This is a genomic window from Streptomyces sp. NPDC021622 (assembly GCF_040640795.1).
In the GTDB taxonomy this organism is placed as follows: Bacteria; Actinomycetota; Actinomycetes; order Streptomycetales; family Streptomycetaceae; genus Streptomyces.
In genome coordinates this window covers 1-114751 of the sequence record NZ_JBFACK010000008.1, presented here as the reverse complement: position 1 = coordinate 114751, position 114751 = coordinate 1, and the positions used below count along the sequence as shown (strand labels likewise).

The window sequence follows — 114751 nt, the reverse complement described above, 5'->3', positions numbered from 1 at the left end:
GAGTTCGGCGACGGTGTCGCCGAGAGCGAGCAGAGCACGGCGACAACGCTCGACCTGCTCGCCCGTGCGGGCGCCGTGTCCACCGCAACCAAGGTTCGTTGGCTACACCCCGATTGGGACGACACCGCCATAAAAGTCGAGGTTGCCGCGATCCTTCGGGAGACCGGAGCAGCCGCGCCCGACCCCGTCGGTACGTTTCCGCTTGCTAGTTAGCTCGATACGCAACCCCTTTCCCTTGCGTACGGCGATCACCGGGATATCCGAGGATCTGTGGGCTGATTTGACGAACCCGCCCCCTAGCACCCGTCTCATGTGCTGTGCTTAATGTCAGATTGACTGCTTGAGACGTGCTAACCGGTTCGGTACGCCAGCAGGCCCACCGCGGCGAGGTGCAAAATGGGCGCTTCACTCTCTGGAATTCTGGGACCCGTCATCGGCGGAATACTGGTGGCAATAACAACGTACTGGACCACAAGGCAGAGGGCGCGGGCAGAGGTTCGTAAGCTCGATGCCGAAACAGATAGGACGCGGGCCGAAACTTCACGCATCTTATCGGAATTCACGCCAGCCAGAAACGAATCCCTGTCACGAGGGACTGCCCCCAAGGGCTGGAGCGTGTCAGGGACAGCCCCAGAAGGATACGAATTCGGCATCGATCTAGAGACATTCGAGAGCGGCTATTCAAGCAGCTTCATTCAGGCTCAGAGAATCCCTCTTGGATTCGCAACCCTTATGCAGATGTTTCGAGCAGACGCCTATCATGGATCCCGCGTAAGATTCTCGGCAGCGCTTAAAGCGGAGGCCGTCACCGGCTGGGCTGGACTTTGGATGCGGGTTGATGGTGACACTCGCGAAACCCTCGCCTTTGACAACATGGAAGATCCGGATCGAAGGATTAAAGGAACAATCGGCTGGAGATGGTACAGCATCGTCCTAGACATTCCCCCGCAAGGCGTCAATATCGCTTTTGGGATTATCCTGGACGGGCCTGGCCGACTATGGATCGACAAAACCAGGTTTGATGTGGTCAGCGAGGAAGTGCCCGTAACCGACCAGGCTTATCCTCTACATCCTGCGAATCTCGACTTTTCTGACGGGTTCGAGTAGATAACAAAATGCATAGGATCAGCCATTTCCCAACGGCAAACAGAGGCAAGATGACGCCACAGTCGTGAGGGGGTCTCCGTGGCAATACACCCTGGCATGGCCGAGCCCCTCGCCGAGCGCACTCGCGACCTCTACGCCGCCGCCGAGGAGCGCCTACTCGGCCTCATCGCAAGGAAGTTGGCCGAGGGTCTCGACGCCCCAGGGTGGGCCGAGCGCAAGCTCGCCGCCGTTCAGTCGTTGCGCCGCGCCTCACAGAGCGTGGTCGACGAGTTGGGCAAGGCCGTGACCCTCGACGTGTTCGACGCGGTCGCCGAGGCGTACAACGTCGGGCACCGCGCCGCGGTCGCCGAGATCGGCGCCCTGTCCGACGAGGCGCGCGCCCTGGTCGACGACGTCACGCCGAACGCACAGGCTGTGGACAGGCTCGCTCAGGAAGCGGTCGACGTGGTCACCTCGACGCACCGCTCGATTCTGCGGGCGGTCGTCGACACCTTCCGGGCGATCGTCGCCGAGGTCACCGCAACGCCCCTGCTCGGCACCGGCAGCCGCCGCCAGGCCACCCAGGACGCCATGCGCCGGTTTGCCGACGAGGGCATACGCGCGTTCACCGACCGCGCCGGCCGACGTTGGCAGCTCACCTCTTACGCCGAGATGGCCGTGCGCACGAGCGTGGGGCGTGCGGTGACCGAGGCGCACATGCGGACCCTGTCCGACGCCGGTATCGATCTGGTGATCGTGTCCGACGCGCCGCGCGAGTGCCCGCTCTGCCGTCCGTGGGAGGGTCGCGTACTGGCTATCGACGGCCCGAGCGGCGAGCGCACGGTCGAGGTCGAGCACGCCGTCGAGGACGGCCGCATGGTCCCCGTGCGTGTGGCCGGGACGCTCGACGAGGCTCGCCTCGCGGGATTTCAGCACCCCAACTGCCGTCACTCCGTGAGCGCCTATACGCCAGGGCTCACCCGCATTGAGGCCGCCGAGAGCGACTCCGCCGGGTACGAGGCCGGACAACGGCAGCGCACCATCGAGCGCCGTATCCGGCAGTACAAGCGGCGCGAGGCCGCCGCCGTCACCCCCGAGGCCAAGCGCGCCGCACGCCTCAAGGTCAGGCAGTGGCAAGGCGCCATGCGCGACCACCTCGCAGCCCACCCCGATCTACGCCGGCTCAGGCACCGCGAGCAGGAAGGGGCGGGAAACCTGCCCGCCTCGCCGCGCCCGCCCGCGCCCGATCAGGTCGAGCGCGCCCGCGTATGGTCCGGCGACGAGCGCACCGTGCGCGAGATGAGCGACGACCAGCTCGCCGCCGCTCTCCGTACGCCGCTCGACGACCGCGCCCGGCGCCGGATCGAGGCCGAGGCCGACCGCCGCGACCTCGCCGCCCTGCTCGACCGCGCCGCACCCCGCGGGCGCCTGGTCGAGGATCTGCTCGGCCTGTCCGACGACGACCTCGCCCGCCTGTTCGCCCGCGTCGACGACGCCGACCAGGTGCGCGTCATGGCCGAGACCGACCGCCGCGACCGCGCCGGGCAACGCCCGGACGTGCGCCCCGACTTGGTGGGCCTGTCCGATGCCCAGCTCGCCGCCCGCTACCGCGACGCCGGTAGCGGACCCGAGGCCGCCGCCATCGCCGCGGAGGCCGCCCGCCGTGACCTGCTCGGCAGGCTGTACCCCGGTGGCAACCTGCTCGCCGATCTGACGGGGGTGGGCGACGACGACCTCGCATGGGCGATGCAGTACGCCGACACCGCCGAACTCTTGCGGATCGCAGCCGAGATGGACCGCCGCGACGCCGTCGAGCTGCCCCCGCCCGCCAGCACCGGCGACGCCGCCGACGACCTGCTCGCCGACCGCGACGCCCTCGCCGAGGCCATGGGCGACCATGTGCCCGGACCGGCCGCATGGGGCGCCCTCGCCGCCGACCAGGCCCTCGACGACCACCTCGACGACGACGCGTTCTGGGCCGACCTACGCGACGCCGCCGCCGCACAGCACCGCGGCGACGACGAGGACCAGGACGAGCGGCATCTCATCACCCGCCGCGAGGCCCGAGCCCTGTACGACGAGTACGTGTATCGGCAGTACCTACAGGCCGAAACGGACTGCCGCGGCTACCTGCTCAGCAAGAAGGCCCAGGCCGCCGGGCACGCCCCGGTATCCCTGTTCAGCGGGCCCGCACGCATCGCGCACGCGCGAGCGTCCGACGAGCTAAAAGAGTGGTGGGCCGAACACGGCCGATTGACTCAGGCAGAGTTCGTCGAGCAGGTGACCGGCAAGCCGCAGCGATGGGCCGACGGCGCCCGCCACAACGAGTCGGACCACCAGAACAAGAGGTGACCATGGGCACGCGCGAGGACATCGTGAAGGCAGTCACGGCAGGCCGCGAGGCAGGCCAGCGCGGCGACGAGCCGACCACGTGCCCATACCCGAGCACGTCGACGCTGCGGACCGCGTGGATACGCGGATACGCCGAGCAGCGCCCCGCCCCCCGACCGGTCACCGACGACGGCGACCAGGACCTCGACGACTAACCGAACACCGCAGTACCGCCCCGAAGGGGGCCCGCCAGGCGCGGGCCCCCTTTTCGTTTGCCCGCATCCGGCCGAGCGCCAGGCGCGCACGGACCCGGACACCGTCCCAGGAGAACCCGTGTCGACTCCCGACCCGACCAACGCGCCCGCCCCGAATCCGGCCCCGACCGGCGACCCGCAGACCCCGGCCGCGCCGAGCACCAGCTCGACGCCGCAGACCCCGCAGACCCCGCAGCAGGGGGAGCCGCAGGACGTCGCGTCGCTCCCCGACTGGGCCCAGAAGCTCATCAAGGACACGCGCGCCGAAGCCGCCGACTACCGCACCCGTGCCCAGCAGGCCGCCCCGCAGGCGCCGACTCCGCAGACCCCGGCCGCGCCGCCCGTCGAGCCCGCCGAGGGCGATGTGACCCGGTTGCCGAAGTGGGCACAGCAGGCACTCGCCGACAGCACAACCGCCGCCCGGCAGGCAGCCGTGCAGGCCGCCGTAGTGCAGGCCGCGCCGACCGTCGGCGCCGACGTCGCCCGCCTGCTCGACTCCGCGTCGTTCACGGCCGCGGTGGCGCAGATCGATCCGACCGACACGGCCGCCGTGGCGGAAGCGATCAAGAACGCCGTTACGGCTCAGCCGTGGCTCGCCGCGGTCCCGCAGACGCCCGCCAAGTCGGGCGCCGACTTCAGCGACCCCGGCCCGGGGGCCGTCACCGAGGCCCAGTTCGCCGCCATGTCCTACGCCGAGCGCGCCGACCTGTTCCAGTCCGACCCCGAGACATACCGGCGCCTCGCCAACCACTGACCCTCCGGCCGCCCGCCGGGCCCTCTAACGCCCGGCCACCGCGCCGGAAAAGGAGCACCCACCCATGGCTAAGACCACGTCCGCACAGATGATCGTCCCCGAGGTGTGGGGCGATATGGCACAGGCCGAGTTCCTCGGCAAGGTCCGCGTAGCCGGATCGGCCGCCGTCGTCGAGGACAACACCCTTGAGGGTGCGCCCGGCCAGGAGATCGAGTTCCCCAAGTGGGGCAGTCTCGGCGAGCTGGACGAGCTGACCGAGGCAACGCCGATGACGCCGGTGGCCATGTCGACCAGCTTCGCCAAGGCCGTGATCAAGGAGGCCGGTAAGGCCGTCGAGATCACCGACAAGGCCAAGCTGGTCAGCCTCGGCGACCCCGAGGCCGAGGCCCGCCGCCAGTTCGGCGTTCTGGCCGCGCGCAAGGTCGACGCCGACCTGATCACCCAGGCGCAGGCCGACGAGACCACGCTCGGCGGGGGCAACCCGCTGAAGTTCACCACCGGCGCCGGGAAGACCAAGTTCACGTGGCTGGACGCCATGGTTCCCGGCATCGCGCAGTTCGGCGACGAGTGGGAGCCGGACGACTTCGCGGGCCTGTTCCTGAACAGCGCGCAGTACGCCGATGCGCTCGCCGACCCGCAGTTCGTCGACGCGTCCAAGCTCGGCAACGGCCCCTCGGCCGCCGTCGCGGGCAGCATCGGCCGTATCGGCGGTGTGCCCGTGTTCCTGACGAACCGCGTCGCCGCACGGACGTTCCTGCTCATGAAGCGGGGCTCTCTCGGCCTGCTCTACAAGCGGCGCCCGCTGGTCGAGGACGACCGCGACATCCTCGCCCGCTCGACCGTCGTCACCACGACCCTGCACTACGCCGTCAAGCGCCTGAGCGACCGCGGCGTGTGCGTCGGCACCCTCGCCACCACCTGACCGAGAAGAAACGGTTCCCCATGATGCTGCGCCGCTACCACCCCACCCCGCCGGACGACGAGCCGGACGACGCCGAGAACGCCCCGCAGGCAGACAAGCCCGCGGGGCGTTCTGCTGCCCGCGCCAAGGCCAAGAAGGAGTAGCCCGTGCCCCGTGTCTACGCCACCCCCGAGCAGCTCACGGCGTGGACCGGGAAACCGACCCCGTCCGATGCCGAGCGGCTGCTCGCCCGCGCGTCCGAGGACATCGACGACGCGCTCGTGCGGGCGGTCTACCTCACGGACGACGCGGGCATGCCCACCGATCCCGCCGTTGCCCTCACGCTTCGGGACGCCGTCTGTGCTCAGGTCGAGTACCAGCTCGCCACGGGCGACGACGGCACCGGCGCGGCCGGCCGTTGGGACTCCGTGAGCATCGGGCCCGTGTCCCTGTCCGGCCGCAAGGACGGCCCGGCCGCGCCCGGCGAGGTCGACCTCGCCCCGCGCGCGCACCGCGCGCTCACGCGGGCGGGCCTGCTCCCGGGGCTGATCTGGTGACCCGCGTCCCCGGATGGTTGCTGCGCCACGAGGTGGCCGTCGAGCCCTACCTCGGTACCTCGGCATACGGGCCCCGCTACGGGCCCGCGGCCACCGCGCCTGCCCTGGTCTCCGAGACGGTCAAGCGCGTGCGCGACCGCACCGGCGCCGAGACCGTATCGACTGCGCAGATCATCGCCGCCCCCGATCTCACCTGCCCGACCGGCTCACGGATCACGCTGCCCGACGGCCGCAAGACGACCGCGCTCACCGTCGCCCACCACACCGCGCCCGGCCTCCCGGTGCCCGCCAGTACGGAGGTGATGTGCGAATGACGCAGCGCACCCGGCTCCGCTGGAACGGCGATGCTGCCCTCGCCGCGACCCGCCAGGGAGCGGCCCGCGGTCTGCGGCTCGGCGCCGAGCACGTCCTCGAAGTCTCGCGGCGCCGCGTGCCGATCGAAGAGGCCACCCTCGAACGCTCCGGAGTCGCCACCGTCGACGAGAGCGCGCTCACCGCCGCCGTGTCCTACGACACCCCGTACGCGGTCCGTCAGCACGAGGAGATGACTTACCGGCACGACGCGGGGCGCACCGCGAAGTACCTCGAACTCCCCCTCGCCGAGGAGGCCGACGCCGTCGCCGAGATCATCGCCGCCCAGGTGCGGAGGTCCCTGCGGTGACGTTTCTCCCCGACGTCGTCGACGGCCTGGCCCGCCTGCTCGACGCGCGCCGCGTCGGCACGTACCGGCCCGACGGCATCTATGCCGAGGGCGAGACCGCCATCACCGACACCGTGATGCCCGACGGACCCGACCGCGCGATCGTGCTCACCGCGTACCCGGTCACCGAGTCGGCCGCGCTCACCGACACCGTGCTCGCCGTGCAGGTCCGCACCCGCGCCGGGCCCGACCCGCGCGAAGTGGGCGCCCTGGACGACGACGTGTTCGCCGTCCTGCACGCCTCTGGGCGGCACACCTTCGGCGCCGCCCGCATCACGCTCATCTACCGCTTCTCATCCGGCTCACTCGGCGCCGACGCCAACGGCCGTCAGGAGCGCACCAGCAACTACCGGCTGCGCGCGAACCGCCCGCACCCCGGCCTCGAATAGGAGGACCCGCCCTTGAGTACGCCCACGCCCCCGGCCGAGACCGAGACCGCGCTCGCCCGCCGGTACCGCCTCGAACTCAACACCGGCACCGACGCCACCCCCGTATGGTCCCTGGTCCCGGGAGTCCAGGAGTTCGCCCCCAAGGTCGAACCGACCCAGCAGAAGTCGACGACATACGACGACGAGGGGTGGGCGGACAGCACGGTGACCGAACTCGCCTGGTCGATCGAGGCCAAGCTCGCCCACCGCTGCCACCCCACCACCGGCGTCTTCAACGCCGCACAGGAGAAGTTGCGTTTGGCCTCCGAGACGTTCGGCGTCGCCTCGCGCGTGCACGTGCGCTACTACGACCGCGAGGGCCGCGACGAGGCGTACGAGGGCCGCGCCCTGGTCACCTGGGAGCCGGACGGCGGCGCCGCCGACGACCTCGACACGGTCAAGGTCACGCTGACCGGCAAGGGCCCCCGCAAGAAGATCACCAACCCGGCTGCGCCCGCGGGCGGCGGCACGCTCACCCTCGCCGCCGCAAGCACCACGAAGGAGGCCGCGTAGTGGCATTCGAGCCCATCGACGAGCTGCTCGACGAAACGCTCGTCCTCCCGGTCAAGGGCCGCCACTACACCATTACGGCGCCCTCCGCCGAAACCGGTCTGGCCGTGCAAGCCCTCGTGCAGAGCGCCGCGGTCGCCGCGAACGGCGGCGAGGTGGACACCGACGCCCTCGGCGATGCGGCCGAGCGCGACCTCTACCGCGACCTGCTCGGCGACGCCTACGACCAGATGCTCGCCGACGGCGTGAGCTGGCCGGCACTCAAGCACTGCGCGCGCGTCGCGATCGTGTGGGTGGTGCAGGACAAGGCCACCGCGGAACGCGTGTGGGCCTCGGGCGGCGACCCTTCTCGCCTGGCCCCGAACCGGCAGCAGCGCCGATCGGGCGGGGCGAGTACGACGAAGAATCAGGGCTCTGGGAGTGGTACGAGTTCCCGCCCGGCACCGGCCCGCGCACGGCGCAAGCGTCGCTGACCTGGCCCCAACTCCTCGACCAGTGGCCGCTGATCGAGGCGGACCTACACGAGATCTACGGCGTCGACGTCGGCGACAGGCGCCTCATGCGCGCCCGCTCCTGGCGGTGGCTGCGCGTGCGGATCTTCGGCCTTCTCTCGGCCGAGTCCCGGCTCTCTCGCCACTTTGCACCACCTGAACAACCCCCGCGGTAGTCCGCTGCTGTAGCGGCCCGCGCCCACCACCTAGCACGACAGGAGGTGGGCGCGCGTGGCGCTGACTGTCGGCGAACTCACCGGCTATATCGACCTCGACGACTCCGGGGCACAGCGCGGTCTGAACGCCACGCGCGCCGGACTCGACGACCTCGCCCGCGGCACGGACGGCCGTCTGCGCGACCTGCGCGGGCGGTTCGTCGCAGAGTCCGCGGCCATGGGCGGCGCGCTCGGCGACGGCGTGCGCTCGGGCGCGGTTCGCGCGGCCAAGGGCCTTGCCCTGGTCGGCGGCGCCGTCCCGCTCGTGGCCGCCGGTACTGCCGCGCTCGGCGGCCTGGCCGCGGGCGCCCTCGCCGCGGGCCTGGCCGTCAAAGCCTTCTCGGCCGCGGTCGGCCCGCAGATGGAGGCCGTACAGGAGGTCGCCACCCTCGCCGCCGAGGCAGAGAAGGCCGCCGCCGAAGGCGCCGCGGACGCAGCCGAAAAGCAACAGGCATACACCGAAGCTCTCGCCCAACTCCCGCCCGCGACAAGGGATGCTGCCACCGCGTTCATCGGCCTGAAAAGCGACTACAAGGCGTGGTCCGACAGCCTGTCCACCACCACCATGCCGGTGGTCACCAAGGGCATCACCGTCCTGCGCGACCTGCTGCCCAGCCTGACCCCTTTCGTCAAGGCCGCCGCGGGCGCCTTCTCCGGGTTCTTTGATGACGTCTCCGCGGGCGTCAAGTCCGCGGAGTTCAAGGAGTGGGTAAGCGAGACAGCCGCGGTCGCAGGGCCCGCCCTGCGCGACATCTTGATCGTGATCAAGAACTTTGCGGTCGGATTCGCGGGCATGCTGCAAGCCTTCCTGCCCGCCTCCGCCGGGGTGACCGGCGGCCTGGTCTCCATGTCTGCCGCGTTCGCCGACTGGGGAACCTCCCTCGACAACTCCGCAGGCTTTGCGGCATTCCTCGACCTGGCCGAGCAGGGCGGCACGACCCTGGCCAGTCTGGGCGGCGCGGCCATCGAGCTTCTCGTCGCCCTCTCGCCACTGCTCGGCGTCACGGTTCAACTCGCCCTGTATCTGGCGCAGATGATCAGCGCCGTGCCGACCCCGGTACTGACCGCGCTCGCCGTGGTCATCGGTTCCGTGACCGTAGCCACGAAGGCTTGGGCCCTGGCGCAAACGGTCGTGGCCGCCCGTAACGCCATCTGGACCAGCAGCCAATGGGCGCTGAACGCGTCGATGTTCGCCTCGCCCGTGTTCTGGATCATCGCGGCGATTGTGGCGCTGGTCGCCATCGTCGTGTTGATCGCGACAAAGACGACGTGGTTTCAGACCGCGTGGTCGGCCGCCTGGGGCTTCATCAAGTCGACCACCGACACGGCCGTATCCGGCATCGGAACGGCGCTGAACTGGTTCGCCTCACTGCCCGGCAAGCTCGGCGGCTGGTTCGGCAGCGCAAAGGATGCCGCCGTTGGCAAGATCATCGAACTGACGTCGTGGCTTTCCGGGTTGCCCGGCCGTACCGCGTCCGCCCTGGCCGGCCTGCCGGGCAGTCTGCGCGCCTCCGCATCCCGCGGCTTTCAGGCGTTCCGCACGGCTGCCGGACAGAAGGCATCGGACTTCATCGCGTGGGTCCGTGGCATGCCCCGCCGCATCGCGAGCGGCATCGGCTCGCTCGGCTCGCTGCTCACCGGCAAGGGCCGCGACGTCGTGCGCGGCCTGTGGAACGGCATCAAGGGCATGGGCGGCTGGATCAAAGACAAGTTGATCAGCTGGGCCAAGGCCATGATTCCGGGGCCGATCGCTGACGCGCTCGGCATCAACTCGCCTTCCCGCGTCATGGCGCAGGAAATCGGTCAGTGGATTCCCGCCGGTGTCGTCGACGGCATCGAGGCGGGACAGGGCGCGGTCGATCGCAGCATGCGCAACCTCGTGTCCACGCCCACCCCCGGACAGGCCACGGCCGCCGCCTGGTCCGCCCACTCCGCAGCGCCCGCAGGCGGAGCAGACGGCGGGCGCATCGTCCTGGACATCACGGGCGCCGACGGCGAGTTCAAGCGGCTCATCCGCCGCATGGTCCGCGTCGACGGCCGCGGCAGCGTACAGACCGCGTTCGGCACCTGAGCAGCAAAGGAGGTGCCGACGTGGCGTTCCCCGATGATCCGCTCGGCGTGCGCGTCGAGCTGCAACTGGGCGGCGTATGGCTGGACATCACCGCTGACGTCTACACCGAGAACCCCATCACGATCACCCGCGGGCGTCCTGACGAGGGCGCCCGCACCGACGCGGCTACCTGCTCGTTCGTCCTGGACAACACCAGTGGCCGCTACAGCCCGCGCAACCCGCGCTCCGACCTGTTCGGACGTCTGGGCCGCAACACCCCCGTCCGTATCTCCGTCGCCCCGCTGGGCCCCGCCGGGCCGCGCCTGGTCCGCTTCCTGGGCGAAGTGCCCGGCTGGCCGGTGAAGTGGGGCACCCCGTACGACGTGCGCGTGTCCGTGACAGCCGCGGGCATCCTGCGCCGACTCGGGCAGGGCGCGGCGCCGCTGCAATCCGCGATGCGCCGCGAGTTCTCCAACCCCGCCCGCACGTCCATCGTGGCGTACTGGCCGCTCGAAGACGGCTCCGGGGCAACCGAGTTCGCCTCGGCGATGCCCGGCGCCGCACCCATGCGCATCACCATGACCGGCATCAAACCGGCCGCGTACACCGGTCATGAGGCATCCGACGCGCTGCCCACCCTGGGCGAGGGCGCCCTCACCGGCACCGTGCCCGTCTACGCCACGACCGGGGAAAGCGCCTTGCGGTTCTTCGTGGCGTTCCCGGACACCGCGCCCGAAGCCGAGACTGTGCTGTGCAGCTTCGCGACCACCGGGATCATCTCGCGGTGGACCATCACGCTGCGGCCCGACGGGCGGCTGAGCATGTACGGCCGCAACGCCCTGGGCGTGCTTTTTGTCGACCTGACGGCGGGCGGGAACTCCCTGCTCGGCAAGAAGGTCAACATCGGCCTTGACCTCATACAGACCGGCCCGCTGACCGACTGGCGCCTCTACTACGTCGACATCGACGCCTACACCTACGAAGACGGCGGGCCCGTCCCGGAGTGGAGCGGCAACACCGTCCCCAACGCCGTCGGCCGAATCACCCACATCGGCGTGGGCGGCGGCAAGGCAGGCGAGATCGCCCTCGGGCACGTCGTCCTCGCCAACACCGCCGCCGCCTACAGCGGCACCGGCCCCGCGATGATCGGGTGGGCAGGCGAGACCATCGCCAACCGGCTCCGCCGCCTCGCCGCCGAGGAAGAGATCCCGTTCACGTACACGGGCCGCCCCAACACGGCCGGTACCCGGCTCGGCACGCAGTCCGTCGCCGCCCTGCTCGACCTGTTCCAGGATGCCGCGGACGCCGACGGCGGCATGCTCCACGAGCAGCGCGACGCCCTCTCTCTCGCCTACCGCACCCGCGCCACCCTCTACACTCAGGCGCCCGCGCTCACCCTCGACTACGCCGCCCGCGAGGTCATCGCCCCGCTCGAACCCGTCGACGACGACCAGGCCGTACGCAACGACGTCACGGTGCAGCGGGCGGGCGGATCCTCCGCGCGGGCCGTGTGCGAGTCGGGCCCGCTGTCGGTCCTGCCCCCGCCGGACGGCATCGGCCGCTACACCGACAGCCGCACCCTCAACCTGTTCTCCGACGACCAGTGTTCGCCCTACGCCTGGTGGGGGCTGCACCGCGGCACGTGGGATGAGGCGCGCTACCCGTCCGTGTCCGTGGCCTTGCATGAGGCGCCGCACCTGGCCGAGGCCGTCGCCGCGGTCGACGTCGGCGACCGCGCCGCCGTCCTCAACCCGCCGCCCTGGCTCCCCCCGGGCACGGTCGAGCTGCTCGTCGAGGGCTACACCGAGACCCTCGGCGTGCGGACATGGGAGGTCACGTTCACGTGCTCGCCCGGCGGGCCGTGGCTGGTCGCCACCCTCGACGACGTCGAGTACGCAACCGTCGGCACGGACGGCACCACCCTGGCCGCCGCCGTCGACAAGGACGCGGCGACCGTCGAGGTACAGGTCACCGCGGGCCCCGCCTGGCCGGTGGCCGCGCTGCCGCTGAACCCCAACCCCGACATGGCCGAGGGCCTGGTCGGGTGGACGCCCTACGGCGGCACCCTCGCGCGCATCCCTACCCCCGGCCGCGGGGCGGGCATGGGCGCCTGGTCCGTCCAGTTCATCCCGGACGGCATCGAGGAGTACCCCAACATCGGCAGCGACCTCCTGCCTGTGGTGGCAGGGAGCCGCTACACGGTCGCCGGATGGATGCGTTGCGCCGTCGCACGCACGGTCGACCTCGACATCAACTGGTTCGACTCGGCCGGCGAGTACCTCGACACCGCGGCGAGCAGCAGCACCCTGACCGCGGGGCAATGGGTCTGGTTCGAGGAAGCGTTCGCCGCGCCCCTCGGCGCCGCCTTCGCCAGCATCGCCGCAACCGTCCCCGACACCCCGGCCCCGGCCGACGTCCTGACCGCGACCCGCCTCACGCTGCGGCCCACCCTCGACGGCGAGACGCCGGGCGTGTTCCCCATCGCCGTGCAGATCGGCGGCGAACACCTCGACGTGCACGGCATCGCGCCGTCCGCGACCGCCGGACTCCAGACGTTCACCGTCACCCGCGGCACAAGCGGCCTCGCCCTGCCCCACGCCGCGGGTACGGCTGTGCAGCTCGCCCGCCCCGCCCTTGTCGCCCTCTAAGGAGGTCTCCCCTGTCCACGCCCGTTGCTCAGTGGCTCCCCGGCATGCAGATGACCGCGGGGCGTCTTCAGTACATGCTGGAACGGCTCTCCGAGTCGCTGACCGTCACCGCGTACGGAACCGTCGGCACCGGGACCGTCGACGATGCCCCGGCGATCCAGGCCGCGCTGAACGCGGCCAAGCTGCGCGGGGGTTGGGTCATCGTCCCGCCCGGTACCTACCTGCTCGCCACGCTCCCGCTCCGCATCTACCGCAACACCCGCCTGACCCTGCTCCCCGGAGCGCGCTTCGTGCGCGGCGCCGCCGAGACCATGCTCATCAACGGCGACGCCACACAGAACCTGGGCGGCTACACCGGCCACGGCAACATCACGATCGAGGGCGGCGTCTGGGACTGTCAGGGCACCGCACCGGGCCTGACGGCCTCGGCCATGTGCATCAGCATCGGGCACGCCCGCGACATCACCATTCGGGACGTCGAGATACGCGACGTGTCCGGCTACCACGCCATCGAGCTGAACAGCACGAAGCGGGGGACCATCGAGAACTGCCGCTTCCTGGGCTACTACGACCCCGGCGCCCGCGACTTCTCCGAGGCCGTGCAGCTCGACTTGGCCAAGTCATCGGGGGTGTTCGGCGGCTTCGGTCCCTACGATCACACGCCGTGCGAGGACATCCTCATATCCGGCTGCTACTTCGGAGCATCCGGCACGAGCCTGACGACGGCGTGGCCGCGCGGTATCGGCTCGCATTCCGCGACGATCACTAAGTACCACCGCCGAGTTCGGGTCTCCGACTGCACCTTTGAAGGTGTCACTCAGTACGCCATCAGTGCCTACAACTGGGAAGACACCACGGTGACCGGCTGCACCTTCGCGAGCTGCGGTTCGGGAGTGCGCTTCCGCGCTGTGATCCTCACCGACGCCGAGGACACCAAGCGGCCGGACGGCACGCAGACCGGCGCCTCGCAGGCCATGCGCAACCTGACCGTGACCGGCTGCACGTTCCGCGGCGGGGGCGGCTACGACGAGCCGATCGTCGCGCTCGGCGAGATATCCGGGCAGATCCTCAACCTGACCATCGGCGACAACGCCATCGATGGCAGCACCGCCGGACAGAACGGCATCCGCCTTCAGCAGGTGCAGCGGTTCGCCATCTCCGGGAACGCCATCTCCAGCGTGGACGGCACCGCCGTGTCGATGGAGAACGCCGACAACGGCGCGGTGACCGGCAACCAGGTCTACACCCCCGGCGCGCACGGCCTCACCGCCGTCACCTGCACGCACATGTCGATGACCGGCAATCAGGTCCTGTATCCGGGCGGGAACGGCGTCCTGGTCCAGGACGGCAACAACATCCACATCCGCGACAGCTACATCAAGAGTCCCGGACGCTCGGCGAACAACACCTACTACGGCATCCGCCTGAGTAGTACCGCTTCGTCCATCTCTCTGTCCGGGAACAAGGTCCGTCCCAACGGCAGCGGCAACGAGGCGATCAACGGTTTCTCCGCGACGAACACGTGCAGCCTCATTGCCCGCTACGGCAACGACTGGCGCGGTACGGAGTTCACCGGCGGCGCCCTTGACGACAAGTCGCCGGCCCCGCAGACCCTCGCGACCGACCTCGCCTGACCCGCTCCCCACCTCGTATGCCCCGCGCTCTGCGCTGGGGCATTTCTTCATGTCTGGAGTCTTCCCCTTGGCACGCATGCCCGGCGCCCTGTGGCGCCCGATCCCGGTCAACTTCACCAATGACGGACAGGACCAGGTCCGCGGCGTCGTCGTGCACATCATGGCCGGAACCCTGCCCGGCACGGATTCTTGGTTCCGCAACCTCGACGCCCGCGCGTCGAGCCACTTCGGCACCGGCAAGGGCGGACAGCTCTATCAGTGGGTCGACACCAGCGACCGTGCGTGGGCGCAGGCCGCGGGCAACCCGTCGTGGCTGTCCGTCGAGAACGAAGGGCGGGGCGGCGACACCCTCACCGACGACCAGCTCGACCGCAACTCCCAGGTTCTCGCGTGGGCCCACAAGACCTACGGCGTGCCCCTCAGGGTCGCCACCTCGACCAGCGACCGCGGCCTCGCCTATCACGGCCTCGGCGGGAGCGCGTGGGGCGGACACACGTCCTGCCCCGGCTCCCGGATCGTCGCCCAGTTGCCCGAGATCGTCCGCCGGGCAAAGACGCTCGCAGGCGACGGCGGCACCACGCCGGACCAGCCCAAGCCGTACACCCCGCCGCCCTTCCCCAAGGGCCTTGCCCCGGGCCGTAAGAGCCCGTCCGCCAAGCCGCTGCAGCGCGCACTCAAGGCCACCGGATACCTCGCCAAGAGCGTGCCCGAAGCCGACGCGTACGGCCCGCAGACCCAAGCCGCCGTGGCCCGCTTCCACAACGCCCACCCCGCCTACCGCGCCGAGGGCAAGTCCCACGATCCGGCCATCGGCCCGCGCGGCTGGGCCGCCCTGCACCGCCTCGCCTACGCCAAGTAGGCCCCGCCGCCCGGCGCCGAGAAAAACCTCGAGTTTTCTCGTCATCTCGACGCGAATGCCTGAGCAACACCCCCGCCCGCCCCGCCTACCGCGCCGCGGGGCGGGGCGGGCCCACCCATCCGAGAGGAACACCCCCCATGACCTCCGAGAACAAGCGCAGCATCCGCACTGTCCTGCAAGGCATCGTGGCGTTCGCCGTCGCGCTCCCTGGCATCGTCACCGCATCCGGCGTGCCCGACTCCCTGCCGTGGGTGGCCGGCGGGCTCGCCGTCGCGGGCGGCCTCGCCCGCGTGATGGCGCTCCCGAGCGTCGAGGCCATCCTCGACCGGTTCGGCCTCGGCCTGATCGACGACGCCAAGGAGCCCACCGCGCCGTGACGACCCCGCCCTCACCGTCCGATCCGGCTGCGGTCGCCCTCGAACTCGAACGCATCCGGCGGACGATCGAGGTCGGGTTCACCCGCACCGACGGCGCCCTCGCCCTGCTCGTGCAACGGCACGACCAGACCGACGAAGCGCTCAAGGAACACACGCGCCGAATCGACGACCACGACACCCGCCTCGACACCCTCGAACGGGGCGAGACCGAACGCCAAAAGCGCGACACAACCCGCCTCGACGCCCTCGAACGGGCCCGGTGGCCGCTCCCATCCGTGGCCGCCCTCGTCGCCCTCACCGGCCTCACTCTGTCTCTGTGGCAGCTCGCCGCCCGATAGAAGCACCACGCCCCCCGCACGGCCCGAGGCCGTGCGGGGGGCGTTCTGTCGTTGCACGAGCAGGGGAGAGGACCCCCGGAACCGCTTCCGCCGGGGGCCCTCCCTGGGGGTCACCGCGTCGGTGGACCTATGCGGCCACGGACGCGGGAGCCGTTCCCCCTCCGCCGCCGCCCGCCCCCGCGTGGGAGACGTCGGCTTCTCGGCGGACGCGGTGGCGTGTGGGCCAGTCGATGCGCCGAGCGTGGCGTCGGTGGCCTTCCCGGCCCGTGGAGCTGTGAGGGCTCTGGATCTGCACGCGCACAGGTTCGCGGTAGCAGTAGCAGGTGTAGGTGTGGCCGTCTCGGTCGAGCGGCGGAGGCGTCAACGCACGGTGAGGGCTCGGCATCGACCAGTAGATCGCCAGAAGCGCCAAGAGCCCGAGGGCGACAGACAGAGCGACGGTTCCCCACATGACCGGTTCGAGGTTCATTCGTTGGTCTCTGTGTTGGACAGCGGGACCACCGTCAGGCCGACGTGGTTGGCGAGTTGGTAGGTGAGGCAGCGCGCCAGGTCCGGAGGCAGCTCGACGAGGAGCGTCATGTCGAAGTGGAGCCACAGTTCATCCGGAGCGTCACCGCGCCGGTTCCCGGTCACGTGGACCATGCTTGGCGTGATCACAAGGCCCCCTTTCCGCCCTGAACGAGGCGGAACCAGACGGCCTTGGACGTCGGGACTTGACCGCCGAAGTGCGTGATTCCCCAGGCGTCGGCGCACTGCTCCACGACAAAGAGGCCGAGGCCGCCCTCGCCGTCTGCCACCTCTGCCACCTCTGGCGGCATCGGGCGGTAGCGCGGCTTGTCGTCGAACACGTAGACCCAGGTTTGGCGTTCGTCGACCGTCACCTCGACGTGCACGACGCGCGTCGCAGTGTGGCGATAGACGTTGGTGACGACTTCGCTCGTCAAGAGCCGCGCCGTCTGCGCGAGCGTCTCGTGCCCCGTCGTGCAGAACAGGGCGACGACCAGATTCCGGAGCACGACGGCGGCCGTTGGCTCATTCGCCGCGGTCAAACGGTAGGTCGTAGAGGACTTTGGTTCGTGCGGTGCAGGAGGTGCGGGCGGTGCTAACGCTGTAGGCATTTCGTCGTCTCCCAACGCGGTTGTAGCGCGCGCTGCCCGCCACCGTGGCTTGGGCCGCCTTCCGAGATCACGCGACAGCTCAGGGCGTGCGCGAGCGGCTGCACTGCGGGATTACCGGCGTGCGGCGCGATGCTGCGGAAGACGGTAGCGGGTTCGTCTCACTAGTGGTACCCATTCGGCTCAACCGTTGAACAAGGTGGATACCTGCTTGGTGACGGGCCACACTGAGTGCCAACAGGAGGGGTGCCGATGCCGCCGAGGAAGGCCCCAACCGCGCGGCAGCGTCGGTTGGGCACTGAACTGAAGAAGATCCGCGAGCACGCTGGACTTTCACTCGCAGACGCCGCAGCACTGCTCAGCACCGACCGGACCACCATCAGCAACACCGAGAGCGGGCGTTTCGGTGTGAGCGGCGAGCGCGTGCGGACATGGACAGGGCACTACGACTGCCCCGACGTCGAGTACGTCGAGGCGCTCGCCGCCATAGCGGAGGAGCGAGGCAAAGGGTGGTGGGAGGACTACCGCGGCGAGTTGTCCGCCGGCGCCCTCGACCTCGCCGAACTTGAGCACCACGCCGTAGCGCTGCGCGCGGTTCAGATGATGCACATGCCTGGCCTGCTTCAGACCGAGGAGTACGCGCGGGCCGTATTCGCTGAAGCCGTGCCGCCGTTGAGCCCGGCAGACCACCGCCGCCGACTCTCGCACCGCCTGAAACGGCGCGATGTCCTCGACCGCGAGTCACCGCCAACGTGCACGTTCTTGATCCACGAGGCCGCACTCCGAATGAAGTTCGGCGGCCCCGAGATCACGCGTAGTCAACTCGACTACCTGCTGAAGGAGTCCGAGCGTGACAACGTGATCGTTCGGGTAGTCCCCTTCGCCGTCGGCGGTTTCCCGAACGCGGGAAGTTCGACACTCTATGTGTACGGGTCAGTGGCGCAACTCGACACCGTACAGACCGACACTCCGACCGGCCCTGCGTTCCTCGACGCCGAGACGCGTCTCGCCAACTACCGGGCCGTACTGGATCGGACCCAAGAGAAGTCGCTAGACCCCGCGAGGTCGCGCGACTTCATCCGCGAAATCGCACAACAAGTATGAAGGCGTGGGAATAGTGGCAAATCAGTGGCTCAAGTCCTCGTTCTCGACAGACTCTGAGGGCAACTGCATCGAGCTAAAGCGGGTCGGCGACTCGGTACACCTGCGAGAGAGCGACGCCCCCGACACGATCGTCGAGACCACCCCCGAGAAGCTGCTCGCGTTCCTCAAGGGTGCCAAGGCTGGCGAGTTCGATCACCTGATCTAAACCACCGAGACGTTAGACGCACGGCCCCTCATCCTGGCGGATGGGGGGCCTTTGGCGTTCCGTATCAATCAACGGCATATGCCGTCTCACTCGTTAGACGTCAAACTGTTGATACGGATCTGTAGCTACCGCTACTTTCAAATGGCGCCGCCGTAGCTGGCCATGCATGGGCCGACCGCGGGCTACGGCGGCAACTCTCCCCAGCTTTGCGCCAGTTGAGGAGAGGGCCCAGGGTTGCCCCCTGCCTGTGATTCCACGTCGGCAGGGAGGGGGCAATCACGATGCTGCGTCGTCCATGCGCTGGCTGCGCTGCGTCGCGGCAAGCGAGAGGACTCATGCATGAACGCCGTCGACACCATCCGCTCAATCGAGCTGGAGATCACCGGCACTTGCGATCTCCAATGCACGCACTGCTGCACCATGTCCGGCCCCAAGGTGAGTTCCGGCCTCATGACCCGCGACAACTGGGACCAGGTCATCACCGACATCGCCGCCCCCCTCGGCATCCCCGCCGTGCAGATGATCGGCGGCGAGCCCACCCTCTCCCCCCACCTGCCCCACTACATCGAACTCGCCACGCAACTCGGTCTGGCCGTCGAGGTCTACAGCAACCTCACCCACATCCGACCCGCCCTCTGGCGTGCGCTCGACCGCCCCGGCGTCACCCTGGCCACCTCCTACTACTCCGACCAGGCCGAGCAGCACGAGCGGATCACCCAGGGCAAGGGCAGTCACACCCGCACCCGCGCGAACATCCTCGAAGTCCTCGACCGCGGCATCCCCTTGCGCGTCGGAATCGTCGAGGTCAACCCCGGACAGCGCGTCGCGGAAGCCGAGGCCGAGCTACGCGCCCTCGGCGTGAAACGCGTCAACGTCGACCGCGCCCGGAAGGTGGGCCGCGCCGCCACGGGCACCATCCCCACCGTGGATGAGCTGTGCGGCCACTGCTTCCGCCACCGCGTATCCATCGACCCCGACGGCAACGTGTCCGGGTGCATCCTGTCCCGCTTCCTAGAAGCCGGGAACGTCCGCGAACGGCCCCTGCCCGAGATCCTGCACGACGCCCTATGGTCGGAAATCACAGCCACCATCCCCACGCCCCGGAGCGCATGCCCTCCCGACGACTCCGGCGACTGCGACCCCGCGAACACCGACGCCTGCCTCCCCGACTACCCCGACGACGTCACCCCCGCCGTCCCCCTCTCCCTGGAGGCCACCGCGTGAACTGGCGACCACACGCGCAAGCCCTCGCCGAGAGCGTCACCCACCGCTCATCCCGATGGCGCGACCCCGTGGCCGGCACTCCACGCCACCTGTTCGTGCCCCGCTGGTGGGAGCGCGCTGACGCCCGGTGGGCTCTGCAAGCCCCGCACGATGAAGGCCAGTGGTACGCCGCCACCTACCGCGACGCATCCCTCGTCACCCGCGTCGGCCCGCACCACGCCGACCGAGCCAAGGCCGACGACCACCCCACCGGCCGCCCCACATCCTCCGCCACTCTGCCGAGCCTCGTCGTCAGCATGCTGCGGCACGCCTACCTCGAAGACGGCGACCAACTGCTCTACGTCGGCACCGGCACCGGATACGGCACGGCCCTCGCCGCTCGCCGCCTGCACTCCGAGAAGGTGACGAGCGTGGACGTCGACCCCTATCTCGTCGAGACAGCACGGGAACGGCTCGACACCATCGCCCTCGGCCCTCGCGTCGAGACCGCGGACGCCACCGGCCCACTTCCCGTCGCCGCCGAGAGCACCGACAGCCTCGTGTCCATGGTCTCCGTCCGTACCATCCCGACGAGTTGGCTCACCGCGCTCCGCCTCGGCGGCCGACTCGTCACCACCATTGCGGGCACCTCACTCCTCGTCACCGCGGAGAAGGACAACGACGGCGGAGCCACCGGGCACGTGCAGTGGGACCGCGCCGGATTCATGCCCGTGCGCCACGGCGACGACTACCCGCCTAGCCTCGCCCCTCTGCTCGCCGCCGCCCGGCACCAGGACGGCGAAGAGGTCACCACAGGCCCCTACCCCGTCGTGCAGGTCGAGGAAGCATGGGACCTCGATTCCATGCTCAGCCTCACGGCCCCCGGCATCGTGCACGAGTACCGGGAACACAAGGGGCAACGCACCGCGATCATGGCCCACGCCGACGGCTCGTGGGCCCGCGCCACCGCCGAGGGCACCGGTCCGCCCACCGTTCACCAGGGCGGCCCACAGCGCCTGTGGAGCATCCTCGACGGCATCCGTCAGGACTGGCTTGCCACCGGGGAACTCCCCGTACGCGGAGCCCGTGTCTTCATCAGTCCGGAGGGACGCACCATCCTCGCCCGCGGGAAGTGGCACACGCAGCTCTGACCGCCGCAGCCACGATGCCCCCGGCCTCGGAAGAGACTGGGGGCATCGCGGCGTGTAGAACATCACGCCAGGCAGGTTGGCCCGAACGAACAGTGCAGCTCAGGGGCGAGTGTTTTACACACACTGTCACTGGTCACTGTGAGCATCCGGGAACGATACCGGCACACTTAATAAGGAAGCGCACCCCACTCGCATAGAAGTACGATACCCCGCATGACTATCCACCCGCCTCAGCAGTCGGCCGCGGTCGAGCTCCGCCCCACCCCCTTCGACCACCCCGACGCGATCAAGCTGAACGACCGTGTCCAGCTCGAATACGCCGAGCGGTACGGCGACGAGGGCGATGTCACCCCGCTCGACCCGGCGATGTTCCGCCCGCCGGGCGGCCTCTACCTCGTCGCGTACGACACGAACGGCACCGCCCTGGCCACCGGCGGCTGGCGCGCCCACGAGACGAACGACGAGGGGTACGCGGACGGCGACGCCGAGATCAAGCGGATGTACGTCACCCCGGAGGCCCGCGGCCTCGGCCTCGCCCGCCGCATCCTGGCGGCCCTCGAGGACGACGCGCGTGCGGCGGGCCGCACCCGCATGGTCCTGGAGACCGGCACGAAGCAGCCGGAGGCGATATCCCTCTACACCTCGACCGGCTACACCCCGGCGCCCACCAAGTTCGGCCACTACCGCTTCGAGAACCTGAGCCGCTGCTACGTGAAGGCGCTGTAGTCCTTCAAGACGCTGCGGCCCTCCCCGGCGCCGCAGCGCCTCGGCACACGCAAAGATCCCGTCCGGTTCGATGAACCGGACGGGATCTCATGTGCAGTGGACCTGTGGGGATTTGAACCCCAGACCCCCTCGATGCGAACGAGGTGCGCTACCAGACTGCGCCACAGGCCCTTGCAACGAGTGAAACTCTAGCATCCCGATCCGGGTGCTCGGAAATCCGTTCCTGGCTGGTCAGGCATCACTCGTTGGCGGCACACGGCCGCTCGCCCTCCTCGTACTGATCGAAGAGCGGCGTGCGCCCGCGCTCGCGGGCCCTGCGGGCGGACGCGGCCCGCCGTGCGTCGCTGCGGCCACCGCCACCGTCCGCCCCATCGGCGCCGCCCGCCGCATCCGCGTACGCCTCGTCGGCACCCTCACGCCGGGCCTCCTCGGCGGCACCGGCCCCCGCCGGCTCCATCGCGCTCGACCGCGCCGAGCTCCATGCGTCGGGGGCGCCCAGGTCGACATCGCCGGTGGCGCGCGGGGCGACGGGCGCGGTCACGTACGTCGGCAGCGGCACCGGCACCGGGTCCCAGCTGTCGCCGTGCCCGGGGCGGCGCTGCCGCTCGCGCTGCTGGTCGACCCACTCGGCGTGGTCGGTCTGCTCGACCAGGGCGCGGCGGTCGGCGGCGAGCGCGGAAAGACCGGTCTCCGTGTCGGGAGCTGGTCCTTCCTCCGTCGCGTCGACCACAGCGTCCGTGCCGGAAGGACGCCTGCGCGGCTGGCGTTCACGCAGCCGCTGCGCCGCGACCTCGGCCCGGCGCCGGTCCATGGTGTAGGTGAAGCGGCGCCGCTCCTGGCCGCGCAGGTACACGATGTACGCGCTCAGGAGCGCGGCCGGGACGGCGGGCGCCCACAGGAACGCGAGCCCGCCGACCGCCGCGACGATCGCACCGAGCGTGAAGGCGACGAACAGCATCACCGTCGTGCGCCGACGGCGCGCGAGCACCTTCATGCGCCGAGCGCGCGCGGCGGCTTCCGCCGACGCGGCCCGCCGGGCGGGCGACTGTGACTGCGACTGCACGGGGGACGGAGCCGGATCCGAGGGCTGTTGTGCAGGAGGCTGCTGCGCCGGGGGCTTCGCCTGGGGGTGCCGTGTGGCGGAGTCCGGAGGCGCGACAAAGGCCCGGACGTCCACCGATCCGGTGGCGTCGTCCGGGTCGCGCGACTCCTCCTCCTCAGGCGAGCGCGCTTGCAGGTCCTTGGCGTATCGGCGCTCCATCCCCGCCCGTCCGGACAGAAGCCGGATGGCGGTGCTGAAGCGTTCCGTCGGACGGGCTTCATTGAGCTCGTCCTGCCTACGGAGCCACATCGGCACCAAGTAGGCGGCCCAGGCCCCGACGATGACTGCGTAGATGAGGCCGCTGCTGCTCACGCCTCACACGGTAGAGGGGTTTGCGTGAGGCCATCTGCCAATTGGGCCGGTGTGTCGCACGATCTGGCTGATATCTCGAACTTTTTTTGTGACTGATGCGATCAACAGGCCACCGAGACCGTGAAATTAATGCCTCAGAGGGACCAAGTCGGGTCCCAGACGGTCGATCACCGACCAATTTCAAACACGTATTCTATTTACGCGGTGTTCCGAGGTCGTGCCTGGTGCCAGCGCCGGAGCAACCCTTCCGGTACCTCTTCAGCGGTGAGTGCGAAGACAAGATGGTCACGCCAGGCACCGTCGATGTGGAGAAAACGTGGACGGAGCCCCTCCTCGCGGAATCCGAGTTTCTCCACGACCCGGCGACTTGGCCCGTTCTCGGGGCGAATACAGACCTCGATACGGTGCAGCCCGACCGACCGGAAGCAATGGTCCACCGCGAGCGCGACGGCGGTGGGCATCACACCGCGGCCCGCCACCGACTGGTCGACCCAGTAGCCCACATGTCCCGAGCACATCGACCCCCAGGTGATCCCGGCGACCGTCAGCTGCCCGACGAGCCGCCCCTGGTACTCGATCACGAAGGGCAGCATGCGCCCCGCGGCGGCCTCCGCGCGCAGATGGCGGACCATCTGACGGTACGTCGGGCGGTGCACGACCGGGCCGCTCGCCGTGGGCGGCGGGATGGTGGCCTCCCAGGGGCGCAGCCAGTCCCGGTTGCGCCGGTTGACCTCACGCCAGGCCCGCTGGTCGCGCATCTTTATGGGGCGGAGGGCGACATCGCCGTCCGTGAGCTCGACGGGCCAGGAGGGGCTGTTCAGCTGGCACCCCCGGAGGGTCTTGGATGGTCGCCACCCCGGAGCTGCTCGACGGCGTGCGCAAGGAGGGGCTCCAGGACGGCGAGGCCGTCGCGTACGCCGCCGGTGGAGCCCGGCAGGTTCACGATGAGCGTCCGGCCCGCGACTCCGGCGAGGCCCCGGGAGAGCACGGCCGTGGGGACCTTGTCCCTGCCGTACGCGCGGATCGCCTCGGGGATGCCGGGCACCTCGTAGTCGATGACGCGGCGGGTGGCCTCGGGGGTGCGGTCGGTGGGCGAGACGCCGGTGCCGCCGGTGGTGAGGATCACATCGAACCCGGCGTCCGCTCCGGCGCGCAGGGCCTGCTCGACAGGGTCGCCGTCCGGCACGACCTGGGGGCCCTCGACCGCGAAGCCGAGCGCCGTCAGGCCCTCGGCGATGAGGGGCCCGCCGCGGTCGGCGTAGACGCCGGCGGCGGCGCGGTTGGACGCCGTGACGACGAGGGCGCGGTAGGCCTTCATGCCCCGGCTCCTTCGCGGCTCCAGTCCCCGGACTTGCCGCCGGTCTTCTGCTCCACGCGTACGTCCGTGATGACCGCGCCCTTGTCGACGGCCTTGACCATGTCGATCACCGTGAGGGCCGCGACGGACACCGCGGTGAGGGCCTCCATCTCGACGCCCGTGCGGTCCGTCGTCTTCACCGTGGCGGCGATCTCGACCGCGTCGTCTGCCACGGAGAGGTCGAGTTTCACTCCGGAGACGGCGAGCGGATGACAGAGCGGGATCAGGTCCGGGGTGCGCTTGGCGCCCATGATGCCCGCGATCCGCGCGGTGGCCAGGGCGTCGCCCTTGGGGACACCCTCTCCGCGCAGCAGCTCGATCACGCGGGGGGAGACGAGGACGCGGCCGGTGGCACGGGCGGTGCGCGCGGTCACGTCCTTCTCGGATACGTCGACCATGCGGGCGGCGCCGGCTTCGTCGATGTGCGTCAGTCGCTGCGTACTCATGTGCTGTGGCGCTCCCGGTCCTGGCTTCTCCCGCGGTGCGGCGCGGGGGCCTGTGTGCGCGACACCGTACCGCGCGGACCGCCTTCTCAGCCGAGCAGGACCACCTCGACGTCGGCACCCGGCTCCACCGAAGTGGTCTTCTCCGGGACGACGATCAGCGCGTCCGCGTGGGCGAGGGCCGCCACGAGATGGGAGCCTGCGCCGCCCACGGGCCGCACGGTGCCCGACTCCGCGTCGTGCCGCCCGCGCAGGAATTGCCGCTTCCCCGCGGGCGAGGTCAGCGCCTTGTCTGCGGTGAGCTCGGCGCGCGTGGTGGGCCGGTGGACGTCCGGGAGGCCCATCAGGGTGCGCACGGCGGGGCGTACGAAGATCTCGAAGGAGACGTACGACGACACCGGGTTGCCCGGCAGCGCCAGCAGCGGGGTGTGGTCGGGGCCGATGGAGCCGAAGCCCTGCGGCTTGCCGGGCTGCATGGCGAGCTTGCGGAACTCGATGCCGCTGCCCGCCTCGTCCTCGTCGCCGATCGAGGAGAGGGCCTCCTTCACGACGTCGTACGCGCCGACGCTGACGCCGCCCGTGGTGACGATGAGGTCGGCGCGGATCAGCTGGTCCTCGATGGTGGAGCGCAGCGTCTCGGCGTCGTCGGCGACCGCTCCCACGCGGTAGGCGATCGCTCCGGCGTCCCGCGCGGCCGCGGTGAGGGCGAAGCTGTTGGAGTCGTAGATCTGGCCCTTGCCCAACTCCTCGCCGGGCTGGACCAGTTCGCTGCCGGTGGACATGACGACCACGCGGGGGCGCGGGCGCACCGTGACCGTGCCGCGGCCGATCGCGGCGAGCAGGGCGATCTGCGGGGCGCCGAGGACCGTGCCCGCGCTCAGGGCGCGGTCTCCGGCCTGGACGTCGCTGCCCCGCGCGCGGACGTGCGCGCGTGCCTCGGCGGGGCGGTGCACGCGGACCTCTCCGGAGGCGCCGTCCGGGGCGGCGCTGTGGGCGCGCATCCCGGAGACGGGGCCTTCGCCGAGGCCTCCGTCGGTCCACTCCACGGGGACGACGGCCTCGGCGCCGGGCGGCAGCGGGGCGCCGGTCATGATGCGGGCGGCCTGTCCGGCGCCGACGGTGGGCTGCTCGCCCTGGCCCGCGGCCACGTCGCCGATGACCGTGAGGACGGCGGGGAACTCCTCGCTCGCGCCCGCGATGTCGGCGACCCGGACCGCGTACCCGTCCATGGAGCTGTTGTCGAAGGGCGGCAGCGAGACGGGCACCGTGACGTCCTCGACGAGGACGCAGCCCTGGGCGTCGAGGAGTTGGAGCTCGATGGGCTCCAGGGGGCGGACGGATCCGAGGATGTCGTCCAGGTGCTCGCTCACCGACCAGAGATGGTCCTGGCCGGTGACTTCGGTCGTCGCGCTGCTGCTCAAAGTGCTACATCTCCTCGGACACGTAACTGCGAAGCCAGGCCTGGAAGTCCGGGCCCAGGTCTTCACGTTCGCACGCGAGTCTGACAATGGCACGCAGATAGTCGCCGCGGTCGCCGGTGTCATAGCGGCGGCCCTTGAAGACCACGCCGTGCACGGGGCCGCCGACCTTCTCGTCCTCCGCGAGCTGCTGGAGCGCGTCGGTGAGCTGGATCTCACCGCCGCGGCCCGGCTCGGTCTTGCGCAGTATGTCGAAGATGTGGGGGTCGAGGACGTACCGCCCGATGATGGCGTAGTTGCTGGGGGCGTCCGCCGCTTCGGGCTTCTCGACGAGGCCGGTGACCTTCACGACGTCGCTCTCGTCGGTGATGTCGACGGCCGCGCAGCCGTAGAGGTGGATCTGCTCCGGGGCCACCTCCATGAGGGCGATGACGCTGCCGCCGTGCCGCTCCTGGACCTCGACCATGCGGGCGAGCAGGGGGTCGCGCGGGTCGATCAGGTCGTCGCCGAGGAGTACGGCGAACGGCTCGTGGCCGACGTGGGGAGCGGCGCACAGGACGGCGTGACCGAGCCCCTTGGGGTCGCCCTGGCGTACGTAGTGCATCGTCGCGAGGTCGCTGGACTCCTGGACCTTCGCCAGTCTCGCCTCGTCGCCCTTCTTCAGAAGGGCCGACTCCAGTTCGTAGTTGCGGTCGAAGTGGTCCTCGAGGGGCCGCTTGTTGCGGCCCGTGATCATGAGGACGTCATCGAGGCCCGCCGATGCGGCCTCCTCGACCACGTACTGGATCGCCGGCTTGTCGACGACCGGCAGCATCTCCTTCGGAGTGGCCTTGGTCGCCGGCAGGAACCGGGTGCCCAGACCTGCTGCCGGAATGACAGCCTTGCTGATCCTGGGGGGTTGAGACTCAGTCATGTCCGTAACCATAACCGGTGCGTATGTGCGGAATCTGTGGCTCCGGACAATTGGTTCTCATATGAGCGCAAATGGAAGGGTTTGTGGCTACGCCATGGCAGAGACCGGCTCGGACAAGGCAACCAAGCGCACGTTGCGAGGAGAGTTCCTCGCGGTTAGAAGCCGGTTGACTAGGGATGACGCGCAGGAGGCCGCCGCGGTTCTCGCCGAGCGCGCATTGGAGTTGCCGGAGCTCGCCGGGGCCCGCACGGTCGCGGCGTACGTCTCCGTGGGGAGCGAACCGGGCACGCGCGCGCTCCTCGACGCCCTGCACGCGCGCGGGACGCGGGTCCTGCTGCCGGTGCTCCTCGCGGACAACGACCTGGACTGGGGGGCGTACGACGGCGAGGGCTCACTTGAGCGCGTACAACACACGGGAAAGATCGAGCTGTTGGAGCCCTCGGGGCCGCGCCTGGGCCCCGACGCCGTCACCGAGGCGGACGCCGTGCTGCTGCCCGGCCTAGCCGTCGACGAGCGCGGGATGCGTCTGGGGCGCGGCGGAGGGTCGTACGACAGGGTGCTTGCCCGGCTGGAGCGGGCGGGCGCCGATCCGGCCCTGGTGGTGCTTCTGTACGACGCGGAGGTCGTCGCCCGTGTCCCGGCCGAGGGCCATGACAAGCCGGTGCACGCCGTGGTCACGCCGTCGGGAGTCCACCGCTTCCACTGAAGGCACGCCATCACGTGAAGGGCCCTCCACGCGTGCGTGGAGGGCCCTTTCAGTGTGCGCGGAGTGCCGTACGGCTCAGGGCCGCAGCACCAGGGTGTCGCTCGTGCTGTTCTTGACGGCCTTCTCCGAGAAGGACCACGGCAGCAGTTCGCCCTTGACCCACTTGGTGGTCTGGTCGGTGTAGTGCGCGTTGTAGGCGTGGCCCGAAGCGCCGGTGAGGTTGATCCACTTGGACTTGTCGAGGTCCTTCAGGTTCACCACCATCCGCATCGACGGCACCCACTGCACGCCGTAGCCGCCCGCCGCGTTCCAGCCGGTGGCGTTGACCGCCGCCTCGCCGCCGCCCAGCTTGAACGGGCCGCGGTTGAGCATGAACTGGAGCCAGCCGGGCCCGTCGACGCCCAGGGTCTGGTTCTTCAGGGTCAGCCGGTGCAGGCGGCCCCAGCTCCAGGTGTCTATGTCCTTGCCCAGCTTGGCCGTCAGGTCCCAGCGTGCGTCTTCCATGGCCCGCGAGAACAGCTGGTCGCGGGTCTTGGTCTCGGCGTCGGTACGCGTCCCGGGCGACTTCCACCAGTCGTTGTCCTCGTCGTCGAGGATCGACCGGATCACTTCGTAGTAGCGGTCGCCGCCGTCGGGCTGTGCCGACTCGGAGTCGCGCTGGCCGCACTCGCGCACCGGCTCGGCCTCGTCGGCGGGGCCCGTGTTCCCGGCCGGCTCGACGTTCAGGCACTGGCCCTTGACCCGCAGCTCCTTGGGGAGCTTGTTGCCGATGGACAGCTTGAGGATGTTGCGCCAGACCGAGTTGAAGTACGCCGCGGCCGCCGAGTCGGCGTCCTGGGTGTAGTCCCAGCCCTCAAGGAGCTTCTGCGCCTCACGGACGTACGGGTCCTTGATGTCGATCTTGAGCAGCTTGGGCACCAGCAGCTTGGCGATCTCGCTGCTGTTGTCCATCTGCATCGTGCGCATGTCCTCGGTGGAGATCTTTCCACCGTTCTTGATCTTCGACTGGATGAGGTCGGTGATGCGCTGGCTGCGCGCCCCGTAGCCCCAGTCCGACGTGAGCTTGTACGGGTACTTGTCCTCGTCGATGACGGCCTGGTTGGCGGTCACGATGTAGCCGCGCTTCGGGTCGTACTCGTAGGGCAGCGCGGACTGCGGGATGTAGCCGGTCCAGCGGTAGTCGGAGTCCCAGCCAGGAGCCGGGAGCGCGCCGTCGCCCTTGCCGCGGACCGGGATCTTGCCCGGGGCCTGGTAGCCGATGTGGCCCTTGGTGTCCGCGTAGATCAGGTTCTGGGAGGGCACTTCAAAAGAAGCGGCCGCCTTGCGGAAGTCCGAGAAGTCCTTGGCCTTGTTGAGCCCGAAGACGGCGTCCATCGACTTGCCCGGCTGGAGCGCCGTCCAGCGCAGCGAGACGCCGTAGCCGTCGCCCCGGTCGGGGGCCGCGCTGTCGACGGTGGCCTTCTTGCCGACCTTCACGAGCTCGTCGTCGCGGTCGGACAGGAGCGGGCCGTTGTCGGTCTCGCGGACGGTGATCTTCTTGGACTTGCCGCCCGCGACCTTGATGGTCTCCACGCGGCTCTTGAAGGGCACGACCTTGCCGTCGTACTCGTAGCCGTCGCCCGCGAACTTCTCCAGGTAGAGGTCCGTCACGTCGGCGCCCAGGTTCGTCATGCCCCAGGCGATGTCCTGGTTGTGGCCGATGACCACGCCGGGCATCCCGGAGAACGTGTAGCCGGAGACGTCGTACTGGCAGTCCTTGGAGACCGTCCGGCAGTGCAGGCCCATCTGGTACCAGACGGACGGCAGCTGCGGCGACAGGTGCGGGTCGTTGGCGAGCAGCGGCTTCCCGGTGATGGTGTGGTCTCCGGAGACCACCCAGGAGTTGGAGCCGATGCCGTTGCCGTTCGGGCCGAGGCCCGCGTCCGGGATGTCGTCCAGGACGTCGGAGAGGCCGGAGAGCTGGGACTGCAGGCCGTCGGGGGCCTCCGTGTTGCCCGCGAGGCCCGTGCCCGCGGCGCCGCCGGTGCCCGACTGGCTGCCCGTGGCGCCCTTGCCCTCGTACTTCTTGGTGACGCTGTTGAGGGCGCCCTCCTGGACGATCGGCTTGTTCCGGTCGTACGGGTACTCCGGGTACAGGCTCTTGATCTGCGACGGGCCGAGGCGGCTGGTCATCAGGGAGCGGTCGATCTCGTCCTGCATGTTGCCGCGCAGGTCCCAGGCCATGGCCTTGAGCCAGGCCACGGAGTCGACGGGCGTCCACTCCTGGGGCTTGTAGTCGTTGGTGAAGCCAAGGGCGGCGTACTCCAGGGAGATGTCCTTGCCGTCCTTGCCCTTCAGGTAGGCGTTGACTCCCTTGGCGTACGCCTGGAGGTACTTCTTCGTCTCCGGCGAGAGCTTGGAGTCGTACTCCTTCTGCGCCACCCGGTGCCAGCCGAGCGTCCGCAGGAACTCATCGGTCTTGACCTGGCCCTTTCCGAACATCTCGGAGAGCCGACCGGAGGTCATATGGCGGCGGACGTCCATCTCCCAGAAGCGGTCCTGCGCCTGGACGAAACCCTGGGCCATGAACAGGTCGGCGTCGGACTCGGCGTAGATCTGCGGGATTCCGTTGCCGTCCCGCTTCACGTCGACGGGACCGGAGAGGCCGTCGAGCTCGATCGTTCCCTTGGTCTGCGGGAAGGAGGCTCGCACGGTACTGATGCTCCAGTACGCGCCGTAACCGATGCCCCCCACGATGGCCAGGACCAGGACGATCACGATGAGTCGGGCTCGGCGCCCCTTCTTCTTGCCGGACTTATGACCGGAAGAGGCGGTGGTATTCGAGGGCATCGCTGTCCTTGCTGTCCTTACGCGAGCGGCAGTGCCGGCTGGGCGGTGATGGGAGCGCTGGAGCAACCATAGGCGCAGGGCACTACGGCCTCGGACGCGGAGTCAGGAACCTACATCGCGACGCATCGGATAGGTGTTCGAGGGCATCAAGGAAGCGTTAACAATTAGGTAAGGTAACGAAGTACTTGGCCCAGGTGACGAAGTACTTGGCTAGCACGGAGGAAGGAACGGCCCCTGACTGTCCACGATCTCAACCAGCTTCTGCTCATCTGCTCGCTCGTCCTGCTCGTCGCGGTCGCGGCGGTCCGGATCTCGTCGCGCAGTGGGCTCCCCAGCCTGCTCCTCTACCTCGGCATCGGCGTTGCGATCGGCCAGGACGGCATCGGCAACGTCACCTTCAACAATGCCGAGTTGACGCAGGTCATCGGCTATGCGGCGCTGGTCGTGATCCTCGCCGAGGGCGGTCTGGGAACGAAGTGGAAAGAGATCAAGCCGGCCCTTCCCGCGGCCGCCGCGCTGTCCCTGGCGGGCGTCGCGGTGAGCGTCGGCGTGACGGCCGCGGCCGCTCACTATCTGGTCGGCCTCGACTGGCGGCAGGCGCTCATCATCGGCGCGGTGGTCTCCTCGACGGACGCGGCGGCGGTCTTCTCCGTGCTGCGGAAGGTGCCGCTGCCCTCACGCGTGACGGGCATCCTGGAAGCCGAGTCGGGGTTCAACGACGCCCCCGTGGTGATCCTGGTCGTGGCCTTCTCCACAGCGGGCCCCGTGGAGCACTGGTACGTCCTCATCGGCGAGATCGCCCTGGAGCTTGCGATCGGTGCGGCGATCGGCATCGCGGTGGGCTGGCTCGGCGCGTACGGCCTGCGGCACGTGGCGCTGCCCGCCTCCGGCCTCTACCCCATCGCCGTCCTCGCCATCGCGGTCACGGCGTACGCGGCCGGCGCCATGGCGCACGGCAGTGGATTCCTCGCCGTCTACCTCGCCTCGATGGTCCTCGGCAACGCCAAGCTGCCGCACTGGCCGGCCACCCGCGGCTTCGCCGAAGGGCTCGGCTGGATCGCCCAGATCGGCATGTTCGTCCTGCTCGGACTGCTGGTCACCCCGCACGATCTGCTCGACGACACCTGGCCCGCGATCGTCATCGGCCTGGTCCTGACCGTGGTGGCCAGACCGCTGGAAGTCGTGATCGCCCTGCTGCCGTTCCGCCTGCCCTGGCAGGAGAAGGCCCTGATGTCCTGGGCGGGCCTTCGCGGCGCCGTGCCCATCATCCTCGCCACCATCCCCATGGTGAACGGCGTCGACGACAGTCAGCGGATCTTCAACATCGTCTTCATCCTGGTCGTCGTCTACACCCTCATCCAGGGCCCTACGCTGCCGTGGCTGGCCAGGAAACTGCACCTCGGCGACTCCACGGGCGCCGCCGACCTGGGCATCGAATCGGCGCCCCTGGAGCGCCTGCGCGGACATCTGCTCTCGGTGGCGATTCCCAAGGGCTCGCGGATGCACGGCGTCGAGGTGGCCGAGCTCCGGCTGCCCGCCGGGGCCGCGGTCACGCTGGTCGTACGGGACGGCGAATCCTTTGTGCCGCTGCCCACGACCGTGCTGCGCCGCCGGGACGAGCTCCTGGTGGTGGCCACCGACCCGGTGCGCGATGCCGCGGAGCAGCGGCTGCGCGCGGTCGGACAGGGCGGAAAGCTGGCCGGCTGGCTGGGAACGAGCGACCAGGAACCGGACGGGCGGGGCAATCGCAGGTGACGGGCGCCTCATTCTCCGTATTCGCAGGCTTGATGCACCTACTCCCTGTACGATGAAGGCGCACATGATCTGAAGCGATCGATCATGTCTGAACCAACTGATCGAACCAACTCTGTCTGACGCAGAGCTGGCGCCGACCGTATGGCGGCCGCGTGTCCTCGCAGTGGGCAACCGGTATCTACCGCAGTCCCGCGCAAGAGGACAGCTCTCGGCGCCGTCGCCCTGAAAAGGGGGCCGCGCTACCAGGCGGCAGAAAGGCACGGGCCGTGGCATCCACGGTCACCTCCCGCCCCGGATACGGACAGCTGCTGCGCACCCGCGGCGCCTGGACGTTTCTCCTGCCCGGCTTCGCGGCACGCCAGCCCTTCGCGATGCTGACCATCTCCATCGTCCTGCTGGTGCAGCACACCACCGGCTCCTACGGCGCCGCAGGTGCCGTCTCGGCCGTCACCGGCGTCTCCATGGCGGTGTTCGCCCCCTTCAGCGGCAAGCTCGCCGACCGGTTCGGCCAGCGCGCCGTACTGGTGCCCGGCGTGCTCATCCACACCGTGTCGGTGCTCTCCCTGACGCTGCTCGCGCTGTCGGACGCCCCCTTGTGGGCCCTGTTCGTCGCGGCGGTGCCCACCGGCGCCTCCACGCCGCAGATCGGCCCCATGGTGCGGGCCCGCTGGGGCGTCAAGCTGCAGGACTCCCCGCTCGCCAGTACGGCGGCCGCCTTCGAGTCCGTCACGGACGAGCTGACGTTCGTCCTCGGCCCGCTCTTCGCCACCGCGCTGTGCACCGCCATCGACCCGTCGGCGGGACTCTTCGCGGAGGCCGGCCTCACCCTGGTCGGCGGCCTGCTGTTCGCGGCACAGAAGAGCACCCAGCCCAAGCCCGTCCCGCGTGACGTCCACGCGCGCGTGGAGCACGTCTCCGCGCTGCGGGTCCCCGGAGTGCGGGTCCTGATCGTCACCTTCCTGGGCATCGGCGCCGTCTTTGGCGGCATGCAGGTCGCCCTCGCCGCCTTCACCGAGTCGATCGGCGAGCCCGGCCTGAACGGTGTCCTGTACGGCACCTTCGCGGCGGGCAACATGCTCTCCGGCCTGGCCTGCGGTGCCATCGCCTGGAAGATCGCTCCGCAGCGGCGCCTCGTCGTCGCGTACGCGGCGCTGACGCTGATGGCCTCCGGGCTCTGGGCCATGCACTCCGTGGTGCTGCTCGCCGGGCTCGGCCTCCTGGTGGGTGTCTGCATCGCTCCGGCGCTGATCACCGGCTACACGCTGGTGGACAAGCTGGTGGCGCCGACCGGCCGCACCGAGGCCTTCACCTGGCTGACGGGCGCCGTCGCGCTCGGCCAGGCGGCCGCCGTCACGGTGGCCGGACAGCTGGAGGACCGCCTGTGGGACGGCGCCGGATTCCTGGTGCCGCTGGGCGGTACGGCACTGGCCCTGGTGGTGCTGCTCGCCCTGCGTTCGCGGCTCACGCCCCGGTCCGCCGGACGGACGGTGGCGCGTGGCGTCGGTCACCGCGAGCCGGTCACGGTGGACTGATCTCGCGGAATACGTCACTATGGACCGTCGTTAGCACTCATCGAGTGAGAGTGCCAGGAGGAAGCAAGTGCCGACGTACCAGTACCAGTGCACCGAGTGCGGCGAGGGCCTCGAGGCGGTGCAGAAGTTCACCGATGACGCCCTGACCGTGTGCCCCAGCTGCGACGGACGCCTCAAGAAGGTGTTCTCGGCCGTCGGCATCGTCTTCAAGGGCTCCGGCTTCTACCGCAACGACAGCCGTGGCTCCTCGTCGAGCAGCACGCCGTCGTCGACGTCGGCGTCGAAGTCGTCGGACTCCAAGTCCGCGTCGACCGCTTCGTCGTCTTCTTCGTCCTCCTCGTCGGACTCCAAGTCGTCCGGCTCCGCGTCGACCTCGTCCTCGGGGTCGTCCGCCGGCTCGTCGGCCGCCTAGGCCCACCACGCCTTTCTGCCAGGTCCCCGCCGTCTTCCGACGGCGGGGACCTCGGCGTACCACCGCCCGGCTACTGTGCTGGACATGGCGAACACGGCGAACGCGACGCGGGCCGACATCGGTGTCATCGGCGGCTCGGGCTTCTACTCCTTCCTCGACAACGTGACCGAACTCCAGGTCGACACCCCCTACGGGGCGCCGAGCGACTCCCTCTTCCTCGGTGAGATCGCCGGGCGACGGGTCGCCTTCCTGCCCCGGCACGGCCGCGGGCACCATCTGCCGCCGCACCGCATCAACTACCGCGCCAATCTCTGGGCGTTGCGCTCCGTGGGCGTACGACAGGTCCTCGGGCCGTGTGCGGTGGGCGGGCTCCGTCCCGAGTTCGGGCCCGGGACGCTGCTGGTGCCCGACCAGCTCGTGGACCGCACGAAGGCCCGTACGCAGACGTTCTTCGACGGGGTCCCGCTCGCGGACGGCAGCATTCCGAACGTCGTGCACGTATCGCTTGCCGACCCGTACTGCCCGGCCGGGCGCAGCGCCGCGCTGAAGGCGGCGCGCGGCCGTGACTGGGAGCCGGTGGACGGCGGGACGCTGGTGGTGATCGAGGGGCCGCGGTTCTCGACCCGTGCGGAGTCGCGCTGGCACGCGGCGCAGGGCTGGTCCGTGGTGGGCATGACCGGGCATCCCGAGGCCGTGCTCGCCCGTGAACTGGAGCTCTGCTACACGTCGTTGACGCTGGTCACGGATCTCGACGCGGGGGCGGAGAGCGGCGAGGGCGTCTCGCACGACGAGGTCCTGCAGGTGTTCGCGGCGAACGTGGACCGGCTGCGCTCGGTGCTTTTCGACGCGGTGGCGGGGCTGCCGGCGGAGGGCGAGCGGGACTGCTTGTGTGCGGGGGCGCTGGGTGGGATGGACCCAGGGATCCGGCTGCCTTGAGGGGGCTCGGGGGCGGACTGCTCGGGGGCGGACTGGTGGACGGCCTCGTGGGCCGGAACTTCCCCTTCGGGTGAGGGAGTTGTCCACAACCGGCGAGTAGTACACGGGGCTCAGCGGGATTCGGCGCGGGCCTGCATCGTGAGAGCGGAAGCCAAGCTCATCTCTCGTCGCAGGCGGTGCTCGTCGTGATCCCAGTCCGTTCGCAGTCCCGGTCTCAGTCGCAGTCCCATTCCTTCTCGCAGCCCCATTCCCCGTCGCAGCCCGAGCTCCAGGTCCACCGGCCGGCCGACGGCTGCCAGGTGCCGCACTTCGCTCCCGTTCGGGTACGCGGCGGGCGGCACCGGCTGCGACGGCTGCTGCGGCACAGACGGCGGGCCATGGCCGCGGGGCTCGCGATGACCGCCGCCGCGCTCGTAGCCGCCGGGCCTCGGGACGCCGAACGGGTGCGGCCGCAGGGTCAGCCGTCCGCCGCTGCCGCGCCCTCGCGCGAACGGGCCGCCGCTCTGGTGACGGCTCCCGTGCGGATCGCGGACGCGGCGACGGTGCGGCTGCTGCACCGCGGGGACCGCGTCGACGTCGTCGCCGCCGACGGCTCGACGGCGGGCGGCGGCGCACCGCGAGTGGTGGCGGCCGGCGCCAGGGTGGCCGAGGTGCCCGAGCCGGACGACGGGGCCGAAAGCGCCGCCGAGGGCGGGGCGTTGGTGGTGCTCTCCGTACCGCGGGCGACGGCTGCGCGGCTGGCCGGCGCGGGTGCGAGTGCGCGCCTGGCGGTGACGTTGTGCTGATTCATGGCGTGTGCAACTGCACTGGCTTGCGGTCACGTCGCTCATTCGAGGCGCGTGATTGGACAGGCCCGCCAGGACCTGCCGTAGGTTGCGAAGCTGTCTGTTTTACAACCTGCATGTGCAACGAAAGGCCTCGTGGTGAGCGAGAAGAAGGAACCGGGTCTCTGGGAGGGCTTCAAGGCCTTCCTGATGCGCGGCAACGTCGTCGACCTGGCGGTCGCGGTGGTCATCGGCGCCGCGTTCACGAACATCGTGAACGCGGTGGTGAAGGGCGTCATCAACCCGCTGGTCGGTGCCTTCGGGACGAAGGATCTCGACCACTACAGCTCGTGCCTCAAGGCCCCGTGCGTCATGAAGGCCGACGGGACGGTCGAGAGCGGCATCCCGATCATGTGGGGCTCGGTTCTCAGCGCGACCCTCAGCTTCGTGATCACCGCGGCCGTCGTCTACTTCCTGATGGTCCTGCCGATGGCCAAGTACCTGGCCAAGCAGGCGGCGCGGAAGGCAGCCAAGGAAGGCACGCAGGAGGTTGTCGAACTGTCCGAGCTGGAGGTTCTGAAGGAGATCCGCGACGCCCTGGTGGCGCAGCGCGGCTCTGGCCACAGCGAGCCCTAGCGAGGGCTCAGAGGTGGTGGGGCGGCTTCTCGTCCAGGAAGCGCGCCAGGTCGGCGGCGCTGTCGCCGCCGACCGGAGGCCGCTCTCCCCACCCGCGGTCCGTGTCGTCCGAAGACTGCTGCGACAGGGGGTCGTCGAAGACCAGGGCGCTCTTCGGCTTCTTCGGCGCCGTGGAACCCTCCGGGGTCTCCGATTCCTTCGGATCGCGCGGTTCGGGGGCGGGGGCGGTGCTCATGTATCCAGGGTACGTCCGTGGGGCGCGGGTGGACCCGGCCATCGCGTTCCGGCCACCGTCAGACGGCCTTGAGGCCCGTGTGCGCCGCGCCTGTGGGTGCCGCGCCCGGGCGGGTGTCCATCGGGTGGGAAGGGGTGCCGCAGCCGCATTCGGCCCAGAGCTTCTGCTGTGCTTTGGGCATGGCATCCACACCGGCCTCCGCGCCGACCCCAGACCCAGGTTCCGGCTCCGGGCACCCCGGCCGCCCGGTCCCCGCATCGGCCACCCTGCGCCCCCTGGTCGCGCGCGGGCGGGACGAGGAGCACCGGGCGGCGACCCCGCTGGAACTCTTCTTCGACCTCTGTTTCGTCGTGGCGGTCGCCCAGGCCGGTGCCGAGCTGGTGCATGCGATCGCCGAGGGCCACGCGGGCGAGGGGATCCTCAACTACGCGATGGTGTTCTTCGCGCTGTTCTGGGCGTGGGTCAACTTCTCGTGGTTCGCGTCGGCGTACGACAACGACGACGTGCTCTTCCGGGTCGTCACGCTCGTCCAGATCGCCGGTGTGCTCGTCTTCGCCGCGGGGGTCTCCAAGGGGTTCCAGGACCACGACTTCCTGCTCATCTGGCTCGGCTACCTGATCATGCGGGTCGCGCTCACCACCCAGTGGCTGCGCGTCGCGTCCTCCGCGGGCGGGGAGGAACGCCGCACCGCGCTGCGGTACGCCGCGGGTGTGCTGCTCTGTCAGATCGGCTGGTCCGGACTGCTCTTCCTGCCGGAGGGCGCCCGTGGGTGGCTGTTCCTGGGGATGGCGATCGCCGAGATGTGCGTACCCGTCATCGCCGAGCGGGCCTACACCACGCCCTGGCATCCACATCACATCGCGGAGCGGTACGGCCTGTTCACCATCATCGTGCTCGGCGAGACGATCGCGGCGGCGACCGTCGCCGTGAAGTCCGGCATCGACGAGAACGACGAGCTGGGCGAGCTCCTGCCCATCGCCGCGGGTGGCCTTCTGATCGTCTTCGCAGCCTGGTGGATCTACTTCGTCGTGCCGATCCACGGCCGCCTGAGCACCAACCGGCAGGCGTTCCTGTGGGGTTACGGGCACTACTTCATCCTCGGCGCGGCCGCGGCGATCGGCGCCGGCATCGAGGTCGCGGTCGAGCAGGCAGTCGGCAAGGCACACATCTCGACGCTGGCCGCGTCAGCCTCGGTGACCGTACCGATGGCGCTGTACCTCCTGACGGTATGGCTGCTGCACTCCCGCTACTACAAGGTGGGCATCGCACAGCAACTGGTCCTCCCGAGTGGCGCATTGGCGACCCTGGCAAGCACGTTCGCGGGAAGCTGGGCGGTCCCGGTGGCAGGCCTCGTCGCGACGGCGACGGTCGCGACCGGGGTGACGCTGACGCGACGAATGGTGGCAGCCACAAGCGACTGACTCGCCCCGGCCCGGCGGGGGCTGCGGGCAGGACGCTCGTCCCCGCCCGCGGATGGCTCATACGTGGCTGCCCGCCCCGCCCGGCGCGTCTCGCGTGATACGTAGGTCGGCATGACTTCCGACGTCCCGAACCACCCCACCACCAACCCCGCCGCCCACCCCACCACCCACTCCCCGACCGACAGCCCGAGCCGTCCCGCCCCCGGCTCCCTGACCGACGTTCGGGGCCTGCGGGTCGGGCACGCGACCCTCTACGGGGGCGGTCACCCGGGTCACCTCACCGGGGCCACCGTCGTGCTCGCGCCCGAGGGTGGTGCCGTTGCCGCCGTGGATGTGCGGGGTGGTGGGCCCGGTACGCGGGAGACGGATGCGCTCGACCCGCGGAATCTGGTGCAGCGTGTCGAGGCGGTCGTTCTGACGGGCGGCAGCGCGTACGGGCTCGACTCCGCTTCCGGGGTGGTGGCGTGGCTGGAGGAGCAGGGGCGGGGTGTGCGGGTGGGTCCTGATCCCTCTCATGTCGTTCCCGTGGTGCCTGCGGCCTGTGTCTTCGATCTCGGCAGGGGCGGCGACTTCAAGGCTCGCCCCGATGCGTCGACCGGTCGCGCCGCCGTGGAGGCCGCCGCGCGCACCGAGCTCTTCGCCCCGGTCCAGGAGGGCAACGTCGGCGCGGGCACCGGCGCGGTGGTCGGCAAGGTCAAGGGCGGCATCGGCAGCGCCAGCGTCCGGCTCGACTCGGGCATCACGGTGGCCGCCCTGGTCGTGGCGAACGCCGCGGGTTCGGGGTTCGACCCGGAGACCGGCGCGCTGTACGGGCGGTTCTTCCAGCACTTCCAGCACCTCCAGCACGTCGAGGGGCGGCAAAACGCCTACCCCTCGCCCGAGGTCCACGAAGAGGCGCAGCGACGTCTCGCCGAGGCCGCCGCCGAGAACGGGCCGCCGCCGCTGAACACCACCCTCGCCGTGGTCGCCACGGACGCCGAACTCACCAAGGCCCAGGCGCAGAAGCTGGCCGGCACGTCGCACGACGGCATGGCCCGCGCCGTGCGCCCCGTCCATCTCCTCAACGACGGGGACACCGTCTTCACCCTGGCCACCGGCGAGCACGCACTGGCCGCCGACAACCCCCTCGCCCTCAACGAGATCCTCGCGGCGGGCGCCGAGCTGGTGACCGCCGCGATCGTCCGGGCGATGCTGGCCGCGGAGTCCGTGCGCACCCCCGGCGGCACGTTCCCCTCGTATCTCGACCTCTACGGCAAGTAGGCCCACCCCAGACACAGCCCCAAAGCCGCATCAACCAGGGCAGGTTGGTGCGGCTTCGCTGTGCCTGCGCTCACACCATCCGGACGGAACCTTTCCGCCCGCACGTCGCTCTTTACCCGTACTGGACCAGAACGCGCACTTGGCACATAGATGGAGCAGCCCGTGACAACGTCGTACACAGCCAGGCCTCGGCGACGCACCCTGCTGGCAGCCGCCGCACTCGCCGCCGCGGGTGCGCTGACCCTCACGGCCTGCGGCGGCGACGCGGACGCGAAGGGCGACGGCAAGAACGGCGAGGGCAAGGAAGCCGGCGGCCTCGCCGTCACCATCTCCGCCAAGGACGGCTCGACCGGCGCCTCCATCAACGCCACGGGCGTCAAGGTCGAGGGCGGCAAGCTGACCGACGTGAAGATGACGCTGGTCTCCACCGGCGCCGCCGTCGACGGCACGCTCTCCTCCGACGGCACGAGCTGGAAGCCCAAGGCCCAGCTGGAGCGCGGCATGAAGTACCGCATCACGGCCGACGCCAAGGACGCCAAGGGCAAGGAAGCGACCGAGAACTCGATCTTCACGACCGTCTCGAAGGCCAACAGCTTCATCGGCAGCTACACCCCGGACGGTGGCACCAAGGTCGGCGTCGGCATGCCCGTCTCCTTCACCTTCGACAAGGCGATCACGGAGAAGCAGGACGTCCAGTCGCACATCAAGGTCACATCCGACAGCGGCCAGAAGGTCGTCGGCCACTGGTTCGGCGACCAGCGCCTGGACTTCAGGCCCGAGGAGTACTGGAAGGCCGGCTCCAAGGTCACGATGAAGATCGACCTGGAGGGCGTGAAGGGCGCGGAAGGCGCCACCGGCGTACAGAACAAGACGGTCAGCTTCACCATCGGCCGCGCGCAGGTCTCCACGGTCGACGTGCAGGCCAAGAAGATGACGGTCGAGCGGGACGGAAAGGTCGTCAAGACCATCCCGATCTCCGCGGGCAGCCCGTCGAACCCCACGTACAACGGCCAGATGGTGATCTCCGAGAAGTTCACGCAGACCCGCATGAACGGCGACACGGTCGGCTTCGGCGGTGAGTACGACATCAAGGACGTCCCGCACGCCATGCGCCTGTCCTCGTCCGGCACCTTCATCCACGGCAACTACTGGGGCTCGCCCTCGATCTTCGGCAGCGCCAACACCAGCCACGGCTGCGTCGGCCTGCAGGACGCGCAGGGCGCGGGCGACTCCAGCACGCCGGGCGCGTGGTTCTACGACAACTCCCTGATCGGGGACGTCGTGACGGTCAAGGGCTCCTCGGACAAGACCGTCTCGCCGGACAACGGCCTCAACGGCTGGAACATGTCCTGGAGCGAGTGGACCGCGGGCAGCGCCGGCTAGCCTTAAGCCATCCAGAAACCGCTTCAACACCACGAGCCGCACGGGAACTTGCCGTGCGGCTCGTACGTTTTCCCGTTCCCGGACATGATGTCCGACCCAGGGGCTACGGTATGCACTCACAAGGTGACATGCAGCAACGCCGGGAGAAACCTTGAGCGTTCCGTACGAGTACGAGACAGCGTACGAGCCACCCCAGTCGCCCGAGCAGAAGCCTCCGCACTCTCCGCAGGAGCACCTCGAGCGGCTCCTCGGTCGCGCCCTGAACTCTTTCGACCTGCCGGACGAGACGATACGGCGCCTGGACTCGGCGATCGCGTACGACAGTTCGCTGCACTCCGCGCACCACAGCGCGGGCCTGCGCAGAGAGACGTACCGGCACACGTGGCTGCTCGCCGACGCCAGCGCGCTCACCCTCTGGGAGCTGGTGCACAACACGGGCCCCGGCAGCCACCCCCAGCACGAGCTGTACGCGGACGAGGAGGAGGCCGGCGTCGCCACCTCGCGCCTTCCGCTCCCGCCGGACACCGCACCGGTCGCCTGCGAGCAGCCCGTCGTGCTCCAGCTCCCGGCCCCGGACGAGCCCCGGCACACGTACGTCCCCGACGACTCGGCGGACCACGGGCGCCGGCTGCTGCGCCGCGCGGAGAACCCGGTCGGCTCGGGGCGGCCGGGCGAAGAGATCGCGCGGCAGTTGCGCTCGGCGTTCGCGCACCAGATCACGCAGGCCTTCGGGCGCCCCTGCCTGGCCGGCGAGGCCCGCTTCTGCTTCTCGCTCTACGAGCACGCGTTCCTGCTCTTCGACGGCAGCGAGCTCAGCCTCTGGGAGGTCGAGCACACGGTCACGCCGGACAAGCGGCACATGTGCGAGGTGTACGTCACCGAGAGCGCGGCCCGCGAGGCGATGGAGCTGCGGGCCAGGAGCATTCCGCAGCAGCGCTCCTGACCAGGGACTTGGTCAGGACCGACCCTCGCCGAACTGCCGTACAAGACCCGCGAAGGCGGCCCGCTCGTCCGGCGTCAGCTCGACCGTCTCCGTGTGCGGCGGGCCCGTCTGCGCGGGCAGGGCGCGCAGTGACTGAGCCTGGTGCCAGACGTCCACGTCGGACCGGTCGCGCCGCAGTACCCGCACCAGGCCCACGGCCCAGACGACGGTCGCGGCGGCGAGCACGGCCACGCCTGTCTGCTGGAGGATCGAGACATTCTGGAGCATGCCGCACAGTAGACAACACGATCCGGGACTTCCGACAGGGGGGCCGTGGGACTTACGTCCTGAAGTGACGCATGTCGCACAACCCCCCTCATAGAGACCTCATAGGGACCTAATAAGGGCCTCATCGGTGCCTCATCGGGACCTCATGGGGCTCAAGCAGCCGCCGTGACCTGCTCCTTCGGCGCGGCTTCCGCAGCGGCCGCCGCGCTCTCGCCGCTCTCCCCGCTCTCCGAAGGAACCGGCTTCCGGGCCCCCTTGAGCAGGACGACCGTCACGGTCGAGACGCCGACACCGGCGGCGACGGCCACCAGGTAGAGCAGTGGCTGGCCGATCAGCGGCACCACGAAGATGCCTCCGTGCGGGGCCCGCAGCGTGCAGCCGAAGGCCATCGACAGGGCGCCGGTGACCGCGCCGCCCGCCATCGAGGCGGGGATCACCCGCAGCGGGTCGGCCGCGGCGAACGGGATCGCGCCCTCCGTGATGAAGGATGCGCCGAGGAACCAGGCCGCCTTGCCGTTCTCGCGCTCCGTCTTGGTGAAGAGACGGCCGCGGACGGTGGTGGCGAGGGCCATGGCGAGCGGCGGGACCATGCCGGCCGCCATCACCGCGGCCATCACCTTGAGGCTGCCCTCGGTCGGGTGGGTGAGGCCGCCGATGGCGAAGGCGTAGGCGACCTTGTTCAGCGGGCCGCCGAGGTCGAAGCACATCATCAGGCCGAGGATGACGCCGAGGATGATCGCGTTGGCGCCGGAGAGGCCTTCGAGCCAGTCGGTGAGCGCGCTCTGCAGCGAGGCGATCGGCTCTCCGATCACCAGGAACATCAGGAAGCCGACGACCGCCGAAGAGATCAGCGGGATCACCACGACCGGCATGATGCCGCGAAGCACCGCCGGGATCCGGACTTTCTGGATGCCCATGACGACGGCGCCCGCGATCAGACCCGCCGCGAGGCCGCCGAGGAAGCCCGCGTTGATCGTGACGGCGACCGAGCCGCCGACGAAGCCGGGGACCAGACCGGGCCGGTCGGCCATTCCGTACGCGATGTAACCGGCGAGGACCGGCACCAGGAAGGCGAAGGCGAGCCCGCCGATCTGGAAGAGCAGCGCGGCCCAGCTGGTGGTATCCGTCCACACGAAGTGCTCGGCGACGGACGGTGCCTTGTCGATCCGCCAGCCGCCGATGGCGAAGCCCAGGGCGATGAGGAGGCCGCCCGCGGCGACGAACGGGACCATGTAACTGACGCCGGACATCAGCCACTTGCGCAGCTTGGTGCCGTAGCCGTCGCCGCTGTCGCCCGCGTTGTCCACCGGGCTCGGGGCGCTGGGGGTGGTGATCTCGCCGCGGGCCGCCTTCTCGCGGGCTTCCGCGATGAGTTCCGCCGGGCGGCTGATGCCGGCCTTCACGCCCACGTCGACCGTGGGCTTCCCGGCGAAGCGGGCCTTGTCCCGTACGGGGACGTCGTGGGCGAGGATGACCGCGTCCGCGGTGGCTAGGACCGCCGGGTCGAGGCGGGTGAATCCTGCTGACCCCTGGGTCTCGACCGTGAGTTCTACCTCCGCCTCGCGGGCTGCTTTCTCCAGGGACTCCGCTGCCATGTAGGTGTGGGCTATGCCCGTTGGGCAGGACGTGACGGCGACTATGCGGAACGGCTCCGCCGGGGGCGGGTTGTTTTCCGGCTGCTGGTCGGTGGGGGCTTGTGTGTTTTCCCCAGCCACCCGCCCATTGCTGCCAGCTGGTTCCGTACCCGGCTCGGCATCGCCCCTGATCAGTGCCGCTGCCGTCTCCGCATCCCCCGCACCCCGCAGCGCGCTCGTGAACTCCTCGTCCATCAGCTGCCTTGCCAGCGACGAAAGGATCGTCAGGTGGGCGTCGTCCGCGCCCGCCGGGGCGGCGATGAGGAAGATCAGGTCCGCGGGGCCGTCCGGCGCCCCGAAGTCGATGCCGTCCGCCGAGCGGCCGAAGGCCAGGGTCGGCTCGGTGACATGGGCGCTGCGGCAGTGCGGGATGCCGATGCCGCCGTCGAGGCCGGTCGGCATCTGCGCCTCACGGGCCGCCACGTCGGCGAGGAACCCCTCCAGGTCGGTCACCCGGCCCAGGGTCACCATGCGCTCGGCGAGGGCACGGGCCGCCGCTTCCTTGGTTCCGGCGGACCGGTCGAGTTCGAGGTCGACCAGTTCCGCGGTGATCATCTCGCTCATCGCGGGCTCCTTCGCAGGGGACTTGGCTTGTGGGGGCGGGGAGTCATGACGCCGGCTCCGTCAGTGCGCGGTCCAGGGGGACCTCCGTCGTCACCGTGACCGCGTCCGGCGCGAGATCCGCCGGCGTCGGCATCGCGCTGCCCGGCAGTTGGACCGCAGCCGCGCCGTGCGCCACGGCCGACGCGAGGGCGCCCGCGCCGGTGCCGCCCGCGATGAGGAAACCGGCCAGGGAGGAGTCACCGGCGCCGACATTGCTGCGTACGGCGTCGACTCGGGCACTGCCGAAGTACGTGCCCGAGTCGTCGAGAAGGAGCTGGCCGTCCGCCCCGAGGCTGGCGAGCACGGCACGCGCGCCGAGCTCCCGCAGCTCATCGGCGGCCTTCACCGCGTCGCCGACCGTGGCCAGCGGACGGCCCACCGCCTCGGCGAGCTCCTCGGCGTTCGGCTTGACCACGTCGGGGCGCTCGGCGAGGGCGGCGAGCAGCGCAGGGCCCGAGGTGTCCAGGGCGATACGGGCGCCCGCCGCGTGCGCGCGGGCCACCAACTCGGCGTACCAGGAAGGCGCGAGGCCACGCGGGAGGCTGCCGCAGCAGGCGATCCAGTCGGCCCCGGCGGAGCGTTCACGGACGGCGGAGAGCAGCGACTCCGCCTCGACCGGGGTCAGTTCGGGGCCCGGGGCGTTGATCTTGGTGAGGGTGCCGTCCGGTTCGGCGACCGCGATGTTGGATCGGGTGTGGCCCGCGACCGGGACCGGGGCGACGCTGATCCCCTGCTCGTCGAGGAGCTGTGCGACCAGCGCGCCGGGCGCCCCGCCGAGCGGCAGCACGGCGACGGTGTCCGCGCCCGCCGCCGCGACCGCCCGCGACACGTTGACGCCCTTGCCGCCCGGATCCATCCGCTCCCCGGTGGCCCGCACGACCTCACCGCGGTCCAGGGCGGGGACCTCGTAGGTGCGGTCGAGGGAGGGGTTGGGCGTGACGGTGAGGATCATGCGTGTACGTACCGTTTCGTTGCTGTCGTGCGTGGGGTCCGGCCGCCGACCGCTCGCCGCGCCCACGGGACTCGACGGTCCGCGGTCTGCGGAGGGTTCGGCGGAGGCGGGGGCCGTTCGCGGAGACTCGGCGCGTGCGCGAGTCGGCGGTGCGCTCCGCGCGAGGCCGGGGTTCGACCCCCTGCCCGCCCCGCGCGCGGCGCTCGCCGCATGGCTGCCGCTCATGCGCGGACGACCTCCGTGCCGCCGCCCTCGATCGCCGCCGCGTCCTCGGGGCTGAGGCCGCTGTCGGTGATCAGGAGGTCGACGTCGTCCAGGTCGCCGAAGCGCGCGAAGTGTTCCTGGCCGTGCTTGGTGGAGTCCGCGAGCAGGACCACCCGGCGGGCCGCGCCGATCGCGGCGCGCTTGACGGCCGCCTCGGCGAGGTCGGGGGTGGTCAGTCCTGCCTCCGCGGAGAAGCCGTTGGTGGCGAGGAAGAGGATGTCGGCGCGGATCTCGCCGTACGCCCGCAGCGCCCACGCGTCGACCGCCGCGCGCGTACGGCTGCGTACGCGGCCGCCGATGAGGTGCAGCTGGATGCCGGGGTGGTCGGCGAGGCGGGCCGCGGTGGGCAGGCCGTGCGTGACGACCGTGAACGTCGATTCGAGGGGGAGCGAGGCCGCGAGCCGCGCGACCGTCGAGCCCGCGTCGAGGATGACGCTGCCCTCGGCCGGCAGCTCGGCGAGCGCGGCCTTGGCGATGCGGTCCTTCTCGTCGGCCGATGTGCCCTCGCGCTCGGCGAGGTCCGGCTCGAAGTCGAGGCGCCCGGCCGGTATGGCACCGCCATGGACACGGCGTACGAGACCGGCGCGGTCGAGGGCCTTCAGGTCGCGCCGGATGGTCTCCGCGGTGACCTGGAACTCCTCGGCGAGCGACAGCACGTCGACCCGGCCGCCGTCACGCGCGAGCCGCAGGATCTCCTGCTGCCGCTCCGGTGCGTACATGTCCGTTCGCCTCCGTGTTGATGCCCGAGCTTGTGGATTCCCTGGGAGACTACGACTGGATTTCCGGAAAGTAAACAGGTTCGGGCACCAGGCAGACACAAACGGACTCCTGGGCCTGCGGGAGGGCCACGCCTTGGGCGCCCCCCCATCCCCACCACAGGCCGACTTCACCTGGTTCGGCCGAGCCGGGAAATGCGAACGCCTGTCCGGTAGGTCGCTGGTCGGGGTGGCCGGATGGGGAGTGGAGTCTGTGTGTGCGGGGTTCGCACTACGGTCTGGTTTCGTGAAGTTGGTGGTGCAGGTCAAGCTGCTGCCGACGCCTGGACAGGCGTCGGCACTGGAGGCGACCCTGCGGGCCTGCAACCGGGCTGCCGACTACGCCTCCACGATCGCCTTCGAGCAGAGCCTGACTTCCCGTAACGATCTACAGAGGGCCGTCTATACGGATGTGAAGGCGACGTTCGGGCTCTCCGCGCAGCCTGCGGTGCGGGCTGTGAAGAAGGTCGTCGACGCCTACGCCACCCTCAAGGCCCAGCTGAAGACCGGGCGCCTGGGCCCGGCCCACTCGAAGCGGTATCGCAAGGCCACCACCTCCCCGATCGCGTTCCGCACCGATGCGGCCCAGCCCTTCGACGACCGCTGCCTGTCCTGGCAGCTGGACGCTCGCACCGTGTCGATCTGGACGGTGGAGGGGCGGCTGAAGAGTCTGCGCTTTGCCTGCTCCGCCGACCAGTTGAAGCTGCTCCAAGGGCACCGCAAAGGCGAGAGCGATCTGATCTGCCGGGGCGGGAAGTGGTTCCTGATCGCCACGTGTGACCTGCCGAACCCGGAGGTGGCGGAGCCGGTGGACTGGATCGGCGTGGACCGTGGGATCACCAACCTGGCCACCACCAGCGACGGCACCAACTACCAGGGCCGTGGCCTGACCCGGTACCGCCGCCATCAGGCGTGCAAGCGGGCCGAGTTGCAGGCCAAACGGACCCGCTCGGCCACCCGCCGCCTCTCCGGCCGCACCAAGAGGGAGCAGCGTCATGCCACGCACGTGAACCATCGGATCAGCAAGGAGATCGTTGCCGTCGCGCAACGCACCGGACGCGGGATCGCCGTCGAGGCTCTCGACGGGATCCGCGACCGGGTACGGCTACGCCGCGACCAGCGGGCAACGCTCTCCTCCTGGCCCTTCCACCAGCTCGGACAGCACCTCGCCTACAAGGCGAAACGAGCCGGGGTGGCGTTCCTCGAAGTGGACGCGGCCTACACCTCGCAGCAGTGTCCGCGCTGCAAGCACACCGAGCGGGCCAACCGGCCCACCCGGGATCACTTCTGTTGTCGTCGGTGCGGGCTCGCTGGCCCCGCCGACGTCGTCGCCGGGGTCAACGTGCGCGATCGCGCACGCTCGGCGTGGGTGTTCGTCACCGCACCCGCACCCAGCCCCTGACTCCGTTCAGCAGGTTGAGTGGATGCGACCCGTGACCGTCCCGTCGTAGGGGGCAGTCGGGAGCGCGACAAGGTGTGAACGACCGGGTACACAAAACTCGGCCGCTCACGGCCAAGAAGGTGACCCGCTCGTACGCCGAGGGAGCTACTGACCGTGGCCCGGACGCTGAAGACGCTCGGCGTGAAGACGCCGTACGGCCTGCAACTGGGACCCGAGGCCGCCGAGGACGAGGTGCTGTCCTGGCTGCTCGCGGACGACGGCGGCTACGCGGGCCTGACGAGCTACGACTTCAACACCGCGGGCAATGTCCGCACGCTGACCTGGCTGCGGGACGAGCTGGTCGGCAAGGGGCTCGCGGGCGCGAACCCGGCGGGGCTCAACAGGACGGACGCGTACGCCCAGTTCATGAAGGGCCGGATCGGGATGCTGGTCGCCCATCCGGTGCTCATGGGCGCCGCCGACAAGTACAAGTTCCCTTACGCGCACACCGCGTTCCCCAGGCGGCGGGGCGGGGCCGCGGCGCCCATCGGCCTGAGCGACTGGCTGATGGCCTTCCGGCAGAACGGCAACGGCGAGGCGTCCGGCCGGTTCCTCAGCCACCTCTACGGCCGCAAGTCGGCCAAGGCGTACGGCGGCGGCCAGGCCGCGCTCCCGGTGACCAGCTCGGCGTCGGCCGCGCTGCGGGCGGACCCGGCGCAGCGCCCGCTGTGGAAGTTCATCGACCAGATGCCGCAGGCGCAGTTCCAGCCGGGCAATCTGCGGTCGTGGCCGACGGTCCGGGCGGCCATCCGCAAGGAGATCGGCGCCGCCGTCATGAAGGGCGGCAGCCCCGAGGGCGTACTCGAGTCCCTGGACACGACGGCGACCCAGGCGGAGCTCTAGACTCCGCCCGGGCCGCGCCCCGCCGGGGTGGATCAGGACGTCAACGCGGGCTCCCGCTCCGGGAGTTCACCCAGGCCATCGGTGTCATCAGTGTCATCGGCCGTGGTGTCCGCGCCCTCGACATGCTGCCGGGGCTTGACCGGCAGGGCGAACATCAGCAGGAAGATGACGCCGAGCACGCCGACCACCCACCACAGCGAGTTCTGGAACGCGTCGATGAACTCGGCGGGCACCTGGCTCCGTTCGACCTTCTCGTCGATCACACCGAAGAACACCACGGATACGAGGCCGAGCCCGAGCGCGTTGCCCATCTGCTGGACGGTGTTGATGAGCCCGGACGCCGAACCCGAGTGCTCCTGCGGCACGTCGGAGAGCACCGCGTCGGTCAGCGGGGCGACGATCAGACCCATGCCGGCGCCCATCACGGTCAGCGGCAGCGCCATCTGCCACGGCGCGAGGTCCACGCCGTACCGGTTCGCCTCCCAGATGTAGAGCAGCACCCCGGTGGCCATGACGAGCGCGCCGCCCTGCAGCACCTTGCGCCCGAACCGCGGCACGAGCTTCTGCACGGACATGCCGGCCGCCACCGAGACGGCGATCGAGAACGGAACGCCGGTGACGCCCGCCTTCAGCGGAGTCCAGTCGAGCCCGAACTGCATATAGAGCGTCCAGACCAGGAAGAAGATGCCGAGCGAGATCCCGAACACCGTCTGTACGGCGATGCCCGCAGCGAAGCTCTTCACCTTGAACAGCGAGAGCTCCACCAGCGGCGAACCGTCCTTCGCCGTCTTCCGCTTCTCGTACGCGACGAGGGCGCCGAAGACCACGGCCGAGCCCGCCATCATCACGTACCCCCACAGCGGCCAGTCCAGCTCGCGGCCGCGGATGAGCGGGTAGAGCGCCATCAACAGGCCGAGCGTCACCAGAACGACACCGACGAGGTCGAGCTTGAGCGCCTTCGGCGCCTTGGACTCGCTGATGAACTTCAGACCGAGAACGAGCCCCGCTATGCCGACCGGCAGGTTGATGAGGAAGATCGGGCGCCATTCGAGGCCGAAGAGGTTCCACTCGGTGAGCAGCGCGCCGAGCAGCGGTCCGGAGACCGCGCCGAGCCCCACGACCATCCCGAAGAGCCCGAAGACCTTGCCCCGCTCGTGCGCGGGGAAGGTGGCGTGCACGATCGACAGGACCTGCGGCACCATCATCGCGGCCATGCCGCCCTGCAGGATCCGCGATGCGACGAGCATCTCCGGGTTGGCGGCGAACCCGCAGAGCGCGGAGGCGAGCGTGAAGCCGCCGATGCCGATGAGGAACATCCGCTTGCGCCCGTGGATGTCGCCGAGCCGCCCACCGGTGATCAGACCGGCCGCGAAGGCGAGCGCGTAGCCCGCGGTGATCCACTGGATCTGGCCGAACGTGGCGCCGGTGTCCCGCTGCATGGAGGGGATCGCGATGTTGACGATGGTGACGTCGACGAGGTCCATGAAGGCCGCGGTCATCACGATGGCGAGGGCGAACCAGCGCCGGCGGTCGCCGGCGGATGTGGGTGCCACGGGGGCGGGGTCGCTGAAAGTCATGAGAGGAATCTAAAAGCCATATAGGCCGGATGATGTCCTAGATGACGGCCACCATGAAGAACATGACGAAGAACACGACATCGCGTCCGACCGGTGGCGGTTCCAACACGGACACCCCGGCGAGGCTGCTGCAGCTCCTCTCCCTGCTCCAGACCCCGCGGGAGTGGCCGGGCGGGGAGCTGTCCGAGCGGCTCGGCGTCAGCCGCCGCACGGTGCGGCGCGACATCGACCGGCTGCGGGACCTCGGCTATCCGGTCCAGGCGAGCCAGGGCGCGACCGGCGGATACCGCCTGGTCGCGGGCAAGGCGATGCCGCCGCTGGTCCTCGACGACGAGGAGGCGGTGGCGATCGCGGTGGGCCTGCGGGCGGGGGCGGGCCACGCGGTGGAGGGAGTGGAGGAGGCCTCCGTGCGGGCCCTGGCCAAACTGGAGCAGGTCCTCCCCAGCCGGCTGCGCCACCGGGTCTCCAACCTCCAGATCGCGACAACGCCCCTGACCAGCGGGGACGGGGCGAGCATCGCGCCCGAAACGCTGACGGTGATGGCGTCGACGGCGGCCGGCCAGGAACGTCTGCGCTTCGCGTACCGCGCGGGCGACGGCACGGAGTCGCGCCGCCTGACCGAGCCCTACCGTCTGGTGTCGACGGGGCGCCGCTGGTACCTGGTCGCGTACGACATCGACCGCGAGGACTGGCGTACGTTCCGCGTCGACCGGGTGTCGTCGCCGTTCGCGACGGGGGCGCGGTTCGCCCCGCGGGAGCTGCCGGCGGGGGACGCCGCGGAGTACATCCGGCAGTCCATGTGGCGCGGTCAGCAGTCGTACGCCATCGACGTGACGTTCGCGGCCCCCGCGGAGTACATCGCGGCACGGCTCCCCGCGGCCCTCGGCACACCGGAACGGATCTCCGACACGTCCTGCCGCCTGCGGTCGACGGTGCCTGACTCCATCGAATGGCTGGCGGTCCGCCTGGCGTTGGCCGACTGCGACTTCAGGGCACACGAGCCGCCGGAACTGGTGCAGTACCTACGCGACTTGGGCGCACGCCTGACTCGGGCCTCCGGCACGTGACCCCGCCCCGGGCGCTGTCATCCCTCGGAGTTGCCGTGCGGGAGGTCGAGGATGATGTCGGCGGCGCGGGCGATGACCTGGGTGCGGGTGCCTGCCGGGTGGTCGGCGGCGAGGAAGTGACTGCCGATGGCGGTGCAGAAGGCGAGCAGGGCGCGGGCCTCGACCTCTTCGGGGTCGGCGCAGAAGGTGCTGATCGCGTCGCGCGCCAGCTGGATGCGTTCGTTGTCCACGCGGCGCAGGCGGGCGGCGACGGCGGGGTCGCGACGGGCCCATTCGCGGATGGCCAGGTCGATACGGAGCAGCCGGCCGCCGGAGAAGGTGAGCTGTCCGGCCAGGCGGACCTTGTCGCGTGCGTCGCCGCCCTCCCGCTCGACCCGGTCGATGACGTCGTCGACGCTCTCGCGCTCCCAGGTGTCGAGCATCTCGGTCAGCAGTGCGTCGCGGTCGGCGAAGTAGCCGTAGAAGCCGCCCTTGGTCACCCCGAGCGCCTTGGCGAGCGCCTCGATCCGCACCGCGTCCACACCGCCCGCGGCCAGCGCCCGCAGCCCCTCCTCGATCCACTGCTCCCGCGGCGTGCGCAACGCGCCCATCTGTGGCCCACCTCACCGTCGAAGACCTGTTGTACGAAGCCGTACAACGGGCCTAGCCTCACCTTGTACGGAATCGTATAACTCCGTCGAGAGGGGCACGTCATGTCATTCGGCTTCGTCGCCTTCCACTACCCGGCTCCCGAACACGTCGACGCGTTCGTCGCCGAGTGCCACCAGGTCGCCGACGCGATGCGGAACCAGCCGGGCTTCGAGTCGGTCGGGGTCTGGGTCACCCCGGACGGCGAGGCGGTCGTCACCACCGGCGCGTTCGAGTCCGAGGAGGCCTTCCGGGCCACGGCCGACCTCGCCCGCGAGATGGACGCGACGCCTGACGGCCAGAGCAACCTGGAGATCAGGCCCCGAGAGGTCCACTTCCTGATGTCGCGCTAGCGGTCTTGGTGAGGCGGGACCGGTGGGACCACCGGGCAATCGGGCGGGTGGGCGGGAAAAGAAGTGAGCCCCGATGCCGGGGGATGGCACCGGGGCTCAGCTATAGGGGACGGCTAAAGGCGGGCCGCCTAGGCCGCCGCGTCGAAGCCCGTGTCCCGCGCCAGCTTCTTCAGCTCCAGCAGCGCATGCTTCTCGATCTGCCGGATCCGCTCACGCGTCAGACCATGCTGCTTGCCGACCTCCGTCAGCGTCCGCTCGCGGCCGTCCTCGATGCCGTACCGCATCTTGATGATGGAGGCCGTGCGCTGGTCGAGGCGGCCGATCAGGTCGTCCAGCTCCTCACTGCGCAGCAGCGTCAGGACGGACTGCTCGGGCGAGACCGCGGAGGTGTCCTCGAGGAGGTCGCCGAACTGGGTGTCGCCGTCGTCGTCCACGCCCATGTTCAGCGAGACCGGGTCGCGGGCCCAGTCCAGGACGTCGATGACCCGCGCCGGGGTGGAGTCGAGCTCGGCTGCGACCTCCTCGGGCTCCGGGTCACGGCCGTTCTTACGGTTGAACTCGCGCTGGACGCGACGGATCCGCCCCAGCTCCTCCACCAGGTGGACGGGGAGCCGGATGGTGCGCGACTGGTCGGCTATGGAGCGGGTGATGGCCTGGCGGATCCACCACGTGGCGTACGTGGAGAACTTGAAGCCCTTGGCGTAGTCGAACTTCTCGACCGCGCGCACCAGGCCCGCGTTCCCCTCCTGGATCAGGTCGAGCAGAGGGAGGCCGCTGCGCGGGTAGCGCCGCGCCACGGCGACGACGAGCCGCAGGTTCGACCGGATGAAGACGTCCTTCGCGCGCTCGCCGTCGGCGACCAGCGCCTCCAGCTCGTCGCGGGACGCGGCCGCGCCCGCGACGGAGTCCTCGACGTCCCCGTCGAGTATCTTTCGCGCGTAGACACCCGCCTCGATGATCTGGGACAGCTCGACTTCCTTGGCGGCGTCGAGCAGCGGCGTACGCGCGATCTCGTCGAGGTACATGCCGACCAGGTCGCGGTCGGCGATCTCCCCGCCTACGGCGCGAACACTGCGTGCCGCGTCGGTCTCGCCGGTGGAGGCGGACTTACGACGGGCGACGGCACGGGTTGCCATGCGTGCTCCCTTGCGTGTGGAGGTCCTGGTCGGCCCTTTCACGGGCCTCTGTGGTGGAAACCACACCCTTCCGGGTGCCCTGCTTCCGATGGAAACAACGACTGGAATCCGGACAGAATTCCCAAGCCGCACATCTATTTTCGCGACGTTGCAGTACCCTGTGCCGCCACAAAGGGAGGCCGGATGCCGTCGGAACGTACAGAGGTGCAGGTCAGGCCGGGCACGGAGGCCGACCTCGCGGCCCTGACCGACATCTACAACCACTACGTACGTGAGACGGCGATCACATTTGACACGGCCGTCTTCCTGCCAGAAGAGCGCCGCCCTTGGCTGCTCTCCCACCCTGAAGACGGCCCCCACCGCCTGATGGTTGCCCAGGAGCGGGGTTCGGGCCGTGTGCTCGGATACGCGACCAGCAGTCCCTTCCGGCCGAAGGCCGCGTACGCCACTTCTGTAGAAGTCAGCGTCTACTGCGCTCCGGACACCGGCGGCCGCGGCATCGGCACACTGCTGTACAAGGCGCTCTTCGAGGCCTTGGAGAGCGAGGCCGCGACTCATGACAACCTGCACCGCGCGTACGCCGGGATCGCGCAGCCCAACGACGCCTCGCACCGCCTCCACGAACGCTTCGGCTTCCGGCACGTCGGCACGTACCGGGAGGTGGGCCGGAAGTTCGGCCGCTACTGGGACGTCGCCTGGTACGAGCGCCCCCTCGGCCCGCAGTCCTAGCGGGGACCTAGGTCCCGGCCTAGGCCGCAAGCCCGTTACGCCCCGCTGAACAACCCACTTAGCGTGCCTCCATGGACGACACAGGCACCCTCGACGAAGCCCTCCAGCGGCTGCACGCCTCCGGGCCCGAGCGGCTCGGGCGGCTCACCAACCACGCGCCGATGGCCGTCGAGGCGCTCGCCGCGCACGGGCGGTCCGGCGCGGTCCACCGCTGGCTGGAGCTGTACGCGCCGAAGCTGGAGGAGTTCCCCGGCACGGTCGAGAGGGTCACCGGCGACAACTGGCGCGAGGCCCTCGGTGATCCGCGCCGGGCGGCGGACTGGATCGCGTACTTCGGCAGGGAGACCGGCGAACGCCCCTGGCGCGACGTGCTCGCCGAGTGGTGGCCGCGGCTGCTGCCCGGGATGTACGGCGGCTCCACGCACCCGGTGATCCGCGTCGGCCACGCCGTGCGCACCCTGCTGGCCGGCGACGAGACCGAACCCCGCGTCGCCGAACTCGCCCATGGCCTCGGCTACTGGGCCGCCCGCCACCATCCCGTCTCCGGGGTGACACCGCTCCCCGGTGCCGAGAGCGCGGCCGCCGCTCTGGATGCCGTGCCACCCATCGCGGACCGGGCGGAGGGCAACTTCCCGGCCCGCCTCGGCCGGGTCGGGGCACTGCCGGTGTGGGCCACCTCGGTGGACGCCCCGGAGGAAGCCCGGCGCAGGCTGACCGAGCTGGTGCAGGCGGCCACCCATCGGTACGCCACGCACGGCCACGGCGAGGAGACGATGCTGGTCCACGCGGCGACGGCGCCCAACGCCGTGCTGCGCACCCTGCCTGCGCTGCCGCGCGCCTTGTGGGTGCCGAGCCTGCACGCGGCCTGGACCGCTTCGGCCGCCGTGACCGCGATGTACGCCCCCGACGCCCCGGTCGCGTACACCGCACCCGGCACCTTCGCCCCCGAGGAGGTCTTCGAGCGGGCCCTCGCGCACGGCGACGAGCACGTCATCAAGTTCACGGACACGGCACTGGACGTGGGCGACGAGGGTGCCTTGGCGGCGGCCTTGCGGGCGATAGAGCTCAGCGAGCCACTGGCCCCGTAAGGGGCGCGGGGAACTGCGCGACCAGCCACGAAGCACCCGCAGAAAAAGGCGATCAGCCGAACTGCACCGACCTCTTCGCCAACCCCATCCAGAACCCGTCGATCACACTCCGCTGCCCGCCCAGGTCACCCGCAGCCTCCGCCACCCCCAGCGTCACGAACAGCGGAGCGAAATGCTCCGTACGCGGATGTGCCAGCTGCCCCGCCGGGGACTTGTGCTCGAAGTCGAGAAGACCGTCCACGTCCCCCGCCTCAAGAGCCTCGTGCCCCCACGCGTCGAACTCCGCCGACCAGGACGGAATGCCGCCCTGCCGCAGCGCCGCCAGGTTGTGCGTGAAGAAGCCGCTGCCGACGATCAGCACGCCCTCGTCCCGCAGCGGCGCCAGCCTGCGGCCGATGTCCATCAGGCGCTGCGGGTCGAGCGTGGGCATGGAGATCTGGAGGACGGGGATGTCCGCGTCGGGGTACATCTCGACGAGCGGGACATACGCTCCGTGGTCGAGCCCGCGGTCCGGGATGTCCTGCACCGGCATGCCCGCCCCGCGCAGCAATGTGCGTACGGAATCGGCCAGTTGAGGGGCGCCGGGAGCGGCGTACGTCACCTGGTAGTAATGCTCGGGGAAGCCCCAGAAGTCGTAGACGAGCGGCACCGTCTCGGTGGCGCCGAGGGCGAGCGGGGCCTCCTCCCAGTGGGCGGAGACCATCAGGATGGCCTTGGGGCGCGGCAGGCCGGCCGACCAGGCCTTCAGCTCGTCCGGCCAGACGGCGTCGTCGGCGAGCGGCGGCGCGCCGTGGCTGAGGTACAGGGCGGGCATGCGCTCCTGGGTTTCGGTCATGACGGCGCCTCCGAGAACGTACCGGGAAGTTTTACTTTAACTCTCAAGCTTCCCGCTCGATGATGACCCTACCCCCATATTGTTCAACCTTCAAGAAAGGGCTGCGTACAGTGGAGTACATGGACACGGCACCCACTTCTCCTCCGGACGAGGAACCGCGCTGGCTCGACGACGACGAGCAGCGCACCTGGCTCGCGTATCTGCACGCCACCACGCTCCTGGAGGATCACCTCGATCGCCAGTTGCAGCGTGACGCGGGCATGCCGCACATCTACTACGGCCTGCTCGTCCAATTGTCCGTCGCGCCCCGGCGCCGGCTGCGGATGACCGAGCTCGCACGGAACACCAAGATCACCCGGTCCCGGCTCTCGCACGCGATCGCGCGCCTGGAGAAGAACGGCTGGGTGCGCCGCGAGGACTGCCCGTCCGACAAGCGCGGCCAGTTCGCGATCCTCACCGACGACGGGTACGAGGTGCTGCGCAGGACCGCGCCGGGCCACGTCTCCGCCGTGCGCCAGGCCCTCTTCGACCGGCTCAGCCCGGAACAGCAGAAGTCCCTCGGCGAGATCATGTCGATCATCGCCGAGGGACTTCTCGAGCCCAAGGAGGCCGGGGCCGACCTTCCCTGGCTCCGCTAGGTCCTACCTACGCGTGGAACAAGCGGGGGTCAGTGCGCGACCACCGGGATGCGCACCTCGTCCTCCTTGCCGACACCGCCGGCACCCTCACCGTCGCCCGAAGCGGCCTGAGCGCCGCTCTGGGCACCGGTGTTGATGAACGCGAAGGCGATCGCGGCGGAGACCACCAGGATGCCGACCGCCCACCAGATGGCGCTGGTGTAGCCCTCGACCATGGCCTGCGCCTGGAGCAGCTTCTGCGCCGCCGGAGTCGTCGCGCCCGCCGCGTGCGAGGTGATGTACGCGGTGGTGGCGGATGCGGCGATGGTGTTCAGGAGGGCCGTGCCGATGGCGCCGCCGACCTGCTGCGAGGTGTTGACCATCGCGGAGGCGACACCGGCGTCACGCGCCTCGACACCGTGCGTGGCGAGCGACATGGCCGGCATGAACGCCGTACCCATGCCGAGGCCCAGCATCAGCTGCGCGGGCATGATCAGACCGGCGTACGAGGAACTGACCTCGAGCTGCGTCAGGAGCAGCATGCCGACGGCCGCGAGCAGGAAGCCCGGACCCATCAGGAGCCGCGGCGGGACGCGGGTCATCAGGCGGGCGCCGATCTGCGTGGAGCCCGCGATCATGCCGACGATCATCGGCAGGAACGCGAAGCCGGTCTTCACCGGCGAGTAGCCCTGGACGATCTGCAGGTAGTACGTGAGGAACAGGAACAGGCCGAACATCGAGATGACCGCGAGGCCGAGCGACAGGTAGACGCCGCCGCGGTTGCGCTCGGTCAGGACGCGCAGCGGGAGCAGCGGCGACTTGACCTTGGCCTCGGTGAGGACGAACGCGGCGAGCAGCACCGCGGACGCGACGAACATGCCGATGGTCAGGGAGTCCGACCAGCCGGCCGACTCGGCGCGGGTGAAGCCGTAGACGAGCGCGACCAGACCGAGGGTGGAGAGGACCACGCCCGGGATGTCGAGCGGCGAGCGGTTGCGGCCGCCGGCCGGCTCACGGATGACGAAGTAGGCGCCGAGCGCGGCGACCACCGCGAACGGGATGTTCACGAAGAACGTCCAGCGCCAGTTCAGGTACTCGGTGAGGAAGCCGCCGAGGATCAGGCCCACGGCGCCGCCGCCACCGGCGATCGCGCCGTAGATGCCGAACGCCTTGGCGCGCTCCTTGGCGTCGGTGAACATCACCGCGAGCAGCGAGAGGGCGGCGGGCGCGAGCAGCGCGCCGAACACACCCTGCAGGGCGCGGGCGCCCAGCATCATGGCCTCGCCCGTCGCGGCGCCGCCGAGCGCGGAGGCCGCGGCGAAGCCGATCAGGCCGGTCACGAAGGTGTTCTTGCGGCCCCAGAGGTCGGCGATGCGGCCACCGAAGAGCAGCAGTCCGCCGAAGGCCAGGGCGTAGGCCGTGATGACCCACTGGCGGTTGCCGTCCGATATGCCCAGGTCCTGCTGGGCGGAGGGCAGCGCGATGTTCACGATGGTCGCGTCGAGCACGACCATCAGCTGCGCGAGCGCGATGAATATCAGCGCTTTCCAGCGCCTCGGATCTGTTTCTGACATGGGGATAGCCACCTAGCGGTACGAGAGTGAAAAAGAGACGTAACGAAAAGCGTGAAGCTGAAGCGGTGTGCGAGGGGCGAGGTGCGAGGTACGACGTCAGGCGGAGCTCATGATTGGCGGAGGTCCTCCAAGGTCGCCGCCTCACCGGGCAGCTCGGAGCGTGCCGGAGCCATCAGGCCGTCCATGAACAGCTGCAGATGGCGGTGGACGAAGCGGTCCATGTTCAGGCATGCGGTGCCGGGCAGGGGCCGGGTGAGCTGGGAGAGGGCGACCATCAGGTCTCCGACGGCGATGTCGGTGCGCAGCTGCCCCGCCGCGCGTGCCCGCTCCATGAGCCCGTCGATCGCGGCCTCAAGCCGGTCGCGGGCGTCGATCAGGTCAGGGTGCTCGGGGTCGAACGCCTCCTGGAGCATCGGGCACAGCGCGCCGATCCGCTCGTCGGCGGCGGCGTGCACGAACTCGCGCAGGGCGTCGAAGGCCGCGCCTTCCCCCTCGGCCTCCGTCCGGGCGTGGGCACGATCGGCGTGCTCCGCGACGCGGTCGGTCACCAAGAGGACGACCTGGTGGACCAGTTCGGCGCGGTCGGCGAAGTGCCGGTAGACCGTGGCGTTGCCCACGCCGGCGCGGCGCGCGACCTCGTCGAGCGGCACATCGGCACCGAACTCGACGAACATCTCGCGTGCGGCGGCGACGATCCGCTCCCGGTTGCGCAGGGCGTCGGCCCGGGGCCGGGTGACCTTGCGCTGCGGAGCGGTGGCGGTGTCCACGGAAAGCACTCCCCTCTCTGCGGCCAAACCGCCGCCGCTCTCGCGGAGGTGGTTCTCGCCGTTTCGGTTGCTCAATTGATGATTGCGGTGGTTCGCCCGGCACAACCGGGGAGCTGCTCCCCGTTTCGCTCGGACACAGGTCTAAACGGGGAAGGACTCCCCGGATATTTCCCGCCGCCCGACTTTCTTCCTGTGACCTGGGTCACACCGTCGTGAGCGAGAAACCCACGATCGGTCGCGCCCAGCGAGCGCCCGCGCGGACCCCGGCACAGGGTGATCGAACAGGGTGCAGCCAGGACCGGGGGCTGCCGCGACGGGAGGGCCATGTATGCAGCAGCCGACCTGGAGCCGGATACGCGGAGCCCGGCGCGGAGCGGCACTCGCGGCCTGCGCGGCACTCGCCCTCACGGTCACCACGTCGGCGAGCACGGGCCGGCTGATGGAGGACTCCCCCACGGCCGCGGGCCCCACGTCCCTGGCCCGCGCGACCGAACTCGGCCCCTGCATGATCAACGGGACGATGGGCGTGCAGATGTCGGAGGGCGTGCCCACGCCCGCCGGGTACTCGCGCTCCACGGGCACCGTCCGGGCCCTGAACCTGATGATCGACTTCTCCGACGCCCCCGGCGACGGCACCGCCATGGAGCGCCTCGCGGAGTTCTTCCCGCAGACCTCGGAGTGGTTCCGCACCAGCTCCTACGGGCGGCTCGACTACCGCCCCGAGTCCCCCGTGCCCGACTGGCTGCGGATGCCGAAGACCTTCAAGGAGTACGGGATAGAGCGCGGCGCACCCTTCGATCCGGGGTACCGCGAGCTCGTCAAGGACATCGTGGCGGCCGCCGACGCGGATGTGGACTTCCGCGAGTACGACCTGGTGAACATCCTCATCACGCCGAACGCGGGCCCTTCAGCGCTCGACACGGTCCTCTCGGTGACGTTCGCGGGCAACACCGAGGCGCCCGTCGCCGACGGGGTGGCGGTGGCCAACGCGTCGTTCATCTACAGCCGCCAGGACGACGGCTCGGGCAGCTACCTCGAGACCGGATACCGCGTGCTCCCGCACGAGAACGGCCACACCTTCGGCCTGCCCGACCTCTATACGCAGGAGGGCGGCGGCGCGGTCGGCCACTGGGACATCATGAGCGAGGACTGGGGCGCCAACAACGACCTGCTGGCCTGGCACAAATGGAAGCTCGGCTGGCTCGACGACGACCAGATCAGCTGCGCGTCCAACTCGGGGACGACCGAGCACACACTGACCCCGCTGGCCGAGCACGGCGGCACCAAGCTCGCCTTCGTGCCGATGGACGAGAGGACGGGGTACGCGATCGAGGTCCGTACCCAGGGGGGCAACGACGAGGCGGTCTGCAAGCCCGGCGTACTGGTCTACCAGGTGAACGCGGAGATCGACACGGGCCACGGCCCGGTCACCGTCTCCGACTCGACGAAGGACAGCGGCGGCTGCACACGGCGGCCGAACGTCCACGCGGAGCTCTCCGACGCGCCGTACGGGCCGGGGCAGACGTTCGTGGACGACACGGCGAACGTCCGCGTCACGGTGGCGGGCGTCGACAAGGACGGCAGCTACCGGGTGCACGTCACGCGCCCGTGAGGCTGCTCAACTCCCGTTGTTCTTCGCGGTGTTGGCGCCCGGCACGGTCTGCTGAACCTGCCGCAGGAAGGCGGCGTTGCTAGGCGTCTTGCGCATGCGGTCGAGCAGCGCCTCCAGGTTGCTCTGCGCGTCCCGCCCGTGCAGGGCACGGCGCAGTCCGCGTACGGCGGTCAACTCGTCGGCGGCCACGAGCAGTTCGTCACGGCGCGTACCGGACGGAGTGACGTCGACGGCAGGGAAGACCCGCCGCTCGGCCATGCCGCGGTCGAGGCGGAGCTCCATGTTGCCGGTGCCCTTGAGCTCCTCGAAGTAGTAGTCGTCGGCGCGCGATCCGGTCTCCACGAGCACGGTGGCGAGCATGGTCAGCGACCCGCCCTCCTCCGCGAGCCGCGCGGCGCCGAAGAGCCGCTTGGGGCCCTGGATGGCGGCGGCGTCGACACCTCCGGAGAGGGTGCGGCCGCCGCTGGACGCGGCGTTGTTGTACGCGCGGCAGAGCCGCGTCAGCGAGTCGAAGAGCATGACGACGTCCCTGCCCTCCTCGGTCAGCCGCTTGGCGCGCTCGACGGCGAGTTCGGCCAGCGCGATGTGCTCCTTGGCGGGCCGGTCGAAGGTCGACGCGAGCACTTCGCCGCGTACGGACCGCTTCATGTCCGTGACCTCTTCGGGCCGCTCGTCGAGGAGTACGACCATGAGGTGCGCCTCCGGGTGGTTCGCGCTGACGGCGGCGGCGATCTGCTGCAGCAGGACCGTCTTTCCGGTCCTCGGCGGCGCGACGATCAGGCCGCGCTGCCCCTTGCCGACCGGTGCGACGAGATCGACGAGCCGGGTCGCGACGGACCCTCCCGCGGTCTCCAGACGGAGCCGCTCGCGGGGGTGCAGCGGGGTGAGGTCCCCGAACCGCGCCCGCCTGCGCAGCGCTTCGGCGGAGTGGCCGTTGACCCGGTGGACGTCGGTGAGCGTGCGGGGCCGTGCGCACTCGCCCTCGACGAGGTCGCCGGGGCGAAGGCCGAGGCGGCGGATCAGGGCTGCGGGGACCTGCACGTCGCCCGGGGTGGGAAGGCAGTCGCCGGTACGGAGGTGACCGGTGCCGCCGTGGGCGAGGTCGAGGATGCCGGAGGCGGCCTTGACGGGAGTCGGGGTGGTTGTCTTTTCCTGGGTGATCGTTGCGGTGGTCATGATGGGTTCCTTTCGCCGACATGCGAATAAGGGGCCCGGCGGGACGGTGTGATCACGTCCCGTACGACGGGCGGAAATCCCGTACGACGGATGGAGAACCCGTACGACGGGCGGAGAGAAAGTGGCCTCCGAGGAGGCGGAAGAGAGGAAATCAGCACCGGCGCCGCAGAGAGGCGGCGTTCACACGTGCTGTTCGCAAGGTAGCACAGCCATCGGGGCAACGAGTGTGACGTACGCAGCACGCAGAAGCTCGCGTGCACGTGGGCGGACGGCGGCACGGACGCGGACGGCGGCACGGACCGGTTCGCGCGGACGCGTCCGGTGCAACTCCCGCACTGCCACTCCACATGAGAGCGGCCTTAGTTGTGTGGGTTCCACACATGGGAAGGTCTCACGCGGCGCCCTTACGTTTCCGGCCATGACGAGCAGCGTTAAGGGAAGCGACCCCGCCGGAGCAGGCATCACTCCGGCCGGAGCCGGCATCACTCCCGCCGGAGCCGGCACCGATCTGACCGGACGTACCGCCCTGGTCACCGGCGGCGGCAGCGGCATCGGGCGCGCCTGTGCCGTGGCCCTCGCCGACGCCGGTGCCTTCGTCCACGTCGTCGACGTGGACGCGGAGTCGGCCAAGGCGGTCGCCGAGACGGTCGGCGGCGAACCCCACGTCGCCGACCTCGCCGACCCCCACGCGGTGCGGGCCCTGCCCGCGGCCGTCGACGTCCTCGTCAACAGCGCCGGGCTCCAACACGTCGCGCCCATCGAGGAGTTCCCCCCGGAACGGTTCGACCTGATCCAGCGGGTCATGGTCACCGCGCCGTTCCTGCTCCTGCGCAGGACCCTGCCCCACATGTACGCGCACGGCTGGGGCCGCGTCGTGAACATCTCCAGCGTGCACGGCCTGCGGGCCAGCCCCTTCAAGTCCGCCTACGTCGCGGCCAAGCACGCCCTGGAGGGCCTGAGCAAGGTCACCGCCCTGGAGGGCGCCGCCCACGGGGTCACCAGCAACTGCGTCAACCCCGGCTATGCCCGCACCCCGCTCGTCGAGCGCCAGATCAGTGCGCAGGCCGCCGCGCACGGCATCCCCGAGGAGCAGGTCCTCACCGACGTACTGCTGCGGCGTTCGGCGGTTCAACGGCTCATCGAACCCGCGGAGATCGCCGCCGCCGCGCTCTGGCTCTGCGGCCCGCACAGCGGCTTCGTGACCGGCGCCTCGCTCCCCCTGGACGGCGGCTGGACCGCCGGATAGCTCTCGCTCGCCCCACCCACGTCCCCATAGAGCCTCTCCAGAGAACGGATCAAGCCATGGCAGCAACGCCGCATGCCCAGGGCAAGGACCCGGCCGACGCCGACCGGGCGCCGAAGAAGCCCGGCATCGCCCGCATCATCAGCGCGAGCCTGATCGGCACCACCATCGAGTGGTACGACTTCTTCCTCTACGGCTCGGCCGCCGCGCTCGTCTTCAACACCCTCTTCTTCCCGACGAGCGACCCCCTGGTCGGCACGCTCCTCGCGTTCCTCACGTACGCAGTCGGCTTCGCCGCGCGGCCGCTCGGCGGTGTCGTCTTCGGCCACTACGGCGACAAGATCGGCCGCAAGAAGCTGCTGGTCCTCAGCCTGCTGATGATGGGCGGCGCGACCTTCGCGATGGGCCTGCTGCCCACGCACGCGACCCTCGGCGTGGGCGCCCCGATCCTCCTCACGGTCCTCCGCCTGGTCCAGGGCTTCGCGCTCGGCGGCGAGTGGGGTGGTGCCGTGCTCATCGTCTCCGAGCACGGCGACGACAAGAACCGCGGCTTCTGGGCCTCCTGGCCGCAGGCCGGCGCACCGGGCGGCAACCTGCTCGCCACCGGTGTCCTGGCGCTGCTCGCCGCCGTCCAGTCGGAGGAGGCGTTCCTGGCATGGGGCTGGCGGATCCCGTTCCTGCTCTCCGGCGTACTGGTGATCATCGGCCTGTGGATCAGGGTCTCGGTGTCGGAATCCCCCCTCTTCCTGGAGGCACAGGCGAAGGCCGCCGCCTCGGCCTCGGGGGAATCTGCCAAGCAGGAGGCCCCGGTCGTCGAGGTGTTCCGGAGCAACTGGCGCGGCGTCCTGACCGCCATCGGCACCCGGCTCGGCGAGAACGTCTCGTACTACATCCTCACGGCCTTCGTCCTCGTCTACGTCACCGTGCATCTGGAACTGCCCAAGAGCACCGCCCTGAACGCCGTACTCATCGGCTCGGCCGTGCACTTCGTGACGATCCCTCTCTGGGGCGCCCTCTCCGACCGCATCGGCCGCAGGCCCGTCACCCTGATCGGCTCCATCGGCATGGCGGCGTGGGCCTTCGCCTTCTTCGCGCTCGTGGACAGCAAGTCCTTCGCCGTGATCACCCTGGCGGTCACGATCGGCCTGCTCTTCCACGGCGCGATGTACGGGCCGCAGGCCGCGTTCATCTCCGAGATGTTCGATACGAGGGTGCGCTACTCGGGGGCGTCGATGGGCTCGCAGCTGGCGTCCATCATCGGCGGGGCGCTGGCGCCGATCATCGCCGTGGAGCTCCTCAAGGACTACGACTCCGCGACGCCGGTCGCCCTGTACGTCTGTGTCACGGTGGTCATCACGACGCTGACGGTCCTGGCGGCCAAGGAAACCCGGGGCCGCTCCCTGGCCCATCAGACCGCGTCTCCCGAGGCCTCCTCCCCCAAGTCCCCCTCGGCGACAATCGGAACCTGACCCCGCGCATCCCGCTCCCGGAGGCGATCCCCGTATGCCCCGTCCCGCAGACACCGCCCGCCGGGAGCACACGGCGTCCGCCCTCTGCGAGCTCCTCGATCTGCTGGCCAGTGACGCCCCCGCCGAGCACTTCGCGCGGCCTGCCGCCGCCGCCCGCGCGGCCGGGGCCACGGCTGCCGACCTCGGTGCCATCGACGAGGCCACGCAGACCGCGCTGCGGGTGCGGCGCACCCTGAACCAGCACCAGCGCAGGGAGGCCGAGCTGACCGCCCTGTTCGACACCGCGGGCGACCTCGCGGCGCTGCGTGACCTGGACGCGGTGCTCCGCGCCATCGTGCACCGGGCCAAGCTGCTGCTCCGTACCGACGTCGCGTATCTGTCCCTCAACGACGACGCGGCGGGCGACACGTACATGCGGGTGACCGACGGCTCCGTGTCCGCCGCGTTCCAGAACCTGCGCCTCGGCATGGGCGAGGGGCTCGGCGGCCTCGTCGCCCAGACCGCCCGCCCCTACGCCACCGGCGACTACGAGGTCGACCCCCGCTTCCAGCACACCACCACCATCGACAGCGCCGTACTGGAGGAAGGCCTGCACGCCATCCTCGGCGTACCGCTGCGGCAGGGCACCCATGTCATCGGCGTGCTCTTCGCCGCCGACCGCACCGCCCGCGCCTTCACGCCCGACGAGGGCGCCCTGCTCTCCTCGCTCGCCGACCACGCGGCCATCGCCATCGACAGCGCACGCCGGATGGAGGAGACCAGGGCCGCGCTCGTCGATCTGAACGCGGCATCGCAGACCATCCGCGCGCACAGCGAGGCCCTGCGCCGTGCCGAGGACGCGCACGACCGCCTGACCGATCTCGTCCTGCGCGGCGGCGACTTCACGGAGGTCGCCACCGCCATCGGCGCGCTCCTGCGCGGCGGCACCCTCATCCACGACGCGGACGGCACGGAACTGGCACGGGTCGACGCCACGCCCCGTACACCGCCGGCCAAGGCCGTCGCCGCCTCGCGCGCCAGCGGCCGTGCGGTGCCGCAGGACGGCACCTGGGTGTGCGCGGTCCTCGCGGGCCCGGAGCTGCTCGGCAGCATCGCCCTGACCGACCGGTCCGACCTGGGCGAGGCGGACCGTCGCCTCTTCGAACGCGCGGGCGTGGTCACCGCCCTCCTCCTTCTCCTTCGCCGCTCGGCGGCCGAGGCCGAGGACCGCGTACGCGGCGAGCTGCTCGGCGACCTGCTGTCCCTCACCGGCACTCCGGGGCGCCTGACCGCGCGGGCCCGCAAACTGAACGTCGACCTGGCCCTCCCCCACTCGGTGTTCGTCGCCCACGGCGAGTCGACGCCCCGGCAGTCCCTGCTCAACGCGGCGGCGCGCGCGGCCCGCGCCCGCCAGGGCCTGTCCGGCCTGCACCACGACCACGTGGTGCTTGTACTCCCCACCACCGACACGGCCTCCTGCGCCCGCGCACTCTCCGCCGACCTGACCCACACCACCGGATCCCCGGTGACGGTCGGCGCCGCGGGCCCCGCCACCGGCCCGGCAGCCCTAGCCCAGGCCCACACCGAGGCCTTGCGCTGCCTCTCGGCCCTGCGCGCCCTGGGCCACACGGGCCAGGGCGCGGATCTGCCGGACCTCGGCTTCCTGGGCGTACTCCTAGGCGACGACACGGACCTGGACTCCTACGTACGCCGCACACTGGGCCCGGTCCTGGACTACGACGCCAAGCGCGGCACAGAACTGATCCACACCCTGCGGGCCTACTTCGCCGCGGGCGCGAGCCAGTCCAAGGCGAAGGAAGCCCTGCACGTCCACGTGAACACGGTGGTCCAACGCCTGGACCGGATAGCCCAATTGCTGGGCCCCGACTGGCAGTCCCCCGAGCGCTCCCTGGAGATCCAACTGGCACTGCGGCTGCACGCGGTGAGCGGAGGAGGCAGCAACACCTGACGGAATCACGGCCTACGGAACTACGGAACTACGGAACTACCGAATCACCGTCTACGCCTACCCGAACGGATCAGGATTCAAGAAGCCCCGCTCACCGGGCCGCCGCTAACGTTCCAGCCATGGACATCACCATTCACACGACGGCCCTCCCGCACGACGACCCGGACGCGTCAGTGGCCTTCTACCGCGACGCCCTCGGCTTCGAGGTCCGCAGCGACGTCGGTCAGGGCAAGATGCGCTGGATCACGGTCGGCCCCGTCGACCAGCCCGGCACGTCCATCCTCCTGGCGCCGCCGGCCGCCGACCCCGGGATCACCGAGGACGAGCGCCGCACCATCACCGAGATGATGGCCAAGGGCACCTACGGCTGGATCCTGCTGGCCACCCGGGACCTCGACGGCACCTTCGCGAAGGTCCAGGCGGCTGCGAACGCCGAGGTGGTCCAGGAACCGACCGAGCAGCCGTACGGCGTACGCGACTGCGCCTTCCGCGACCCGGCGGGCAACATGATCCGCATCCAAGAACTCCGCTGACCGATCTGGCCGACCGATCTGAAGGGGGTCCTCCATGTGCCACCCCGCATGGTCACGCGAACGCACCGCCGCGCAACATCTCAGCGACCTGGCCCGCCTGCGCCGCGTACGCGACCGGATCGACCGCGACTACACACAGCCCCTGAACATCGAGGCGCTGGCGCACGAAGCGAACATGCCGCCCGGGCACCTGAGCCGCCAGTTCCACCTCGCCTACGGCCAGTCGCCGTACGCGTACGTGATGAGCCGACGCAGAGAACACGAGCACGCGAAGGGGACCGGAAGCACGCACACACCGGTCAGGATTCGAGAAGCCCCGGCACCCACGCCGGCTCTAGCGTGACGGACATGAACTCCATCGAATCCGTCACCCTGGAGGTGGCCGACCTGACGGCCGCCACCGCCTTCTACACAGCCTTCGGCCTGGCCACGCACATAGCCCTGCGCCCGGCCTCCGAGGCACCGACAACCGGCTTCCGCGGTTTCTCCCTCTCCCTCACGACGTCCCAGCCGGCCGACGTACGGGCCCTGATAACCGCCGCCCTCGACGCCGGCGCCACCCCGCTGAAGCCCGCCGCGAAGTCCTTCTGGGGCTACGGCGGCGTAGTGCAAGCTCCCGACGGAACGATCTGGAAGATCGCCACGTCATCCAAGAAGGACACCGCCCCGGCCGCCCGGAAGTTCAACGAGATGGTGCTCCTGCTGGGAGCCACGGACGTGCTGGAGAGCAAGCAGTTCTACATCACCCACGGCCTCTCCGTGACAAAGAGCTTCGGCCGCAAGTACGTGGAGTTCGCGACCGGTTCAAGCCCCGTCAAGCTGGCCCTGTACGGACGCCGGGCCCTGGCGAAGGACGTGGGTGTCCCGGCGGACGGCACAGGCTCGCACCGCGTAGTACTGGGCAGCATTCCCGACGAGACGACGGGACCGTTCACAGACCCGGACGGTTTCACCTGGGAGCCCGCACCGTCCCTGACCCCGACCAACTGACGCCAATTTCGCGACGGAAGGACAGCGCATGGCAGCCGTACCGCCACGTGGGCTCGAGGAGAGACTGCGGGACACCCGCGCAAGGCTGGAGAGCGACGTGGACCTCTGGGTGGCGACGCCGGGCTCCCCAGACGGTGTCCACCTCATCCCACTCTCATACCTCTGGGACGGAACCACGTTCCTCATCTCAACGCCCCGCGCCTCAATCACCGCCCGAAACCTCCTCGCGGACGGCGGAGTACGGCTGGGCATCGGCCCGACCCGAGACGTCGTGATCGTGGACGGCACGGCAGAGCCGGTGGACGTCGCCGACCTCGCCCCGGAAACAGGCGACGCGTTCGCGGTCAAGACAGGCTTCGACCCCCGCAAGCTCGACGACCCGTACCAGTACGTCCTGATCCGCCCACGCCGCATCCAGGCCTGGCGAGAGGCGAACGAACTGCAGGGCAGAGACCTGATGCGAGACGGCCACTGGCTCACCTGACGCCGGGGCCGGACGCCTACGACTACGGCCTCCCTAACCGGGGCGCACCCGCACAGCACGATCCGCTAGGCTGTCACCGGTCAGTGGGCTAACCAAGCAAGATCACCCACAGACCCCCGCCTTCGTAGCTCAGGGGATAGAGCACCGCTCTCCTAAAGCGGGTGTCGCAGGTTCGAATCCTGCCGGGGGCACGGACAGCATCCGTACGGCCTGTACGGGATGCACTGCTTGAGCAAGGGCCCGCGACCGGGTTGGTCGCGGGCCCTTGCGCGTGCCGGGGTGCTGCGGCGCTGGTGATCGTCTCCGCTGCGCTACTAATCTCCGGGAGCCGGTCGGCGGGCAGCTTGATGCTGAGGGTGACGTCGTCGCTGTTGGCGTGCAGGCGGATGGTGAGTTGGGTGATCTCGTACAGCTTCCTCTGGAGGCGCTCGGGGGCGTGGGCAAGGTTGAGCGCTAGATACGGCAGCGCGTCGAGGAGGTCGGCGGTCTGTGCCGTCGGCTGCTCGGGCTCAGCGGCGTCGGCCGCGTCCAGGGCGTCGACAGCGGCGAGGGCGGCCCTGCGCTGGGACTCAAGATCGTTGTATGTCTGCCGGAGGCCGCGAGTGAAGGGGTCGCTCGGCTCCGCGTCCTGGGCCTGGCGGAGGACATTGCTCTGGCGGCGCGCGATGTCGTCAAGGGTGCGCTGATGACGCTCCCGCTCGGTCTCGCGCTCCTGCACCGCGCGTACGTCCGCGTCACGCAGGTCAGCAGCCAGGAGTGCCCGGCGCTGCGGGCCGAAGACGCGATCGGCAAAGAAGGCCCCGATGGCCTCAAGAAGATCGGACTCGTTGATGTAGAGGGTCTTGGGGTGCCCGGAGTAGACGTCCGGGCGGCCACGGTTGTTGGCCCGGGGCCAGCACGTGTAGTAGGTCGTCCGATGCCGGTGATTACCGAACAGGCGGCGCCCGCAGGCACAGTGGATCATTCCGCGCAGTACGTAGGTGCGGCGCGTGGCGGGGTGCATGTTGAGCGCGTTGCCATCGCGGGACCCGCGCTTGGCCTGGCGGCGGGCGGCCAGCTCGTCGAACATCCACTTCGGGATCAGCGGCTCGTGCACGGGTTCCTGCGACCACACCCACAGCTGGGGATCATTAACCGCCCCGCGGCGGGAACGCGTCGCACGTCGATTGAAGACCTGATAGCCGGTGTACTTCGGGTTGCGCAGCAGGTCGCAGACGGTGGACTTGCTCCATGCCCCGCGCGCCCGCGCGCTGCCGCCGGGCGGGGTGGGCGGCGGGTACCGATCCGGGTCGCCGTTGAGCCGATCCACGATCGTGGAGTATCCGATGCCCTCGTGATAGCGCCACAACGCCATCTGCGTGACCGTCTCCGCCTTCACCCCGTCCGGCTCCAGCCTGCTCTTGGTCGCGCCTCTGGCGGCCTTGGCCGGGTTGGGGTGGCGGTAAGCCTTTGCCCTGTAGCCGTAGGGCGGCGTCCCGATGTTCCAGCCTTCGCGTACGTGGGTGCAGAGCCCGCCCCACGAGGTCTCCAGCGCATTGAAGACCTCGTACTCGGCAACGGACTGATTGATCCGCCGCTGCAAGATCTGCTGAGCACGCCCACCGTCGAGCTTGATCGGCTCGTTCCAGGGAAGAGCGGCACCCCGGCGTGCTCCAACTCCCGCTCTACGGACAGGTTCTCGTACATGCGGCGGGCAACGCGGGAGGTGCTCTCGCAGATGACGGCATCGAAGCGACGGTCGGGACGGGCAGCCTCGGCGAGCAGGTCGACGATGCCGCCGTCGCGAGCGATAGGAATCCCGAAACGCTCGAAGTCCCTACCCCGACTCCGTTCGCTGAGCTCTTTACGCCCGGACTCGACATCGTAGAAATGACAGACGATGGCCCAGGCCTCAGGAAGCGCGGCCTTGCAGCGGTCCCACTGACGCAGGAGCGACTGCCGCGGATCCTGCTGATCCTCGGTCGAGGTGCCCCCCCACCCATGCCACCCTCACTTCGCCGTGGAGCAGGGCGAGAGGCACACCGAAGGGGGAGACGGAGAGATCAGACAGGGCGGGCGCGGAAGGGACACCGCCGCTGCCGAGGTCCCTCATTGTCATCATGACGCCTCCTCATCGGAGGGAGGCCTGACCTTGCTGGAGCCGACGACGGCCCAGGCAAGGAGGGAGTGGATTGAATCCGCCAGCTGACGGCGCAGACGGGCGCCTTCGCTGCCATCCACGCGGGTCACGTAACCGGAGTACGTACGCTCTTGGCCGCGATCCGCAGCGGGTCGGTAGCACCAAGGCTGCTGACCAGATTCACGATCGGGGCGTTCGGGGTCGATGTCCACGACTGCTCCAGCCCAGGGGGTGTGAGTCCTGCTGACACCCCAAGAGGCCGGATCCCGGACTTGTTTTCGACACGCTGCCCCACACGTAGTAGGCCCTTAGCAGTCTCTTAGCCAGGCTTGAAGGCGCGATGCATGACGAACACAACAGCCGTCCCACCATGGCGACTTGGGCCAGACCACCACTCATCTGCCAGCGCGTCGACAAGAAGCAAGCCGCGCCCGTGAGCCTCCGTAACACGAGGCCAGCGCAGGCGAACATGGGCGGGACAGCCGGGATTGTGTACGTCCACGCGCAGCGCTTCACCTAAGCGGTACCAGCGCACGCGCACCCGCCAGGGCTCGTCCGCTTCCCCGTAGAGGATGGCGTTGGTGACCAGCTCCGAGACCATCAGTACGCAGTCATCGATGGAGCAGCCGAGCTGGTGCGGCTCGGTGAACTTCCGGAACCAGCGACGAGCCCGCCCCACCGACTCCGGGACGGGATAGAGGACCATCCCGCCGAGAGGTTCGAGTAGGGCGTCGTCGCCGGAGTTGCAGTCGGTGCGCGTCATTGCGCTTCCCCTTCCGGTAAGTGGCTAAGGCCACTTACCGGATAGTGGCATTGGCCACTTCGAGCCGCAAGGGCTTCCGGGGAAGCGACGCCCGCCACTCACCCCAACGGGTAACCCTGCTCGAACGCCCAGCGCCCTGGCGGATACACGGCCTCCGCGAACTCCAGTGGACGGTCCTGCAGGTCGTACACGACGTGGTGAACTACCAAGACCGCCGCGGGCAGTTCGAGCCCAAGATCGTCACCCTCCTCCTCGGTGGCTAGCCGAGCGCAGACACGATCTTCGCCATAGCTGCCACGCCGACCGGTGACTTCCTCGACGTACATGACCGTCCCTTCACGGATCCGCTCGGGCTCGACGAGCTTGGGTGCCCTGCGCCCCAGCTCGCCCGGGAACCAGGAGGTGGACACCTCGACGGGACCGTCTCCCGAGTTGGTCACCCGCCGCCGCTGAACTGCCATGCGATCCTTGCCAAGTTCAAGCACCTCGGCCACATGATCGGGTGCCTCGGCGTACCCGGCCGACGCGATGACCGCGTACTCCCCCGGCCCATAGATCCGCCCCGTCTGCCGCGCCCGCCCATACCGCTCGCGAGCCCGCCGGTGCACTTGCTGATCACGTACGTACGTCCCCGACCCCTGCCGCTTCTCGACAAGCCCCTGATGCCGAAGCGCCTCCAAGGCGCGGGCACTGGTCGGCCGGGAAACGTTCCAATCAGCAGCCAACTGCCGCTCAGACGGCACCTCTTCACCAGCCTGCAGATCCCCACGCAGGATCTGATCGCGAATGAACTGGGCGATCTGCAGGTACTTGGGCAAGGCCTCAGCGATCTCGGGCACGCGACATTCCCTTCACCGACTGGCTAATACCAGTGGCCACTATAGGTGTGCACGCGCGAGGCGGCCCCCTACCCTGTTCACGTGAAACGGCTCATTGTGGCGGCCGGAGGCGGCGGCGACGCGGTAGCGGCGGCGATGCTGCACGCCGCGATCTACAGCGAGGACAAGACGCCGGCGCTGATCCTGACGTACTCCTGGGACCGCCTGATCGTCGACCCGGTACCGGGCCCCCGCTCCCCCGCCGACTTCATCGGCCTGCGCCAACTCACCCCACACGTCTGGGCGGTCCCCAGCAGCGCAACCTTGAAGCCACCACACGCAGCAACACTCCCCCGCCTCGCAGCCGAACTCCCCCACACCTTCGCCCTGATCGACCCGTACGCCGGAGCGGCAGGCATAACCCGCCAACTCAACGAACTGATCGCCCACTTCACCCCAGAGTCGATCGACCTCCTGGACGTCGGCGGCGACATCCTGGCCCACGGCGACGAACCCACCCTGCGCAGCCCGTTGGCGGACGCCCTCACCCTGGCCGCCTGTGCCCGCGCCGAGGCACCCGTACGCCTCCTCGTGGCAGGCCCCGGACTCGACGGTGAGCTCCCCACCGACATCCTGCGCCCACGCCTCGGCCCCCTGATCACGACCTTCACGCCCGAGCACGCCCAAGCCGTCATCTCGGTACTCAATTGGCACCCCTCCGAAGCAACGGCCCTCCTCGCCGCCACCGCCTTGGGCGCTCAAGGCCTCTGCGAGGTCCGCGACGCCGGGCTCACAGTCCCTCTCACCGTCGAAGGCCCCACCGTCCATCAAGTCGACCTGGCAGCCGCGTTCTCCGTCAACCACCTCGCCCAAGCCGTCACCGACACAACCACGCTCGACGAGGCGGAAGAACGCTGCCGCACCGTCTGCGGCACCTCCGAGATCGACTACGAACGCGCCAAGGCACAACGACGGAGCCAGCAACAGACGAACCCTGCCGTCCCGCACGACCTTCTGACTCAGATCAAGGCCTTCGAACAAGCTGCCGCAACACGAGGAATCACATACACAACCGCCCGCCGCCTCGCCGAGGCCCTGGAACTCCCCAATGAAGCGCTCCAGCACCTCACCCACCTCAACGCCGCGCGCACCGGCCGCCTCCCTACATCTGTGTGGAAGCTTCACCACAGGTGAGTTGCCAGATGCGCAGGCAGGGCCAGCACGGGCCTGACCTGTGCAGAGCCCTTCAACAGGGGGCTGCCGCTCTAGTGGGAGGACCGGTAGGTACCCCACTTGGAAGGGTGAAAGGGAGAGCCATTTTCTGCTGCATGTACTGATGAAGGGGCGGACACAGCGATCATCGCCGATCTGAGTGATTGAACTTCCCCTGCACCCATCAAGGCGGCTCGCTCCGCTCCACCTGGCGGGCTTCCCGGCTCCGATGGGGCTGCCGCCCCTAACCTCGGCCCGCTGCGCCGACGCCCGCCCACACACGGATAGGGCCGAGGCCATAAGGCGAGCACCCGATGAACCGGCCTAGGGACAGAGCAATGCCTCCGGCGGGGGATCGGCCGACTACCGGGATGGAGGGGGCGCCGTTCCCGACGCGGGCCCATCGTGGCGTGCGTGGGGGATCCGTTCCCGTCGACCATCGCCTCAGGCAAAGCCGAGCAGACGCGGCCCATGGCGTCCAGATCGTTCGTACAGTGGCCTGCTCCACCTGGACGCCATGAACCACACCCGCTCCACGGTGTGTGGGGCGACGGCGGACGGGATGGGAGCTGGGGGGCGGTGGGGGAAAAGGCGTTGCGGCGGCGACGAGCATATTGCTTAATCGCGTTTCGCATTGCACGACTAGTGAAGGCCACCAAGCTCCAACACCTTTGATCCAAAGGTCGCTTGCGCTGACCTTCCTCGCGATCGCAATGAATCGATGGGTGAAGGGGCGGTAGCTAGCTTGCTCGCAAGCAAGCAGCGTGAGAGATTGAGGGTTGCCTGCTCAACCCATTTTTGCGGCGCAGTCCGCGAAAGTTGCCTGCCGAGTGGGCATACACGCAAGAGGACCCAGCCCCGGGGGCAAGCCGGAACTGGGCCCTTACGAGCCCGGCCGGGTGCTACGCGGTCGGGCTCGCTGCTTGTACAGCGCCGCCCACCTCGAACCGCCCGTCTCGTTCTTACGCGCGACCACCCACTCAGAACCCCTGAGCGAACTGCCCCGCAAGCGCGACAAGCGCAACCAGAAGACTCAGCACCCCGAGGATGATCTGCCACCTATCAGGGCCAGACCACTCGGGATCTTCGTTCGGGTCGGAACTCATCGCACCACCTCCCTTCACCACCGTGCGGCGCCCGTAGATCGGACCTCCGCCGTGCGACGCCCGTGGATCGGACTTCGCGGCATGTGAACTCGCCTCCTGCTATGGAGAGTTCAAGGTGGTTCAGATGAAGCAGATGTAGCGCTAGTCATACTAGCGGCCCGCATTGACAACCCCGGCCGCACGCCATCGCGACGCGACCATTCATTCGATCGAATAGGCAGGGCGCTCGACCCATTGAAGGGCACCAGGGGCGACCTGGCGAACCGCGTCCCAGCATAGGCCAGATGGAAGCCTTCCAGCGGCCGCGGACCACAACTTCTGGGCCCCTGGCGCAATCCAACCACTAGATCTGGGGTTTGGGCCTCGATGTGCGCCCTTCCGCGTGTCGCATGCGCGCACGAATGCCGGTGAACCTATTCGCGTTCCCCCGATTTGACACCCACCTCACACCGTCACGCAGCTCTCACCGCCCCGTGATCCGTGCCAGAGCCGCGTCAGGTTGGGCGGGGAACCACGGGGAATGACGGACGACACGCCGTCAACGTCGAGGGCTATTACGCGCACTCCTCCGCAGGTCAGATGCCCAACTAGCCGTAGATCAGCTGAGCTTCCCAAGCTGATGCCTCCTGAACGGCTGTACGGCACCGGCCGTTGCTCGCACTGGTGTCTTTGGCTCCATCCTCAAAGGGCGCTCGTGAGGTTGCCCGGCGCGGCGCTGCGCTGGCGAAGCCCTTCAGCGGCACCCTGGTGCCCCATCTGCAGGCCGACGGAGGAGATGGCACGTGAGCAGATTCGAGCAAGCGCAGACACCCAAGTTGCCGCACCGGGGCTCGCGGGCGACGTTGACTCCTGACCACCTTCTCGATACCCCGCTGTCCGCACTTCTCGCGGAGTTGGACGTCACCTTGGATGATTCCGAGATCGCCGATCCAGGGTTCACAGGCGCTGCCGTGGTCACCCAAGACCGCATTGTCCTGTCAATGAGGCTTGGCCAACCGCCCTGCGAGCGAGACGCCATTGCACGGTTGCTGCTGGGCCAAGCGCTGAACGTGCCGCTGCCGCCGTTGCCTGGGCCGTATCGGATCACGGAGATGTGAGATGGCCCGTTGGGCCGTCCGAGGGCGCTGCTCGAATATGCCGTAGGTAGGGCTTCAACGTGCGTTGATTCTGTCTGGCCGGCACAGGCCTTTCTAGAGGAGGCCCGAGGTAGTCGTGATCAAGATGGGTAACGTCACCGTGCCACCGAAGGCCACTCCTCCATGACGGATGGCAACTGTTGCGGAAGACCCGTTGAGCCACGCCAACAGACCAGCCGCCATGCCGACGATCACGCCAAGCATCACCGCAAGTCCAACCAGCAGAACCATCACTTCGACAGAACTTCCCATGTCTTCCCACCTCGCATGTGGAGACTCAGCGCCGTGCCAGACTCGTGCCAGGTTGGGCGGGAAGCCACAGGGAACGGCGGGTGCCGAGCCGCTGAAGCTGGGAGCGTTCAGGCCACCTCGCCATAGGTCAGTCGCCCAACAGGCCTTAGATCGACTCAGCTTCCGGAGCTCAGCCCCGACCTGCTACGTCGGCACGACACGGTAGGCAGGCAGTCCGACTGGTGTCGCTACCCTCGAGCCTGTGAGCAGGGATGACTCCAGCCTGCGCAGCCGTTCCAAGCTCTGACAATAGGTGAACGCCGTCTGGGCGGCGTTCACCTAGGCCAGGACGAAGGGCCCATGCCGTACGCCTCAGCGCACGGCGACACCCGGCCCCCGAGCGGCGCGGTCTCACTGTTTCCCAGAACATGATCGCGGAATTCTGTCTCCCGCCTTCCCTGTCCCCGCCTTCAACGCTCGGACGGAACCCGCAGGCACTGCAAAGTCATTCTCCGTATCCGGGTCCCAGAGCCGGATCTCACCATCGGTCACACCGAAGGCCGCGTACACCTTGAAGGGATCCACGTCCTGTGCATATGCCGGCAGCTCAGCCACCGGCCGTAGTGGCGTGACACAGACCGGCAGGGCCGTGACACCTGCGTACGTGGTCGGCACTCGGCTCCGGTGCCAGTCGGCGACTGCCTGCCGGCCTGCCTCTCCCGGGCCTTCCGGCACTGTGACCAGCCAGGCCAGTCCGAGGACCGCGAGGGCGATCAGAGCAAGGAGGGGAGCAAGATACCGGTCCGCCATGCCTCTCAAGTAGTACAGGGCGTAGCCCCAAGCGGCTAGGAAGCCCATAACCAGGGAACTCGACACTGCCAGCACCGACAGCGAGGCGACGGCCTTGTGGACCTGGGCCACTTGCATGTGCTCGGGGGCCACTCCGAAGGCCGCACCGTAGAAGGTGTACTGCACTGCACCCATGTTCAGCGCCCAGGGCAGAACAACAGGAAGCAGCGCGACTCCGACGGCAATGAGGATGGGTCGCCTTGCACCTGTCTGTACCAGACGCCGCACTCCATACGAGACCGGCACAACTCCGCAGACGAACACCACCGTACCGAGACCCGCCAACATGCCCACTGCAACTAGCGTTCCGCAGGCCAACAGCGACACGAGCACGATCGCTGGGAACGAGGCAGACGCCTCACTGCGGCGAAGAAGACCACACAGCACGACACCGAGGCCTAGAACGACCAGTACCGCCGCCACGAATTGCCACCATGACGTGGCCGCTGCGACCCACCCCCCACACAGACACGCCCCAAAGAGGGAAAACACCAACCACGTCTGAATCCGGCGCTGCAGGCCAACGCGCAACCTCAGACGACTGTTATGCGCTGCCTCGTCCCCACCGTATGGAGCCCGCACTCTCGAGTTGCCGTGGCGGCCATGAACCAGGGGGAGTGGCCCAATGAGAATCTCGCCCGTGTCATACACGCCCCACCTACGGGCAAGGGCGTGCACCCACCGACGTCCTCTGCCCGAATCGATACTCGTGGGCATGTGTCCGTACCACTTGGGCAGCACCTCCCGTTGAGCCGGCACAGGCGGGATATAACGAGCAGTCAGGTCGAAGCCTCCGGCGTCTGCGAGCCCTTCTACTTCCCGAATGGCCTCACGCCCATCCCCACGCTCCGGGCCAGGCCGAACGATGACACCTAACTCGTATATGCCGTAGTGGTCGTCCTGGTCATCAAGCGGGAAGTCTTCCTCCTGGGGACAGGAGATCAAGGCCCACCCCTTCGCCGTAATACGACGCTCCAGTTCGTCCTTCTGCCAAGCCGCACCGTGCAATCTCGCCGTGACCTTCACCATGCGCCCCTGCTGCTCCATACGTTCCCTTCCTGTCAACACTCGCTCACACCCGCGCCTCCTGCTCTACCTCTTCAGGAGCGGTGCGGTTCGCTCGCCGCCAAGAGGTGACCGCGGCTGGTCGCTACACGATGCGCGTCCCGCAAGGCTGTCGTCAGGTCCGTCACCAGAAGTCGCAGCGCCTCCAGCTCCGTATCCCTCGTCGCCCAGTACTTCCTGTGCTTGCTCTAGCAGTTCGGCCGCCATACCGAGCTGCACTGCCTCGATGTTGTCCGCCGGGCGGGACATGTGGCCGTTGCTTTCGTCGGTGCTGAGGTAGCAAGGCTTGCCCTCTGGTCCTGACCAGGGGAGGAGCCACAGCTCGTCGCGGGCTGCCATCTTTTCGTCAGTCCCTCGTCGACAACGCGGTGAGTGGTGAAGACCGCATCTGTGCGGTCTCTTGGGGGCACGAGGAGCGCAGCCTCGACCAGTGGGAGCCATACGAACTCACCAGCGGCACACTCGTCGTCGTTCCCGAGGGAGGCCCGCACGCTGGGGCGGGCGTCGTGAATCGCATGGCCGAGATCGGCATCACCGTCAGCCACACTGTGGAGCAACGTAGTGCCAACTGCTCTACGCGAGATCGTCTACGAGATCCCCATCGGCCGCTAGCGAGGCCGGGCAGCCCCAGTTCCGCTGGGGGAAATTCAGCACGGGCTCCGTGCACTAGAGGAGCGCCCAGGGACGGCCCCCTACGGGGGTCACGCTCGGTATTGTGGACGCTATCGCTCTCGACGATGGGAATAACGTTGCAGGTCGCCTCGGCTACGCAGGCAGTAACGGCATTCTCGCCATTGGTAATCGCCCTGCTCACGGGCCTCTTTGCCGCTCGCGCAAGTCACCGATCAAGCTCAGACAAGATCATGGTTCGTCTGACTGCAGAAATCGCAGCTCTTGAATCTGTCGCGGAGGGTACAGCCGCCAAGACGGTGCTCACATCCCAAGTAGACGCGACGGCTCAGAGGTACAGCGAGACGTGCCAGCGCGAAGACTCTTTTAAGCGAGACGCGGTTGGGGTGGGCGTGGGGATCGTTCTCAGTCTCGGCGGCATCGGCCTAGGCACTTGGGCCGCCCTCCACGGCGGCGCTTACCTGTGGTGGTGGGCACTTGCTGTCCCAGCGATCATCCTTGGTGTACCGGGCTTCTTTCACGAAGTGACGGGCGGGGACAGCAAAAGGGCGTCCACCGATGCGGCCGCGTCGTCGGGGGCAGGACCGGCTACTAGTTAACATCCGTCGTTGACATCAACGGCTCCGGATAGCTGAGAACTTGAGCGCTTAGCCGGGGCCATGAAGACTGCGGTGCAGCAAGCAGTAGAGCCAGCCCAATGGAACTCCTAGAACGGATGTCGGCGCTGCGGCGACTGGCGCGGTCCCGGCATGGACTCCCGGCAATCGCCGAGATCACCAGCTCGCAATCCCCCCTGTACGATCCACTTCACAGGCGCCAGGCCCAACCAAAGCATGGAGGGTGCGCGGTCCCCTAGGAGTGATCACTAACAGGGCTCTCTGCTCAAGTGTCGGAACATTTCGCGGCCCCACCCCACGCCCGCAGGCAACCATCGAGACATGGCCTCACCGCCCAGCCTCTCCGCGCTCCGCCGCTCCAAGTTCGCCCGGCGGCTGCCGGCCGAGCTCGCGGCACTCGCCGGTCCCGCCCACGGCATCGTGAGCCTGCCGCTGCACCTGGCCTGGTCCGGACTGACCGAGTTCGACCTCGACCAGCCACGCCTGCGCATGAGCTGCTACCGCATCGTCCTGGCCGAAGGCCTCCACGACGACCTGATCCAGTACCTCAACCAGGAGCTGCTCGTCAGCCTGTGGCCCACCCTGCGCACCCTGATCAGCCAGGACCTGCGCGACGTCTGGGAATCCGCCTTCCCCGAACTGGCACCGCACACCCAGGCCGTTGCGTGAACCTGACCGCACTGCACCGCCGCCTACTCACCGACGTACTCGCCGTGGGCACCCCCTACCCCCTCGCCCTCACCGGCGGCTACGCCGTCCAGGCCCACGGCCTAGTCGACCGCCTCAGCCAGGACCTCGATGTCGCCACCGAGAACCCTGAGGGCATGGAGAAGATCGCCGCCACTCTCCGAGCCGGGCTTGTGGAACGAGGTTGGCGGGTGCGGGCGTTGGAGACGGACCCCCTCTCCGCACGGCTCATCGTCACCGAGCCGAACAGCGGCGAAGAGTGCGAAGTCACCGTCCTCAAGGAAGCCCTCTGGCGGCCACCCGTGAAGACCGAGTACGGCCTGGTCCTCTCCCTCGAAGACGTCGTCGGCACCAAGGTCCGCGCGCTGACCGATCGTGGCCTGGCCCGCGACCTCATCGACGTCCGAGCAGCCGCAGACCGCTGGAGCCACCCCGAACTCGAAGAACTCGGCCGACGCCACGCCCGCGACACCTTTGATCTCACGGATCTCCAGACCCGCCTGGCTGGAGCGGACTGGATCGACGACACCGAGCTCGCTGCCTACGGCCTCGACGAACAAGCGATCGCCGGACTGCGCCGATGGGCTCAACGGTGGACCGACGACATCGCCGAGCGACTCCTGGAACTCGAAGCCCCGCATGACGAATGACTCGATTGACGCGATGGCGTCACTGAAGCCCTACGGTGGCCGAGACAACCAACCACCGTCCCTCACCGCCCCGTACAGATCCAGTCCGACCCTCGCCGGGGGCACCAGGTCAGAACGACAAAGGCCCAGGTCACGGAGCAAGTCTCCGGTCCTGGGCCTTAGTTGTGTGCACTCTGGCTACACCCTCAGACAGTGTCGATACACCCTCACTACTGAAGATCAGCGCCTAAATATCGCCCAAATGATCTTTGCGTTTCCGCAGGTGAGGGGTCACCGCCCGGAGGCTGGGGGCACGCAGACCGCCCCCCATGCGACAGAGCGCGTGAGGGGCGGCCCCAAGTGCCGGGCCGCCACAGAGGGGGGCACCACAGTGAGACGACCCGACACGTTCATGGACACAGGCTGATCTTCATGTGTAACAGAGGGACGCCAACGAGGGCTGAACCCGACATAGCGAACGCCTGTTCTATTCCGTGACGGTACCTCTGCCTCGACGGCATATGCCACCACGCTCACTACTTCCACACAGAACGGCCCCGACTGGATCGGGGTTCCAGTCGGGGCCTGGCCGGTGCACACCCAGGGGAGCGCGTGCACCGCCGATAGCGGGTGACCACCCGTGAGGCAGTCGGAGCAGGTGGCCACCCCCTCGCCCGCCGTGCGGCCTCTCCAAGCTGGCGGCGGGGACGCTAGGTCACTCCGTGCGAGGCGGCTCGGCGAGTCGGCGAGTGGGCACCGGCAAGCCGCGGGCCTTGGCACGCGCTGCGCGAAGCGCTTCGCTCTCCTCCTGCTCCTGGCACGGGCACGGGCACCCGTCCTCGGGCACCACGACGAGGCGTTCGCCGTCGATGGCGAGGGCAGTGCCGAGCGTGCAGTCATGGGGCTCTGTCGCGTCTGCGGTGAGGAGCCGACGCAGGCACGGCGCACATGGGACGCGCAGCACTTCGGGGCAGGGGTGGGAAGCCCCCGGCGGGCCCGCTGAGTTGGTCATGGTCTCCACTCGATGAACAGGGGCAGGCGGCCGCTCTCCGCGCTCAAATCAGAGCGGCCGCCGCCTTCACGCACCGGCCCCAGTGACAGGGTCAATGCGGGAGCTTGTCGGCGTAGGGCATCCCTCGCCCCGGGTGGATGAGCGCGGCGCATGCGCTTCTCGGGGCGAGGGGTCTTACAACCCGCCGATGTCGCGGCGGGAGTTCTTGGGGGACGCCGGGGGTGTGGCTCCGGCTGCGCTACGTGCTGCTCGCCATATGTGGCGCTTCCGCGCGCCCTTCTGGCACGGCGCTTCGTGGCGGCATCGGGGGCAGCCCATGGCGTGTTGGAGGTATCTGCCGTAGGCCTGCTCGACGGCACGAACCAGGGTGGGCGAAGCCTGCGTGTTCACTGCTCTGCCTGCCTTGCAGCGGTGCAGGCGAGGGTGATGAGCGCGTCCACGGCGGCGGGTTCACACAGGTCTCCTGCGCGGCGCGGCGGCACGGCCCACTGCGTGCCGGGCGGCTTCCTGCCGATGCGGGGCACCCCGAGATAGGTTCCCTCCGCCAGGAGCGGCGCGACGGCCTGGTGCTTCCACACCTGCCCGCGGAGCAGGCCCATCAGGGGGTAGTACGTTCCGCCCATGGTGCGGTCGTCGTAAATGACCGGGCCGTCGAGGAGCTCCTCCAGGCACGTAGCGACCGCGCCCGGGGCGCGAGTTCCGACAGCGGCGTGGACGAGGGCTTCAGCGAGGCGGGGCGCTACGAAACGGCGGCCGAGCGGGAGCAGGGCGACGCCCGTCTCGGCCCATTCGTGCCAGGCGTGGCCGGGTTCCTGTTGCGCCCTCGCCAGCCACTCTGCGGCTCTCTCCGTCTGCTGCGTATCCACCGTCTGCCCCTGCCGTCATCAGCGTCGATCAGGTCTGAGACCAGGGTGATGACGTGCAGGGACACTAACTGTCACTCTTAAGTGACACCGGCTGTCACAGCCCGAGCCACGAGGACATGTAGCCCAAGGCGTCGGGTGTCCGGCGCTGCTGGTGGATCAATCCCTCGATCGTTGCTCGTGCTCCGGGGTGGTAGCGGGTCTGCTGTGGTGCCAGCTTGCGAGCCTCCGCGATGGAGCTGAGCGCCGCCTCACTGCGGCCGGTCTCCATCTCCGACCGTCCGCGGTCGATCCATACGTGAGCGCGCCGGGAGGTGGGCCATGAGTCAGGCATCTTCAACTTCCGTGCCTTCTCCACCGCCTTGCCATACTTGCCCATCTCGGTGAACGCAGACAGCTCGTGAGCCGACCAGTTCGTGGGACCGAACGACAGCCAGTGCACGTGGCTCATGTCGCCGACACGGTCGACGATCGTCTTCGCCTCGGCCAGGTGGGTCTGCACCGTGTCGGCGTCACGCGCGCGGGCGGCGATCACGGTGGCGCCGAGGTGCAATTGCCCGGACACGGCGAGGGCTTCCGGGGTTTCCTCACCTTGGTCGAGGAGGAAGTGGCCGGCGTCCACCAGGCGCAGCCCGATGGTGTGCTCGCCCTCGCGGTGGTAGACGAGGCCACGCATGTACTGGCGGACCGCGGAGAGGACGGGGTCAGACGCACGTTGTGCCGCCCACTCCATGCGGTCCAGCGCGATGGTGGACAGGTCGTAGAACCCCAGCTTCACGGTGACGTCGTGAGCCGTGCGGTAGGTGGAGCCGAGCGCGGCCCAAAGTTCGGTGGAGGGTGTGCGGTAGGCGGCCGTCGTAATCTCGGTGATCAGGCGGGGCAGTGTTCGGGCGGCCTTGTTGAGCTGGGTCGCGCGCACGTGCTCGCACAAGGTTCCTGCTGCGTCTACGAGTTGGGGCGTCTCGCGGGTGGCGACATCGGGATCGGCGCCAAGGTCGTACAGATCGAGCGATTCGCGGATGGGCCGAATCAGCTCGGCAAGACGATCCTGTTGCAACTCGGTCATGTAGGGCTGTCCTGTCAGGGCGGTGACGTCGACGTGCAGCGCCCGAGCACATGCCGCGGTGAAGTCCGGACCGGCCGCCTTATGCCCACCCTCGACCTGGTGGACGTAGCTGTACGAGTAGCCGATCTTCAAGGCCAGACCACGCTGTGTGTAGCCAGCCAACTTCCGTTGCTTCGCGATCCGGGCCCCGGGATGGTCGTCTCTGGGCATACTGGAACTCCGTTCCTGGCTCACCACTTGGAACGGTACCCGCGCTACCTGGCGCTGGACCGGCTTCTGCCCTCGATCCACCTGGATCGGGGGCAGTTGCGTGTGGCCAGCCGCGCAGGGTGGGATGACGCCATGACCTCACGCACCCTGTACCTGTTCGGCTCGGCCGCGCCTCCGGTCTTCCAGGTGGCCGAGGTGATCGAGACGGCGCAGGCGGACGGGTGGGACGTCTGCCTCGGCTTGACCTCGACGGCGGCCCAGTGGCTCGACGAGAGCCTCGACGACCTGACTGCCCTCACCGGGCACCCGGTACGCAGCGAGTACAAGCTCCCCGGAGAGCCGGACGTGTGGCCGAAGGCCGACGTCATCTTGTTCGCCCCGGTGTCGTTCAACAGCATCAACTCGTGGGCCTTGGGCCTCACATCATCGTTCGTCGTCGGCGTCGTCGCTGAGGGCATCGGCAAACGGATTCCGACGGTGGCGATGCCGTGCGTGAACGCCGCGTACGCGCAACACCGCCAGCTGGACCGGAGCGTCCTCGAACTGCGGGAGCAAGGCGTCACGGTCCTGTACGGCGAGGGCGGGTTCGTTCCCAACCCGCCAGGATCCGGGCAGCCGAAGGGTTACCCCTGGGATCTCGCGCTCGGTGCCGCGAAGCAGCTGCTCGACGGTGCATGACGAAAGGCCCCCTCCCGCCCGAAGGCGAGAGAGGGCTCTGTCACAAGTACTGGCGACGCTGCGGATCGAGGGCTGCCCGCGGTTCGTTCTGTCTCTGATCCTCGGGTTGGGGTGCTCCGTCGCGGCGGCAGACGAGGGCGTCCGGATCGGCGGCCGGGGCTTGGAGGCTGTACCCGTCGGGGCACGTCTGTCCATCCTTCCCGTCGGATCCAGCCGGGCCGGGCTCGCCTTGCGGGCCCGCGGGCCCCGGCTCGCCCTGCGGACCCGGCGGTCCGGCCGTGCCATCGGCGCCCGGCTGGCCGACACCCTCGGCGCCTTCCTCACCGGGAGTCCCGTCCTCGCCTCCTCGCCAGGCTTGCCGGCGCGGCCGGGCTCGCCCTGCGGGCCGCGAGGGCCGATGACGGAGCGGCCGGGATCGCCGCGGCTTCCCGGCGGTCCCGCGACGGGCTTCTCTCCCAGTCCCTGTACCTGCCGGGCGAGGGCGTCGCGAGCCGTGTTGGCGTTGCGTAGGTCGTGGGGCAGCTGCGAGGTCTGCCACCAGATGTACGCCAGGAGCAGGGCGAGCAGTGCGCCGAGGAGTAGCGCGATCGGGTCGCGGCGCAGGGCCTTGTGGGCGCTCATCGTCACGTCCCCTGGTTGGCGTTGTACAGCTGGATGGCCAGGAGCAGCACCGGCACGACGAGGGAGAAGAAGATGAGCCTTCGGTCGGCGAGCCGCTGCCGTTCCTTCTCGGCTGCCTGTTCCTCCAGCTTGGCGACGCGGGCGACGAGGCCCGTGTGCCGCTCGTCCTGTGCCTCTTGCCCGAGCCGCAGGATTTCGCCGTCGACCTTCTGGCCGACGAGCGCGACGACTCCGTGAATGTCCTCTTTGAGATCCTGGCGTACGTCCTCCAGGCGGCGGACGACTTCCCCGGTCGTCGGCTCATCAGCCACGCGCGGAACCTCCTGTCAGGTCAGAGCGAGGACGGGCCACGCGGGGTGTGCCGGGCGGCCCAGCCGGACACGAACGTGATGGCGGTGGGGACGAGGGCGAGCACGAACGGGGCGAGGCTGTCGGGCAGGCCGCCGACGAATCGCGCATCGTCCTGCACGGCGCCGAGGATCGCGAGCAGGCCTGTGCTCGCCAGGTACGCGGCCACGCTTGCAGCGGTGACCTTCTTCTCTACAGACGCAGCCATGAGGGTCCTCACTTCTTGGGGAGCTTGAGCTTCTGGCCGATCGCGATTTCGTCGGCGTCCTTCAGGTTGTTGAGGTCGGCGATCTCGTCCCAGCGGTTGCGGTCGCCGAGCTTCGCCGCGGCGATGGACCGGAGGGTGTCGCCCTTGCGGACCGTGTACGTCGAGGTGCCGCCCGGCGACCACGACGCGGGGTGCTTGAGGCGCTCGGCCACACGCTTGTGGGATGTCGGGCCAGTCGAGGCCGCGCGGGTCGACCTTGCCGGGCTGCCAGTCGAGATGCCGGATCACGGACGCGGCAGTCCAGCCGTGGCGGCGGCAGATCGCGGCCGAGGCCCGCACGATTGCCTCGACCTGCGCCTTGGGCCAGGGGTCTTTGCCGTCGCCGAGGTTCTCGCACTCGTAGCCGTAGAAGTGCCGGTTGCCGTCGGTGTTCGCCTCGTTGTCGGCAAGCAGCGCGCGTTCCCCGATGACCGCCCGTAGTACGTCGTCGTCGCCTAGGCCGGCATGGTTGGCGCGGCCGTAGCCGACGGGGTGGACGCGGCCGTCCTTGGTGATGACGCCGTGGCACAGCGGTCCGGGCAGGGAGGCGTGCCCGTCGCGGCAGATCTTCACCGTGGCCGCGCTGCCCTTGGTCACGGTGTGGTGGATCATCACGCCGTGCACGGGGCCCAGGCGCCCTTGTGGTTGCGGTTGTGGTGCTGCCCAGTCGTTGACCTCGACGACGCGCACGCCCTCGTCGCGGAGCGCGTCGAGGAACGCGGACGCGGACAGTGGTGGAGCCATGGGATCTCCAGACATGAGAATGCCCCGTACCTGATCAGGTACGGGGCTTGGGGGGTGGGAACTCAGCGGATGGGCGGCAAGGGCCCAGAGTTCTACGGGTCGTCAGCAGGCGTTGCCGAGGCCGACAAGGCTGGCGGCGCTCTTGCACAAAGCGACGGGCATCTGCTCCGGCACCTGGATGAGGGGGGCGCTGACGGTGCCGGGAGAGTTGACAGGGCTGCCCGAGGCGCCGGCGCCTGGTTCGCCGTCGGCGGCGGCCGTGCTGGCCCCACCGATGACGGTGGCGGTGACGAGGGCGGCTGTGGCAAGGATCGTGCGCACACGCATGGGGTACCTCCTGGTGAGGGGACTGACCTTTCGAGTGCCAGGTCTCACCCTTTCCCCGCGCGGTTAAAGCGATCATGGACCGTATGCGGTATCTGAGCCGCTCGTTCGTGGGATCCGGGCAGCGTCTAGGAAGCGGCCTCGTAGCGGCCAGAGGCGTACAGGATGTCGCTTGCGGCCCAGACGAAGGGCGCCAGCGAGTCGAGGACCGGAGTGGCCGTGCCCTGGCTGGCGACGAACGTCTTCACGCATCCGCCGTTGCCGGTGTTGTAGATGGCGGTGGCTCCGTAGTGGAGCCCGCTGCTGGCGTCGTATGCGTCGCCCCGAGCGATGCGGTAGGTGAAGCCGGTGGCGGGCAGGGCGGGGAGGCCGAACCACCAGTTCTCGTTTCCGCCGCCTCCGCCGGGGGCGGTGGTTGAGCCCCCATGTCAGCTGCAGGACCCAGTCGACGGTACGGCCGACTTTCAGGTACCGACCGGTCAAGGTGCCGTTGCCCAGGGTGGGAGCGGCACCGCCGTCCGCTCCCCACGTCGGTGATCATGTCGACCAGGCGCCGAACATGCTGTTGAACTGGTCGCGAATCTCGCCATTGAGCAGAGCGGCCGTAGCGACCTCGCCGACCAGCCAGGTACGCGGAGAAACCGTCATCGCGTCACCGTCGGCAGATCCTGGCCCGGCTCCTCAGGAACGGGCCGGTCGGGGTTCATCGGGTGCGGGATCTTCATCAGCTCGGCCTCGACTGCCGCGGCTTCCTCGAGGCCGGTGCGCGCCTCCAGCCACGCGAAGACCAACTCGGCGCCAGGCACCTCGGCCCACGCGTCGGCAGGTGTCGGGTAGGGAGGCACGTAGTAGTTCTCCGCGCGCTGCACGCACGGCGATCGGCATGCGGGCCCTCCTAGTAGGCGAGCCGCGTGCTGGTGTCGAGCACGCTGTAGACGGGGTCATCGAGGACCCACACGGAGTCGGTGACGGACGCCGAGGTGTGGAACTGGATGACGTGCGAGCGGTCTTTGAGGGTCTCGGTGCAGCCCTCGACGGTGACGCGCATCGTCGAGGCCGGGGCCTGCGCGGGCAGGTTGTACACCGAGAAGTAGCTGCCGACCTCGGCGTCGAGGATGTCCAGGTAGGCGGGCATCGTGTATGCCTCGATGGCCACCTCGCGCAGCTCGGGCTGCGGATCTGCGTAGCGGGACACCAGCCAATACGCCGCGTCCAGCACGGAGTTGTCGGAGGCCTTGAGGATGTCGAGCTGCGCCTCATACGGGCCATACGCCTCGACGCTGGCCGGGGCGCTCGCCCGCTGGGTGGCGCCGCCCGGTCGCGAGGCCTGGACGGTGTTGGTCATCTTCTGGTCGTCGTCGGCGAGTTGGAAGGCGTCGGTCTCCAAGTCTGCGTAGTTGATGGTGAACGTCTCGCTCGCCGGTGACGGGTCCACGAGACGCAACGGGAACTGCCCGTCCGGAGCGATTTTGTCCTCTCGGATGAGTCATCCGGGAGGGCGTTTCGTCCTGCCGCAATCCGGTTTTGCGCCCGGGAGAAGGGACGAGCTGACCCGAGCAGGGGAGGCGAGGGGGTAGGACTGCGAGAGCGCAGCGGGCTCCGGTGCTCGATCGTCAGCCGACGCGGGGCGCGCCGTCATCGATCGGCTGGACGGTGCGAGCGCGAGGACGTTCGGTGGTCCCGTGGTGGAGATGGTCGTCGGGTGACTCAGCTTCGTCAGCGAGGTGGCCATGGGTGGCCTTCCCATCGGAGTCTGTGCCGCCGGACCTGTCGTCGGAGGTGTTGGGCTTCCTCTTGGCGAGCAAGTCCGGTACCCACTCGGTCAGTTCGAGATCCATCGGGGAACAGACTCTCCTATCCAAACCTCTTGACGGGGGTGCTGCGGGACGCAGGCCCGAGAGTCCCGGGTGCGTCCCGCAAGGAGTCGGCGGATCAGATTCGGTCGGCGGCGATCAGCAGGTACTGGAAGCTGCCGTTCTTGTACGCGGTCAGAAACGCTTCCTCGATGCCGGTGGCCAGGGAGGACTTGGCGCGCAACTCCCAGTACGGGATGGTCGCCGCGGTGAGGTCCACCACGCTGATCGGCACGAACCGGTTGTTCGCCATCTCCCTGAAATAGGCGGAGCGGGGGTGGATGTCGCAGATGTAGTGGGCGTTGATCGTCGAGACCTCGCGGGAGGGCAGACCGTACGTGTCGTTGTAGCAGCCGGTGATGGTGACGTACCGGCCGCCGCGGGCGACGAGGCGGGCGTATTCGGCGAACAGGGTCGACAGGTCGACGTACATCGTGGACTCGTTGTTCCAGATGCCGCGGAACGAGCCGGTTTCGAAGCCGGTGTCGAGCATGTTCTTGAGGTGGAAGCGCACCTTGTCGTCCACGCCGCGCTTCTTGGCCTGCGCGGTGGCGAAGGCCACCTGGGTCTCGGAGATGGAGATCCCGTCGACGTGACAGCCGAACCGCTTGTTGGCGACCAGGCTGCCGCCGCCTCGGCCGCAACCGGAGTCCAGGAGGCGGTCGTCGGTGGCGACGGTGCCGAGGTGGTCGGCGAGGAAGTCGGCCTGGGCGCACTCCAGGCGGTGCAGTTCGGCGATGATGCGCTCGTCGCGGGTCCCCTGGGGGCCCTGCAGCACCGACCAGTCGACGTCGCCGATTCCGTAGTGGTGATGGAAGAAGCCGTCGACCTCGCCAAGGCGGAGGTTGACGGGGTTCTTCTCGCGGTTCCAGTAGTCGGCCACCGACTCCTGGTAGGGGCTGATGGCCGGGGCGGCTGCCACACCGACGCGGTGCGCTGTGGTGGTCATGCGGTGGTTGCCTTCTCTCACCAGTAGTTGGGCAGGGAGTAGCGGTAGGTGTTGGTCTGGTGCCATTCGTGATTGCCTGCGACCCAGGCCTCGAGGCTGGTGGTGTACCGGGCCAGGACCGGGTCCGCGGCGGCCAGGAGGGAGGATTCGTCCTCGAAGGCGTGCATGATCTCGTTGTGGATCTCGACGGCCTTCAAGTAGGCGTCCTTGAGGCCGCGTTGCTCCTCGGCGGCGATCACGACCGGCAGGTTCAGGTGGTGCTCGTCGACGGCCATCTCCTTGGTGAAGGAGTACAGGTCATTGACGAGCGTGGTGGCGTTGCAGGCCAGCGCGGTGACGCGCTGGACTTCGGGGCGGGAGTAGAGCGGCTCGGGCAGCTCGTAACCGTCCATGGCGTCCACGATGGACAGGCAGGGCCGGAAGTTGTTGAACTGCCGCATCACCAGGTACTTCCACACCGGTGGGGTGGTGCGGGTCTGCGCCCAGGCGGCCTCGGCGAGGTACCCCAGGTGCAGGCGCGCCATGTCGTGGACGAACCGGGTGACCTGGCTGGGAGTGGCGATGTCCCGGTAGGCCCGGATCGCGGAGGCGTAGGAGCGCAGCGGAGCGTCCGCGGCAAGGCCCTCCTGCCACTGCTGTTGGTAGCCGTCCGCGGTGTGCAGGGGGTCCAGGGCGCTCTGCGCGATGATGAGCCGCCCGCCCAGGCCGACGGGGGATCCGCCGTAGTCCTCGCAGTAGCAGTCGTCGACGACGTTCTCCGCGACAAGGAGTTTGCCCGCGACGACGAGGTGCTCCAGGTCGACTGCGCCAGGGTGTTGCAGGACGACCGCACGGCCGGTCTGGAACCCGGCGAAGTCGCCCGCCCATTCAGGGGGAAACAGGTCGAGTTCATGGGCCCAGGCTTCGAGTCGCCTGTCCACCTCGGCGACCTTGGCCGGGTCGGCCGGCACGGCGGGCGGAACGTACAGACCCGGAATCGGGTCACCGGCGCGGGGCTTGCCCGCGGGGGCGGGAGCGGACCGGCCCCGGTTCTCGCGCGGTGGAAGGAGGGCCCTGGCTGCCGACGTACCCAAACCGGTCGGGCCGCCGGGAAGCCACGCCACCTCCCGCCCCTCCGGGAGTACGGGCCGCTCGACCGTCGGCTCCGGGAGTACGGGCCGCTCGACCGTCGGCTCCGGGAGTACGGGCAGCTCAGCCGCCATCTCCGGTGGTGCGGCGCACAGCTCCCGCTCACCGGGACGTGCCTGGTCGGACAGTGAGGCGCCCACCAGACCCGCCACCCCAGGGGCGGTCGGTACGGCGAACACCCGGGACTGGGACGACACCGCTCAGCCCTCCTTACCTCGCCGGACGGAGTGCTCAGTCACGCGGTCGTACCTCGACGTTCTCCAGGATGCCGATCGCGTCCGGGACGAGTACGGCGGCGGAGTAGTAGGTGCTGACGAGGTACGAGATGATCGCCTTGTTGTCGATTCCCATGAAGCGGGCGTTGAGTCCGGGCTCGACCTCGTCGGGCAGGCCGGTCTGGTGCAGGCCGATGACGCCCTCGTTGTCCTCGCCGACGCGCATGGCGATGATCGACGAGGTCTGGTGTTCCGAGACCGGGATCTTGCCGCACGGCAGGATCGGCACGCCCCGCCACGCGGGAATGTGATGGCCGTCGACGTCGACGCTGCCGAAGTAGAGGCCCCGCTTGTTGCACTCCTTGCCGAAGGCGGCGATGGCGCGCGGGTGGGCGAAGATGTAGTTGGTCCCACGGCGCATGCTGATCAGGTCGTCGAGGTCGTCCGGGGTGGGCGCGCCGTTGCTCGACGGGATGCGCTGGTCGAAGTCGGTGTTGTGGAGCAGCCCGAAGTCCGGATTGTTGACGAGTTCCTTCTCCTGGCGCTCGCGCAGCGCCTCGATGGTCAGCCGCAGCTGCTGCTCCGTCTGGTTCATCGGCTGGTTGTAGAGGTCGGCGACCCGGCTGTGCACCTTCAGCACGGTCTGCGCGACGCTCAACTCGTACTCGCGCGGCTTGAGTTCGTAGTCCACGAACGTAGTCGGCAGGGTCGGTTCACCCTGGTGGCTGGAGAGGAAATCGATCTCGGCCTCACCGGACTTGTTCGTCGCCCTCTGCGCATTGGCAGTGAGCTCCCGTACGTGCGCGCGAAGCTCCTCGCACTGGTCGGCGACCGCCTTGTACGCGCTCTGCGGCAGCGCCAGGACGGTCGTCGCGGTCACCGCCCGGGCCGTGAAGTCCCACTTGCCGTCCGCCCCCGCGAGTACGTTGCCGCCGAAGCTGTCGCCGTCCGACAGCAGGCCGACGACGGCCTCGCCCTCGTACTTCGCGGGCTTGACCTGTTCCACCTTGCCGTGCGCGACCAGGAAGACGTGATCGGCCTTCTTGCCCTGCCGGACGATGACCTGACCGGGGTCGAACTCCTTCTGGACGAACTTGTCGGCCAGCGCACCCAGCGTCGTGGGGTTGTCGAACCCGCGCAGCAACGGCAGTTCGGCCAGCTCCGCGGGGACGACACGGAGCTTGGACCCGTTCTTGTCGAACGTCACCTTGCCGTCCCCGACCGTGAACGACAGGCGTCGGTTCACGCGGTAGGCACCGCCGGGGACGTCGACCCACGGCAGCTTCCGCAGCAGCCACCGTGAGCTCTTCCCCTGCATCTGGGGTTCGGACTTGGTGGTGGTCGCAAGGTTCCGCGCCGCCGCTGTGCTGAGGCTGAGCTGCTCCTGTGCTTGTTCCTGCGCCTTCGCGGCTTCTGACACGCGCGTCTCGACAGTCATCGGCTACCTCTCCCATGTCATGAGATGACCCGCCTGACTCCAGCAGGGCAGACTTCGCCAAGGAGCAGACGTCGTTACGTTCCGTACACATTGGTAACGCATTGTGACGGATTGACGTGGCAGGCACGACGGGACGTGACAGGCTGCTCGCTCTCAAGGAGCGTGCGGCTGGACGACCTTGACGTAGGGCTGCTCGGGACGTTGCTCGTCCGACCCCTGCCGGGGGCACCAGCGCAAAGGCCCCGGACCGATCATGGTCCGGGGGCTTAGACGTAAGGCTGGATCTCGTCGAAGACAGCCGTCTACCCCGTTCGACGCCCACTCAGGTCGTCGATGAGGCTCGAGATCTCTGACCGCGTCATGGAACGCAGCCATTCCCTGACAGTTCCCGTAGGCACAGGCAGCCGGGGGTCGATGAGTTCGGCGTACGACTCGTTCATCTTCCTGGTACGGAACCCATTCCTGCCGAGAAGGTCCAGCGCGTACGAGACCTGCTTGTCGGTGGGAGCCAGGTTGGAGGCGCCCAGGGCGAGCGCGTCTTCCAGGTGACGCGTGACTGAGCCGGCAGTCCGGTCGTCGGGGAACTTGAAGTAGAGGGCATGCGCGAAGCCGGGAATGCGGCGCCTCCACCCGTTGCCGGCGACGGGGATGTCGAGGATGCCGTTGCCGAAAAGAGGCTGCAACGGCCCGCCGAACCAGTCGCCGAAGAACCCGAACCACCGTGGCCAGCACGGGAACCACAGGTTGGTCCACCGCACTACCGCGAACGGAGCCCCGCCGTAGAGCACTCGCCGGCCTCGCCAGGGATAGGAGAAGCTGGGCATCGTCGCAGATGGCTCTCGCGACCGCTCTTCATTCTGCGGCGGACAGGTCGGCAGCTCGCGCCGCTTGACCCTCTCCTCGAACTTCTTGCGCGTACGGGTGTACAGGAGGTCAGCGAAGTACATCGGCGTGCCGGCGCTGACGAAGTCAGTGATCAGCCATCGGTTGCCCTGGGCGCGCAACCCGGACCACAACTTGTACTGAGCGTCGCGGAAGTCGTCGATCTGCTCCCTGATCACGGTCTTCTTCACGCCTCGAGGCAGAAGCCTGGCCGCCGCCTGCTCGAGATCTCGCAACCCGTCGGGGGCTCCCGTTGCGTCCTTGGACGCCCGGTTGTTCATGGTCCCCCACAGGTGGCTGATCCCGTCGTACGCGATGTACGCACCGAGGCTGTGGGCGACGACAACAACACGCTGGTACCTGAATTTCCCGTCGTACTTGGAAGCATGGAGTCTCTCCAGAAGCTCCACGAATCCTTTCCGGATCTCATGACGCACTGCGTACGACCGCGGCGATGCGTCGAGATATCGCACTACATCGACGAAACTGTTGGTAAGGACACCGGGCAAGAACGTGCCGACACGGGCCAGCAAGAATGTCAGGACGGCGCCCCACACAGCACTGCCGAGCAACTTAGAGATCCATGCTTTGAGCCCCAGATCCGGCAGCAGATCCGACAGAGGCCCAACCCATAGCGCCCAGGCACCGACGCCGACGAGTGCCCAGAACAACAGCCACACGCCCCGCAGTCCCCTAGGTACCAGCCATGGCGGCTTCAGGAGCAATCGTCGAAACGTCGGCCATAGGTCGGCGAGCCGGTTGCCCTGCATGAGATGTGCCCAGTGGTACTCGAAGAATTCCGTCTGTGGACGGTCCTCGGTCGCCGGCGCCAGAAAGCGGCGGGACTCGTACGAGTCAGTCACGATGTCCGGGCGGGAGAGGAAGCGTCGCTGCCCCGTAACGTCTGGTGGCAGCCCGGCACGAACGAACCCGGTCAGCGCGTCCAAGGGACGCTGCTCACCCATTCCGTGCACGATCACGACCGCTTGGCGACCGCCTCGCTGGGTTGGTGCATTCGCAGCCATTCAACGCGCCCCTTCGTCGCTTACGCGAAAGGCCGTACTGTCCCACTCTCCACGTCCCGGCCATCCTGTGCGACCGCCTCTAGGCCGAACGGGCAGGCGAGCGACAGGGCTCCGGTCCGCAAACCGCACGTGCAGCCTGACCGCCCTCAGAGGTCAACTCACCAGAGGCGGCGCAGGCTTCGCGCTCGCGGTCCGGCGCGCCTCCAGAGCCAGGACCCCCGCCACCACCCCCGCCAACACCACAAGCGCCACCAGCGCCGGTACCACCGCCACCACCACCCCCGCGCAGAGGCACAGCGCGCCCCCGGCGATCAGCGGTACGGAGCGTTGGCCTGCAGTTCGCAGCAGGATCGCCGCCGCGGCGGCCAGGAACACCCCCGCGCCGCCGGGGAGCGCCCAGGCCACCACCCCGTGCAGCGGCTCGGACAGGTCGTAGTGGGCGGTGTCGGCGACCTGTTTGAGGACCTTCTTCATTCCCAGTGCGGTGAGCACGACCCCACCGACGAGCGGCAGATGCAGGAAGGTGTAGACGTCGCGGGCGAAGCGGGTCTGGTCATCGCCGGACAGTGCCGCGAGCCGATGCTCCGCCGCCGCGCTCACCTGCCCGAAGTACACCCGCCACAGCCCCGCCACCACGAGCAGGCCCACCGCGGACGCTCCCAATACGGGCCAGGTGAGAACGAATCCGGAGACGCCCACTCCGATGGCGACGATCGACTCGCCGAGGGCGATGATGACGATCAGTCCGTGCCGTTCGGAGAAGTGACCCGGTGAGGCCACGCGCCAGCCGGAGCCGCCGACGAGGTAGATCCCGAAGTAGTCGACCGCCACGGCGCCGAGCCAGAGCAGAACCTGTGTGAGGCCGCTGAAGGCGCTGCCGGCCAGGAGCAGGGCGAACGGCGGCGCCACGGAGAGCAGCGCCGTTCGCCGCAAGGTGGTCCGGAGCGCCAAGTCATCCGGGGCAGACATCCAGTACGTGACGAGATGCAGCACCCGCACAGCCCCGTAACAGAGTACGAAGACGAGCGGCACCGGCAGCCCGCCGGCCGCGTCCGCGTACACGTCGGGCACGGTCAGCGAAACGACCATGACCACGGCCATCACCGCGACGAGCACCCCGAACACCGCCCCGGAGTCGGCCCGCACCACATTCCCCAGCCAGGCGAAACAGCACCAGCACCACCAAAGGAGCGCGAGCACGACGCCCCCGCCGAGCAGCCGCAGCGCGGTCGGGTCGGCGGCCATGAGCGCGGTGACCTGTGTGATGGCGTACACGAAGACCAGGTCGAAGAACAGCTCGGCGGGCGTGACGCGATGGTCGCCCTCCGTCGGAACGATCCGCGAACGCTCGCCGCGTATGGCCACGACTCCCCCTCCCGACCGGACCCACCGCCCGGTCGAACCCCGGCGGAACAATACCCAGTGCCGCGTAGTCAGGGGGTGCGGTGTGGAAGATGCGCGAATTCGTGGTGTCAGAGCCTTAGTTGACGCATGGGACGTCGTCCTCCCGGCGGTCGCACCAGCGGTCGTATGCGGGCTTCAGACGAGCACCAGGGCGGCCAGGCCGAGGTAGATGCCACCGGTCAGGTGGGACAGACCGCGGTCGCGGCGCGGGGTTCCGCGGAGTCGGCGGGCGAGTGTGGCGCCGACGAGTGCGTAGCAGAGGTCGAGGGCAAGGGCGACGCTCAGGAAGACCGCGCCGAGCAGGAGCATGCCGGTCCGGGTTTCCGCCGGGGTCAGGCCGGTGGACAGGAACTGCGGCAGGAACGCCAGGAAGAAGAGGACGACCTTGGGGTTGAGGAGATTGATGAGGACGCCGTCTAGATAGAGCCGGAGCAGTCGGCGGCGAGCGGAACGGCCGGCGGCTTCGGCGGAGTCGCCGGCGTCGGCTTCGGCTTCGGCTTCGGCTTCGGCTTCGGCAGCAGCGGGCGGGCGGCGGCGCAGCGCGCGTATGCCCAGGTAGGCGAGGTAGCCGGCGCCCGCGTAGCGCAGGACGGCGAAGGCGAGCGGGTGGCCCGTGATGAGCGTCGCCAGTCCGCAGACGGCGGCGATGACGTGGAGGAGCGTGCCGGTCTCCACGCCGAGGGCCGAGACGATGCCGGCCCGCCGTCCGTCCCGCACGCTGCGGGTGACGATGTAGATCAGGTTGGGTCCGGGTACGGCCACCAGGACCAGGGAGGCGAGGACGAAGGCGCCGAGTGAGGTCATCCGCGTTCCAGTGCCGTGTGCAGCAGACCGAGGGGCGGGGCACCGAGGTCGAACAGGGCGCTGTGGAAGCGGCGGAGCGAGAAGTCGCCGCCCCAGCGTTCCCTGGCCTGCTCGCGCAGGTCGAGAACGGCGAACTTGCCCCAGGTGTAACGGCCGTAACTGGGGTCGAACAGCCCGCGCTCGGCCTCGTGCAGGGCCGCGGGTCCGGCCAGCGAGACATCCTCGGTGAACCGTGCCGCCGCGTCCGACAGGGTCATGGCTCCGGTGTGGAGTCCGATGGCACGGGCGAAGCGGGTGACTCTGCGCAGCCCGTCCTGGGCGACCGCGACGGCGACGCGCGGGTCGCCGTCGCGGAAGCCCTGCTCCAGGGCCAGTTCCTCGCAGTAGTGGGCCCAGCCCTCGATGAAGGCATCGGAGTGGAGGGTGCGGCGGACGTCGGTCGCCGCCCGGCGCAGCGCCCTGAAGTGGCTGGCGTGCCCGGGTGCCACCTCGTGGATCGCCATGTTGGGCATCAGGGTCCGGTTGAAGCCGGTCGACAACCACTGCTCGCTCTGCGCGCTCGTCCAGTCGTTGTCCGGGAGGGTGACGCGGAAGGCGGCGGCCGCGTCGGTCTCGTGGGGCGCGGACGCGAAGAGGCCTGCCAGCGCCCGGCGCTGGGAGTCGGGCATCGGCCGGACCACCACATCGACATCGTGGTGGGGCACCAGATCGTGCCGGGCGGTCCAGGCGACGGTCTCGTCGACGAGTGCCCCGAACTCCGCCAACAGGCCGTCGGCATCGGGGTGGTCGGCCTGGAGCGCCCGTACCGTGTCGGCGGGCGTCGCCGCGAGGGCGAGGCGGCGGAGCGACTCGTCGAGCAGGGCACGCAGCCGGTCCCGTTCCGCGTCCACGCGGGCGGACAGGGCGGTGAGGTCGATCGTGCAGGCTTCGGCCGCGCCGAGGAGCCGGGCGAGAGCGGGGCCGCCGAGTGCCGCTGACGGCGCGCCTTCGGCGGCGGCCCGCTCCAGGTGGGCGGTGAACCGCGCGTGCGCCCGCCCTGCGGCGGCGTGGACGGGGCCGCCCCGGGGGTCGAGAAGGGCGGCCAGACCACGGGCGGACGGCAGCGTGGCGTCGGCCAGCGCCGCGGGCACGCGGTCCAGTGCCTCGATCGCCGCGTCCACGGCGTCGGGCCACTGCCGCAGCTGGGCCGATCGGGCGGCGTCCCGCTCGGCCTTGGGCGCGTAGGGGCGGTCGTAGCCGGTCAGATCCAGGTTCTCGATGTGCCACAGGGGGTTGCTCCGGTGCAGTTCGAGCTCGCCGAACCGGACCCGGAGGGCTTCCTCCGCGGCCGCCGCGTGCGCCTCGTCGTGCGGGTCCGGATAAGGCTTCGTACCGGCGGGGCCACCGAGTGCGGCGAGGCCGCGTCGTACGGCGTCCGGAGACAGGTCCTGGACGGTTCCGTCGTACTCGTGCCGTCCGGCGCCGTCCCGCGCCGCGGGCACGGAAAGGTCGCAGACGGCTGCCAGCCGCGGGTCGAGAGGCGGCAGGGGCGAGAGGGATGACAGGGACTGCAGGGGCGAGAGGGGTGCAACGGGTGAGGTGGGTGTCATGCCGTTAGCCTCTCGTCGCGGCGGCACGTGCTCCCGTGCCAATGGAGGGGAAAGTGGACCGGAATCGTCAGACGCCCCAACTGGACGAGCTGATCGACCTGTTGGGCGACTGGAGTTCGGGCGAGGGGCCGCTGTACCGGCGGCTCACCGACGCGGTCGGCCGAGCCGTACGGTCCGGGGACCTGCGCAGCGGGGACCGTCTACCGTCCGAGCGGCGGCTCGCCGACGCCCTCTCGGTCAGCCGGGCGACGGTTGTCGCCGCGTACGACGCACTGCGCGGGTCGGGCCTGGCCGAGACACGTCGGGGCAGCGGCACTCGGGTGTCGGCAGGCGCCGCGGCACACCGGGTTCCGGTGGACGGGCGGGTACGCGGCGGTCAGGCCACCGCAGTGGTCCAACGGCTGATCACCCAGCCGCCGGACCTCATCTCGCTGGGGCAGGCGGCCGAGGCCGGCGGTCCGGACCTGGCCCAAGCCCTGCTCCAGCTGGTCCGCGACGACCTGCCCGGGATGGTCGGTGAGGCGGGCTACCACCCGGCCGGGCTCCCCGCGCTGCGAGCGGCGATCGCCGCCCACCACACCGCTCACGGCCTGCCGACCGTCCCCGACCAGCTGGTGGTGACCACGGGTGCCACGCAGGCCGTCGCGCTGAGCGCCCAGCTGTACCTCGGGCGCGGGTCCACCGCCCTCGTGGAATCCCCCGGGTGGCCGGGCTGCCTGGACGTCCTCAGGGCGGCAGGATCCCGGCTTGTCGGCGTCCCGCTCGACTCCGACGGGGTCCGGATCGACCGGCTCGCCACCGCGCTCGCCGAACACCGGCCCGCGCTGCTCTACCTCATGCCGACGTACCACAACCCCACCGGCACCCTGATGTCCGCCGGACGCCGTCGCCGGGTGGCCGAACTCGCCGCCGAACACGGCGTCACCGTCCTGGAGGACAGCGCCCACGCGGCGGGGCTCGCCCCCGGTCAGGCTCCGCCGCCGATCGCCGCGGCCCCCGCCGGGGGAACCGTGCTGACGGTGGGTTCGCTGACAAAGGCCGTCTGGGGCGGTCTCCGGATCGGCTGGATCCGCGCACCGCAGGACACGGTGGCGCGCCTGGCCCGGCTCAAAGCACTCAACGACCTCGGCAGCCCGCTCATCGACCAGGCCCTCGCCGCCCGGCTCCTCCCCGCGCTCCCGGCCCTCGCGCCCGAACGGGCCCGCATCCTCCGCGAGCGGCTGACCACCATCACCCGGCTGCTCGCCGAGCAGCTTCCGGACTGGCGCTGGCAGGCACCGCAGGGCGGCTCGGTGCTGTGGGTCCGGCTGCCCGCGGGCACGGACGCCCGGCTCTACGCACGGGTGGCGCTGCGCCACGGCGCGGAGGTCATCCCGGGCGCCACGATGGATGCGACCGGCGCCCATGACGACTACGTCCGCATCCCCTACTCCTTCGCTCCGGAGACCGCGGCAGCACTGGTCGACCGCCTCTCGGCAGCCTGGACCGCACTGTCTCGGAGCAGTGGCCACCCCTGAGTGCGGCTCAGGGCTTTTTAGTGGCGGCCCGCTTCGCGCTCTTGCTTCTGTTGGTGCTCGTACTGCTGCGCCCCGGCTTTGCGGGAGGTTTTGCGGGAGGCTTTGCGGGCGCCTTCTTCCGGGCCGGTGCGGTCGGCCACTTGAACTCGATCTCCAGCTCGATCTCCCCGTCACCGATCTCGACCTCTATCTCGCTGCGAAGGTCGTCGGGGATCCGCAGACTCAGCGTTCCGGCGCCGAGTTCCAGTTCGGCGTCCCCGCCCTCACTCAGCGCGGCTGCGATGGCCGTGAGCTGGGCAGCCGCCTCCAAGCGTGACAGCGAGCGCTTCTGCTCAAACTTGAGGTCCCTCATGCATGTCTCCGATCCGGCTACGAGGCCGAGGCCATCCCCTGCTTCATCGCTCCGGCCTCATCACTACGGCCTCATCGCTCCGACGGACTGGGAGCCGTGCACAGCGCCCAGATCACGAAGCCGTCGAGCGCGATCAGGACCATGGCCCAGAACGGCGCGTAGGGAATCCACAGGAAGTTCGCGATCATGGACAGGCCGGCAAGACCCACGCCGACGACCCTGGCCCAGGTCGAGCCCTGGAACAGGGCGGCACCGGCGAGAACGATGACGGCGCCCAGGATCAGATGGACCCAGCCCCATCCGGTGAGATCGAACTCGAACGCGTAGTTGCGGGTGGTGACGAACACGTCGTCGTTGGCGATGGCGGAGATGCCGGCGAAGAGCATCATCAGGCCACCAAAGATCATCAGTACGGCGGCGAAGACCAGCCAGCCACTGCCGAGACCGGTCCTCTCCGCACTCCGCGCCGCCGCACCCGGGTGGGCCCCACTCACATGACTGGTCATCGCCGGCTCCTTCGTGTCGTACGGCCCCGCACGGCCGCCGAATTTCCGTTCGACCGTTCGGGCTACTTCCAATCTCGTCCTGTCGGGTGCGCTGTGCATGTCGAGGTGCGGGACCGCAGCTCATAGCGGGCAATTCACAGGACATCTGTGCAGGTCAGGACGGTGTCCTTGCGCTTACGGGTATTTGAGCGAGCAGGGCGGCCGGGCTTTCGACACCAGCGCATGCGCCCCCATGCACGCGGCCCGGAGGGGGCCTACGGTTGAGCTGAAGCCGGCAGGAAGGGCGCCGATGACCCAGGACGCGACCACGGCCATGCGCGCGGCAACCCACACCACACCCGCGGAACGCGCGGCCATCGGCAAGGAGGCGCGGCGCCGCTCGCCGCGGTCGGGCCACGCCGCGTACAAGCCGTCTCCCGACCGGCCGGACCCGCTGGCGATCCTGGAGGCGCAGTCCGCGGCACGGGTGCCTGAGCTCGTCCCGATCCGCTACGGCCGGATGATGGAGTCCCCGTTCCGCTTCTACCGGGGCGCCGCCGCGATCATGGCGTCCGATCTGGCCGACAGCCCGACGTCGGGGCTCAGGGCCCAGCTGTGCGGGGACGCGCACCTGCTGAACTTCCGTCTGCTCGCCTCGCCGGAGAGACAGTTGATGTTCGACATCAACGACTTCGACGAGACACTGCCGGGCCCCTGGGAGTGGGACGTCAAGCGGCTTTCGGCGAGTCTCGTCATCGCGGGCCGGGCGAATGGTTTCGACGACGCCGGGCGTGCCCGCATCGTGAGCTCCACGGTCCGTTCGTACCGCGAGGCGATGATCCGCTTCGCGGGCATGGGCAACCTCGACGTCTGGTACTCGAAGATCGATGCGGACCTCCTCGACTCCCTGGCCGCCGGCCGGACCCAGGGGACGAAGGGCGGTCGCAAGAGGCTGGCCCGTGCCATGGTGAAGGCCCGCACCCGCGACAGCCTGCAGGCCTTCGACAAGCTCACCGAGACGGTCGACGGCAGGCCCAGGATCGCGGCGGATCCCCCGCTGCTCGTCCCGGCCGGCGATCTGCTGCCGGACATCGAACGCGGCGCGCTGGAGCGCCAGTTCCGCGGTCTGATCGAGCGGTACGGCAGGACTCTGCCTTCCGACCGGCGCTCGCTCCTGTCGGACTACCGCCTTGCGGACGTCGCCCGCAAGGTGGTCGGCGTCGGCAGCGTAGGCACCCGATGCTGGATCTTCCTGCTGCTCGGCCGGGACGACCAGGACCCGCTCTTCCTCCAGGCCAAGGAGGCCGACACCTCCGTGCTCGCCGAACATGTCGGCGCGAGCCGGTACGCCAACCAGGGCGAGCGGGTGGTCTCGGGCCAGCGGCTGATGCAGGCCACGAGCGACATCTTCCTCGGCTGGGAACGGGTGGACGGGATCGACGGCAAGCAACGCGACTTCTACGTACGCCAGTTGCGCGACTGGAAGGGCATCGCCGTGCCGGAGCGGATGCGGCCGAAGGACATGCAGGCGTTCGGCGAACTGTGCGGGGCCACCCTGGCCCGTGCACACGCACGGTCCGGCGACCGCATCGCGATCGCCGCGTACCTGGGCGGCGGCGAATCGTTCGACCGGGCACTCGCCGCCTTCGCCGAGGCGTACGCCGACCAGAACGAGCGCGACCACCAGGCCCTGACCGACGCCGTACGCGCGGGCCGTCTCCCCGCGGAGGAACTGCCTGCGGCCTGACCCGGACGATTCCCGCCCGAAGTGACTGAGCCCGCCCCGGTCCGCCAACCGGCTGACCCCCGGGGCGGGTCGCGGATCGCCCTCCGGGGCGGCTGGAACGATGCGCGCATGGCACCCGGAGCAGGCACTGCTGAGAGTTCGGCAACGGCACGCATCGTCCTCCTCGCACTCGCCGCCGGTCAGTTCCTGATGGCGCTCGACAGCTCGGTCATGAACGTCTCGATCGCGACGGTGGCCGAGGACGTGGGCACGACGGTGACGGGTGTGCAGGGCGCCATCACGGCCTACACCCTCGTGATGGCGATGTTCATGATCCCCGGCGGCAAAGTGGGGGCGCTGATCGGCCGCAAACGCGCGTTCATGATCGGCTGTGGCATCTACGGCTGTGGCTCCCTCACCACGGCGCTCGCGCCGAACCTGCCCGTGCTGCTGCTCGGCTGGGCGTTCCTCGAGGGGATCGGGGCGGCACTCATCCTGCCCGCGATCGTGGCGCTCGTGGCGAGCAACTTCGCCACTGAACGCCGTCCCGCCGCCTACGGTCTCGTCGCCGCCGCGGGGGCCGTGGCCATCGCGGTCGGGCCGCTTATCGGGGGTGTGGCGACGACGTACTTCTCCTGGCGGTGGGTCTTCGCCGGTGAGGTCGTGATCGTGCTCGGCATTCTGGTGCTCGCCGGCCGGATCGCCGACGCGCCGGTCGGCGAACGCCCTCGCATCGATCTCATCGGCGCCGTGCTGTCGGCGCTAGGGCTCGGGATCTTCGTCTACGGCGTACTGCGCTCGGACGAGTGGGGCTGGTTCCAGCCGAAGCCCGACGCGCCCTCGTGGCTCGGGGTCTCGCTGGTCGTCTGGCTGATGCTGGCCGGTCTGCTCCTGGTCTGGCTCTTCCTCCGCTGGGAGGCCCGCATGGTGGAGCGGCACAGGGAGCCGCTCGTCGACCCGGGCATGCTGCACAACAAGCAGCTCACCGGCGGACTGACGATGTTCTTCTTCCAGTACCTCGTCCAGATGGGCGTGTTCTTCGTCGTACCGCTCTATCTGTCCGTCGCCCTGGGCCTGTCCGCGCTCACGACGGGCGCCCGCATCCTGCCGCTCTCCCTGACCCTCCTTGCGGCCGCCATCCTGATCCCCCGCTTCCTCCCGGACGTCTCACCGCGGCGTGTGGTGCGGCTCGGGACCCTCGCGCTGCTCGCGGGCGCGGTGGTCCTGATGGCCGCGCTCGACGCGGAGGCCGGCGCGGAGATCGTCACCATCCCCCTCCTGCTGATCGGGCTCGGCATGGGCGCGCTGGCGTCCCAGCTCGGGTCGGTCACGGTGTCCGCGGTGCCGGAAGCCCGGAGCGCGGAAGTCGGCGGCGTCCAGAACGCCGTCACCAACCTCGGCGCCTCGATCGGTACGGCACTCGCCGGGTCGATCATGATCGCCGCGCTTGCGACGTCCTTCCTCACCAGCGTGGAACAGAATCCGGCGATCCCGGCCGAGGTCAAGAGCCAGGCGAACGTCGAACTCCAAAGCGGCGCACCGTTCTTGTCGGACGCCCAGCTCAAGTCCGCCCTCGACGAAGCGGGCACGAGCAAGGAGGTGACGCAGGCGGCACTCGACGCGAACGCCGACGCCAGGATCGACGGCCTGCGCGCCGCACTCGCCATCCTCGCCTTCGCCGCTCTCCTCGCGATGTTCTTCACCGCACGGATCCCGAAGACCCAGCCCCGCTCGACGGAGCCATAGCCGGTCGCCGGCGGTCACGGACTCGCCCGTGACGTGAGATGCGCCATTCCGCGTCCGGCTCCAACGATGTGCGGTAGCAGCACATGGCGGTGCCGCAGACGCCCTGGGGAACCTGTCGGCGCGGGACAGCATGCCGGGGTGCTTGCGGCAAGGATCCTTCTCCCTACGAATTCACGTAGTAGCGATCTCTCATTGCCTGCGTAACCGGACTTTCTCATTATGGCGAGGCCATCGGGCTGTCCGGGGGCTCAAGGCAAGGATGAGAATGAAACGAAAGCTCGCGACGACACTGGCCATGGCGGCAGTTATCCTCGCATCCATGGCCATGCCGTCCGAGGGTGCCGTCACCCCGTCCCGCCTGGGCGTCTACGTCGGTCCCGGTAAAACCGCCGAGGTCAATAATTCTCAGGCGTGGCTCGGGCGGTCGCAGGTCGACGCGACCGACTACCTGGACTCGGCCGAGAACATCAAGTGGAATCAGTACGCGACCAAGTACTGGGGTGACTGGAAGAAGGCCGGAGCCGACCGGGATTTCGTGCTCGGGCTGCATTTGCTGCCCAAGGGCGGGACCTACGCGGAGGGGCTTGCCGGTAAGTACGACAGCCAGTTCCGAGACCTTGCCGACCTGATGATCAAGGACGGCCTCGGCGACTCCGTCATCCGCGTCGGGTACGAGGGCAACAACAAGCACATCGGGCCGTGGCAGGGAACCGACGACCCGGCCGCCTACCGGGAGATGTTCCGGAGGGTCGTCGACCTTATGCGCGCTCGCACCGGGGCGTCCTTCCAGTTCGACTACAACATGGCTGTCGGCACCTCGGGCAAGGTCACGTCGTTCGAGACGCTGTACCCCGGCGACGCCTACGTCGACGTGGTCGGCCTGAACATCTACGACGTGTGGTGGAACCACCCGGACGCCACGCCGGCCCAGCGGTGGAACCACACCCTCACCACCGCCATGGGCGTGAATGACTTCAAGGAATTCGCCGCCGCGCACAACAAGCCGAAGTCATATCCGGAATGGGGCCTGTACGGGAGGGGCGACTCCTATATGGGGGGCGGCGACTCCCCGTACTTCATCGACCGGATGGCCGAGCTCGTCAAGGACTCGCAGTATCAGGCGTATTTCGACCACGACTGGGGCGGCGGAACGCTGGACGACTTCCCGAACGGCAAGGCGCAGTACAGGCTCCGCTTCGGCGGCTGAACGGGCACGTCATCACCGGTTGCGGATGCGGACGCCGTGGCGGGTGCGCATGCGGTGGAGTTCCCACAGCGCCACCGCGGTCACGGACACCGGGCCGCCGAGCACCGCGCACCACTGTGCGGCCGGCGGCCCGTGCGGCATTCCGCCTTCGAGGGCGACGCTGCAGAGCATCAGCTCCCAGACGAGTACGACGGTGAGCGCGGCCGGCAGAGCGGCGTGCACGTTGGACGTGTTGAAGGCATAACGGGCGGCGTAGGCGGAGGAGAAGCCGAGGAACGGCAGCAGCCAGACGAGGCCGATGAGCAGCGCGAGCGCGATGAGGCCGTTCACGAGCGTGCCGTAGTTCCGCTTCAGGATGACGGCGCCGCCCGCCAGTACGAGTCCGACGCCCACGAAGATGCCGATGTACCAGCCCACGGCCTTGAGCGGCGCGCGCAGCCGGGAGCGGAGCAACTGCCGTTGATCGGCGGGCGCGTAGCGGATGAAGCCGAGGACGACCAGCGGCCCGGTGAAGATGAGCAGCAGCGGGGCCAGGATCAGCTTCACCACACCGTCGTTGGCAACTCCGCTCCAGCCGTCCTCCGCTCCGTAGGTGTAGACGAGCAGGAGGCTGGCCGCCAGACCAACGACCGCCCGCCACAGTTGCACCTGCCTCACCACCCGGTCCGGGATGTGGCCGAGGCCCGGCTGGTTGAAGATCGCCTCGGCGCGGCGGCGGGAGGAACGGATCACCGGGATGAGCGGCGAGACGAAGAAGAGCGCACAGCCGGAATACCGCCGCCGGACGGGCTGCGGGGGATAGGGCTGTGGCGGGTACGGCTGCGGCGGGTACGGCTGCGGCGGGTAAGGCTGCGGGTGCGGGCCCGACGGTGGCGGGCCGTACGGATCACCGCCACCTTGCGGCGGAACGCCCGCCGGTCCCCAGCCCTGATATCCCCCGTGTGCCACCGTTCCCCCCAGCCTCCTGCAGCGCTTCTGAGCGCGCGCAGTTTACTGGCCGGAAGCGAACTGTCGTCAACGGCGGGAAGGCACCCCAGCGTTCCAGTCCCCCCGGGCGCCACTGTGCCACGTGACCGGTGTCCGTCCGCATGGCCCGCACGTCCCGCCCCTGAAGCCACTGGGATGCCGTGGACCACTGTCCTCGCGCCGGGCGGTCAGGGCATTAGCAGGGCGTGCGGGCTTTCTTCGCATCCAGCGCACCCGCCCTGACCTCGCTCGGCGGGACGCCGTACGCAGTGCGGAACGTGCGGCTGAAGTCCGCGGGGTGGCGGAATCCCCACCGGGCCGCGATCTCGCCGATGGCCAGGCGGTGCAGGGCGGGGTCGGTCAGGTCGGCTCGGCAGCGTTCCAGGCGGCGGCGCCGGATCGTGGCGCTCACGGACTCCGGTTCGCCGCGGAAGAGTTGATGGAGTGTGCGTACGGAGATGTGGTGGTGGGCGGCGAGGGCCGCGGGGCGCAGCTCCGGGTCGGCCAGGTTGTGGTCGATGAAGGCGTTGATGCGGGCGAGGAGTACCGCCTGGCGCGTCTGAGCGGGCAGTCCGTCCGCGTCGCCGAGATGCGCGGCAAGCAGCGACGCGGCCAGGTCGACCCCGACCGCACCGATCCGGGCCAACTCGGCGGGCCCGCAGTCGCGGACGGCGTCCGCAAGGCCCTTCAGGTACGGGACGAGCAGCGCCCCGGATCCGGACCGGGTGGACAGCGGCTCGGCCAGCAGCCTGTCGGCCCGCCCGTTCGCCAGCGGAAGAACGGTCCGTGGCAGCCGGAACTGCGAGCTCTGGCAGGAGCGGCCCTTGTCGAGGAACTCCACGGCCAGCGGGTGCGACGTGGAGAACAGAGCCATCTCGCCCGCCTCCAGGCAGGCGACACCGCGCCCCTGCTCAAGCCGGATCGAGGTGCCGCCCCCGACCAGGAGCAGGAAGTACTCCTCGGTGTCCTGGCGGCGGATCTGGACAGGGGAACGCCAGGCCGACATCGGGGAGTAGGTGAAGGTCCCCAGCGGGCTGTGCGGCAGTTGCACGGTCACCGCCCGTCCCGTGAAGCGGGACGCGTACGGGCTGCGGGACGTCACCGGCATGACCGCCTCGCCCACCATGTCGTTCCACCACCCGAACCGGTCCCGCACCGGAATCGACTCGGTGTCCACCGTCACCACCGGCCCTGCCGGCCCGCTGCTCTGCTCCGCCGTGTTCGTCAGCATGGGCATACAACGATGATGCCGGGCCGAGGAGTTGGCGGAGAAGAGAAGAAGGCGCTTCACCCAGAACACGACCGCCTTCCAACCGCCCTCGGGCGACCCGGAGTTGACATCACGCGCGGCTCGATCCCTGCGCTCTTCCCCAACCGCCCACCGCCTGCCATCGTTCCGATATGTATCCCTATGGGCCGCCTCCCGGACCCCCGCCGCGGATCGACCCCCGTCAACTGCGGCCCCGGCGGGGGTGGTTCGTCGTCGCGGGAGTCATCGCGGCCGTCGGTGTGGCCATCGGCATCGCGAGCTTCGTGCGCACACTGACCTCGGCGGTGGACTCCGTCGACGACGGCAGGGCGTTCGCCAGCGGGCGGTCCGTCACGGTGCGGATCGCGCCCGACGACGACGCCGCCATCTACGTACGCAGCCCCTTCGTCGCCCGTGCGCACTGCAAGGTCACGGGTCCGCCCGACTCGCTGCCGCGCGTGGCGGCACCCGGCGGGACGTTCAACGTGACCAAGGGGGACGCCAGATGGGAGCGGGCGTTCGTGCTCAAGACGGATAAGGACGCGGACTACCGGGTGATGTGCGAGGACCCGCGCGGCGTCCTCACCTTCGCCCCCGGCGACAGCACCGACGTCTCGTCCTTCGTCGGCGGCATAGCGGTGACCGTCCTGGTGCCGCTCGGCGGGATCCTCGCGGCCGCCGCCCTGGCGATCATCGTCGGCGTACGGCGCGGCAGGCACCGCCGGTGGCTTGAGGCGCAGGCCTACTACGGATACGGCCCCGGCGGCGGGCCGCCCGGTTGACCTTGCCCCTGGGGCAGAGCGCATCGTCCGGAGCACCGGGCCGACAACGGGCCCGGTGACGGAGGATGCCCCCATGGACCCGGACCCGGACCCGCTGCTCACCATCGGTGAATTCGCCGCCCGCGCGCGGCTCTCGCCCAAGGCGCTGCGCCTGTACGACCGCCTGGGGCTGCTGGCCCCCGCGTACGTGGACGGGGCCACCGGCTACCGCTACTACCGCACGGCCCAGGTGGAGGACGCCCGCACGGTCGTCCTGCTGCGCCGGCTCGGCATGCCGCTCGCGGACATCACCGGGATCGTCGCCCTGGACGGCGAGCGGGCGGCCCGTGCGGTCGCCGCGTACTGGGCGGGTGTCGAGGAACGCCATGCCGAGCAGCGCACGCTTGCGGGGTACCTCCGTGGACGCCTTTCAGGAACAGGAAGAGGATCCACGATGGATGAGACGTACAAGAAGGACTTTCCGGTCAGGACCATCGACGTACCTGAGCAGTACGTCATCAGCGAGACCCGGCATCTGCTCGCCGAGGAGCTGCCGGTCTGGATCGACGCCTCCACGCGCCGCCTCGAAGAGGCGGCCGAGGCCGAGTGCGGGGGCGCCGCGGGCGCACCGCTTGTCATCTACCACTCCGAGGTGACGCAGGACAGCGACGGCCCCGCGGAGGCGTGCGTCCCGGTCAGGGATGCGGCAGCCGCGCGGACGTGGGCGCAGACGGCGGGGCGGCAGCGGGGCGTCGCATCGCGCGTGGAGCCCGCCCACCGGCTCGCCTTCACCCGGATCACGAAGGCGCAGGTCTCCTACCCGCAGATCCTCGCCGCGTTCGAGGCGGTCGAGGAGTGGATCGCCGGCGAGGGCCTGAAGGTCACGGGCCCGTGCCGCGAGATCTACTTCGCGGAGTGGGAGACGACGGGCCCCGACGACCAGGTGTGCGACGTGGCGTTCCCCGTGAGCCGGTAGCCGGAATCCAGTAACTGGTAGCCGGTAGCGGTATGACGGCCGGGTCCGCCTCCCGAGGGAGGCGGACCCGTTCTCCGGACAGACGCGGGCACCCGGCGGCCCGCCCTGGCTTCGGCGGCCGGCAGCCGGGCCTTCTGGAAGAGCACGGTGATCAACTCGTACTTCTTCCTGGGCGTGGTCACGCTGATCCCGGCGACGCGGCGCTACCCGGGCGGCCGGGACCCCGTCCCTGACCGCCTAGCGCACGCTCTCCCGCAGCTCCTCCGGGCAGGCGGTGCCACGTGGCAGCTGGTAGGGGGCGCCAAGGCGGTAGACGCCGGGCCCAGGGGCCAGGAGTTCGGTCCACTTGTCGCCGTCGGCGTTCTCCTCGGCCTCCATCAGGCAGCCGTTGAGGTTGTCGAACTCCTTGGGCCGGTCCTCGTCGAGCTCGCGCCGCTGCTTGGACTCCTCGGTCTCCACGGGCCGCTCGACGCCCTTGCCGTCGGCGTCCACGATGCTCAGCCACGGCGAGTACGGGATGCGGACCAGGATCTTGCCCGGCTTCTTCACCTCGATCGTCCACTCGCCCTGCTCGGCGCGCTTGACGACGGCGGGCGGATCGGCCAGCGGGTTCGGGTTGATGACCTCGTACAGCTGCCAGTTCGAGTCCGCCCACACCTGCTTCAGATACGGCAGGCCCTTCTCGATGAGCGCGGCCTCGCGCTTGCCGCCGTCGCCGTCGGGCTCGCCGTTGGGCACCACCACGAAGTGCACGGACCAGCGCTGCAGCCACTCGTGGTAGTTGGCCGAGTTGAGGGTGTCGTCATAGAAGAGCGGGTTGCGCTCCATGTCCGCCTGCCGGTTCCAGCCGCGGGCGAGGTTCACGTACGGGGAGAGTGCGGAGGCCTCGCGGTGGCTGCGCGCGGGCACCACCTCGACGCGGCCCTTCTCCGCGCCGACCTCCTGAAGCTCGTTGACGATCGGCGCGAGCTCGCGCGTCCAGGTCGCGGCCGGTGTCGTGTGGACGACGTCGTCCCCGGCCTTGAAGCCGACCCAGCCGATGAAGCCGACGATGGCCACCACGGTCACGTACCACTGGCGGGACTTCGGCACGGCGTACGGCAGCGCGGCGAGCAGCACGACGCCCGCGAAGGACATCGCGAGGCGGGTGATGTTCGAGCCGATCTGCGAGCTGACGAGCCAGACGCCGAGCACGAAGGCCGCGTACACGGCGGTCGTGATCCGCACGGTCTTCCACTGCTTCGGTACGGCGTAGAAGACGAACCCGGAGTAGAGCAGCGGCAGCGAGGCCGACCCGAACGACATCGGCTGCGTACCGGAGAACGGGAAGAGCCACGCGGAGACACCGACGACGGCGGCCGGCGCGAGCCCGAGGGCGTACGCGCCGGGGTAGCGCTTGCTGAGGAACAGCGCGACGGCGACGAGCCCCACGAAGAGCCCGGCCACCGGGCTTCCCATGGTCGCGAGTGCGGCGAACGGCGCGGCCACCAGGGCCTTCGCCCACCGCTTGTAGCGCCAGCGGTGGGGCCAGCAGAAGACGGCGGCGACCGCCATGAGCGCGAACATCTGGCCGAGGCCGTACGTCACGCGGCCCGACACGGCGTTGCAGAACAGCGCGAAGACGCCCGCGAGCGCGGGCCACAGCGGCTGCTTCACCGCACGGCTGCGGATCAGAATCATCGTGAGCAGCGCGGCGGAGAGCGTGCCGGCGACCATCATCGTGGTCCGCACGCCGAGCACCGACATCAGATACGGCGAGATGACGCTGTACGACACCGGGTGCATCCCGCCGTACCAGGCGAGGTTGTACGCGGAGTCGGGGTGCCGTCCGGCGAACTCCGCCCAGGCGTCCTGGGCGGCGAGGTCTCCGCCGCCGTTGGCGGTGGTGAAGAACCAGACGAGGTGCAGCACGGCCGCGGACACGGTCGCGATGGTCACCGGGTGCCGCAGCAACCGGCGCGGCCAGGGGGCCCGTTCGGGCGCCGCGGGCTCGGGGCGGCGCTGGGCGGGCAGCTGTATTCGTGCGCCGGTGCGCGACGCTCCACCGGAGCCGGGCTCAGGATCCGCGTCGTCGGCTCGCGTCGGCTCCGCTGTGGCCACTGAAGGCTCTCCCCGTGTTTGTTCCTGTCCTGGGGGCGAGCGCCTGGGGGTTCGTCCCGGAACACCCCTTTGACTCATCCCGGCGTACTGCCCCCGAGCTTGTGACGCTAGCACGCAGCGCGGAGGCGGGCCCGGGGTGGTGCCGCACCCCGGGAAGGGTCCGTCCGACTTCGGCCAACGGCGTGCGGCCGCTTGGCGTAGGTCCGGTTGCGGCTGCGGAGGCGGCGTGCGTCGTGACGCGGAGCCCGGCGTGCGCTGTTGTTCTCCTTGGCGACGCCGGGCTCTCGGCCCGTGGTGCTAGCCGACGCGCTTCAGCTTGGCGCCGAAGCCCGGTTCGGTCAGGTCGCTCTGGAGGGCGACCGGCACCTCGATGGCGCCGCCCTTGCCGTCGCCGACGCTCAGCACACCGACCTTGGTGCCGGCCTTCGCCGAGTTCGGGATGGTCTTGCCCTTCTCCGCGTCGAGCTCCAGCTTCACCGTCAGACCGGACCAGCCGACGGCCGACACGTCCTCGGTGGCGACGACGGGGGTCGACCCGCCGAGCCCGTCCTCGACCTCCCCGACGACATCGCCCTTCTTCACGATGGTCTTCGCGGTGAGCGCGTCCTGTCCGGCCTCGATGAGCTTGCGGGTGACGCCGGTGACCTCGTCGATGTTGGCCACGCCGTTGTTGCCGTACTGGCCGAGGGCGGCGCCGATGATCGTCTGCGTCTTGCCGCCGACCTTCTTCTCCGCGGCGAAGAGGATGTTGCCGCCGGCCGCGGTGGTGGTGCCGGTCTTGATGCCGATGGCGACGGTCGGGACGAGGCCGAAGAAGTTGTTCTGCTTGTCGCCGTTGAGGTCCTTGTAGCTGGGCTGGCGGGAGATCTCGTTGAAGACGGGGTTCTCCATGGCCGCGCGGCCGAGCTTCACCAGGTCCTCGGCGGTGGAGACGGTCGTCTTGTCGAGGCCGCTGGGGTCCGTGTAGTGGGTGTTCTTCATCCCCAGCTCCTTGGCGGTCTTGTTCATCTTCGCGACGAACTCGTCCTCGGAGTTGCTCTTGGTGTCCCAGCGGGCGAGCAGCTTGGCGATGTTGTTCGCGGAGGGCAGCATGACCGCCTGCAGCGCCTCGTACTCGGTGATCTTCTGACCCTCGGTCACCTTCACCACGGACTCGTTGGCCGGCTTGCCCGTCTCGTAGTGCTTCTGCGCGGCGGCGTCGACGGGGATCTTCGGGCCGGGGTCGCCCTTCTCCAGCGGGTGGTCGCGCAGGATCAGGTAGACCGTCATGACCTTGGCGATGCTCGCGATCGGTACGGGCTTCTGGTCACCGGAGGTCCCGAAGCTGCCGATGCCGTTGACGTCCATGGCGGCCTGGCCCTGGCCCGGCCACGGCATGGACGGCTTACCGCCCTCGAAGCTGACGGAGTCCTTCGCGGTGAGCTTCAGGGTGGGCGTCGGCAGCGGCCGCACGGCCTGTACGACCGCAAAGACGATCACCAGGAGCAGGACCAGCGGCGTCCAGATCTTCACCCGCCGCACGGCGGTGCGGACGGGGGTCTCGGCCGGCGGCGGGGTGTTGGTCAGCTCGGCGAGAAGGTCCAGCGGCGGCTTGGGCGGCAAGGGCTGCTGGGTGGTGCGCTCGGGCCCTGCGTTGCCTGGCGCGGGCGCCTTGGCTGGCGTGGGCGCCTCGGACTTGGCTCCGGTACCGGCGGAGGCGCCGGGCTGCTCGTCGAGGGGCTTGAGCGCGACGAACTTACTGGTGCGCTCGGCGTCACCTTCGGGCTTGGGGGCGGCCTTGGGGCCACCCTCGGCCTTCGGGGCGGGCTTGGGGGCGGACTTGGCGTCACCCGTCGCCGCGCCACCCTTTGCAACAGACTTTGCATCACCCGCATCGGGCTTTGCGGAGTCACCCTTGCCGCCGGCCTTGTGGTCCCCGATCTTGAGCATGGTGGTCGGCTGATCGACCGCCTTGGGGGGCAACGCCCGGAACACGGCGGTGGCCTGGTCGACGCCGGGGGACTTGGGGGTCTTGGGGGCCTTGGGGTCGGCGTCGGACTTGGCGTCCTTGGATCCGCCGTCGGGCTTGGCGTCGTCGCTGGGCTTGGGGTTCTTGGCTCCGCTGTCGGACTCGGCGTCCTTCGAGCCGCTGTCGGACTTGGCGTCCTTCGAGCCGCCGTCAGGCTTGGCGTCCTTGGCGGCTGCGGGGGCTTGGTCCTCGGCGGGGGTGTCGCCCTTCGCGGGGGCGACTCCCTCGGCCTGGGCATCGCTCTTCGCGGGGGTCTTGGTCGCTCCCGGAGCGTCGTCCACGGCGGAGGCGGCGCTCTTGGCCGGGGCGTCGTCGCCCGTGGCGGAGGCAACGGACCCGGCGGGGGCGGCGCTCTCGGCGGCGGAGCCTTCCACGGCAGCGGAGTCGTCCGCGCCGGGGGTCTTGGTCGCTCCCGCAGCGTCGTCCACGGCGGAGGCAGCGCTCTTGGCCGGGGCGTCGTCGCCCTTGGCGGAGGCAACGGACCCAGCGGGGGCGGCGCTCTCGGCGGCGGAGCCCGCCTCAGCCGAGGTGTCGTCCGTGGCGGGAGTCTTGTTCGCGCCCAGGGCGGCGCCCGCGGCGGAAGCCTCGCGCTTGGCCGAGCGGTCGCCCTTCGCGGGGTCGTCGCCCCCGATCTGGGCATCGCTCTTGGCCGGGGCGTCGCCCTTGGCGGTGGCGACGGCCTCGGCGGCGAAGCCCGCCTCGGCCGAGGTGTCGTCCGTGGCGGGGGTCTTACCCGCTCCCGCAGCGTCGTCCTTGGCCGGTGTGTCGTCCGCAGCCGGGGTCTCACCGGCAGCGAGGTCTTCGGCTTCGGCAGAAGCGTTACCCCCGGCGGAGGCCCCATCCGTGGCCGAGGGATCGCCTCCGGCAGGAGAGTCGTCCCCAGCGGGGGCGGCCTTCGCGGCACCAGGAGCGTCGCCGTCGGCGGAGGCATCCCCCTCGGCAGCAGCGCCACGCTCGGCAGAGGAATCGCCCTGAGCAGGAGCCTCGTCCTCCGCAGAAGCCGTGCCGCCCCCGGCAGGGGACCCCTGCGCGGCGGCAGCATCGTCCTCGGCCGAGACGCCACCCTCGGCGGCATCGCCCCCGGCCGGAGCGTCATCGCCGACGGAAGTGCCACCCTCAGCAGGAGCGCCCTCCCCGGCAGCACCCTCGCCGCCCGCGACCCACGCGGCGACCGCGGCCCGCAGCCGCGCGTCGCCGCTCGACTCGCCGCCGGCAGCCTCCGCGGAGCCCGAACCCTCCGAGGACTCCGACTCCGCAGAGGACTCCGAGGCCCCAGCAGCCCCCTCGGCCCCAGCGGGACCGGCAGACTCCTCGGCCCCAGCGGGACCAGCAGCCCCGGCAGAATCCGACGCCGCTGCTGCCGCCTCCGTCACCGCCTTCGTGGAGAAGACCGCCGTCGCCGAGTCCTCCTCCCGTGCCGCGGGGACCTCGCGGGCCACCGCCAGGCGCGGGTCCGCGCCGGAGGTCGGGGTCGGTTCAGCGGTCGGGTTCCCCGACGACTTGCCAGACGACTTCCGCTGCTTCGACCTGTCGGGGGTCTCGCCCGCCACCGATGCCTCCTCGTACGCCATGCCGTATGCGTATCGCGTTGCCGTTACGCCAAAAACCGGCCGGACCCGCTGTCCGAACCATGTACCAGTGTCCTGTGTGAGGGCTTAACCCCCGTGGTAGACGAGAACGACATACCTACTGGTTCCCGTACTTACCGGTCACGCACCCTCGACAGACCAATGTGAGAGGGGTCACCCTGTCATTCATCCACGCGGGGAGGCATGGATGGGCAGGAGCCGCAGAACAATTCCGGAGGAGCTTCTGCTG

Annotated in this window: 107 protein-coding genes, 2 tRNA genes and 5 pseudogenes (1 of these 114 cut by a window edge); 63 read left to right on the top strand and 51 right to left on the bottom strand. The window is 69.5% G+C overall.

Translation table 11 applies throughout. From position 1 onward, the window contains the following. The 19 genes from AB0G47_RS17795 to AB0G47_RS17705 all read left to right on the top strand — a co-directional run. A protein-coding gene (locus tag AB0G47_RS17795; RefSeq protein WP_360770286.1) for a phage capsid protein crosses the window boundary here: on the top strand, positions 1–213 show its end. It extends 1260 nt beyond the left edge of the window; the window shows 213 of its 1473 coding nt (coding positions 1261–1473); its start codon lies off the left edge, out of view; it ends in the stop codon at positions 211–213. A gap of 183 nt (positions 214–396) precedes the next feature. After that, positions 397–1107, top strand: a complete 711-nt coding sequence (locus tag AB0G47_RS17790) for a hypothetical protein (RefSeq protein ID WP_360770284.1) — start codon at positions 397–399, stop codon at positions 1105–1107. 96 nt (positions 1108–1203) lie between these two features. Next, on the top strand, positions 1204–3438 hold the full coding sequence (locus tag AB0G47_RS17785; protein ID WP_360770837.1) for a phage minor capsid protein: 2235 nt from the start codon (positions 1204–1206) through the stop codon (positions 3436–3438). A 2-nt stretch (positions 3439–3440) separates the two neighbouring features. Further along, complete coding sequence (locus tag AB0G47_RS17780) at positions 3441–3632, top strand: Rmf/CrpP fold protein (RefSeq protein ID WP_360770281.1); 192 nt, start codon at positions 3441–3443, stop codon at positions 3630–3632. A 118-nt stretch (positions 3633–3750) separates the two neighbouring features. Then, a complete protein-coding gene (locus AB0G47_RS17775; protein ID WP_360770278.1) occupies positions 3751–4425 on the top strand; it encodes a hypothetical protein in 675 nt (224 codons plus the stop codon). A 64-nt stretch (positions 4426–4489) separates the two neighbouring features. Further along, positions 4490–5347, top strand: a complete 858-nt coding sequence (locus tag AB0G47_RS17770) for a phage head protein (RefSeq protein WP_360770275.1) — start codon at positions 4490–4492, stop codon at positions 5345–5347. Between the two features lie 20 nt (positions 5348–5367). After that, a complete protein-coding gene (locus AB0G47_RS17765; protein ID WP_360770272.1) occupies positions 5368–5490 on the top strand; it encodes a hypothetical protein in 123 nt (40 codons plus the stop codon). Positions 5491–5493: 3 nt separating this feature from the next. Further along, positions 5494–5883 (top strand): hypothetical protein, encoded by a 390-nt coding sequence (locus AB0G47_RS17760; RefSeq protein ID WP_360770269.1) that lies wholly within the window; start codon positions 5494–5496, stop codon positions 5881–5883. Further along, on the top strand, positions 5880–6197 hold the full coding sequence (locus AB0G47_RS17755; protein WP_360770266.1) for a hypothetical protein: 318 nt from the start codon (positions 5880–5882) through the stop codon (positions 6195–6197). The genes AB0G47_RS17760 and AB0G47_RS17755 overlap by 4 nt, the downstream gene beginning before the upstream one ends. After that, positions 6194–6544: a hypothetical protein gene (locus AB0G47_RS17750; protein WP_360770264.1), complete on the top strand. Its 351-nt coding sequence runs from the start codon at positions 6194–6196 to the stop codon at positions 6542–6544. Before AB0G47_RS17755 ends, AB0G47_RS17750 begins: the two co-directional genes overlap by 4 nt. Beyond that, positions 6541–6972 carry a minor capsid protein gene (locus AB0G47_RS17745; RefSeq protein WP_360770260.1) on the top strand — a complete coding sequence of 144 codons (432 nt, stop codon included), beginning with the start codon at positions 6541–6543 and terminating at the stop codon, positions 6970–6972. The genes AB0G47_RS17750 and AB0G47_RS17745 overlap by 4 nt, the downstream gene beginning before the upstream one ends. Before the next feature lie 12 nt (positions 6973–6984). Further along, positions 6985–7524: a hypothetical protein gene (locus AB0G47_RS17740; protein WP_360770257.1), complete on the top strand. Its 540-nt coding sequence runs from the start codon at positions 6985–6987 to the stop codon at positions 7522–7524. Further along, a complete protein-coding gene (locus AB0G47_RS17735) occupies positions 7524–7994 on the top strand; it encodes a hypothetical protein (RefSeq protein WP_360770253.1) in 471 nt (156 codons plus the stop codon). The genes AB0G47_RS17740 and AB0G47_RS17735 overlap by 1 nt, the downstream gene beginning before the upstream one ends. Before the next feature lie 249 nt (positions 7995–8243). Further along, positions 8244–10298 carry a hypothetical protein gene (locus AB0G47_RS17730; RefSeq protein ID WP_360770251.1) on the top strand — a complete coding sequence of 685 codons (2055 nt, stop codon included), beginning with the start codon at positions 8244–8246 and terminating at the stop codon, positions 10296–10298. A gap of 20 nt (positions 10299–10318) precedes the next feature. Further along, positions 10319–12925 (top strand): hypothetical protein, encoded by a 2607-nt coding sequence (locus AB0G47_RS17725; RefSeq protein WP_360770248.1) that lies wholly within the window; start codon positions 10319–10321, stop codon positions 12923–12925. A gap of 44 nt (positions 12926–12969) precedes the next feature. Further along, positions 12970–14559 carry a right-handed parallel beta-helix repeat-containing protein gene (locus AB0G47_RS17720; protein ID WP_360770245.1) on the top strand — a complete coding sequence of 530 codons (1590 nt, stop codon included), beginning with the start codon at positions 12970–12972 and terminating at the stop codon, positions 14557–14559. Positions 14560–14635: 76 nt separating this feature from the next. After that, positions 14636–15418 carry an N-acetylmuramoyl-L-alanine amidase gene (locus tag AB0G47_RS17715; RefSeq protein ID WP_360770835.1) on the top strand — a complete coding sequence of 261 codons (783 nt, stop codon included), beginning with the start codon at positions 14636–14638 and terminating at the stop codon, positions 15416–15418. 137 nt (positions 15419–15555) lie between these two features. Next, positions 15556–15795 (top strand): hypothetical protein, encoded by a 240-nt coding sequence (locus tag AB0G47_RS17710; RefSeq protein ID WP_360770243.1) that lies wholly within the window; start codon positions 15556–15558, stop codon positions 15793–15795. Then, a complete protein-coding gene (locus tag AB0G47_RS17705; protein ID WP_360770240.1) occupies positions 15792–16133 on the top strand; it encodes a hypothetical protein in 342 nt (113 codons plus the stop codon). The genes AB0G47_RS17710 and AB0G47_RS17705 overlap by 4 nt, the downstream gene beginning before the upstream one ends. 465 nt (positions 16134–16598) lie before the next feature. Here AB0G47_RS17705 and AB0G47_RS17700 read toward each other — a convergent pair whose 3' ends face one another. Further along, a complete protein-coding gene (locus tag AB0G47_RS17700; protein ID WP_360770237.1) occupies positions 16599–16766 on the bottom strand; it encodes a hypothetical protein in 168 nt (55 codons plus the stop codon). Positions 16767–16786: 20 nt separating this feature from the next. Next, positions 16787–17182 (bottom strand): ATP-binding protein, encoded by a 396-nt coding sequence (locus AB0G47_RS17695; protein WP_360770234.1) that lies wholly within the window; start codon positions 17180–17182, stop codon positions 16787–16789. Between the two features lie 318 nt (positions 17183–17500). Here AB0G47_RS17695 and AB0G47_RS17690 point away from each other — a divergent pair, with 318 nt between their 5' ends. The 5 genes from AB0G47_RS17690 (at position 17501) to AB0G47_RS17670 (ending at position 21637) form a co-directional block, all read left to right on the top strand. Then, complete coding sequence (locus AB0G47_RS17690; RefSeq protein WP_360770231.1) at positions 17501–18352, top strand: DUF5753 domain-containing protein; 852 nt, start codon at positions 17501–17503, stop codon at positions 18350–18352. 4 nt (positions 18353–18356) lie between these two features. Then, positions 18357–18557, top strand: coding sequence for a DUF397 domain-containing protein (locus tag AB0G47_RS17685; protein WP_360770228.1), 201 nt, complete (start codon positions 18357–18359; stop codon positions 18555–18557). Between the two features lie 339 nt (positions 18558–18896). After that, positions 18897–19781, top strand: a complete 885-nt coding sequence (locus AB0G47_RS17680; protein ID WP_360770225.1) for a radical SAM protein — start codon at positions 18897–18899, stop codon at positions 19779–19781. Next, a complete protein-coding gene (locus AB0G47_RS17675; protein ID WP_360770222.1) occupies positions 19778–20911 on the top strand; it encodes a methyltransferase domain-containing protein in 1134 nt (377 codons plus the stop codon). The genes AB0G47_RS17680 and AB0G47_RS17675 overlap by 4 nt, the downstream gene beginning before the upstream one ends. A 213-nt stretch (positions 20912–21124) precedes the next feature. Beyond that, positions 21125–21637: a GNAT family N-acetyltransferase gene (locus AB0G47_RS17670; RefSeq protein WP_360770220.1), complete on the top strand. Its 513-nt coding sequence runs from the start codon at positions 21125–21127 to the stop codon at positions 21635–21637. A 97-nt stretch (positions 21638–21734) separates the two neighbouring features. Here the strand turns inward: AB0G47_RS17670 and AB0G47_RS17665 are convergent. The 7 genes from AB0G47_RS17665 to galU all read right to left on the bottom strand — a co-directional run bounded on the left by AB0G47_RS17665 (position 21735) and on the right by galU (position 27182). After that, positions 21735–21808 (bottom strand) — tRNA-Ala (locus AB0G47_RS17665). A 67-nt stretch (positions 21809–21875) separates the two neighbouring features. Continuing rightward, entirely contained in the window at positions 21876–23051 is a 1176-nt protein-coding gene (gene glpR, locus AB0G47_RS17660; protein WP_360770217.1) for a gephyrin-like molybdotransferase receptor GlpR, read from the bottom strand. Between the two features lie 197 nt (positions 23052–23248). Beyond that, positions 23249–23872, bottom strand: a complete 624-nt coding sequence (locus tag AB0G47_RS17655) for a GNAT family protein (protein WP_360770832.1) — start codon at positions 23870–23872, stop codon at positions 23249–23251. Continuing rightward, the gene (locus tag AB0G47_RS17650) at positions 23869–24369 is read right to left on the bottom strand and encodes a MogA/MoaB family molybdenum cofactor biosynthesis protein (RefSeq protein ID WP_360770214.1); all 501 of its coding nucleotides are present in this window, start codon (positions 24367–24369) and stop codon (positions 23869–23871) included. The genes AB0G47_RS17655 and AB0G47_RS17650 overlap by 4 nt, the downstream gene beginning before the upstream one ends. Further along, positions 24366–24854 (bottom strand): cyclic pyranopterin monophosphate synthase MoaC, encoded by a 489-nt coding sequence (gene moaC, locus AB0G47_RS17645; protein WP_266865911.1) that lies wholly within the window; start codon positions 24852–24854, stop codon positions 24366–24368. Before moaC ends, AB0G47_RS17650 begins: the two co-directional genes overlap by 4 nt. 86 nt (positions 24855–24940) lie before the next feature. Continuing rightward, on the bottom strand, positions 24941–26272 hold the full coding sequence (gene glp / locus AB0G47_RS17640; RefSeq protein WP_360770212.1) for a gephyrin-like molybdotransferase Glp: 1332 nt from the start codon (positions 26270–26272) through the stop codon (positions 24941–24943). Between the two features lie 4 nt (positions 26273–26276). After that, positions 26277–27182: a UTP--glucose-1-phosphate uridylyltransferase GalU gene (galU, locus tag AB0G47_RS17635; RefSeq protein ID WP_360770210.1), complete on the bottom strand. Its 906-nt coding sequence runs from the start codon at positions 27180–27182 to the stop codon at positions 26277–26279. Between the two features lie 94 nt (positions 27183–27276). On the opposite strand from galU, the gene AB0G47_RS17630 reads away from it, so the two are divergent. Further along, complete coding sequence (locus AB0G47_RS17630; RefSeq protein ID WP_360770208.1) at positions 27277–27888, top strand: 5-formyltetrahydrofolate cyclo-ligase; 612 nt, start codon at positions 27277–27279, stop codon at positions 27886–27888. 75 nt (positions 27889–27963) lie between these two features. Here AB0G47_RS17630 and AB0G47_RS17625 read toward each other — a convergent pair whose 3' ends face one another. Next, on the bottom strand, positions 27964–30717 hold the full coding sequence (locus tag AB0G47_RS17625) for a penicillin acylase family protein (protein ID WP_360770205.1): 2754 nt from the start codon (positions 30715–30717) through the stop codon (positions 27964–27966). A 234-nt stretch (positions 30718–30951) separates the two neighbouring features. On the opposite strand from AB0G47_RS17625, the gene AB0G47_RS17620 reads away from it, so the two are divergent. The 6 genes from AB0G47_RS17620 (at position 30952) to mscL (ending at position 36752) form a co-directional block, all read left to right on the top strand. Continuing rightward, positions 30952–32472 (top strand): potassium/proton antiporter, encoded by a 1521-nt coding sequence (locus tag AB0G47_RS17620; RefSeq protein ID WP_360770829.1) that lies wholly within the window; start codon positions 30952–30954, stop codon positions 32470–32472. Between the two features lie 266 nt (positions 32473–32738). After that, a complete protein-coding gene (locus tag AB0G47_RS17615; protein ID WP_360770202.1) occupies positions 32739–34004 on the top strand; it encodes an MFS transporter in 1266 nt (421 codons plus the stop codon). Positions 34005–34071: 67 nt separating this feature from the next. Then, entirely contained in the window at positions 34072–34416 is a 345-nt protein-coding gene (locus tag AB0G47_RS17610) for an FmdB family zinc ribbon protein (RefSeq protein WP_360770199.1), read from the top strand. Positions 34417–34500: 84 nt separating this feature from the next. Further along, a complete protein-coding gene (locus AB0G47_RS17605) occupies positions 34501–35352 on the top strand; it encodes an S-methyl-5'-thioadenosine phosphorylase (RefSeq protein WP_360770197.1) in 852 nt (283 codons plus the stop codon). 185 nt (positions 35353–35537) lie between these two features. Continuing rightward, positions 35538–36137: a hypothetical protein gene (locus AB0G47_RS17600; RefSeq protein ID WP_360770194.1), complete on the top strand. Its 600-nt coding sequence runs from the start codon at positions 35538–35540 to the stop codon at positions 36135–36137. Positions 36138–36275: 138 nt separating this feature from the next. After that, entirely contained in the window at positions 36276–36752 is a 477-nt protein-coding gene (gene mscL / locus AB0G47_RS17595) for a large conductance mechanosensitive channel protein MscL (RefSeq protein WP_360770191.1), read from the top strand. A 7-nt stretch (positions 36753–36759) separates the two neighbouring features. Here the strand turns inward: mscL and AB0G47_RS17590 are convergent, their stop codons facing one another. Beyond that, entirely contained in the window at positions 36760–36987 is a 228-nt protein-coding gene (locus AB0G47_RS17590) for a hypothetical protein (protein ID WP_266865892.1), read from the bottom strand. 58 nt (positions 36988–37045) lie between these two features. Next, positions 37046–37168, bottom strand: coding sequence for a hypothetical protein (locus tag AB0G47_RS17585; protein ID WP_360770189.1), 123 nt, complete (start codon positions 37166–37168; stop codon positions 37046–37048). Here AB0G47_RS17585 and AB0G47_RS17580 point away from each other — a divergent pair. The 4 genes from AB0G47_RS17580 (at position 37167) to AB0G47_RS17565 (ending at position 41994) form a co-directional block, all read left to right on the top strand. Beyond that, entirely contained in the window at positions 37167–38408 is a 1242-nt protein-coding gene (locus tag AB0G47_RS17580) for a low temperature requirement protein A (protein ID WP_360770186.1), read from the top strand. The genes AB0G47_RS17585 and AB0G47_RS17580 overlap by 2 nt on opposite strands. A gap of 111 nt (positions 38409–38519) precedes the next feature. Continuing rightward, positions 38520–39668 carry a P1 family peptidase gene (locus tag AB0G47_RS17575; protein WP_360770183.1) on the top strand — a complete coding sequence of 383 codons (1149 nt, stop codon included), beginning with the start codon at positions 38520–38522 and terminating at the stop codon, positions 39666–39668. A gap of 150 nt (positions 39669–39818) precedes the next feature. Continuing rightward, a complete protein-coding gene (locus tag AB0G47_RS17570; protein WP_360770179.1) occupies positions 39819–41051 on the top strand; it encodes an Ig-like domain-containing protein in 1233 nt (410 codons plus the stop codon). Between the two features lie 151 nt (positions 41052–41202). Then, positions 41203–41994 (top strand): DUF6227 family protein, encoded by a 792-nt coding sequence (locus AB0G47_RS17565; RefSeq protein WP_360770176.1) that lies wholly within the window; start codon positions 41203–41205, stop codon positions 41992–41994. Between the two features lie 12 nt (positions 41995–42006). On the opposite strand, the gene AB0G47_RS17560 is transcribed toward AB0G47_RS17565, so the two are convergent. The 4 genes from AB0G47_RS17560 to AB0G47_RS17545 all read right to left on the bottom strand — a co-directional run bounded on the left by AB0G47_RS17560 (position 42007) and on the right by AB0G47_RS17545 (position 46433). Then, positions 42007–42261, bottom strand: a complete 255-nt coding sequence (locus tag AB0G47_RS17560) for a hypothetical protein (RefSeq protein ID WP_360770174.1) — start codon at positions 42259–42261, stop codon at positions 42007–42009. 152 nt (positions 42262–42413) lie between these two features. After that, a complete protein-coding gene (locus AB0G47_RS17555) occupies positions 42414–44459 on the bottom strand; it encodes a fructose-specific PTS transporter subunit EIIC (protein WP_360770171.1) in 2046 nt (681 codons plus the stop codon). A gap of 43 nt (positions 44460–44502) precedes the next feature. Next, positions 44503–45450, bottom strand: coding sequence for a 1-phosphofructokinase (pfkB, locus tag AB0G47_RS17550; RefSeq protein WP_360770169.1), 948 nt, complete (start codon positions 45448–45450; stop codon positions 44503–44505). A 221-nt stretch (positions 45451–45671) separates the two neighbouring features. Next, a complete protein-coding gene (locus AB0G47_RS17545) occupies positions 45672–46433 on the bottom strand; it encodes a DeoR/GlpR family DNA-binding transcription regulator (RefSeq protein ID WP_360770166.1) in 762 nt (253 codons plus the stop codon). A 283-nt stretch (positions 46434–46716) separates the two neighbouring features. Here AB0G47_RS17545 and AB0G47_RS17540 point away from each other — a divergent pair, with 283 nt between their 5' ends. Together AB0G47_RS17540 and AB0G47_RS17535 are read left to right on the top strand one after the other, a co-directional pair. Beyond that, complete coding sequence (locus AB0G47_RS17540) at positions 46717–47871, top strand: transposase (protein WP_360770164.1); 1155 nt, start codon at positions 46717–46719, stop codon at positions 47869–47871. A 153-nt stretch (positions 47872–48024) separates the two neighbouring features. Beyond that, entirely contained in the window at positions 48025–48753 is a 729-nt protein-coding gene (locus AB0G47_RS17535; protein ID WP_360770161.1) for a hypothetical protein, read from the top strand. 32 nt (positions 48754–48785) lie between these two features. Here AB0G47_RS17535 and AB0G47_RS17530 read toward each other — a convergent pair whose 3' ends face one another. Further along, positions 48786–50330, bottom strand: coding sequence for an MFS transporter (locus tag AB0G47_RS17530; protein WP_360770158.1), 1545 nt, complete (start codon positions 50328–50330; stop codon positions 48786–48788). Positions 50331–50392: 62 nt separating this feature from the next. Between AB0G47_RS17530 and AB0G47_RS17525 the strand changes: the two genes are divergently transcribed. Further along, positions 50393–51397 carry a YafY family protein gene (locus AB0G47_RS17525; protein ID WP_360770826.1) on the top strand — a complete coding sequence of 335 codons (1005 nt, stop codon included), beginning with the start codon at positions 50393–50395 and terminating at the stop codon, positions 51395–51397. 17 nt (positions 51398–51414) lie between these two features. On the opposite strand, the gene AB0G47_RS17520 is transcribed toward AB0G47_RS17525, so the two are convergent. After that, positions 51415–51987 (bottom strand): TetR/AcrR family transcriptional regulator, encoded by a 573-nt coding sequence (locus AB0G47_RS17520; protein WP_360770155.1) that lies wholly within the window; start codon positions 51985–51987, stop codon positions 51415–51417. Positions 51988–52089: 102 nt separating this feature from the next. On the opposite strand from AB0G47_RS17520, the gene AB0G47_RS17515 reads away from it, so the two are divergent. Next, entirely contained in the window at positions 52090–52377 is a 288-nt protein-coding gene (locus AB0G47_RS17515; protein WP_360770152.1) for an antibiotic biosynthesis monooxygenase, read from the top strand. A 128-nt stretch (positions 52378–52505) separates the two neighbouring features. Here AB0G47_RS17515 and AB0G47_RS17510 read toward each other — a convergent pair whose 3' ends face one another. Beyond that, positions 52506–53513, bottom strand: a complete 1008-nt coding sequence (locus AB0G47_RS17510; protein ID WP_360770149.1) for a sigma-70 family RNA polymerase sigma factor — start codon at positions 53511–53513, stop codon at positions 52506–52508. Positions 53514–53696: 183 nt separating this feature from the next. Between AB0G47_RS17510 and AB0G47_RS17505 the strand changes: the two genes are divergently transcribed. Both AB0G47_RS17505 and AB0G47_RS17500 read left to right on the top strand, forming a co-directional pair. Then, positions 53697–54242, top strand: coding sequence for an N-acetyltransferase family protein (locus AB0G47_RS17505; RefSeq protein ID WP_360770147.1), 546 nt, complete (start codon positions 53697–53699; stop codon positions 54240–54242). A 71-nt stretch (positions 54243–54313) separates the two neighbouring features. Continuing rightward, positions 54314–55330 carry a questin oxidase family protein gene (locus AB0G47_RS17500; protein WP_360770144.1) on the top strand — a complete coding sequence of 339 codons (1017 nt, stop codon included), beginning with the start codon at positions 54314–54316 and terminating at the stop codon, positions 55328–55330. A gap of 52 nt (positions 55331–55382) precedes the next feature. Here the strand turns inward: AB0G47_RS17500 and AB0G47_RS17495 are convergent, their stop codons facing one another. Beyond that, entirely contained in the window at positions 55383–56144 is a 762-nt protein-coding gene (locus AB0G47_RS17495) for a class III extradiol ring-cleavage dioxygenase (RefSeq protein WP_360770823.1), read from the bottom strand. 131 nt (positions 56145–56275) lie between these two features. Here AB0G47_RS17495 and AB0G47_RS17490 point away from each other — a divergent pair, with 131 nt between their 5' ends. Next, complete coding sequence (locus tag AB0G47_RS17490; RefSeq protein WP_360770142.1) at positions 56276–56803, top strand: MarR family transcriptional regulator; 528 nt, start codon at positions 56276–56278, stop codon at positions 56801–56803. A 29-nt stretch (positions 56804–56832) separates the two neighbouring features. Here the strand turns inward: AB0G47_RS17490 and AB0G47_RS17485 are convergent, their stop codons facing one another. Beyond that, positions 56833–58356: an MFS transporter gene (locus AB0G47_RS17485; RefSeq protein WP_360770139.1), complete on the bottom strand. Its 1524-nt coding sequence runs from the start codon at positions 58354–58356 to the stop codon at positions 56833–56835. Between the two features lie 107 nt (positions 58357–58463). Next, positions 58464–59123 carry a TetR/AcrR family transcriptional regulator gene (locus AB0G47_RS17480; protein WP_360770137.1) on the bottom strand — a complete coding sequence of 220 codons (660 nt, stop codon included), beginning with the start codon at positions 59121–59123 and terminating at the stop codon, positions 58464–58466. Positions 59124–59451: 328 nt separating this feature from the next. Between AB0G47_RS17480 and AB0G47_RS17475 the strand changes: the two genes are divergently transcribed. Then, on the top strand, positions 59452–60735 hold the full coding sequence (locus AB0G47_RS17475) for a M6 family metalloprotease domain-containing protein (RefSeq protein WP_360770135.1): 1284 nt from the start codon (positions 59452–59454) through the stop codon (positions 60733–60735). A 6-nt stretch (positions 60736–60741) separates the two neighbouring features. Here AB0G47_RS17475 and rho read toward each other — a convergent pair whose 3' ends face one another. After that, positions 60742–61911 (bottom strand): transcription termination factor Rho, encoded by a 1170-nt coding sequence (gene rho, locus AB0G47_RS17470; protein WP_360770132.1) that lies wholly within the window; start codon positions 61909–61911, stop codon positions 60742–60744. Positions 61912–62329: 418 nt separating this feature from the next. On the opposite strand from rho, the gene AB0G47_RS17465 reads away from it, so the two are divergent. From AB0G47_RS17465 to AB0G47_RS17430, 8 genes and pseudogenes are all read left to right on the top strand, one after another. Beyond that, a complete protein-coding gene (locus AB0G47_RS17465; protein WP_360770130.1) occupies positions 62330–63157 on the top strand; it encodes a 3-hydroxybutyrate dehydrogenase in 828 nt (275 codons plus the stop codon). A gap of 56 nt (positions 63158–63213) precedes the next feature. Further along, positions 63214–64623, top strand: a complete 1410-nt coding sequence (locus AB0G47_RS17460) for an MFS transporter (protein WP_360770127.1) — start codon at positions 63214–63216, stop codon at positions 64621–64623. A gap of 34 nt (positions 64624–64657) precedes the next feature. Beyond that, positions 64658–66571, top strand: a complete 1914-nt coding sequence (locus AB0G47_RS17455) for a GAF domain-containing protein (RefSeq protein ID WP_360770124.1) — start codon at positions 64658–64660, stop codon at positions 66569–66571. A gap of 119 nt (positions 66572–66690) precedes the next feature. Continuing rightward, positions 66691–67104, top strand: coding sequence for a VOC family protein (locus AB0G47_RS17450; RefSeq protein ID WP_360770121.1), 414 nt, complete (start codon positions 66691–66693; stop codon positions 67102–67104). Between the two features lie 34 nt (positions 67105–67138). Next, positions 67139–67363: pseudogene (locus AB0G47_RS17445) on the top strand (AraC family transcriptional regulator); the annotation flags it as partial. Between the two features lie 89 nt (positions 67364–67452). After that, a complete protein-coding gene (locus tag AB0G47_RS17440) occupies positions 67453–68094 on the top strand; it encodes a glyoxalase (RefSeq protein WP_360770118.1) in 642 nt (213 codons plus the stop codon). Between the two features lie 28 nt (positions 68095–68122). Continuing rightward, entirely contained in the window at positions 68123–68578 is a 456-nt protein-coding gene (locus AB0G47_RS17435; RefSeq protein ID WP_360770115.1) for a pyridoxamine 5'-phosphate oxidase family protein, read from the top strand. A 118-nt stretch (positions 68579–68696) separates the two neighbouring features. Beyond that, positions 68697–68769, top strand: a tRNA-Arg gene (locus tag AB0G47_RS17430). A 623-nt stretch (positions 68770–69392) separates the two neighbouring features. On the opposite strand, the pseudogene AB0G47_RS17425 reads toward AB0G47_RS17430, so the two are convergent. The 3 genes and pseudogenes from AB0G47_RS17425 to AB0G47_RS17415 all read right to left on the bottom strand — a co-directional run. Further along, a pseudogene (locus AB0G47_RS17425) lies at positions 69393–69956 on the bottom strand (recombinase family protein); the annotation flags it as partial. Positions 69957–71016: 1060 nt separating this feature from the next. Beyond that, positions 71017–71460, bottom strand: coding sequence for an ATP-binding protein (locus AB0G47_RS17420; protein ID WP_360770112.1), 444 nt, complete (start codon positions 71458–71460; stop codon positions 71017–71019). Between the two features lie 98 nt (positions 71461–71558). Then, positions 71559–72299: a GntR family transcriptional regulator gene (locus tag AB0G47_RS17415; protein ID WP_360770109.1), complete on the bottom strand. Its 741-nt coding sequence runs from the start codon at positions 72297–72299 to the stop codon at positions 71559–71561. An 81-nt stretch (positions 72300–72380) separates the two neighbouring features. Here AB0G47_RS17415 and AB0G47_RS17410 point away from each other — a divergent pair, with 81 nt between their 5' ends. Then, the gene (locus AB0G47_RS17410) at positions 72381–73472 is read left to right on the top strand and encodes a DUF1152 domain-containing protein (protein ID WP_360770106.1); all 1092 of its coding nucleotides are present in this window, start codon (positions 72381–72383) and stop codon (positions 73470–73472) included. 1906 nt (positions 73473–75378) lie between these two features. Then, positions 75379–75693: a hypothetical protein gene (locus AB0G47_RS17405; protein ID WP_360770103.1), complete on the top strand. Its 315-nt coding sequence runs from the start codon at positions 75379–75381 to the stop codon at positions 75691–75693. A gap of 93 nt (positions 75694–75786) precedes the next feature. On the opposite strand, the gene AB0G47_RS17400 is transcribed toward AB0G47_RS17405, so the two are convergent. The 3 genes and pseudogenes from AB0G47_RS17400 to AB0G47_RS17390 all read right to left on the bottom strand — a co-directional run bounded on the left by AB0G47_RS17400 (position 75787) and on the right by AB0G47_RS17390 (position 78216). Then, the gene (locus AB0G47_RS17400; RefSeq protein ID WP_360770100.1) at positions 75787–75984 is read right to left on the bottom strand and encodes a hypothetical protein; all 198 of its coding nucleotides are present in this window, start codon (positions 75982–75984) and stop codon (positions 75787–75789) included. Positions 75985–76374: 390 nt separating this feature from the next. After that, positions 76375–77859, bottom strand: coding sequence for a hypothetical protein (locus AB0G47_RS17395; protein ID WP_360770097.1), 1485 nt, complete (start codon positions 77857–77859; stop codon positions 76375–76377). Positions 77860–77912: 53 nt separating this feature from the next. Continuing rightward, a pseudogene (locus tag AB0G47_RS17390) lies at positions 77913–78216 on the bottom strand (hypothetical protein). 92 nt (positions 78217–78308) lie between these two features. Here AB0G47_RS17390 and AB0G47_RS17385 point away from each other — a divergent pair. The 3 genes and pseudogenes from AB0G47_RS17385 to AB0G47_RS17375 all read left to right on the top strand — a co-directional run. Then, positions 78309–78489, top strand: a pseudogene (locus tag AB0G47_RS17385) (GntR family transcriptional regulator); the annotation flags it as partial. Between the two features lie 956 nt (positions 78490–79445). Next, the gene (locus AB0G47_RS17380; protein ID WP_360770094.1) at positions 79446–79793 is read left to right on the top strand and encodes a transcriptional regulator; all 348 of its coding nucleotides are present in this window, start codon (positions 79446–79448) and stop codon (positions 79791–79793) included. Beyond that, positions 79790–80461 carry a nucleotidyl transferase AbiEii/AbiGii toxin family protein gene (locus AB0G47_RS17375; protein ID WP_360770091.1) on the top strand — a complete coding sequence of 224 codons (672 nt, stop codon included), beginning with the start codon at positions 79790–79792 and terminating at the stop codon, positions 80459–80461. Before AB0G47_RS17380 ends, AB0G47_RS17375 begins: the two co-directional genes overlap by 4 nt. Before the next feature lie 1377 nt (positions 80462–81838). Here AB0G47_RS17375 and AB0G47_RS17370 read toward each other — a convergent pair. After that, a complete protein-coding gene (locus tag AB0G47_RS17370) occupies positions 81839–82318 on the bottom strand; it encodes a hypothetical protein (protein ID WP_360770089.1) in 480 nt (159 codons plus the stop codon). Between the two features lie 94 nt (positions 82319–82412). Then, positions 82413–83591, bottom strand: a complete 1179-nt coding sequence (locus tag AB0G47_RS17365; protein WP_360770820.1) for a helix-turn-helix transcriptional regulator — start codon at positions 83589–83591, stop codon at positions 82413–82415. Positions 83592–83723: 132 nt separating this feature from the next. Here AB0G47_RS17365 and AB0G47_RS17360 point away from each other — a divergent pair, with 132 nt between their 5' ends. Beyond that, entirely contained in the window at positions 83724–84269 is a 546-nt protein-coding gene (locus AB0G47_RS17360; protein WP_360770086.1) for a flavoprotein, read from the top strand. Positions 84270–84892: 623 nt separating this feature from the next. Here AB0G47_RS17360 and AB0G47_RS17355 read toward each other — a convergent pair. The 14 genes and pseudogenes from AB0G47_RS17355 to AB0G47_RS17290 form a co-directional block, all read right to left on the bottom strand. Further along, a complete protein-coding gene (locus AB0G47_RS17355) occupies positions 84893–85201 on the bottom strand; it encodes a hypothetical protein (protein WP_360770084.1) in 309 nt (102 codons plus the stop codon). Positions 85202–85454: 253 nt separating this feature from the next. After that, positions 85455–85658: a LysM domain-containing protein gene (locus AB0G47_RS17350; protein WP_360770817.1), complete on the bottom strand. Its 204-nt coding sequence runs from the start codon at positions 85656–85658 to the stop codon at positions 85455–85457. Positions 85659–85749: 91 nt separating this feature from the next. Continuing rightward, a pseudogene (locus AB0G47_RS17345) lies at positions 85750–86097 on the bottom strand (N-acetylmuramoyl-L-alanine amidase); the annotation flags it as partial. Between the two features lie 234 nt (positions 86098–86331). Further along, entirely contained in the window at positions 86332–86556 is a 225-nt protein-coding gene (locus AB0G47_RS17340; protein WP_360770081.1) for a chaplin family protein, read from the bottom strand. A 641-nt stretch (positions 86557–87197) separates the two neighbouring features. Beyond that, positions 87198–87422 (bottom strand): hypothetical protein, encoded by a 225-nt coding sequence (locus AB0G47_RS17335; protein WP_360770078.1) that lies wholly within the window; start codon positions 87420–87422, stop codon positions 87198–87200. A gap of 26 nt (positions 87423–87448) precedes the next feature. After that, positions 87449–87988 (bottom strand): hypothetical protein, encoded by a 540-nt coding sequence (locus tag AB0G47_RS17330; protein ID WP_360770075.1) that lies wholly within the window; start codon positions 87986–87988, stop codon positions 87449–87451. Between the two features lie 178 nt (positions 87989–88166). Next, positions 88167–88391 (bottom strand): hypothetical protein, encoded by a 225-nt coding sequence (locus AB0G47_RS17325; RefSeq protein ID WP_360770072.1) that lies wholly within the window; start codon positions 88389–88391, stop codon positions 88167–88169. A gap of 94 nt (positions 88392–88485) precedes the next feature. Next, a complete protein-coding gene (locus AB0G47_RS17320; RefSeq protein WP_360770069.1) occupies positions 88486–89355 on the bottom strand; it encodes a geranyl diphosphate 2-C-methyltransferase in 870 nt (289 codons plus the stop codon). A gap of 17 nt (positions 89356–89372) precedes the next feature. Next, on the bottom strand, positions 89373–90680 hold the full coding sequence (locus AB0G47_RS17315) for a family 2 encapsulin nanocompartment cargo protein terpene cyclase (protein WP_360770066.1): 1308 nt from the start codon (positions 90678–90680) through the stop codon (positions 89373–89375). A 34-nt stretch (positions 90681–90714) separates the two neighbouring features. Continuing rightward, on the bottom strand, positions 90715–92136 hold the full coding sequence (locus tag AB0G47_RS17310; protein WP_360770064.1) for a family 2B encapsulin nanocompartment shell protein: 1422 nt from the start codon (positions 92134–92136) through the stop codon (positions 90715–90717). A 302-nt stretch (positions 92137–92438) separates the two neighbouring features. Continuing rightward, entirely contained in the window at positions 92439–93983 is a 1545-nt protein-coding gene (locus tag AB0G47_RS17305) for a hypothetical protein (protein ID WP_360770061.1), read from the bottom strand. Positions 93984–94196: 213 nt separating this feature from the next. Next, positions 94197–95408, bottom strand: coding sequence for a low temperature requirement protein A (locus AB0G47_RS17300; RefSeq protein ID WP_360770058.1), 1212 nt, complete (start codon positions 95406–95408; stop codon positions 94197–94199). A gap of 174 nt (positions 95409–95582) precedes the next feature. Further along, complete coding sequence (locus tag AB0G47_RS17295) at positions 95583–96251, bottom strand: LysE family translocator (RefSeq protein ID WP_360770055.1); 669 nt, start codon at positions 96249–96251, stop codon at positions 95583–95585. Beyond that, positions 96248–97840 carry a DUF885 family protein gene (locus tag AB0G47_RS17290; protein WP_360770052.1) on the bottom strand — a complete coding sequence of 531 codons (1593 nt, stop codon included), beginning with the start codon at positions 97838–97840 and terminating at the stop codon, positions 96248–96250. Before AB0G47_RS17290 ends, AB0G47_RS17295 begins: the two co-directional genes overlap by 4 nt. A 53-nt stretch (positions 97841–97893) precedes the next feature. Here AB0G47_RS17290 and AB0G47_RS17285 point away from each other — a divergent pair, with 53 nt between their 5' ends. Continuing rightward, the gene (locus tag AB0G47_RS17285) at positions 97894–99357 is read left to right on the top strand and encodes a PLP-dependent aminotransferase family protein (RefSeq protein ID WP_360770049.1); all 1464 of its coding nucleotides are present in this window, start codon (positions 97894–97896) and stop codon (positions 99355–99357) included. Between the two features lie 7 nt (positions 99358–99364). Here AB0G47_RS17285 and AB0G47_RS17280 read toward each other — a convergent pair whose 3' ends face one another. Both AB0G47_RS17280 and AB0G47_RS17275 read right to left on the bottom strand, forming a co-directional pair. Next, positions 99365–99709, bottom strand: a complete 345-nt coding sequence (locus tag AB0G47_RS17280) for an amphi-Trp domain-containing protein (protein ID WP_360770046.1) — start codon at positions 99707–99709, stop codon at positions 99365–99367. A gap of 71 nt (positions 99710–99780) precedes the next feature. Beyond that, on the bottom strand, positions 99781–100116 hold the full coding sequence (locus tag AB0G47_RS17275) for a hypothetical protein (protein ID WP_360770814.1): 336 nt from the start codon (positions 100114–100116) through the stop codon (positions 99781–99783). A 388-nt stretch (positions 100117–100504) separates the two neighbouring features. On the opposite strand from AB0G47_RS17275, the gene AB0G47_RS17270 reads away from it, so the two are divergent. The 3 genes from AB0G47_RS17270 (at position 100505) to AB0G47_RS17260 (ending at position 104873) form a co-directional block, all read left to right on the top strand. After that, a complete protein-coding gene (locus AB0G47_RS17270; RefSeq protein WP_360770043.1) occupies positions 100505–101941 on the top strand; it encodes a DUF2252 domain-containing protein in 1437 nt (478 codons plus the stop codon). 108 nt (positions 101942–102049) lie between these two features. Then, the gene (locus tag AB0G47_RS17265; RefSeq protein WP_360770040.1) at positions 102050–103666 is read left to right on the top strand and encodes an MFS transporter; all 1617 of its coding nucleotides are present in this window, start codon (positions 102050–102052) and stop codon (positions 103664–103666) included. 265 nt (positions 103667–103931) lie between these two features. Then, positions 103932–104873: a glycosyl hydrolase gene (locus AB0G47_RS17260; RefSeq protein ID WP_360770037.1), complete on the top strand. Its 942-nt coding sequence runs from the start codon at positions 103932–103934 to the stop codon at positions 104871–104873. 12 nt (positions 104874–104885) lie between these two features. Here AB0G47_RS17260 and AB0G47_RS17255 read toward each other — a convergent pair whose 3' ends face one another. Both AB0G47_RS17255 and AB0G47_RS17250 read right to left on the bottom strand, forming a co-directional pair. Next, a complete protein-coding gene (locus AB0G47_RS17255; RefSeq protein WP_360770034.1) occupies positions 104886–105605 on the bottom strand; it encodes a hypothetical protein in 720 nt (239 codons plus the stop codon). A 430-nt stretch (positions 105606–106035) separates the two neighbouring features. Continuing rightward, positions 106036–107076: a helix-turn-helix domain-containing protein gene (locus AB0G47_RS17250; protein ID WP_360770031.1), complete on the bottom strand. Its 1041-nt coding sequence runs from the start codon at positions 107074–107076 to the stop codon at positions 106036–106038. A gap of 164 nt (positions 107077–107240) precedes the next feature. Here AB0G47_RS17250 and AB0G47_RS17245 point away from each other — a divergent pair, with 164 nt between their 5' ends. Both AB0G47_RS17245 and AB0G47_RS17240 read left to right on the top strand, forming a co-directional pair. After that, positions 107241–107870 carry a hypothetical protein gene (locus AB0G47_RS17245; protein WP_360770028.1) on the top strand — a complete coding sequence of 210 codons (630 nt, stop codon included), beginning with the start codon at positions 107241–107243 and terminating at the stop codon, positions 107868–107870. A gap of 73 nt (positions 107871–107943) precedes the next feature. Beyond that, positions 107944–108825: a MerR family transcriptional regulator gene (locus tag AB0G47_RS17240; RefSeq protein ID WP_360770026.1), complete on the top strand. Its 882-nt coding sequence runs from the start codon at positions 107944–107946 to the stop codon at positions 108823–108825. Positions 108826–109062: 237 nt separating this feature from the next. Here AB0G47_RS17240 and AB0G47_RS17235 read toward each other — a convergent pair whose 3' ends face one another. After that, on the bottom strand, positions 109063–110925 hold the full coding sequence (locus AB0G47_RS17235; protein ID WP_360770023.1) for a glycosyltransferase family 87 protein: 1863 nt from the start codon (positions 110923–110925) through the stop codon (positions 109063–109065). 297 nt (positions 110926–111222) lie between these two features. Then, positions 111223–114504, bottom strand: a complete 3282-nt coding sequence (locus AB0G47_RS17230) for a D-alanyl-D-alanine carboxypeptidase (RefSeq protein ID WP_360770020.1) — start codon at positions 114502–114504, stop codon at positions 111223–111225. Between the last annotated feature and the right edge of the window lie 247 nt (positions 114505–114751).

Bases quoted from the DNA above. Each gene is read 5' to 3' on its own strand.
- AB0G47_RS17380 (WP_360770094.1), top strand. From the start codon at position 79,446: ATGGCCTCACCGCCCAGCCTCTCCGCGCTCCGCCGCTCCAAGTTCGCC.
- AB0G47_RS17580 (WP_360770186.1), top strand. From the start codon at position 37,167: ATGGCATCCACACCGGCCTCCGCGCCGACCCCAGACCCAGGTTCCGGC.
- AB0G47_RS17325 (WP_360770072.1), bottom strand. From the start codon at position 88,391: ATGGATCTCGAACTGACCGAGTGGGTACCGGACTTGCTCGCCAAGAGG.
- AB0G47_RS17310 (WP_360770064.1), bottom strand. From the start codon at position 92,136: ATGACTGTCGAGACGCGCGTGTCAGAAGCCGCGAAGGCGCAGGAACAA.
- AB0G47_RS17630 (WP_360770208.1), top strand. From the start codon at position 27,277: ATGGCAGAGACCGGCTCGGACAAGGCAACCAAGCGCACGTTGCGAGGA.
- AB0G47_RS17305 (WP_360770061.1), bottom strand. From the start codon at position 93,983: ATGGGTGAGCAGCGTCCCTTGGACGCGCTGACCGGGTTCGTTCGTGCC.
- AB0G47_RS17275 (WP_360770814.1), bottom strand. From the start codon at position 100,116: ATGATCTTTGGTGGCCTGATGATGCTCTTCGCCGGCATCTCCGCCATC.
- AB0G47_RS17230 (WP_360770020.1), bottom strand. From the start codon at position 114,504: ATGGCGTACGAGGAGGCATCGGTGGCGGGCGAGACCCCCGACAGGTCG.
- AB0G47_RS17605 (WP_360770197.1), top strand. From the start codon at position 34,501: ATGGCGAACACGGCGAACGCGACGCGGGCCGACATCGGTGTCATCGGC.
- AB0G47_RS17650 (WP_360770214.1), bottom strand. From the start codon at position 24,369: ATGAAGGCCTACCGCGCCCTCGTCGTCACGGCGTCCAACCGCGCCGCC.
- AB0G47_RS17465 (WP_360770130.1), top strand. From the start codon at position 62,330: ATGACGAGCAGCGTTAAGGGAAGCGACCCCGCCGGAGCAGGCATCACT.
- AB0G47_RS17485 (WP_360770139.1), bottom strand. From the start codon at position 58,356: ATGTCAGAAACAGATCCGAGGCGCTGGAAAGCGCTGATATTCATCGCG.
- AB0G47_RS17770 (WP_360770275.1), top strand. From the start codon at position 4,490: ATGGCTAAGACCACGTCCGCACAGATGATCGTCCCCGAGGTGTGGGGC.
- AB0G47_RS17260 (WP_360770037.1), top strand. From the start codon at position 103,932: ATGAAACGAAAGCTCGCGACGACACTGGCCATGGCGGCAGTTATCCTC.
- AB0G47_RS17265 (WP_360770040.1), top strand. From the start codon at position 102,050: ATGGCACCCGGAGCAGGCACTGCTGAGAGTTCGGCAACGGCACGCATC.
- AB0G47_RS17500 (WP_360770144.1), top strand. From the start codon at position 54,314: ATGGACGACACAGGCACCCTCGACGAAGCCCTCCAGCGGCTGCACGCC.
- AB0G47_RS17525 (WP_360770826.1), top strand. From the start codon at position 50,393: ATGACGAAGAACACGACATCGCGTCCGACCGGTGGCGGTTCCAACACG.
- AB0G47_RS17440 (WP_360770118.1), top strand. From the start codon at position 67,453: ATGAACTCCATCGAATCCGTCACCCTGGAGGTGGCCGACCTGACGGCC.
- AB0G47_RS17290 (WP_360770052.1), bottom strand. From the start codon at position 97,840: ATGACACCCACCTCACCCGTTGCACCCCTCTCGCCCCTGCAGTCCCTG.
- AB0G47_RS17530 (WP_360770158.1), bottom strand. From the start codon at position 50,330: ATGACTTTCAGCGACCCCGCCCCCGTGGCACCCACATCCGCCGGCGAC.
- AB0G47_RS17680 (WP_360770225.1), top strand. From the start codon at position 18,897: ATGAACGCCGTCGACACCATCCGCTCAATCGAGCTGGAGATCACCGGC.
- AB0G47_RS17570 (WP_360770179.1), top strand. From the start codon at position 39,819: ATGGAGCAGCCCGTGACAACGTCGTACACAGCCAGGCCTCGGCGACGC.
- AB0G47_RS17780 (WP_360770281.1), top strand. From the start codon at position 3,441: ATGGGCACGCGCGAGGACATCGTGAAGGCAGTCACGGCAGGCCGCGAG.
- AB0G47_RS17455 (WP_360770124.1), top strand. From the start codon at position 64,658: ATGCCCCGTCCCGCAGACACCGCCCGCCGGGAGCACACGGCGTCCGCC.
- AB0G47_RS17575 (WP_360770183.1), top strand. From the start codon at position 38,520: ATGACTTCCGACGTCCCGAACCACCCCACCACCAACCCCGCCGCCCAC.
- AB0G47_RS17450 (WP_360770121.1), top strand. From the start codon at position 66,691: ATGGACATCACCATTCACACGACGGCCCTCCCGCACGACGACCCGGAC.
- AB0G47_RS17505 (WP_360770147.1), top strand. From the start codon at position 53,697: ATGCCGTCGGAACGTACAGAGGTGCAGGTCAGGCCGGGCACGGAGGCC.
- pfkB (WP_360770169.1), bottom strand. From the start codon at position 45,450: ATGATCCTCACCGTCACGCCCAACCCCTCCCTCGACCGCACCTACGAG.
- AB0G47_RS17435 (WP_360770115.1), top strand. From the start codon at position 68,123: ATGGCAGCCGTACCGCCACGTGGGCTCGAGGAGAGACTGCGGGACACC.
- AB0G47_RS17590 (WP_266865892.1), bottom strand. From the start codon at position 36,987: ATGAGCACCGCCCCCGCCCCCGAACCGCGCGATCCGAAGGAATCGGAG.
- galU (WP_360770210.1), bottom strand. From the start codon at position 27,182: ATGACTGAGTCTCAACCCCCCAGGATCAGCAAGGCTGTCATTCCGGCA.
- AB0G47_RS17395 (WP_360770097.1), bottom strand. From the start codon at position 77,859: ATGGAGCAGCAGGGGCGCATGGTGAAGGTCACGGCGAGATTGCACGGT.
- AB0G47_RS17555 (WP_360770171.1), bottom strand. From the start codon at position 44,459: ATGAGCGAGATGATCACCGCGGAACTGGTCGACCTCGAACTCGACCGG.
- AB0G47_RS17710 (WP_360770243.1), top strand. From the start codon at position 15,556: ATGACCTCCGAGAACAAGCGCAGCATCCGCACTGTCCTGCAAGGCATC.
- AB0G47_RS17690 (WP_360770231.1), top strand. From the start codon at position 17,501: ATGCCGCCGAGGAAGGCCCCAACCGCGCGGCAGCGTCGGTTGGGCACT.
- moaC (WP_266865911.1), bottom strand. From the start codon at position 24,854: ATGAGTACGCAGCGACTGACGCACATCGACGAAGCCGGCGCCGCCCGC.
- AB0G47_RS17750 (WP_360770264.1), top strand. From the start codon at position 6,194: ATGACGCAGCGCACCCGGCTCCGCTGGAACGGCGATGCTGCCCTCGCC.
- AB0G47_RS17785 (WP_360770837.1), top strand. From the start codon at position 1,204: ATGGCCGAGCCCCTCGCCGAGCGCACTCGCGACCTCTACGCCGCCGCC.
- AB0G47_RS17280 (WP_360770046.1), bottom strand. From the start codon at position 99,709: ATGAGGGACCTCAAGTTTGAGCAGAAGCGCTCGCTGTCACGCTTGGAG.
- AB0G47_RS17545 (WP_360770166.1), bottom strand. From the start codon at position 46,433: ATGTACGCACCGGAGCGGCAGCAGGAGATCCTGCGGCTCGCGCGTGAC.
- rho (WP_360770132.1), bottom strand. From the start codon at position 61,911: ATGACCACCGCAACGATCACCCAGGAAAAGACAACCACCCCGACTCCC.
- AB0G47_RS17765 (WP_360770272.1), top strand. From the start codon at position 5,368: ATGATGCTGCGCCGCTACCACCCCACCCCGCCGGACGACGAGCCGGAC.
- AB0G47_RS17515 (WP_360770152.1), top strand. From the start codon at position 52,090: ATGTCATTCGGCTTCGTCGCCTTCCACTACCCGGCTCCCGAACACGTC.
- AB0G47_RS17240 (WP_360770026.1), top strand. From the start codon at position 107,944: ATGGACCCGGACCCGGACCCGCTGCTCACCATCGGTGAATTCGCCGCC.
- AB0G47_RS17365 (WP_360770820.1), bottom strand. From the start codon at position 83,591: ATGCCCAGAGACGACCATCCCGGGGCCCGGATCGCGAAGCAACGGAAG.
- AB0G47_RS17560 (WP_360770174.1), bottom strand. From the start codon at position 42,261: ATGCTCCAGAATGTCTCGATCCTCCAGCAGACAGGCGTGGCCGTGCTC.
- AB0G47_RS17670 (WP_360770220.1), top strand. From the start codon at position 21,125: ATGACTATCCACCCGCCTCAGCAGTCGGCCGCGGTCGAGCTCCGCCCC.
- AB0G47_RS17720 (WP_360770245.1), top strand. From the start codon at position 12,970: ATGCAGATGACCGCGGGGCGTCTTCAGTACATGCTGGAACGGCTCTCC.
- AB0G47_RS17250 (WP_360770031.1), bottom strand. From the start codon at position 107,076: ATGCCCATGCTGACGAACACGGCGGAGCAGAGCAGCGGGCCGGCAGGG.
- AB0G47_RS17360 (WP_360770086.1), top strand. From the start codon at position 83,724: ATGACCTCACGCACCCTGTACCTGTTCGGCTCGGCCGCGCCTCCGGTC.
- AB0G47_RS17790 (WP_360770284.1), top strand. From the start codon at position 397: ATGGGCGCTTCACTCTCTGGAATTCTGGGACCCGTCATCGGCGGAATA.
- AB0G47_RS17340 (WP_360770081.1), bottom strand. From the start codon at position 86,556: ATGCGTGTGCGCACGATCCTTGCCACAGCCGCCCTCGTCACCGCCACC.
- AB0G47_RS17520 (WP_360770155.1), bottom strand. From the start codon at position 51,987: ATGGGCGCGTTGCGCACGCCGCGGGAGCAGTGGATCGAGGAGGGGCTG.
- AB0G47_RS17625 (WP_360770205.1), bottom strand. From the start codon at position 30,717: ATGCCCTCGAATACCACCGCCTCTTCCGGTCATAAGTCCGGCAAGAAG.
- AB0G47_RS17460 (WP_360770127.1), top strand. From the start codon at position 63,214: ATGGCAGCAACGCCGCATGCCCAGGGCAAGGACCCGGCCGACGCCGAC.
- AB0G47_RS17420 (WP_360770112.1), bottom strand. From the start codon at position 71,460: ATGACGCGCACCGACTGCAACTCCGGCGACGACGCCCTACTCGAACCT.
- AB0G47_RS17270 (WP_360770043.1), top strand. From the start codon at position 100,505: ATGACCCAGGACGCGACCACGGCCATGCGCGCGGCAACCCACACCACA.
- AB0G47_RS17475 (WP_360770135.1), top strand. From the start codon at position 59,452: ATGCAGCAGCCGACCTGGAGCCGGATACGCGGAGCCCGGCGCGGAGCG.
- AB0G47_RS17715 (WP_360770835.1), top strand. From the start codon at position 14,636: ATGCCCGGCGCCCTGTGGCGCCCGATCCCGGTCAACTTCACCAATGAC.
- AB0G47_RS17295 (WP_360770055.1), bottom strand. From the start codon at position 96,251: ATGACCTCACTCGGCGCCTTCGTCCTCGCCTCCCTGGTCCTGGTGGCC.
- AB0G47_RS17245 (WP_360770028.1), top strand. From the start codon at position 107,241: ATGTATCCCTATGGGCCGCCTCCCGGACCCCCGCCGCGGATCGACCCC.
- AB0G47_RS17400 (WP_360770100.1), bottom strand. From the start codon at position 75,984: ATGGGAAGTTCTGTCGAAGTGATGGTTCTGCTGGTTGGACTTGCGGTG.
- AB0G47_RS17510 (WP_360770149.1), bottom strand. From the start codon at position 53,513: ATGGCAACCCGTGCCGTCGCCCGTCGTAAGTCCGCCTCCACCGGCGAG.
- AB0G47_RS17585 (WP_360770189.1), bottom strand. From the start codon at position 37,168: ATGCCCAAAGCACAGCAGAAGCTCTGGGCCGAATGCGGCTGCGGCACC.
- AB0G47_RS17320 (WP_360770069.1), bottom strand. From the start codon at position 89,355: ATGACCACCACAGCGCACCGCGTCGGTGTGGCAGCCGCCCCGGCCATC.
- AB0G47_RS17495 (WP_360770823.1), bottom strand. From the start codon at position 56,144: ATGCCCGCCCTGTACCTCAGCCACGGCGCGCCGCCGCTCGCCGACGAC.